Annotated in this window: 104 protein-coding genes, 1 tRNA gene and 2 pseudogenes (1 of these 107 running past the window's edge); 48 read left to right on the top strand and 59 right to left on the bottom strand. The window is 66.1% G+C overall.

Going from position 1 to position 113,816, the window contains the following annotated elements; all coding sequences use genetic code 11:
• The 13 genes from CXZ05_RS16525 to CXZ05_RS16465 form a co-directional block, all read right to left on the bottom strand.
• Positions 1 to 123: the 5' end (the start) of a hypothetical protein gene (locus CXZ05_RS16525; RefSeq protein ID WP_102973628.1), read on the bottom strand. It extends 246 nt beyond the left edge of the window; only the first 123 of its 369 coding nucleotides appear in the window; it begins with the start codon at positions 121 to 123; its stop codon lies off the left edge, out of view.
• 42 nt (positions 124 to 165) lie between these two features.
• Positions 166 to 2,148, bottom strand: a complete 1,983-nt coding sequence (locus tag CXZ05_RS16520; protein ID WP_102973627.1) for a YafY family protein — start codon at positions 2,146 to 2,148, stop codon at positions 166 to 168.
• A gap of 100 nt (positions 2,149 to 2,248) precedes the next feature.
• Complete coding sequence (locus CXZ05_RS16515; RefSeq protein ID WP_102973626.1) at positions 2,249 to 2,644, bottom strand: FKBP-type peptidyl-prolyl cis-trans isomerase; 396 nt, start codon at positions 2,642 to 2,644, stop codon at positions 2,249 to 2,251.
• A 50-nt stretch (positions 2,645 to 2,694) separates the two neighbouring features.
• Entirely contained in the window at positions 2,695 to 3,624 is a 930-nt protein-coding gene (locus CXZ05_RS16510; RefSeq protein WP_102973625.1) for an FKBP-type peptidyl-prolyl cis-trans isomerase, read from the bottom strand.
• Between the two features lie 113 nt (positions 3,625 to 3,737).
• On the bottom strand, positions 3,738 to 5,102 hold the full coding sequence (pafA, locus tag CXZ05_RS16505; protein ID WP_102973624.1) for a Pup--protein ligase: 1,365 nt from the start codon (positions 5,100 to 5,102) through the stop codon (positions 3,738 to 3,740).
• Position 5,103: 1 nt separating this feature from the next.
• Positions 5,104 to 5,811 (bottom strand): proteasome subunit alpha, encoded by a 708-nt coding sequence (gene prcA / locus CXZ05_RS16500; RefSeq protein WP_102973623.1) that lies wholly within the window; start codon positions 5,809 to 5,811, stop codon positions 5,104 to 5,106.
• A 1-nt stretch (position 5,812) separates the two neighbouring features.
• Positions 5,813 to 6,634 carry a proteasome subunit beta gene (prcB, locus tag CXZ05_RS16495; RefSeq protein ID WP_102973622.1) on the bottom strand — a complete coding sequence of 274 codons (822 nt, stop codon included), beginning with the start codon at positions 6,632 to 6,634 and terminating at the stop codon, positions 5,813 to 5,815.
• 84 nt (positions 6,635 to 6,718) lie between these two features.
• Positions 6,719 to 6,919, bottom strand: a complete 201-nt coding sequence (locus CXZ05_RS16490) for a ubiquitin-like protein Pup (RefSeq protein WP_076802936.1) — start codon at positions 6,917 to 6,919, stop codon at positions 6,719 to 6,721.
• 84 nt (positions 6,920 to 7,003) lie between these two features.
• Positions 7,004 to 8,623 carry a depupylase/deamidase Dop gene (gene dop, locus CXZ05_RS16485; protein ID WP_102973642.1) on the bottom strand — a complete coding sequence of 540 codons (1,620 nt, stop codon included), beginning with the start codon at positions 8,621 to 8,623 and terminating at the stop codon, positions 7,004 to 7,006.
• A gap of 50 nt (positions 8,624 to 8,673) precedes the next feature.
• Positions 8,674 to 10,419 (bottom strand): proteasome ATPase, encoded by a 1,746-nt coding sequence (gene arc / locus CXZ05_RS16480; RefSeq protein WP_102973621.1) that lies wholly within the window; start codon positions 10,417 to 10,419, stop codon positions 8,674 to 8,676.
• 82 nt (positions 10,420 to 10,501) lie between these two features.
• Positions 10,502 to 11,569, bottom strand: coding sequence for a tRNA (adenine-N1)-methyltransferase (locus tag CXZ05_RS16475; protein WP_102973620.1), 1,068 nt, complete (start codon positions 11,567 to 11,569; stop codon positions 10,502 to 10,504).
• A 130-nt stretch (positions 11,570 to 11,699) separates the two neighbouring features.
• A complete protein-coding gene (locus CXZ05_RS16470) occupies positions 11,700 to 12,869 on the bottom strand; it encodes a site-2 protease family protein (protein ID WP_102973619.1) in 1,170 nt (389 codons plus the stop codon).
• 12 nt (positions 12,870 to 12,881) lie between these two features.
• Complete coding sequence (locus tag CXZ05_RS16465) at positions 12,882 to 13,610, bottom strand: HAD family phosphatase (RefSeq protein ID WP_102973618.1); 729 nt, start codon at positions 13,608 to 13,610, stop codon at positions 12,882 to 12,884.
• 191 nt (positions 13,611 to 13,801) lie between these two features.
• Between CXZ05_RS16465 and CXZ05_RS16460 the strand changes: the two genes are divergently transcribed.
• Positions 13,802 to 14,707: a PAC2 family protein gene (locus CXZ05_RS16460; RefSeq protein ID WP_102973617.1), complete on the top strand. Its 906-nt coding sequence runs from the start codon at positions 13,802 to 13,804 to the stop codon at positions 14,705 to 14,707.
• An 11-nt stretch (positions 14,708 to 14,718) separates the two neighbouring features.
• On the opposite strand, the gene mshC is transcribed toward CXZ05_RS16460, so the two are convergent.
• On the bottom strand, positions 14,719 to 16,011 hold the full coding sequence (gene mshC / locus CXZ05_RS16455) for a cysteine--1-D-myo-inosityl 2-amino-2-deoxy-alpha-D-glucopyranoside ligase (protein ID WP_102973616.1): 1,293 nt from the start codon (positions 16,009 to 16,011) through the stop codon (positions 14,719 to 14,721).
• 15 nt (positions 16,012 to 16,026) lie between these two features.
• Positions 16,027 to 16,860, bottom strand: a complete 834-nt coding sequence (locus tag CXZ05_RS16450; protein ID WP_102973615.1) for an undecaprenyl-diphosphate phosphatase — start codon at positions 16,858 to 16,860, stop codon at positions 16,027 to 16,029.
• Positions 16,861 to 16,910: 50 nt separating this feature from the next.
• Between CXZ05_RS16450 and CXZ05_RS16445 the strand changes: the two genes are divergently transcribed.
• Positions 16,911 to 17,849: an aldo/keto reductase gene (locus CXZ05_RS16445; protein ID WP_102973614.1), complete on the top strand. Its 939-nt coding sequence runs from the start codon at positions 16,911 to 16,913 to the stop codon at positions 17,847 to 17,849.
• Between the two features lie 42 nt (positions 17,850 to 17,891).
• Here CXZ05_RS16445 and CXZ05_RS16440 read toward each other — a convergent pair whose 3' ends face one another.
• The gene (locus CXZ05_RS16440) at positions 17,892 to 18,152 is read right to left on the bottom strand and encodes a hypothetical protein (protein ID WP_102973613.1); all 261 of its coding nucleotides are present in this window, start codon (positions 18,150 to 18,152) and stop codon (positions 17,892 to 17,894) included.
• Between the two features lie 39 nt (positions 18,153 to 18,191).
• On the opposite strand from CXZ05_RS16440, the gene CXZ05_RS16435 reads away from it, so the two are divergent.
• A complete protein-coding gene (locus CXZ05_RS16435; protein WP_102973612.1) occupies positions 18,192 to 18,425 on the top strand; it encodes a DUF5703 family protein in 234 nt (77 codons plus the stop codon).
• A gap of 90 nt (positions 18,426 to 18,515) precedes the next feature.
• On the opposite strand, the gene CXZ05_RS16430 is transcribed toward CXZ05_RS16435, so the two are convergent.
• Both CXZ05_RS16430 and CXZ05_RS16425 read right to left on the bottom strand, forming a co-directional pair.
• Positions 18,516 to 19,676 (bottom strand): acyl-CoA dehydrogenase family protein, encoded by a 1,161-nt coding sequence (locus tag CXZ05_RS16430; protein WP_102973641.1) that lies wholly within the window; start codon positions 19,674 to 19,676, stop codon positions 18,516 to 18,518.
• 26 nt (positions 19,677 to 19,702) lie between these two features.
• A complete protein-coding gene (locus tag CXZ05_RS16425; protein ID WP_102973611.1) occupies positions 19,703 to 21,007 on the bottom strand; it encodes a M20/M25/M40 family metallo-hydrolase in 1,305 nt (434 codons plus the stop codon).
• A gap of 194 nt (positions 21,008 to 21,201) precedes the next feature.
• Here CXZ05_RS16425 and CXZ05_RS16420 point away from each other — a divergent pair.
• Positions 21,202 to 21,284 (top strand) — tRNA-Leu (locus tag CXZ05_RS16420).
• A gap of 310 nt (positions 21,285 to 21,594) precedes the next feature.
• Here the strand turns inward: CXZ05_RS16420 and CXZ05_RS16415 are convergent.
• The gene (locus CXZ05_RS16415) at positions 21,595 to 27,573 is read right to left on the bottom strand and encodes an Ig-like domain-containing protein (RefSeq protein WP_180987423.1); all 5,979 of its coding nucleotides are present in this window, start codon (positions 27,571 to 27,573) and stop codon (positions 21,595 to 21,597) included.
• Between the two features lie 285 nt (positions 27,574 to 27,858).
• Between CXZ05_RS16415 and CXZ05_RS16410 the strand changes: the two genes are divergently transcribed.
• The 5 genes from CXZ05_RS16410 to CXZ05_RS16390 all read left to right on the top strand — a co-directional run bounded on the left by CXZ05_RS16410 (position 27,859) and on the right by CXZ05_RS16390 (position 37,065).
• A complete protein-coding gene (locus tag CXZ05_RS16410) occupies positions 27,859 to 28,230 on the top strand; it encodes a DUF3311 domain-containing protein (protein ID WP_258006622.1) in 372 nt (123 codons plus the stop codon).
• Positions 28,227 to 29,900 carry a monocarboxylate uptake permease MctP gene (gene mctP / locus CXZ05_RS16405; protein ID WP_102973609.1) on the top strand — a complete coding sequence of 558 codons (1,674 nt, stop codon included), beginning with the start codon at positions 28,227 to 28,229 and terminating at the stop codon, positions 29,898 to 29,900. Before CXZ05_RS16410 ends, mctP begins: the two co-directional genes overlap by 4 nt.
• Before the next feature lie 387 nt (positions 29,901 to 30,287).
• Positions 30,288 to 33,443, top strand: a complete 3,156-nt coding sequence (locus CXZ05_RS16400; protein ID WP_258006621.1) for an efflux RND transporter permease subunit — start codon at positions 30,288 to 30,290, stop codon at positions 33,441 to 33,443.
• 15 nt (positions 33,444 to 33,458) lie between these two features.
• Complete coding sequence (locus CXZ05_RS16395; RefSeq protein ID WP_102973608.1) at positions 33,459 to 33,914, top strand: hypothetical protein; 456 nt, start codon at positions 33,459 to 33,461, stop codon at positions 33,912 to 33,914.
• Between the two features lies 1 nt (position 33,915).
• Complete coding sequence (locus tag CXZ05_RS16390) at positions 33,916 to 37,065, top strand: efflux RND transporter permease subunit (protein WP_102973607.1); 3,150 nt, start codon at positions 33,916 to 33,918, stop codon at positions 37,063 to 37,065.
• A gap of 82 nt (positions 37,066 to 37,147) precedes the next feature.
• Here the strand turns inward: CXZ05_RS16390 and CXZ05_RS16385 are convergent, their stop codons facing one another.
• Positions 37,148 to 37,600 (bottom strand): SRPBCC family protein, encoded by a 453-nt coding sequence (locus CXZ05_RS16385; RefSeq protein WP_102973606.1) that lies wholly within the window; start codon positions 37,598 to 37,600, stop codon positions 37,148 to 37,150.
• An 82-nt stretch (positions 37,601 to 37,682) separates the two neighbouring features.
• Between CXZ05_RS16385 and CXZ05_RS16380 the strand changes: the two genes are divergently transcribed.
• Positions 37,683 to 38,222 (top strand): hypothetical protein, encoded by a 540-nt coding sequence (locus CXZ05_RS16380; RefSeq protein ID WP_146033104.1) that lies wholly within the window; start codon positions 37,683 to 37,685, stop codon positions 38,220 to 38,222.
• Positions 38,223 to 38,432: 210 nt separating this feature from the next.
• Here CXZ05_RS16380 and CXZ05_RS16375 read toward each other — a convergent pair whose 3' ends face one another.
• Together CXZ05_RS16375 and CXZ05_RS16370 are read right to left on the bottom strand one after the other, a co-directional pair.
• Positions 38,433 to 38,630 (bottom strand): hypothetical protein, encoded by a 198-nt coding sequence (locus CXZ05_RS16375; protein WP_102973604.1) that lies wholly within the window; start codon positions 38,628 to 38,630, stop codon positions 38,433 to 38,435.
• 123 nt (positions 38,631 to 38,753) lie between these two features.
• On the bottom strand, positions 38,754 to 39,218 hold the full coding sequence (locus CXZ05_RS16370) for a GatB/YqeY domain-containing protein (protein WP_102973603.1): 465 nt from the start codon (positions 39,216 to 39,218) through the stop codon (positions 38,754 to 38,756).
• A gap of 157 nt (positions 39,219 to 39,375) precedes the next feature.
• Between CXZ05_RS16370 and CXZ05_RS23150 the strand changes: the two genes are divergently transcribed.
• Genes CXZ05_RS23150 through CXZ05_RS16355 form a run of 4 tightly spaced genes read left to right on the top strand, consistent with a single transcriptional unit; the run spans position 39,376 to position 42,701 of the window.
• Complete coding sequence (locus tag CXZ05_RS23150) at positions 39,376 to 39,534, top strand: hypothetical protein (protein ID WP_180987422.1); 159 nt, start codon at positions 39,376 to 39,378, stop codon at positions 39,532 to 39,534.
• A 40-nt stretch (positions 39,535 to 39,574) separates the two neighbouring features.
• Positions 39,575 to 40,339, top strand: a complete 765-nt coding sequence (locus tag CXZ05_RS16365) for a M50 family metallopeptidase (RefSeq protein WP_102973602.1) — start codon at positions 39,575 to 39,577, stop codon at positions 40,337 to 40,339.
• A 9-nt stretch (positions 40,340 to 40,348) separates the two neighbouring features.
• Positions 40,349 to 41,560 carry a glutathione S-transferase family protein gene (locus CXZ05_RS16360; RefSeq protein ID WP_102973601.1) on the top strand — a complete coding sequence of 404 codons (1,212 nt, stop codon included), beginning with the start codon at positions 40,349 to 40,351 and terminating at the stop codon, positions 41,558 to 41,560.
• A gap of 19 nt (positions 41,561 to 41,579) precedes the next feature.
• Positions 41,580 to 42,701, top strand: coding sequence for an aromatic acid exporter family protein (locus CXZ05_RS16355; RefSeq protein ID WP_258006620.1), 1,122 nt, complete (start codon positions 41,580 to 41,582; stop codon positions 42,699 to 42,701).
• A 42-nt stretch (positions 42,702 to 42,743) separates the two neighbouring features.
• On the opposite strand, the gene CXZ05_RS16350 is transcribed toward CXZ05_RS16355, so the two are convergent.
• The 3 genes from CXZ05_RS16350 to CXZ05_RS16340 are packed head-to-tail and all read right to left on the bottom strand — an operon-like array spanning position 42,744 to position 46,331.
• Positions 42,744 to 43,655, bottom strand: coding sequence for a MaoC/PaaZ C-terminal domain-containing protein (locus tag CXZ05_RS16350; protein WP_102973600.1), 912 nt, complete (start codon positions 43,653 to 43,655; stop codon positions 42,744 to 42,746).
• Entirely contained in the window at positions 43,652 to 44,986 is a 1,335-nt protein-coding gene (locus tag CXZ05_RS16345; RefSeq protein WP_102973599.1) for a 3-oxoacyl-ACP reductase, read from the bottom strand. Before CXZ05_RS16345 ends, CXZ05_RS16350 begins: the two co-directional genes overlap by 4 nt.
• Entirely contained in the window at positions 44,979 to 46,331 is a 1,353-nt protein-coding gene (locus tag CXZ05_RS16340) for an acetyl-CoA C-acetyltransferase (protein WP_102973598.1), read from the bottom strand. The genes CXZ05_RS16345 and CXZ05_RS16340 overlap by 8 nt, the downstream gene beginning before the upstream one ends.
• 61 nt (positions 46,332 to 46,392) lie before the next feature.
• On the opposite strand from CXZ05_RS16340, the gene CXZ05_RS16335 reads away from it, so the two are divergent.
• Both CXZ05_RS16335 and CXZ05_RS16330 read left to right on the top strand, forming a co-directional pair.
• Positions 46,393 to 47,079: a TetR/AcrR family transcriptional regulator gene (locus CXZ05_RS16335; RefSeq protein ID WP_258006619.1), complete on the top strand. Its 687-nt coding sequence runs from the start codon at positions 46,393 to 46,395 to the stop codon at positions 47,077 to 47,079.
• Positions 47,080 to 47,114: 35 nt separating this feature from the next.
• The gene (locus CXZ05_RS16330) at positions 47,115 to 49,202 is read left to right on the top strand and encodes an acyl-CoA dehydrogenase (protein WP_102973596.1); all 2,088 of its coding nucleotides are present in this window, start codon (positions 47,115 to 47,117) and stop codon (positions 49,200 to 49,202) included.
• Between the two features lie 118 nt (positions 49,203 to 49,320).
• Here the strand turns inward: CXZ05_RS16330 and glgA are convergent, their stop codons facing one another.
• Positions 49,321 to 50,517 (bottom strand): glycogen synthase, encoded by a 1,197-nt coding sequence (glgA, locus tag CXZ05_RS16325; RefSeq protein WP_102973595.1) that lies wholly within the window; start codon positions 50,515 to 50,517, stop codon positions 49,321 to 49,323.
• Between the two features lie 99 nt (positions 50,518 to 50,616).
• Here glgA and glgC point away from each other — a divergent pair, with 99 nt between their 5' ends.
• From glgC to CXZ05_RS16310, 3 genes are all read left to right on the top strand, one after another.
• Positions 50,617 to 52,032, top strand: coding sequence for a glucose-1-phosphate adenylyltransferase (glgC, locus tag CXZ05_RS16320; RefSeq protein ID WP_102973594.1), 1,416 nt, complete (start codon positions 50,617 to 50,619; stop codon positions 52,030 to 52,032).
• A gap of 64 nt (positions 52,033 to 52,096) precedes the next feature.
• Complete coding sequence (locus CXZ05_RS16315) at positions 52,097 to 53,548, top strand: SDR family NAD(P)-dependent oxidoreductase (RefSeq protein ID WP_102973593.1); 1,452 nt, start codon at positions 52,097 to 52,099, stop codon at positions 53,546 to 53,548.
• A 67-nt stretch (positions 53,549 to 53,615) separates the two neighbouring features.
• Positions 53,616 to 54,098 (top strand): pyridoxamine 5'-phosphate oxidase family protein, encoded by a 483-nt coding sequence (locus CXZ05_RS16310; RefSeq protein WP_102973592.1) that lies wholly within the window; start codon positions 53,616 to 53,618, stop codon positions 54,096 to 54,098.
• Positions 54,099 to 54,130: 32 nt separating this feature from the next.
• Here CXZ05_RS16310 and CXZ05_RS16305 read toward each other — a convergent pair whose 3' ends face one another.
• Genes CXZ05_RS16305 through CXZ05_RS16295 form a run of 3 tightly spaced genes read right to left on the bottom strand, consistent with a single transcriptional unit; the run spans position 54,131 to position 57,493 of the window.
• Positions 54,131 to 54,982, bottom strand: a complete 852-nt coding sequence (locus CXZ05_RS16305; protein WP_102973591.1) for a transglutaminase family protein — start codon at positions 54,980 to 54,982, stop codon at positions 54,131 to 54,133.
• Complete coding sequence (locus CXZ05_RS16300) at positions 54,979 to 55,905, bottom strand: alpha-E domain-containing protein (protein WP_102973590.1); 927 nt, start codon at positions 55,903 to 55,905, stop codon at positions 54,979 to 54,981. The genes CXZ05_RS16305 and CXZ05_RS16300 overlap by 4 nt, the downstream gene beginning before the upstream one ends.
• The gene (locus CXZ05_RS16295) at positions 55,898 to 57,493 is read right to left on the bottom strand and encodes a circularly permuted type 2 ATP-grasp protein (RefSeq protein ID WP_102973637.1); all 1,596 of its coding nucleotides are present in this window, start codon (positions 57,491 to 57,493) and stop codon (positions 55,898 to 55,900) included. The genes CXZ05_RS16300 and CXZ05_RS16295 overlap by 8 nt, the downstream gene beginning before the upstream one ends.
• A 156-nt stretch (positions 57,494 to 57,649) precedes the next feature.
• Between CXZ05_RS16295 and CXZ05_RS16290 the strand changes: the two genes are divergently transcribed.
• Positions 57,650 to 58,675, top strand: a complete 1,026-nt coding sequence (locus CXZ05_RS16290) for a YeiH family protein (protein ID WP_102973589.1) — start codon at positions 57,650 to 57,652, stop codon at positions 58,673 to 58,675.
• 36 nt (positions 58,676 to 58,711) lie between these two features.
• Positions 58,712 to 61,336: an aminopeptidase N gene (pepN, locus tag CXZ05_RS16285; protein WP_102973588.1), complete on the top strand. Its 2,625-nt coding sequence runs from the start codon at positions 58,712 to 58,714 to the stop codon at positions 61,334 to 61,336.
• A gap of 15 nt (positions 61,337 to 61,351) precedes the next feature.
• On the opposite strand, the gene CXZ05_RS16280 is transcribed toward pepN, so the two are convergent.
• The 5 genes from CXZ05_RS16280 to CXZ05_RS16260 all read right to left on the bottom strand — a co-directional run bounded on the left by CXZ05_RS16280 (position 61,352) and on the right by CXZ05_RS16260 (position 65,388).
• A complete protein-coding gene (locus tag CXZ05_RS16280) occupies positions 61,352 to 62,446 on the bottom strand; it encodes a biotin/lipoate A/B protein ligase family protein (RefSeq protein ID WP_102973587.1) in 1,095 nt (364 codons plus the stop codon).
• Between the two features lie 82 nt (positions 62,447 to 62,528).
• Positions 62,529 to 62,786 carry a type B 50S ribosomal protein L31 gene (locus CXZ05_RS16275; protein ID WP_102973586.1) on the bottom strand — a complete coding sequence of 86 codons (258 nt, stop codon included), beginning with the start codon at positions 62,784 to 62,786 and terminating at the stop codon, positions 62,529 to 62,531.
• Positions 62,787 to 62,952: 166 nt separating this feature from the next.
• Positions 62,953 to 63,762, bottom strand: coding sequence for an RNA methyltransferase (locus CXZ05_RS16270; protein WP_102973585.1), 810 nt, complete (start codon positions 63,760 to 63,762; stop codon positions 62,953 to 62,955).
• 36 nt (positions 63,763 to 63,798) lie between these two features.
• Positions 63,799 to 64,584: a sulfite exporter TauE/SafE family protein gene (locus CXZ05_RS16265; protein WP_102973584.1), complete on the bottom strand. Its 786-nt coding sequence runs from the start codon at positions 64,582 to 64,584 to the stop codon at positions 63,799 to 63,801.
• An 18-nt stretch (positions 64,585 to 64,602) separates the two neighbouring features.
• Entirely contained in the window at positions 64,603 to 65,388 is a 786-nt protein-coding gene (locus CXZ05_RS16260; RefSeq protein WP_102973583.1) for an ABC transporter ATP-binding protein, read from the bottom strand.
• 90 nt (positions 65,389 to 65,478) lie between these two features.
• Here CXZ05_RS16260 and CXZ05_RS16255 point away from each other — a divergent pair, with 90 nt between their 5' ends.
• Complete coding sequence (locus tag CXZ05_RS16255) at positions 65,479 to 65,841, top strand: metalloregulator ArsR/SmtB family transcription factor (RefSeq protein WP_102973582.1); 363 nt, start codon at positions 65,479 to 65,481, stop codon at positions 65,839 to 65,841.
• Positions 65,838 to 66,962, top strand: coding sequence for a cation diffusion facilitator family transporter (locus CXZ05_RS16250; RefSeq protein ID WP_258006618.1), 1,125 nt, complete (start codon positions 65,838 to 65,840; stop codon positions 66,960 to 66,962). Before CXZ05_RS16255 ends, CXZ05_RS16250 begins: the two co-directional genes overlap by 4 nt.
• Before the next feature lie 13 nt (positions 66,963 to 66,975).
• On the opposite strand, the gene CXZ05_RS16245 is transcribed toward CXZ05_RS16250, so the two are convergent.
• Positions 66,976 to 67,668 (bottom strand): phosphatase PAP2 family protein, encoded by a 693-nt coding sequence (locus CXZ05_RS16245; RefSeq protein ID WP_102973581.1) that lies wholly within the window; start codon positions 67,666 to 67,668, stop codon positions 66,976 to 66,978.
• Between the two features lie 152 nt (positions 67,669 to 67,820).
• Between CXZ05_RS16245 and serB the strand changes: the two genes are divergently transcribed.
• Positions 67,821 to 68,726 carry a phosphoserine phosphatase SerB gene (serB, locus tag CXZ05_RS16240; RefSeq protein ID WP_102973580.1) on the top strand — a complete coding sequence of 302 codons (906 nt, stop codon included), beginning with the start codon at positions 67,821 to 67,823 and terminating at the stop codon, positions 68,724 to 68,726.
• Between the two features lie 9 nt (positions 68,727 to 68,735).
• Here the strand turns inward: serB and CXZ05_RS16235 are convergent, their stop codons facing one another.
• From CXZ05_RS16235 to fabG, 3 genes are all read right to left on the bottom strand, one after another.
• On the bottom strand, positions 68,736 to 69,596 hold the full coding sequence (locus CXZ05_RS16235) for a VOC family protein (RefSeq protein WP_102973579.1): 861 nt from the start codon (positions 69,594 to 69,596) through the stop codon (positions 68,736 to 68,738).
• A gap of 140 nt (positions 69,597 to 69,736) precedes the next feature.
• Positions 69,737 to 70,489, bottom strand: a complete 753-nt coding sequence (locus CXZ05_RS16230; protein WP_102973578.1) for an SDR family oxidoreductase — start codon at positions 70,487 to 70,489, stop codon at positions 69,737 to 69,739.
• A 176-nt stretch (positions 70,490 to 70,665) separates the two neighbouring features.
• Positions 70,666 to 71,391 carry a 3-oxoacyl-ACP reductase FabG gene (fabG, locus tag CXZ05_RS16225; RefSeq protein ID WP_102973577.1) on the bottom strand — a complete coding sequence of 242 codons (726 nt, stop codon included), beginning with the start codon at positions 71,389 to 71,391 and terminating at the stop codon, positions 70,666 to 70,668.
• A 139-nt stretch (positions 71,392 to 71,530) separates the two neighbouring features.
• Between fabG and CXZ05_RS16220 the strand changes: the two genes are divergently transcribed.
• The 4 genes from CXZ05_RS16220 to CXZ05_RS16205 are packed head-to-tail and all read left to right on the top strand — an operon-like array spanning position 71,531 to position 73,591.
• Positions 71,531 to 71,977, top strand: coding sequence for a DUF3099 domain-containing protein (locus CXZ05_RS16220; protein ID WP_374754668.1), 447 nt, complete (start codon positions 71,531 to 71,533; stop codon positions 71,975 to 71,977).
• Entirely contained in the window at positions 71,974 to 72,234 is a 261-nt protein-coding gene (locus CXZ05_RS16215) for a hypothetical protein (RefSeq protein WP_102973575.1), read from the top strand. The genes CXZ05_RS16220 and CXZ05_RS16215 overlap by 4 nt, the downstream gene beginning before the upstream one ends.
• Complete coding sequence (locus CXZ05_RS16210; protein ID WP_102973574.1) at positions 72,235 to 73,107, top strand: SURF1 family protein; 873 nt, start codon at positions 72,235 to 72,237, stop codon at positions 73,105 to 73,107.
• Between the two features lie 16 nt (positions 73,108 to 73,123).
• The gene (locus CXZ05_RS16205) at positions 73,124 to 73,591 is read left to right on the top strand and encodes a YbaK/EbsC family protein (RefSeq protein ID WP_258006617.1); all 468 of its coding nucleotides are present in this window, start codon (positions 73,124 to 73,126) and stop codon (positions 73,589 to 73,591) included.
• 1 nt (position 73,592) lies between these two features.
• Here CXZ05_RS16205 and CXZ05_RS16200 read toward each other — a convergent pair whose 3' ends face one another.
• Positions 73,593 to 74,171, bottom strand: a complete 579-nt coding sequence (locus tag CXZ05_RS16200) for a dihydrofolate reductase family protein (RefSeq protein ID WP_102973572.1) — start codon at positions 74,169 to 74,171, stop codon at positions 73,593 to 73,595.
• A gap of 307 nt (positions 74,172 to 74,478) precedes the next feature.
• Between CXZ05_RS16200 and CXZ05_RS16195 the strand changes: the two genes are divergently transcribed.
• Positions 74,479 to 75,363, top strand: a complete 885-nt coding sequence (locus CXZ05_RS16195; RefSeq protein WP_258006616.1) for a pentapeptide repeat-containing protein — start codon at positions 74,479 to 74,481, stop codon at positions 75,361 to 75,363.
• Here CXZ05_RS16195 and CXZ05_RS16190 read toward each other — a convergent pair.
• Positions 75,360 to 76,958: an ABC-F family ATP-binding cassette domain-containing protein gene (locus CXZ05_RS16190; RefSeq protein WP_102973571.1), complete on the bottom strand. Its 1,599-nt coding sequence runs from the start codon at positions 76,956 to 76,958 to the stop codon at positions 75,360 to 75,362. The genes CXZ05_RS16195 and CXZ05_RS16190 overlap by 4 nt on opposite strands.
• A 313-nt stretch (positions 76,959 to 77,271) precedes the next feature.
• On the opposite strand from CXZ05_RS16190, the gene CXZ05_RS16185 reads away from it, so the two are divergent.
• From CXZ05_RS16185 to CXZ05_RS16170, 4 genes are all read left to right on the top strand, one after another.
• Complete coding sequence (locus CXZ05_RS16185; RefSeq protein ID WP_102973570.1) at positions 77,272 to 77,961, top strand: biotin transporter BioY; 690 nt, start codon at positions 77,272 to 77,274, stop codon at positions 77,959 to 77,961.
• Positions 77,958 to 78,683, top strand: a complete 726-nt coding sequence (locus CXZ05_RS16180; protein WP_102973569.1) for an energy-coupling factor ABC transporter ATP-binding protein — start codon at positions 77,958 to 77,960, stop codon at positions 78,681 to 78,683. The genes CXZ05_RS16185 and CXZ05_RS16180 overlap by 4 nt, the downstream gene beginning before the upstream one ends.
• Entirely contained in the window at positions 78,680 to 79,303 is a 624-nt protein-coding gene (locus tag CXZ05_RS16175; protein ID WP_102973568.1) for an energy-coupling factor transporter transmembrane protein EcfT, read from the top strand. The genes CXZ05_RS16180 and CXZ05_RS16175 overlap by 4 nt, the downstream gene beginning before the upstream one ends.
• A gap of 173 nt (positions 79,304 to 79,476) precedes the next feature.
• Positions 79,477 to 80,694 (top strand): multidrug effflux MFS transporter, encoded by a 1,218-nt coding sequence (locus CXZ05_RS16170; RefSeq protein WP_308411006.1) that lies wholly within the window; start codon positions 79,477 to 79,479, stop codon positions 80,692 to 80,694.
• A 63-nt stretch (positions 80,695 to 80,757) separates the two neighbouring features.
• Here CXZ05_RS16170 and CXZ05_RS16165 read toward each other — a convergent pair.
• Positions 80,758 to 81,365, bottom strand: a pseudogene (locus CXZ05_RS16165) (recombinase family protein).
• A 543-nt stretch (positions 81,366 to 81,908) separates the two neighbouring features.
• Here CXZ05_RS16165 and CXZ05_RS16160 point away from each other — a divergent pair.
• Positions 81,909 to 82,181, top strand: a complete 273-nt coding sequence (locus CXZ05_RS16160) for a DNA gyrase subunit A (RefSeq protein ID WP_102973566.1) — start codon at positions 81,909 to 81,911, stop codon at positions 82,179 to 82,181.
• Between the two features lie 34 nt (positions 82,182 to 82,215).
• Here CXZ05_RS16160 and CXZ05_RS16155 read toward each other — a convergent pair whose 3' ends face one another.
• Positions 82,216 to 82,437: a hypothetical protein gene (locus CXZ05_RS16155; protein ID WP_102973565.1), complete on the bottom strand. Its 222-nt coding sequence runs from the start codon at positions 82,435 to 82,437 to the stop codon at positions 82,216 to 82,218.
• 341 nt (positions 82,438 to 82,778) lie between these two features.
• Between CXZ05_RS16155 and CXZ05_RS16150 the strand changes: the two genes are divergently transcribed.
• Positions 82,779 to 83,384, top strand: coding sequence for a dihydrofolate reductase family protein (locus CXZ05_RS16150; RefSeq protein WP_102973564.1), 606 nt, complete (start codon positions 82,779 to 82,781; stop codon positions 83,382 to 83,384).
• 554 nt (positions 83,385 to 83,938) lie between these two features.
• Here the strand turns inward: CXZ05_RS16150 and CXZ05_RS16145 are convergent.
• From CXZ05_RS16145 to CXZ05_RS16125, 5 genes are all read right to left on the bottom strand, one after another.
• Positions 83,939 to 84,175 carry a hypothetical protein gene (locus CXZ05_RS16145; protein WP_102973563.1) on the bottom strand — a complete coding sequence of 79 codons (237 nt, stop codon included), beginning with the start codon at positions 84,173 to 84,175 and terminating at the stop codon, positions 83,939 to 83,941.
• Between the two features lie 942 nt (positions 84,176 to 85,117).
• The gene (locus tag CXZ05_RS16140; protein ID WP_102973562.1) at positions 85,118 to 85,459 is read right to left on the bottom strand and encodes a YciI family protein; all 342 of its coding nucleotides are present in this window, start codon (positions 85,457 to 85,459) and stop codon (positions 85,118 to 85,120) included.
• A 118-nt stretch (positions 85,460 to 85,577) separates the two neighbouring features.
• Positions 85,578 to 86,642, bottom strand: a complete 1,065-nt coding sequence (locus CXZ05_RS16135) for a spore photoproduct lyase family protein (protein WP_102973561.1) — start codon at positions 86,640 to 86,642, stop codon at positions 85,578 to 85,580.
• Between the two features lie 108 nt (positions 86,643 to 86,750).
• On the bottom strand, positions 86,751 to 87,806 hold the full coding sequence (locus CXZ05_RS16130; protein WP_102973560.1) for a DNA polymerase IV: 1,056 nt from the start codon (positions 87,804 to 87,806) through the stop codon (positions 86,751 to 86,753).
• 90 nt (positions 87,807 to 87,896) lie between these two features.
• Positions 87,897 to 88,451: a hypothetical protein gene (locus tag CXZ05_RS16125; RefSeq protein WP_102973559.1), complete on the bottom strand. Its 555-nt coding sequence runs from the start codon at positions 88,449 to 88,451 to the stop codon at positions 87,897 to 87,899.
• Positions 88,452 to 89,144: 693 nt separating this feature from the next.
• On the opposite strand from CXZ05_RS16125, the gene CXZ05_RS16120 reads away from it, so the two are divergent.
• Positions 89,145 to 89,384 carry a hypothetical protein gene (locus CXZ05_RS16120; protein ID WP_102973558.1) on the top strand — a complete coding sequence of 80 codons (240 nt, stop codon included), beginning with the start codon at positions 89,145 to 89,147 and terminating at the stop codon, positions 89,382 to 89,384.
• Positions 89,385 to 89,430: 46 nt separating this feature from the next.
• Here CXZ05_RS16120 and CXZ05_RS16115 read toward each other — a convergent pair whose 3' ends face one another.
• Positions 89,431 to 89,748: a hypothetical protein gene (locus CXZ05_RS16115; RefSeq protein ID WP_102973557.1), complete on the bottom strand. Its 318-nt coding sequence runs from the start codon at positions 89,746 to 89,748 to the stop codon at positions 89,431 to 89,433.
• A 291-nt stretch (positions 89,749 to 90,039) separates the two neighbouring features.
• Here CXZ05_RS16115 and CXZ05_RS16110 point away from each other — a divergent pair, with 291 nt between their 5' ends.
• The 3 genes from CXZ05_RS16110 to CXZ05_RS23145 all read left to right on the top strand — a co-directional run bounded on the left by CXZ05_RS16110 (position 90,040) and on the right by CXZ05_RS23145 (position 92,436).
• Positions 90,040 to 91,290, top strand: coding sequence for an Nramp family divalent metal transporter (locus tag CXZ05_RS16110; protein WP_102973556.1), 1,251 nt, complete (start codon positions 90,040 to 90,042; stop codon positions 91,288 to 91,290).
• 101 nt (positions 91,291 to 91,391) lie between these two features.
• Entirely contained in the window at positions 91,392 to 92,222 is an 831-nt protein-coding gene (locus tag CXZ05_RS16105; protein ID WP_102973555.1) for an oxidoreductase, read from the top strand.
• Between the two features lie 70 nt (positions 92,223 to 92,292).
• A complete protein-coding gene (locus tag CXZ05_RS23145) occupies positions 92,293 to 92,436 on the top strand; it encodes a hypothetical protein (protein ID WP_180987420.1) in 144 nt (47 codons plus the stop codon).
• Positions 92,437 to 92,461: 25 nt separating this feature from the next.
• Here CXZ05_RS23145 and CXZ05_RS16100 read toward each other — a convergent pair whose 3' ends face one another.
• Together CXZ05_RS16100 and CXZ05_RS16095 are read right to left on the bottom strand one after the other, a co-directional pair.
• On the bottom strand, positions 92,462 to 92,767 hold the full coding sequence (locus tag CXZ05_RS16100) for a hypothetical protein (protein ID WP_102973554.1): 306 nt from the start codon (positions 92,765 to 92,767) through the stop codon (positions 92,462 to 92,464).
• A gap of 86 nt (positions 92,768 to 92,853) precedes the next feature.
• Complete coding sequence (locus CXZ05_RS16095) at positions 92,854 to 93,774, bottom strand: alpha/beta fold hydrolase (protein WP_258006615.1); 921 nt, start codon at positions 93,772 to 93,774, stop codon at positions 92,854 to 92,856.
• Positions 93,775 to 93,873: 99 nt separating this feature from the next.
• On the opposite strand from CXZ05_RS16095, the gene CXZ05_RS16090 reads away from it, so the two are divergent.
• A complete protein-coding gene (locus tag CXZ05_RS16090; RefSeq protein ID WP_102973552.1) occupies positions 93,874 to 94,497 on the top strand; it encodes a hypothetical protein in 624 nt (207 codons plus the stop codon).
• Positions 94,498 to 95,049: 552 nt separating this feature from the next.
• On the opposite strand, the gene CXZ05_RS16085 is transcribed toward CXZ05_RS16090, so the two are convergent.
• Positions 95,050 to 96,249: a thiolase family protein gene (locus CXZ05_RS16085; protein WP_180987419.1), complete on the bottom strand. Its 1,200-nt coding sequence runs from the start codon at positions 96,247 to 96,249 to the stop codon at positions 95,050 to 95,052.
• Positions 96,250 to 96,265: 16 nt separating this feature from the next.
• Positions 96,266 to 97,672, bottom strand: coding sequence for a class I adenylate-forming enzyme family protein (locus CXZ05_RS16080; protein WP_102973551.1), 1,407 nt, complete (start codon positions 97,670 to 97,672; stop codon positions 96,266 to 96,268).
• A 60-nt stretch (positions 97,673 to 97,732) separates the two neighbouring features.
• Between CXZ05_RS16080 and CXZ05_RS16075 the strand changes: the two genes are divergently transcribed.
• Positions 97,733 to 98,629, top strand: a complete 897-nt coding sequence (locus CXZ05_RS16075; protein ID WP_102973550.1) for a neutral zinc metallopeptidase — start codon at positions 97,733 to 97,735, stop codon at positions 98,627 to 98,629.
• An 80-nt stretch (positions 98,630 to 98,709) separates the two neighbouring features.
• On the opposite strand, the gene CXZ05_RS16070 is transcribed toward CXZ05_RS16075, so the two are convergent.
• The 6 genes from CXZ05_RS16070 to CXZ05_RS16045 form a co-directional block, all read right to left on the bottom strand.
• Positions 98,710 to 99,042 carry a metal-sulfur cluster assembly factor gene (locus CXZ05_RS16070; RefSeq protein WP_102973549.1) on the bottom strand — a complete coding sequence of 111 codons (333 nt, stop codon included), beginning with the start codon at positions 99,040 to 99,042 and terminating at the stop codon, positions 98,710 to 98,712.
• Positions 99,043 to 99,054: 12 nt separating this feature from the next.
• Positions 99,055 to 99,846 (bottom strand): Fe-S cluster assembly ATPase SufC, encoded by a 792-nt coding sequence (gene sufC, locus CXZ05_RS16065; protein WP_102973548.1) that lies wholly within the window; start codon positions 99,844 to 99,846, stop codon positions 99,055 to 99,057.
• Between the two features lie 86 nt (positions 99,847 to 99,932).
• A complete protein-coding gene (locus CXZ05_RS16060; RefSeq protein WP_102973547.1) occupies positions 99,933 to 100,292 on the bottom strand; it encodes a non-heme iron oxygenase ferredoxin subunit in 360 nt (119 codons plus the stop codon).
• A gap of 27 nt (positions 100,293 to 100,319) precedes the next feature.
• Positions 100,320 to 101,561 carry a Fe-S cluster assembly protein SufD gene (gene sufD, locus CXZ05_RS16055; protein ID WP_102973546.1) on the bottom strand — a complete coding sequence of 414 codons (1,242 nt, stop codon included), beginning with the start codon at positions 101,559 to 101,561 and terminating at the stop codon, positions 100,320 to 100,322.
• Entirely contained in the window at positions 101,561 to 103,024 is a 1,464-nt protein-coding gene (gene sufB / locus CXZ05_RS16050) for a Fe-S cluster assembly protein SufB (RefSeq protein WP_102973545.1), read from the bottom strand. The genes sufD and sufB overlap by 1 nt, the downstream gene beginning before the upstream one ends.
• Positions 103,024 to 103,878 carry a metalloregulator ArsR/SmtB family transcription factor gene (locus CXZ05_RS16045; protein WP_102973544.1) on the bottom strand — a complete coding sequence of 285 codons (855 nt, stop codon included), beginning with the start codon at positions 103,876 to 103,878 and terminating at the stop codon, positions 103,024 to 103,026. Before CXZ05_RS16045 ends, sufB begins: the two co-directional genes overlap by 1 nt.
• A gap of 133 nt (positions 103,879 to 104,011) precedes the next feature.
• Here CXZ05_RS16045 and CXZ05_RS16040 point away from each other — a divergent pair, with 133 nt between their 5' ends.
• Genes CXZ05_RS16040 through CXZ05_RS16030 form a run of 3 tightly spaced genes read left to right on the top strand, consistent with a single transcriptional unit; the run spans position 104,012 to position 106,687 of the window.
• Positions 104,012 to 104,980, top strand: a complete 969-nt coding sequence (locus CXZ05_RS16040) for an ABC transporter ATP-binding protein (RefSeq protein WP_102973543.1) — start codon at positions 104,012 to 104,014, stop codon at positions 104,978 to 104,980.
• Positions 104,977 to 105,735 (top strand): ABC transporter permease, encoded by a 759-nt coding sequence (locus tag CXZ05_RS16035; RefSeq protein WP_102973542.1) that lies wholly within the window; start codon positions 104,977 to 104,979, stop codon positions 105,733 to 105,735. Before CXZ05_RS16040 ends, CXZ05_RS16035 begins: the two co-directional genes overlap by 4 nt.
• A gap of 7 nt (positions 105,736 to 105,742) precedes the next feature.
• Complete coding sequence (locus tag CXZ05_RS16030) at positions 105,743 to 106,687, top strand: heme A synthase (RefSeq protein ID WP_102973541.1); 945 nt, start codon at positions 105,743 to 105,745, stop codon at positions 106,685 to 106,687.
• A 319-nt stretch (positions 106,688 to 107,006) separates the two neighbouring features.
• Here CXZ05_RS16030 and CXZ05_RS16025 read toward each other — a convergent pair whose 3' ends face one another.
• Complete coding sequence (locus CXZ05_RS16025; protein WP_102973540.1) at positions 107,007 to 107,954, bottom strand: heme o synthase; 948 nt, start codon at positions 107,952 to 107,954, stop codon at positions 107,007 to 107,009.
• A gap of 520 nt (positions 107,955 to 108,474) precedes the next feature.
• Here CXZ05_RS16025 and tkt point away from each other — a divergent pair.
• The 4 genes and pseudogenes from tkt to CXZ05_RS16005 all read left to right on the top strand — a co-directional run.
• A complete protein-coding gene (tkt, locus tag CXZ05_RS16020; RefSeq protein WP_102973539.1) occupies positions 108,475 to 110,592 on the top strand; it encodes a transketolase in 2,118 nt (705 codons plus the stop codon).
• A gap of 31 nt (positions 110,593 to 110,623) precedes the next feature.
• Positions 110,624 to 111,742, top strand: a complete 1,119-nt coding sequence (gene tal, locus CXZ05_RS16015; RefSeq protein ID WP_102973538.1) for a transaldolase — start codon at positions 110,624 to 110,626, stop codon at positions 111,740 to 111,742.
• A gap of 6 nt (positions 111,743 to 111,748) precedes the next feature.
• On the top strand, positions 111,749 to 113,383 hold the full coding sequence (locus CXZ05_RS16010; RefSeq protein WP_102973537.1) for a glucose-6-phosphate isomerase: 1,635 nt from the start codon (positions 111,749 to 111,751) through the stop codon (positions 113,381 to 113,383).
• 15 nt (positions 113,384 to 113,398) lie between these two features.
• A pseudogene (locus CXZ05_RS16005) lies at positions 113,399 to 113,816 on the top strand (glucose-6-phosphate dehydrogenase); the annotation flags it as partial.

The raw sequence follows: 113,816 nt of genomic DNA, 5'->3' as shown, positions 1-113,816 counted from the left end.
TTCGCCGAGCTCCTTGACTGTTGCCATGAACTGGCGGAACAGGCGAACGCCCATGAGCACGAAGAACAGCAGCGACAGTGACACAAGCGCCACCCAAATAAGGATCCAGGACCACCAAGGCATGCTGAGTAGTCTAACTGCCGGACAGGCTAGCTGTTGTACTGGCTAGCCGTTGTACTGGGCCAGAGCCGCCCCGATCCAGTCCCGCGAGGCGCGGGCAAGGGCCTCAGGTTCAAGTATCCGTGCCGTCCCGCCGTGCTGGGCCACAAACATGGGCAGCCATGCCGTGTTGCCGAACCGGATCTCCGCCACCAGGCCGCCGTCCGGCAGCGGCGCTGTCCGCTCGGCATAGTAATCGTCCGCAAGCCCGGCACCGCGCGCGGTGAGCTGGACGGTGACCAGGGTGTCGTCGTCGTTGGGGGTGAACAGCTTTGCCGGGAACCCGCCGTCGGGCTTTATCCCGGACGATACCGGCTTTCCGGTGGGGGTGAGGTCCTCGATTCGGTCCAGCCGGAAATTCCGCAGGCCGGCCGCCGAATGGCAGTAGGCCTCGAAGTACCAGGTGTTGTCCATGGAGTAGAGCCGGAGCGGATCCACGTCCCGTTCCGACAGAATGTCCTTCTGCGCGGAAAGGTAGATGAGGTGCAGCTGGGACCCTGATTCAATTGCGTCGCGGATGACCTCGAGGTTGGCCGAGTTGCCGGGTCCCACTTCCGGCCCGGAGAGGGCAGCGGCACGGAGCCCCTCCTCCCCCGCGGCCGCCATCAGCTTGAGCGTCACCGATTCCAGGGCGCTTCCTTCGGCCAGTTCCGGCAGGCCGTTCAGGGTCTCGAGGCCAGTGAGCAGCGCGCAGGCCTCGTCCACGGTGAAGCGGACCGGCCTGTTCAGCTCCATGGACTGGCTGATGAAAACGTGCCCTTCCTCCCACTGGATGTCCAGCAGCTCGTCCGGATATCCCTGCGGCAGGCCGGAGCAGATCAGGATCAGCAGATCGCCCTCCAGTTCCTGGCGGGTCACCCCGAACCTGTCGGCGACCTCCTCGATGGGCAGGCCCTGGTTTCGGACCAGGAACGGGACCAGCTGCAGCATCCGCTTGAGCTGGTCTTCCGACGTGCGCTTGCGGGTCCGTATTCCCGACCCGGCATGCGCGAACGAATAAGGCGGCACCGGAGCGTCGATGAAGGCGGCGGCATTCGCCAGGCGGCGCTGCACGGCGGCGGACAGTTCCGCGGGGCTCACCACCCTGACGTTCGGCCCGTAGGAGGCCAGCTCCTCCCCGAGCACCTCAACGTCCCGGTAGGGGACGGTCAGCCGGTCCCACCCGGCGTCGCCCTTTTTGTCCTGGGACGCGTCCGCCGCGGCCCGCTTGCGCAGGCCCAGCAGCTTGGCGCTGCGGACGTCCACGGCGGCGGCCCTGACCGGAAGCTCCGGAAGGCTGTTCAGCTCGGCGCGCACGTTGAAGCCGGCGGGCGGCGTAAAGGCCTCCCTGTCCAGGATGGTGACGGCCGAGGTGAGGCGCGACAACCGGAAGAAGCGCTTGGCGCCGCGGCCCCGGTCAAATCCGACGAGGTACCACTGGCCGAAGCGGCTGCCCAGGCCCCAGGGCTCAACGACGCGTTCCTCTTCCCGCCCCGTGCTGCCGGCCAGGTAGAGGAAGCGGACGGCGTGCTGGCCGTGCATGGCGGCCACGAGGTCCTCGAACGCCTGGCCCGCCGGCTTGATGCGCGGCTGCACGCCGGCCGGAAGTTCGACGTCGGCCAGGCCGCCCGTTGCCTGAAGCTTGCGGAGGGCGTTGCTCGCCGCCGTGCCCAGCGCCGCCTGCTCCCACAGCTGTGAAGCCAGCAGCAGGACTGCCCATTCGTCCGGGGTGAGTTCCACATCCGGGAGGCGGTTGGACTCCCTGCCGATCCGGTACCTGGTGGTGCCGGGATCGTCCGAACTCCAGCCCAGGTCCGTGACCGTCTCCACATCGAAGCCGAAGTCGCGCAGGTCGTTCTTGTCGCGTTCGAACATGCGGCCAAAGGCGGCGTCGCTGGCCGCGCCGCCGGCATAGATTTTCTCCCGCAGCTCACTGCGCCGGAGGCCGTACCGCGAGTTCAGCAGGGCGATCAGGAGATTCAGCAGGCGTTCAGTACGTTGGGCGGACACCCTCGTTACGTTACTAAAGCCGTTCGGGCAATAACGCGAAAGCGCGGCAACAATCCGGAAAATCCTTCCGATTGTTACCGCGCTTACGCAGGATTGGGGACTAGCGGACGCCCACCAGGTCCACGACGAAGATCAGAGCCTCGTTCGGGCCGATGGCTCCGCCGGCACCGCGTGAGCCGTAAGCCAGCTCCGAGGGGATCTCAAGGCGGCGGCGTCCGCCGACCTTCATGCCGAGCAGCCCCTGGTCCCAGCCCTGGATGACCTGGCCGACGCCGACGCGGAAGTCGAGCGGAGCGCCGCGGCCCCAGGATGCGTCGAACTCTTCGCCGGTGGACCAGGCCACGCCGACGTAGTGCGTGGACACGGTGTCGCCGGCCTTGGCCTCGGGACCGTCGCCCTCAATGATGTCCGTGATGACGAGTTCCGTGGGCACCGGGCCTTCGGGAAAGTCGATTTCCGGCTTTTCACGGTCGATTTTGCGCTGGCCAAATGACATGGTTACTCCTTCTGCTGGTGGGTGTTTGAGTTGCTTACTTGACGCTTGGCTTATTTAACACCGAGGATGTCGACGACGAAGACGAGGTCGCCCTTGGCGTCACCCTGGCCTGAGTCGCCGTAGGCGAGGTCCTTGGGGATGACGAGCAGGACGCGCGAGCCGACAGTCTTGCCGGCCAGGCCCTGGGTCCAGCCCTTGATGACCTGGTTCAGCGCGAACGAGGCCGGCTCCTTGCGGTCAAAGCTGGAGTCGAACTTCTTGCCGCTGGCCAGGGCCACACCGACGTAGTTGACGGTCAGGGTGTCCGTGGCCTTGACGGCGGCGCCCTTGCCCTTGATCAGGTCCTGGGCGATGAGCTTCTTGGGGGCCGCCACGCCCTTGACCGAGATCTCCGGGACGCCGTCCTTCTCGGTGACGGTCGGAAGGCCGGCCGGCGGGGTGACCGGATCGCCTTCAGGCTTCTCCAGGACCTTCGGGGCCTCCTTGGCCGAGAGCACCTTGATAATCAGGAGCTGGGTCGGCTGGGCCGCCTGGCCTTCAGCCGCTGCCTTGCCCGGGATGGCAAGGGCGAGCTGTGAGCCCACCTTTGCGCCCACAAATGCGTTGTAGACGATCGCGCTGCCGGTCTTGAGTTTGTCGTTCAGTTCAAGGGGCTCGGGATCGCGGGGGAAGCTGTCGTCCAGCGTGGAACCGTCCTTGGCGTTGAGGGCAAGGACGGAAATGTCGGCAATCTGGTTGGCCTTGACGCGGTCCCCGCCGCCTTCCGTGACAACCTTGACGGTAGGTTCGGTAACCTCCAGCGGCTTGGTGAACTCGACCTTGGGGGCTTTCTTGTCGCCGTTGTCCGTCAGCTTGAGCGAGTCGAACTTGGCGGTGTCACCCGCGGACTGGCTGGTCGGTTCCGGGGCTGCTGGCTCCTGGCCACCGCAGGCGGTCAGCAGAAGCAGCGCGGGAAGAAGGATTGCTAGTAGTCGGCGCACGTAAGAACTTTCGTCGGGGCAAGGTGGATGCCCTGCCGGTGGAGGTGCCGCACACGGCAAGGCAGTCAGGACCGCAGAACGGCCTCTTCCAGAGTAACGCGGAAAGCTGGGTATCAGCCCATAGAGTCCAGAAGGGCATCAACCCGCTCGTCAACGTTGCGGAACGGGTCCTTGCACAAAATGGTCTGGTGCGCGCGGTCATTGAGCTTCAGGTGGACCCAGTCCACGGTGTAGTCCCGGCCCAGTTCCTGCGCCTTGCGGACGAAATCGCCACGCAGCTTGGCCCGGGTGGTCTGCGGCGGGGCGTCCACGGCATCCTTGATAGCGGTCTCCTCGGTCACCCGGCGAACGGCGCCGCGGGACTGGAGCAGGTAATACAGGCCGCGGGAACGGGAGATGTCGTGGTACGTGAGGTCCAGCTGCGCGATCCTGGGGGCGTCCAGGCCAAGGCCGTGGCGCCTGCGGTAGCTGTCCATGAGCTTCTTCTTGATGGCCCAATCGATTTCGGTGTCGATGGTGCTGGTGTCGCCGCTTTCGATCGCGCGCAGAGTCCGCCCCCACAGGTCCAGGATCAGCGGCACGTGCGGATTGTGGGCGCCGTTTTCCTCGACGAACGCCGTGACCTTGCTCAGGTACTCCTGCTGGATCTCCAGCGCGGTAAGCTGGCGGCCGTTGGCGAGCCGGACCAGCGCACGGCCGCTCAGGTCATGGGAGATCTCCCGGATGCTGCGAATGGGATTTTCCATCCGCATGTCCCGCATGATCACACCGGCCTCAATCATCCGCAGGATCAAGTCCACGGTGCCCACCTTGAGCAGCGCTGTGGTCTCGGACATGTTGGAGTCGCCCACGATCACATGCAGCCGGCGGTAGAACTCAGCGTCGGCATGCGGCTCGTCCCGGGTGTTGATGATGGGCCGGGAACGGGTGGTGGCCGAGGACACGCCCTCCCAGATATGGTCCGCCCGCTGCGAAAACGCGTAGGTGGCCCCGTGCGGCGTCTTCAGGATCTTGCCCGCACCGGCGATGAGCTGGCGGGTGACGAGGAACGGGATGAGGATCTCGGCCAGCCGGGTGAACTCGCCGCGGCGCGGAATGAGGTAGTTCTCGTGACTGCCGTAGGAGTTGCCCGCGGAGTCGGTGTTGTTCTTGAAGAGGTACACCGTCCCGTTGAAGCCCTCGGCGGCGAGCCTGGACTGGGCCTCGTCCACGAGGTCATCCAGGATGAGCTCCCCGGCGCGGTCATGGGCGATCAGCTGGGCGAGGTCATCGCATTCTGCGGTGGCATATTCCGGGTGCGAGCCTACATCGAGGTACAGCCGCGACCCGTTGGTGAGGAACACGTTGGAGGACCGGCCCCAGCTGACCACCTTGCGGAACAGGTAGCGGGCCACTTCCTCCGGGGCGAGGGGCCGGGAGTCCGGGCTCGAATAGGAAATCCCGAATTCGGTTTCAATGCCGAAGATCCTCTTGTCCATGTCAGCTCTCCTCAGCCAGCAGTTCCACAACGTCCTGGTCGGACAATCTGCGGAAAGCCCTCCGCGTCCCCCTGTTGCTTTCCGAACTGCGGTCCAGCACCGCCACTTCCAAGGCCCTGGCCGGCAAATCGGGTGCCTCGTTGTCAGTCACGAGACCCCTGACGGCGAGCCGGATCGCCGCCGCGAACGAGAGGTCGCGCTGCCACCCGCCCTCGATCGCCCCGGAGACCTTGTCCGCCTGGCCGCCCATCACAATGAAGTTGTGCTCGTCCGCGATCGAGCCGTCGAACGTGAGGCGGTAGAGATGGTCGAGGTCCTGGCTGGCTCCCACCTCTGCCACGGCCAGTTCCACCTCGAACGGCTTCTGCTCCGCGGTGAAGACGGCGCCCAGGCTCTGGGCGTAGACGCTGGCCAGTCCCCTGGCCGTGACGTCCTCGCGGTCGTAGGAATAGCCGCGGACGTCTGCGTAGCGCACCCCCGCCTGGCGGAGGCTCTCAAACTCGTTGTACTTCCCGACGGCAGCGAAAGCGATTTTGTCGTAAATCTCGCCGATCTTGTGCAGCGAAGGTGACGGGTTCTCGGCCACCAGGGCGATCCCGTCCTCGCAGCTGACCACGATCACGGACCGTCCGCGGGCGATGCCTTTCCGTGCGAAATCCGCACGGTCCTTCATCAGCTGTTCGGGAGAGACATAGAACTGCTGCGTCATATCAGGCCTCCCTCCGGGCAGCTGCTCTGGACTCGATGATGTTTCCGGCTATGGCGGCGAGGTCGCGTTCCGACACCCGCCGGCCGCCGGCCCGGTTGACGGCATACACCACGGGCCACAGCTGCCGCACGGGGTCGGGGCCACCGGTGGCGGAGTCGTCGTCGGCGGCGTCGTAGAGGGACTCCACGGCGACGGAGATGGCCTCGTCCTCGGGCAGGTTGGGCCGCCAAAGCTTCTTGAGTGCGCCGCGGGCGAACATTGATCCGGAGCCCACGGCGTGGTGTTCCTGTTCCTCGTAGCGGCCGCCGGTCACGTCATACGAGAAGAGCCGGCCTACCCCGGCAGCGGTGTCGAAGCCCGCGAACAGCGGGACTACTGCGAGCCCCTGCAGCGCCATGGGCAGGTTGCCGCGGATCATGGCGCCGAGCCGGTTCGCCTTGCCGTCCAGGCTCAGCAGGGTGCCTTCGATCTTCTCGTAGTGCTCGAGTTCCACCTGGAACAGGCGGGTCAGGTCGATCGCGATGCCTGCCGTGCCGGCGATGCCGAGGACTGAATACTGGTCGGCGGGAAAGACCTTTTCGATGTGCCGGCTGGCGATGATGTTGCCCATCGTGGCGCGGCGGTCGCCAGCCATGACGATGCCGCCGGCATAGGTCATGGCCACGATGGTGGTGGCGTGGGGCACGGCCAGCGGCTGGGCGGCGGACGTGCCCGCAGCGAATGGTGCGTATTGGGGAAGTAGTTCCGGACGGTCGCGTTGGAGATGCTCAGTGAACGACGACGTCGCGTGGGCGGCTACCTTGTTGGCTGTTGTCTCCTGCACTGGTGCACTCCTTCAACGTCATAATTCAGCGGCTGTCCGGTAGCTCTGGCTTCCGTGCCCTGTGCGGGTGGCGTGGCTGCCGGTCTACTGGCCGCCCTTTTGCACGAACGCCCGGACGAATTCCTCCGCGTTGGACTCCAGGACGCCGTCGATCTCGTCGAGGAGATCGTCAACGCCCTGCGTCGAAGCGGATGCCTGTCCTTCTGCGGGCGCCGGTGGTACGGGGACCTCTTCCTCGACCTCGGTGTCGCGTGGCTGTGGCTGCTGTTGCTCCTGGCCTGCCATGTCCTTCTCCTTCATCCAGTCCCCCACTCCGGAGGGACATCCTGTATGCCCATATTGCCACGCAAAGGGCCTTTGCGGGGTGCATTATGCCGGTGGCGGAGGCGGTGCCGATCCGAGGAGTTCGGCAAGGAACGGCCCCGCCTCGCGATGCCTGGCAAACAGCCCTCCGGTCAGCGCCTTCGTGCCGCGCAGCGGTTCCCGGGTGGGGACGCGCTGCAGCCTTCCGTAGCCCGGCACGTCGAAGATCACCGAGTCCCAGCTGGCTCCCACCACGTCCTTGCTGAAGCTGCTGACGCAGCGTCCGCGGAAGTACGCCCGGGTGTCCGACGGCGGTTCCGTCACCGCGGCCGCGATGTCGGCGTCGTCCACGATCCGCTGCATGCGGTTCCGGGAGAGCAGGCGGTAGTAGAGCCCTTTTTCGGGCCGGAGGTCAGCCCACTGCAGATCGACCAGGCCCAGCCGGGCGTCATTCCACTGGAGCCCGTCGCGCTGGCGGTAGCCCTCCAGGATGGACAGCTTGGCCAGCCACTCCACCGACGTTGCGGCGGCGGACCGGTCGCTGTCCAGCTGTGTCAGGGTGGTGGCCCACCGCTCCAGCACGGCGTGCGTGTGGCCGTCGCCGTCGACGGCGTCCGAGACCCCCGTGTCCTGGGCGAGCTTGGCGGCGGCCTCGTGGTACATCCACTGCAGATCCAAGGCTGTCACCCGGCGGCCGTCGAGCAGCCTGACCTTGGTGGTCAGGGTGGTGTCGTGGCTGATGGCCTGGAGCGCGGCCACCGGCTCGTGCACCTCAATCCGCGGCGCGAGGCCCGCTTCGATCAGGCTCAGCACCATGGCGGTGGTGCCGAACTTCAGGTAGTTGGACACCTGGCTCAGGTTGGCGTCGCCGATGATGACGTGCAGCCGCCGGTACTTGTCCGCGGTTGCATGCGGCTCGTCGCGGGTATTGATGATGGGACGCCGGATAGTGGTTTCGAGTCCCACCTCCGCCTCGAAGAAGTCCGCTCTTTGGCTGATCTGGTAACCGGAACGGGAGCTGTCCTGGCCCAGGCCCACCCGCCCCGAGCCGCAGATGATCTGCCGTGACACGAAAAACGGGGTCAGCCCGCGGACAATGTCTCCGAACGGGACGGAGCGCGGCATCAGGTAGTTTTCGTGGGACCCGTAGGACACGGACTTGTTGTCGGTGTTGTTCTTATAGAGGTTGACGGCGGGCAGCTCCGTGTCGCTGGCCAGCCTGCGCACCGAAGCGAGGCCCACAAGGTCCCCGGCCGCGTCCCAGGCCACTACCGCGGCGGGGTTGGTAACCTCCGGGCTGGAGTACTCCGGGTGGGCGTGGTCCACGTAGAGCCGTGCCCCGTTGCCGAGCACCATGTTCATCAGCAGCGAGCCCGATTCGTCCTCGCCGTCCAGCTCAAGCTCCTCACGGCCGTAGGCAAGCGCCACCGCCTCGGCGTCCAGCACAGGCGGCTGGTCCGTCAGCTGGCTCGGGTGGGCCTGCCCGCGCTCGAGCGTCCATCCGCGGGCGTCGTGCAGCGGCTCCTCGTCCGTGTAGTCCCAGCGGGTCTCGGCGCCGCCCGCGGCCCGGAGCCGGGTGACCTGGGCGTAAGCCTGGACCACCCGGGCGGACATCATCGTGGCATTGGCCCCCGGAGCGGCCGGCGCGTGAATCCCGTATTCGGTTTCCGAACCCATGACCCGCATGGCGCCGCCAGCCGGCAGACCACCTCCCAGCACCGACTCGGAACCGGCCGTCACAGGTACTGGCCCGTGCTGGGCATGGTCTCGATGGATTTGCCGGGCTCCTGGCCGGCCTTGCCCTGGACAATGGTGCGGATGTAGGTGATGCGCTCACCCTTCTTGCCGGAGATGCGTGCCCAGTCATCCGGGTTGGTGGTGTTGGGCATGTCCTCGTGCTCGCGGAACTCATCGACGACGGCGCGCAGCAGGTGGTCGATGCGCAGGCCCTTCTGCTGCGTGGTGAGGAGGTCCTTGATGGCGTACTTCTTGGCACGGTCCACGACGTTCTGGACCACGGCTCCGGAGTTGAAGTCCTTGAAGTACAGCATCTCGGTGTCGCCGTTGGCGTAGGTAACTTCCAGGAACTCGTTGGACTTCTCCGTCGAGTACATCGACTCCACGGTGCGCTGGACCATGGCGTCGACAGTCTCCTGGACATCGCCGTCGTGCTCCACCAGGTCATCCTCGTGGAACGGCAGGTCCGGAGTGATGTACTTCCTGAAGATGTCCGCCGCGGCCTCGGCGTCGGGACGCTGAATCTTGACCTTCACGTCCAGGCGGCCGGGGCGCAGGATGGCGGGGTCGATCATGTCCTCACGGTTGGAGGCACCGATGACAATCACGTTGTCCAGCCGCTCCACGCCATCGATCTCGCTCAGCAGCTGCGGCACAATCGTGGTTTCAACGTCTGAGGAGATGCCCGTGCCGCGGGTGCGGAAGAGCGAATCCATCTCGTCGAAGAAGACCACAACGGGGCTGCCGTCCGAGGCTTTTTCGCGGGCCCGGGAGAAGATCAGCCGGATGTGGCGTTCGGTCTCGCCGACGTACTTGTCGAGGAGTTCGGGTCCCTTGATATTGAGGAAGTAGCTCTTCAGGTCGATGTTGCCCGAGCGTTCCGCGGCGCGCGCGGCCAGGGAGTTCGCCACGGCCTTGGCGATGAGGGTCTTTCCGCAGCCCGGAGGGCCGTAGAGCAGGATGCCCTTGGGAGCCTTGAGGCCGTGCTCGCGGTACAGGTCCGGATGCAGGAACGGCAGCTCGATGGCGTCCCGAATCTGTTCGATCTGCGGGCCGAGGCCGCCGATGTCCTCGTAGGTGATGTCCGGGACTTCCTCCAGGACGAGGTTCTCAACTTCGGACCGCGGGACCTTCTCGAGGGCGTACCCCGTGCGCGAATCGATGGAGAGGGCATCGCCCACCCGCAGCTTTTCGCCCAGGAGCGGGCCTGCGAGCCTGATGACGCGCTCCTCGTCGGCACGGCCCAGCACCAGTGCGCGGTCCGGGCCGAGCAGTTCCTTGAGCGTGACGAGCTCGCCCGCGCGCTCGTAGCCGAGGCCGGCCACCACCAGGAGCGCCTCGTTGAGGAGGACCTCCTGGCCCACGGCCAGCTGGTTGATGTTGACCAGGGGGCTGATGCCAACCCGCATTTTGCGCCCGGCGTTGAAGATATCCACCGATTCCTCGGTGGCCGCCTGGCCGCCGCCGGCAGCCTGCCGGCGCGGGTTCAGCTGGAGGACGGTGCCGAAGCTGTACGGCGGCTGTCCCTCCTGGTCCAGGGCGTTCTTCAGCCGGAGTATTTCGGCCTTGGCAGTTTCCAGCATTGCCACGAGCTTGGTGTTGTTCTGCGTGGCAGCTGCCAGCTGGCGGTCGATATGCCTCAGTTTGTCCCTGAGGATATTGACCTGCCGGTCCGCGACAGACAGTTCGTTGGCGCCAGCCTGTTCAGCCGGCGTAGGCACGGAGTCCTTGTTTGGCGTCTCCATGATGCATCAGCCCCTTCCTGCGCTCTTCTTAAGACGATAGCCCCAAGTTGGCTGGTAGAGCCGACGACATCCGAAATACGGACTAGTTTGTGATCTCCGGGTCGTCCTTCACGTTCGTGCCAGCGATCGCGTCCCGCGCCGCCCGGCGCAGCTTCTTGTCCGAGACCAGGCGTTCCCCCACCGCGCCCGGTGTCCAGGCGTTGACGTCCTCGTCGTTGAACTCGGTCTTGGACGGACGCCGCTTAACGGAGATGCCGGTGACGCCGTCGGCGAGCCGCCGGGTGACCAGCAGGAAGCCTGTGTGGGCGACCATGCGGTGGTCGGGGCGCACGGCGAGGCCTTCGAGGTGCCAGCCGCGGACCATGGATTCCCAAGCGTCGGGTTCGGTGAAACGCCCGTCCGCGCGGATGGCCTCGGCCGTGCGGGAGAGCTGGGTGACGGTGGCGACGTAGTTGATCCAGACGCCGCCCGGGGCCAGGACGGTGGCCACGGCGTCAAGACATTCCCACGGGGCCAGCATGTCGAGGACCACGCGGTCGATGGAGCCGGGCTCTTCGGCGCGGACCACTTCCTCCTGGAAGTCCCCGAGGGAGATCTGCCAGGCCGGGTGCGGGCCACCGAAGATGGTTTCCACGTTGCCGCGGGCGATGGCGGCGAATTCCTCGCGCCGTTCGAAGGAGTGCAGGTAGCCCTGGTCCCCCACCGCGCGGAGCAGCGAAATCGAGAGGGCGCCTGAGCCCACGCCTGCCTCCACCACGCGGGCGCCGGGGAAGATGTCAGCCATGGTGACGATCTGGCCGGCGTCCTTCGGGTAGACCACGGCAGCGCCGCGAGGCATCGACAGGACGAAGTCGGACAGCAGCGGGCGGAGCGTCTGGTACTGCTGGCCGACGTTGTTGACCACCACCGAACCGTCCACCTTGCCGATGATTTCGTCGTGGTTCAGGAAGCCGCGATGGGTGTGGAAGGCTCCGCCGGCCTCGAGGCTGATGGTGTTCATGCGCCCGCGCTCGTCCGTCAGCTGGACCCGTTCGCCTTCGCGGAAGGGGCCGCGCCGCCGGGCAGCGCCCACCGGCTGGTCCGCCATCCCGGCTGCAGTGCCGGAGGAAAGGCCCGTGCTGGTTGCGTTGGCGGCAGATTCGCTGCTCATGACTGTGTCCTCGCTCCTGTGAAAGCTGTCTTGGCGTGCACCGTGACGGTCCGGCAGGGCACCGTGCGCCCGCTGCCGATTTCACGACCGGCACGTAACTCTACCGGTTCTGGACCTGCCGGCGCGTGTTTCAGCGGGGGGCCTTGCCTGTTATGGCCGTCACCACGGTGGACTGCCGCAGCAGGCCGGTGACCCGGCCGTTGTGGTCAACCACCGCGTAGTCGTGTCCTTCGAGCTGCGCCAGGTACTGGAGCAGCTCCTGGCCTTTGGACCATTCCGGCACGTAGGCGCCGGCGCCGAGCGGGTGGGACACGGCTCCGGCGGGGGTGGTGCCGGCCACGGCGGCGGGCACTGCGGCCAGGGCCGCGGGGTCCACCACGCTCTTGGGCCTGCCGTCCGGAGCGCAGAGCACGACGGCGGTCCGCCCGCCTGCCGACACGTGCAGGACATCGCTGACGCTCGCCCCTTCGGAAAGGCCGACGGCGGGTTCGGCCAACGCGGCGGCGCTCACCAGATGGAGCCGGCTGCGCAGGCGGCCCTGCTGGATTGATGCTGACGCGCCCATCCAGAGGAAGCCGCCGACCAGGATGGTGATGAGCAGCATGCTGGTATCCGGGACGTCTCCGCGGAGCAGCGGCAGGACAACGAAATACAGGCCCAGCGCGATGACGATGATGCGCCCGCCCCAGCCCGCGGCGACGGTGCCCTTGGCGTGACTGCCGGTGGCCTTCCAGACCACGGATTCCACCAGGCGGCCGCCGTCCAGCGGCAGCCCGGGCAGCACGTTGAAGATGCCGATCACGAGGTTCGCCCAGAAAAAGATGTTCAGGAGGGTGTCCGCCACGCCGGACAGTCCGCCCGCGGAGATCACCAGCCATGCCACCCCGGCGAGCACGAAGTTGGCGGCGGGCCCGGCCATGGCCACCAGCACGGACCGCCCGGGGGTGGCGGTGAAACTCTCAAACTGCGTGTGGCCGCCCCAGAGGTTGAGCACGATTTTCTCGCTGGGCCAGCCATAGATCTTGGCCGTCAGCGCGTGCGCGAGCTCATGGACGAGCACGGACAGCAAAAGCAGCAGCGCGTAGGCGAAGGCCACGTAGTACGCCCCGATGCCCAGGGACGGGGTGCCATGCTGCAGCACCGGCCCGTATGCAATCACCGTGAATGCGGCGATGATGAACCAGGAGTAGGCCAGGACGATGGGAATGCCGGCAATCCTGCCGAGCGGGATACCCTCGCGCCGGCTGTTCTTGGTCTGCACGTTCGGGGGCTGCTGACCGGATCCCGCGGGATCAGACACGTTCCGGGCTCCTTAGTTGACGTTCTCGAAGGTTGCGGCAGGTTCGCGCGGGCCGAGACGGAGCCTGACCAGCTCCTCGAGTTCGGCCACGGTGCGGTCCGCGAGGGTATCCCACGTGGTCCTGCGGGTGTCCTCCGGCAGCGGCACGATGTGCGGAATGGCCACGGTCACGGCGCCCGATGCCACAGCGGCGGCAGCGCCCGGTTCCGAGTCCTCCAGCGCCACGCAGTGGTCGGCGGTGAGCTCAGGGTCCTGCTGCTTCAGCAGGTCCACAGCCTTGAGATATGCCTCCGGGTGCGGTTTGCCCTGGGTTACGGTGTCGCCGGTGACGAGGAACTCGAAATAGGGCCGGGGAAAACTCGCCACAATCTCGCGGGCCAGCGGTGCCTCTGACATGGTCACAAGGGCACAACGCACGCCGGCGTTGAAAAGTTCATCCAGCAGTTCCCGGGCCCCCGGGCGCCACGGCACGTTCTCCCGGACGCGGCTGATGACCTGGCCGGTAAGGGTGTCGATGATCTCGCGGATCTCCAGGCGCACGCCGGCCCGCTGGAGGATGCCGGCCGAGTGGACCAGTGATTGCCCTACGAGCTGCATGGCCTGTTCGTGCGACCACGTCCCCCCGTAGGCCTCAACAAGCTTGTGTTCGGCTTCGATCCAGTACGGTTCCGTGTCAACGATGGTGCCGTCCATGTCCCATAAAACGGCTTTGAGCAAGGGCAGGGTGGCGGCAGATTCCATGGTTTCCACTGTACCGGGCCGCCCGGTGGCGCCCTGCCGCGGGCCCCGGCCGTACGCCGTCGGCGAATATCCGCGCTTCACCCCGCAGGGATGATCAGCAGGGACGATCTACAGGGATGACCGGGGGTTTGTCCGGATCTGCGGCGGTTCGTTCTATGCAACAGCAACGCTTGTGGACGTAGGGTGAAGGGATGAACAGCTTCGAAGGAGACACCAACGAACCGGGCACAGCGCCTGAGACGGAGCAGCTGCTGCAGCCTGTTCCCGAGGGCCAGCGTATTACTGTGATGCTGGCTGCGTTCGAGGGCTGGAATGACGCGGGGGAAGCTGCCAGTGATGCGCTCCGTTACCTCAACAAACTGTGGGGCGGGAAGAAAGTCGCCTCCATAGATGCCGACGAGTACTACGACTTCCAGTTCACCCGGCCCACGGTCCGCCGTACGGCCTCCGGAGAACGCAAGATCAAGTGGCCGTCCACGCGGATCTACAAGGCCAGCGCCCCCGGCACCAACGTGGATGTGATTTTCATCCAGGGCACCGAACCGTCCTATAAGTGGCGAGCATATACAGCGGAACTGCTTGTTCACGCCGAGGCGCTTCACGTGGATTATGTGGTCCTCGTCGGTGCGCTGCTGGCCGACGTGCCGCATAGCCGTCCCATCCCGGTCAGCACATCCACTGACGACAGCGTGCTGCGGGAACGGCTGAACCTCGAAGCCTCGCAGTATGAGGGACCCGTGGGGATCGTCGGCGTGCTGTCCGAGGTATCCCTGCTTGCCGGCATTCCCACCGTCTCCCTCTGGGCAGCGGTGCCGCATTACGTTGCACAGGCTCCGTCGCCCAAGGCGCAGCTGGCGCTCCTGCACCGCATCGAGGAACTGCTGCAGGTTCCGCTGGACACGCACGAGCTGGCTGAGGAGGCCGAGGCATGGGAGCGCGGCGTCAACGAGCTGGCCACCGAGGATCCCGAAATTGCCGCCTATGTGCGGCAACTGGAGGAGGCGAAGGACACCGCCGACCTGCCCGAGGCGAGCGGTGAGTCCATTGCGCGCGAGTTTGAGCGCTACCTGAAGCGGCGGGGCAAGGACAAGCCCTAGGGCTCCGCCGTTTAGAGTTCGACGCCGAGAAGAGCGTTGACGGCGTCGCGCACCAGGGCCTGGTCTGCTTCAGACGCGCTGTCCGTGTTGCTGACGCCAGTGTTGTTCAGGGCGGCGTCTGCCCACGTGTCCACGGCGGCCAGGGCTGCGGGGGCATCCAGGTCGTCCGCCAGGGCCTCGCGCATCTGCCCGATCAGTTCCGTGGCGGTCCCGGCCCGCGCCGCCACCAGGGCTGAACGCCACCGTTCCAGGCGTGCTTTCGCCTCGTCGAAGCCTTCCGCCGTCCAGGACCAGTCGGACCGGTAGTGGTGCGCCAGGATGGCCAGGCGGATGGCCGCGGGTTCTTCACCCGCGGCGCGCAGCTTGGAGACCAGGACCAGGTTGCCCTTGGACTTGGACATCTTTTCGCCGTCCAGTCCCACCATGCCTGCGTGGGCGAAGTGCTCGGCGAGCGGGACACCGGAGAGCGAGTAGGCGTGCCCAGCCCCCATTTCGTGGTGCGGGAAAACCAGGTCCGAGCCGCCGCCCTGCACGCTGAAGGGAGCGGGCAGGTACTTCTGGGCGATGACGGTGCATTCGATGTGCCAGCCGGGCCGGCCCTCCCCCAGCTCACCGCCGGGCCAGCTGGGCTCGCCGTCGCGGGCCACGCGCCACAGCAGCGGGTCGAGGGCCTGGCGCTTGCCGGCCCTGCCGGGGTCGCCGCCCCGTTCGGCGAACAGTTCAAGCATTTCGGCTTCCGGCAGTCCGGAGACGGCTCCGAGGGTCCAGGCGTCCACTCCGACGGCGTGCTTGCTGGCTGCCTCGACGTCGTAGTAGACATCGCCGTCGGGCTCGCCGGGGGTGCCGTTAACGCGGTAGGCCAGTCCCTGTTGCAGGAGCCGTTCAATCGCGGGGACGATCAGCGGCATGGCTTCGACGGCGCCCACGTAGTGATCGGGGGCGATGACGTTGAGGGCTTCCATGTCAGTGCGGAACAGCTCGATTTGGCTCTCCGCCAGCTCGCGCCAGTCAACGCCGGTGGCGTGGGCACGCTCCAGCAGCGGGTCATCGACGTCGGTGACGTTCTGGACGTACGCAACCTGCTGGCCGCCGTCGCGCCACGCACGGTTCAGCAGGTCGAACGCGACGTAGCTGGCAGCGTGACCCATGTGGGTGGCGTCATACGGGGTGATCCCGCAGACATACATCGACTTTTCGCCACCGGCATTCAGGGTTACGGCGCGCTGTGCGGTTGTGTCGAACAGCCGGAGCGCGGGCATTTCCCCCGGCAGGACAGGCACGGGGCGGGAGATCCAGGACTTCACAGACCAAGCCTAGTGCTAGGCGCTGATGACATTGAAACCGAGCAGGAGGTACAGCGCGAGGCCAAGGAAGATGCGGTACCAGACAAACAGCCGGTAGCTGCGCGTTGAAATGAACTTCAGGAACCACCCGATGATGACGTAGCCGACGGCGAAAGCGATCACTGTTGCCAGGGCCGTCTCCCCGAGCCCGTAGGGGCCGCTTGCTCCGTCCTTGGCGACCACCTTGAACAATTGGTAGAGGCCGCTGCCGAAAACCGCCGGGATGGCGAGGAGGAAGGAGTACCGGGCCGCCGCCTCACGGGTGTACCCCATGAGGAGACCCGCGGTGATGGTGCCGCCGGAGCGCGAAACCCCGGGAATCAGGGCCATCGCCTGGGCGAAGCCGTAGAGGACGCCGTGCTTGTAGGTGAGCCCGGAGAGGTCGCGGTCCTGCTTGCCGATGGCGTCGGCCACGGCCAGGATGAGGCCGAAAACGATGAGCATGGTGGCCACGATCCAGAGGCTGCGCAGGACGGATTCGATCTGGTCCTGGAACAGGAGGCCCAGGACGATGATGGGCAGGCTGCCCAGGATCACCAGCCAGCCCATCCTGGCGTCGGGGTCCTGGCGGGAGACCCGTCCGGACAGGGAGCCGAACCAGGCCTTCACGATCCGGACAATGTCGCGCCAGAAGTAGACGATCACGGCAGTCTCCGTGCCGAGCTGCGTGATGGCGGTGAACGCCGCGCCGGGGTCAGCCGCGTTCGGCAGGAAAGAGCCCACGATCCGGAGGTGGGCGCTCGATGAAATAGGTAGGAATTCGGTCAGTCCCTGCACAAGACCCAGCAGGGCCGCTTCAATCCAGTTCACGCTAAGACCCTACGTCATGATGTGGGTGGTTTCCCCGTAAGCTAACTGCTATGCAGCAGCGTTACATAGGCAACAGTGGGCTCCGCGCCTCCTCCCTCTCCCTGGGCACGATGTCGTGGTCCCGTGAAACGGACGAACAGGATGCCTCGGAACTGCTGCGCACGTTCGTGGACGCCGGCGGAACCCTCGTGGATACCGCGGCCTCCTACGCCGACGGCCAGGCCGAAGCCATGCTTGGGTCGATGCTCGGCGACGTCGTCTCCCGCACGGAAGTTGTCATTTCCACCAAAGCCGGGGTGTCGCCGTCGGACGGGCGGCAGCGGGTTGACGCATCACGCAACGCGATGCTGTCCGGATTGGAGGCCAGCCTGGCGCGGCTTGGCACCGACTACGTCGACCTCTGGTTCGCGCAGGCGTGGGACCCCAACGTCCCGCTTGAGGAGACGTTGTCCGCCCTTGACTTCGCCGTCCGCAGCGGACGGGCACGCTATGCGGGGATCGCCAACTACAACGGCTGGCAGACCGCCAAGGCGGCGGCGGTCGCCGGGTTCCCGCTCGTCGCCAACCAGTCCGAGTATTCACTGTTGCGCCGCAAGCCCGAGGCGGAACTGGTTCCCGCCGTCGAGGATGCGGGCCTGGGACTGATGGCGTGGGCGCCGCTGGGCCGTGGCGTGCTCACCGGCAAGTATCGCGGGCATGTGCCTTCCGATTCCAGGGCGGCGGGTACGCGCTTGGCCACATACGTGGAGCCTTACCTTGAGCAGCCCGCGTCGCAGGTGGTTGAAGCAGTTGCCATGGCCGCCCGCGGCCTGGGGCGGTCGTCCCTGGATGTTGCGCTGAGCTGGCTGCTGTCCCGGCACGGGGTGGCCACGGCCATCGTGGGCGCGCGCACGCCGGTCCAGCTCAAGGAAATCCTGGACGCCCAGCTCACGCCGCTGCCTGCGGAAATAGCACGTGCCCTGGAGGATGTCTCCAGCAGCCTGGCCTAGCCGGGTCCGGATCGCAGCGGCCTGGTTACCTCCCGGCCCGCGTCACTCCTCGACGATTTCCAGATCCTCGTCGACTTCGCTGTCTTCCTCTTCGTCTTCCTCGTCATCGAACACCTGGAGCGGCGTAACTTCGTTGTAGGCCTCGTAGAGGGCGTCCTCGTAGACTTCGAAGGCATCGGCAACTGCAAAGAATGCCGCCTCCACTGAAGGGTCACCATCCCCGCGGCGGGCTGAGGCGGCTGCAAGGTGTTCTTCCAGGGCGGCAGTCAGGGACTGAAGCGCGACACGCGGATCGATGCTCATGCCTTCACGTTAGCGGGAAAAGGACGAAAATGGAGAGCAATGAAGGAACATTTTCTGACCAGCTCGGTCCTGCGGGAACGGGACTATGCCCGTCAATACGAGTACCTCGTATTGACGGTCGGTCCTGAGGATTCCCTGCCCGAAGCCCGGCGCCGGCTCGTGGAACACTCCGAGTACGGCAAGTGGGAACTCGAGCGCAGCAGGCTCTACGTGGGAGGCGGCAGGCGCTTCTGGCTTCGCCGCCGGGTCACCCAGGTGCAGCGCACCGTCTAGGCCGCTCCGGCCCTCTGGGCGCGCAGCTTGGTTGGTGTGCGCCCACTTCACGCCGTCTGCTCTGGTTGTCCGCGCCGGTGACCGCTGCGGTTATTCTTCGAGCGGACCCAGCCAGGCGTTGGCAACGGTGTTGTGCGCCGACTCGTCGTCCGAGGGATGGAACATGCCGGCCAGGACGTCACGGTACAGGCGTTCCAGTTCCGACCCCCTGAAGTAGCTGGATCCCCCGGAGACCCGGACGGCAAGGTCCACCGCCGTCCGCGCGGTTTCCGTCGCCCGGATCTTGACGCCCACTAGCTTCGGAAACCACTGGCTGCCGTGGTCCGCCAGCCGGTCCACATCGCCGGCCACCACTGAAAGCTGGGGGTACAGGGCATCCATGGCGAGGGCGGCCTCGGCCACCTTCCAGCGGATATCAGGATCCTGGGCCAGGCTCCTGCCCCCATTTTTGAGTGATGTCCTGCGCTTGGCGGCTTCCACGGCCAGCACCAGAGCCCGTTCCCCGATGCCCGCATAGACGCCGGCAAGGAGGGTTTCAAAGCACGCGAAGATGGCGAAGATCAGCGGATCCGCGTTGGGGCCCACCGGCAGCTTACGGAAGATGCGGCCGGGCGGGACAACTGCGCCGTCCAGAATGGTGGTGTTGGACTGGCTGGCGCGCATGCCCAGCGTGTTCCAGTCCTCCATGATCCGGTAGCCGGCCGTGTCCCGCCGGATGAAGCCGTGCACCAGTTCACCTTCACCGTTCCGCGCGGCCGGGTCCTTGCCGAAGACGCCCAGACGCGTCCAGGCCGGCGAAAGGCTCGTGAAGATCTTGGTGCCCGTGAACGAGTAGCTGCCGTCCGGCAGGGGCTTGGCCTCCGTCAGCGAATCGAATAGAACGGAGTCGTTGCCGGCCTCGGAGTTGCCGAAAGCGAAGATCTCCCCCGCCGCTGCCTCCCGCAGCACGAAGTCCAGGGAAGAGTCGCCACGTTCGGCCAGGACGCGCGCCACCCCTGTCCAGACCAGGTGCATGTTGACGGCCAGCGCGGTGGCAGGGGCCGCCGTCGCCAGCCGTCGCTGGCAGCGGACCGCAGCCTCCAGACCAAGGCCGGCCCCGCCGTCGGCCTCCGGCACGAACAGCCTGAGGTAGCCGGCGGCGGTCAGTTCCTCGAGGTCCTCGGTGAAGAAGCTGTTCCGCTCGTCGTATCCCGCCGCTCTCCCCCGGATCCGTTCGAGCAGGTCGTCAGGCAGCAGCCGTTCGGGGTCCAGGGGCGTTTGGGGGTCCACTCGCGTCCTCAGTAGTTGGTGAGCAGCGTGTTCAGGACGCGTGCCCCGAACTTCAACGAATCGGCCGGGACGCGCTCGTCAACGCCGTGGAACATGCCGGTGAAGTCGAGGTCGTCCGGCAGCTGCAGGGGCGCGAAGCCATAGCCTGTGATGCCGAGTTTGCTGAGCGCCTTGTTGTCGGTTCCGCCGGACAGCGTGTAGGGCAGGACCTTCGCGCCGGGGTCCTCGGAGTGCAGGGCGTCGATCATCGAGTCAACGAGGTTGCCGGAGAACGGCACTTCCAGGGAGACATCCTGGTGGACGTAGCTGACGTCGACGCCGCTGCCCGCCAGTTCACGGACGATCTCCAGGACGTGCTCCTGCTGGCCCGGCAGGGTCCGGCAGTCCACCAGAGCTTCGGCCGATTCGGGAATGACGTTGTGCTTGTAGCCGCCCCTCAGGAGCGTCGGGTTGGAGGTGTTCTGCAGCGTCGCGCCCACGAAGCGTGCCACAGTGCCCAGTTCCTTCAGCAGCCGCTCGGGGTTGTCGGGATCAAACTCGACGCCGGTCAGTTCGGTCACGCCGTCGAGGAACTGGCGTGTGGTGGCCGTCAGCTCGATGGGCCACTCGTACTCGCCGATGCGGGTCACGGCGGCGGCGAGCCGTGTAATGGCGTTGTCCGTGCTGATCTGGGACCCGTGGCCGGCGCGGCCGTGGGCCACGAGGCGCAGCCACGAGATGCCCTTCTCCGCGGTCTGGAGGAGGTACGTGCGCTGGCCGCCGATGGTGGCGGAGAACCCGCCCACCTCGGAGATGGCCTCGGTGGCCCCCTCGAACAGTTCGGGCCGGTGCTTTACCGCGAACTGGGAACCGTGAGCGCCGCCGGCTTCCTCGTCTGCGAAGAACGCGAAGATGATGTCCCGCTTCGGCTTGCGGCCGGTGCGGGCAAAGTCCCGCAGGACGGACAGGATCATGGCGTCCATGTCCTTCATGTCCACCGCGCCGCGGCCCCAGATCAGCCCGTCCTTGAGTTCGGCGCCAAACGGGTCCACTGACCACTGCTCACGGAGGGCGGGCACCACGTCCAGGTGGCCGTGGACCACGAGGGCGCTTGCGGAGGGGTCCTCCCCCGCCATGCGGGTGACCACGCTGGCCCGGCCCGGCTCGGACTCGAAGATTTCCGCGTCCAGCCCCACCTCGCTGATGAGGCCTGCGGTGTATTCGGCCGCGGCACGTTCGCCGGGACCCGAACCATCCCCGTAGTTGGATGAATCGATGCGGATGAGCTCCTGGCAGATGGTGACGACTTCATCCTCTGGCCGGATCTGTGTCATTGATCACTCCTTGTAGCGGGAAAAACGCGGATTCATGCGGGCTGGGGCGGATTTTGGCTACCCGAACACCCAGGTTCAGCCTACCCAGTCCGCTCGATTCCATCTTTCCGGAAAGTTCGTGTTAGAGTTTTTCTCGCTGCTTCGGAGAGATGCGAACCGCTGAAAGGCGGAGAGAGTCCTCCGAAATACCACCTGCGCGGGTGGCGGAATGGCAGACGCGCTAGCTTGAGGTGCTAGTCCTCGAAAGGGGGTGGGGGTTCAAGTCCCCCTCCGCGCACAAAGGGAAGCCCCGGGAATCCATTGGATTCCCGGGGCTTTTTCGTTCTCCGAAACTACGGGATGCATGTCCATCCAGGCGTGTGTCGAAATGCGACATCCGGCAGTCTTGGTCTCTGGCCCTGCGCCACCACATCCATGCAGGAATCTCCGAGACAGCTGTCCTCTCCGCAATCGACGAGATCAGGTATGCCCACGTCACATTGACCTGCACCGCTCCGTGGTTACGATGCTGCCCTGAAACGGCGAACGCCCCGGCCGCGGGAGCGGCCGGGGCGTTCAGCTTGACAGTCTGGGGTCCGAAGGCGGCGTCAGCAGGCCGGAACCCCCGAATCCACGGGCCCGTCGGTCGGACGGATCCAGAGGTTGTTGATCACCTTGTACCAAACATTGCTCGTGGACCCGGTGGGGCGGCCCGTGGCTCCGTCGTAGATGGTGTATGCGGCACCGGTGGTTACGCACTGGACCTGCACCCGCGTGCCCTGCGCCACGAAGGTTCCGCCACCGGCGGCACAATTGGCCGCTGTGTCCGGAGAAGAGGTGCCGTTGGTGGGCCATTCGCAGGTACCGGGACTCGCCGTGCCGTTGTCCACCACGAGGTACTTCGCCGGGGCTGTCCTTCCGGTCGCCGAGACCGCTGTGCGCTGGCCGAGGTCATCCACGACTGTAACGGTGATGGAGATGGATTGGTCGTACCCGTTACCGGTGGTGACGGATCCTCCCCCGGCACCCAACGTGCCTGACTTCCCGTCCGATGACTGGTACTCCAGTGCCACGACCCGGCGTCCGTTGTTGACTACGGCACCGACGTCGAACCTCACGGTCGTGGTCACAGTAACGGGGTTGATACTCGCCGCATGCGGTTTGCCGTACGGCGCCACCGGGTTGGAGTTGGTGACCGGCCCTTCGTAGGTGGCACCGTCCGCGCTGTTAACGGCGCGCACCCCGATGGTGTAGTTGCCGTTGTTGGGCACACCGGACCGGATGACCTTGTCAGGCGGCACTGCCATGAAGCTGCTTCCGTTGACCTGGTACTGGTAGCTCGGTGTCGCACCGTTGCCCGCGGCCGCACCAAAGGAAAGCTGCACCGCGTTGTCCAATGGATCGGCCCGGACGCCGGGGACGGCACCAGGCGCGCCGAAAGCGCGGCGGGGGTCCGACGGCGCACTGGCGGCTGACGTACCTGCCTTATTTTTGGCCACAACCGTGAAGGTGTAATCGGTGGCGGAGTTGCCGACGGTCACAGGCACGCTCAGCTGACTGCCGGACACGGTGCTGCTCGCTACCGTGGACCCACCCTGCATTGCGTTGACAGTGTAGGTGTCGATGGAGGCGCCGTTGTCCGCTGCGGGCGTCCACGACACCACCATGATCGATTCCGTCCCGCCGGAGGTGGTGCGGGTGGTGCTGGGCTTGCCGGGGGCACCCGGTACGCCGGCCGGGATGGCGCTGGCTGAATAGGCGCTCCACTCCGATGGATCCGGCGCCTTGTTGGAAGCCTGGATTCTGACCTGGTACGGCGTCCCGTTCTGGAGGCCCGTCCACCGGTGGGACGTTCCCGTGACCTTGCTTGCCCGGATGTTTCCTGCCGGAGGTGCGGGTGAGATCTCCAGGTTGTAGCTCTCCACCGGTGAACCGTTGCTCTTTGGAGGTACCCAGTTCACGGTGAGGGATCTGTCGCCAAAGACCAGGGCCGGCGCTGCCGGGGTATCCGGCTTCGCATCGGGACGGGCAGGTGCGGAACCGGGAGACGGCGCTGAGTCCCCCAGTTCGTTAGTGGCTACCACAGTGAAGGTGTACTCCACGTTGTTGGTCAGACCCGTGAGCGTGCACGTGGTGGCAGGGCACTGCTGCGAGAACCCTCCGCTGCCGCTGACCTTGTAACCGGTGATCGCTGCTCCGTTGTTGGCGGGCGGCGACCAGTTGAGGACGACGGTACGGTCACGCACCTCTCCGACAGTAGGCGTGGACGGGGCATCCGGCTTGTCCTTGACGGTGAGCCGGACGCGCCCGTCAACTTCGCGTTCCGCGTCCTGGGTCTTGTCCTGGATCCGGTAGCGGACCACCATTGTGCCCACGAACTCCTCGGCGGGCGTCACGACGACGACGCCGCCCTCCACTGCGGCCGTGCCCCTTCCGGTCTCGACGGCGGCGCTCAGGATTTTCAGCGGTGATTCCGGGAACGGGTTGATGTCGTTGTCCAGCACCGGTACCGGCTGTGATTGCCCGGCCCGGGCGCTGGCGATGACGTCGTCGTTCGCTGCGGCAAGCGGACGCTTCGACGCGACCACGCGGACGTCCACGGCACCTGCAACCGGTGCGCTGCGCCCGTCCGAGACGGTGACCCGCACGGTCAGCGTGCTGCCCTTTGTTGCGGTGCCCACGGTGGCTTTAAAGAGGCTGCCGTCCAGGGAGGCTTTGATCCCGGCGGGCGGTGTCCCTTGCAGCGCAAAGGTGAGCTTGTCCTTGTCCGCTTTGTCGACGTCCGTAGCCACCTGGCGCAGGTCCAGGGTGGATTCCTCGCCCACTGCAGCGTCCACGGTGCTGGAGGGGAAAGCTGGCGGATGGTTGCGCCCCGGGTCGGGCAGGACCCTGATGCCGACGGTCAGGACCGCCGTACGCCCGTCAGGGTCATCAACGCTCACGCCGTCGGTGACCTCGAGGGAAACTGCTGCCGGGCCTTTGTAGTCGTCGGCGGAAGTGAACACGATGGTGGTCGCGTCCTTCACGAGCGGAGCTCCATTGGAAGCGACCGCCTGGACCTTGGTGTCCTGGGTGATGCGGGGGCTCTTGCCGGCACGGACCACCACCAGGTCCCGCAGGTTCATCGTCAGCTGCTGGCCGCTGACCACTTCCAACGGTGCGGTGCTCCGCAGAGCGGGCGCCTGCCCTTGCAGGCCGGGTACCACGATGAACGCCGTTGAGCTGAGCTTGTCGACGTCGGTGACGGTGTACGCGATGATCTGCGGCTGGCTCTCCAGCCGCACCGAAACCTTGCCGGGCGCCGAGATGCTGGCAGTGGGTGCGGCTTCCGGGAAGGTTATCTTCAGTTCCGCGGCCACACCGTCCGGGTCTTCGTCGTTCTTCAGGACGGGGACTTCGACGACGGCCTTGCCCAGGGTCTCTGCGAACGCCACACGGTCGTCCCGAGCGACGGGCGCCAATGTGGCGGCGTCCTTGCGCACCTGGATTTTGAGGGTTCCGACGGCGGTGCCGCCGCGGCCATCGCTGATCTCGTACCGGACAATCGCGGTGGCGGAGGCTTCGGAAGGCGTCGGGGCGGTGAGTTGCACCCGTCCGTCGATGACCTCGGCCTTCAGTTCCGGGGCCGCTTCCAGCCGGTTGGCTACGAGGGTGACGTTATCGCCGTCGGGGTCGGAATCATTGGCCAGCACGTCCACTGCCACATGCCGCCCCGGGAGAACGGTGATGCTGTCCTCAACGGCCCTGGGGCGCTGGTTGGATCCCGGCGCGGGTGCGATGCCCACGGCCACACTGGCGGTGGACCGTGCCCCGAACCGGTCCTCGACCACGTAGGTGAAGGTGTCCTGTCCGGCGGCGTTCGTTGGCGCCGTGTATTCGACATAGTGGGCACCCACCGCCGCTGTTCCCTTGCGCGGTGCCTGCTCCAGCCCCACCAAGGTGACAGAGTCTCCGTCGGGATCAATGCCGTCCAGGGGAATGGCGATCCTCGTCGTGTTGCCGGCTACGACCCGACCGGTGACATTGTGGGGAAGCGGCCTGGAGTTCGTTCCCTCGCCGCGAATGTGAATGGTCACCTGCGCCGAGTCTTCCTGCCCGTCCGGGCCGGCGACAGCGTAGATCGCGTGCACCGTTCCTCCGGCTCTGCCTGCCTTGAAGCGAAGCACGTCCCCCGACACTGCGAGGAGGCCTTGGGCGGGGGTGATTCCCTGGACGAGCACCGGCTTGAGCTTCAGCTTGGCGCCATTCGGGTGGGCGTCATTGGCAAGCACGGCGATGGTGGCCACGTCGTTGGCCCGCACTGTGATTTCATCCGGGGCCGCGACAGGCGGGAGCAGTTTGGCGGGCGCCGGAATGGGCAGGATGGTGACCTGCCCGGTTGCGCTGGCCACGCCGTTGGACACTGTGTACGTCAGGCTGGTGGGCGCAGTCAGGCCACGGACGTCGGTAATGCGCAGGATCTGGTGATTGACGACGGCGACGGCTACTGCCGTATTCCGGGGAAGCCCGACGGACTGGATCACAAGGACGCCACCGGCCGGGTCCGAGTCGTTGGCGAGCGCGTCCAGCAGCACTTCGCCGCCGACCGGCAGCAGAGCTGTATCAGCGACGGCGACCGGTTCACCCCGCCCCGCCCCGGCAGCACTGACATCGATCCGCACAAGTCCCTCAGAGCTGTCCGGTCCATTGGTCACCAGATAGGTCACGTAATACGTTCCGGCGTTGGATGCGCGGAATGTGAAGGTCCCCGCCTGGTAGTCGGGGGTGATTGCCTGCTCCTTGGCGCCTGCCACGCGTGTCAGCCGCAGTCCTTCGCCAGTGGGGTCGCTGTCATTCTTCAGCGGAGAAACCAGAATGTCCTGCCCGGCGGTACCCGAAACGTGGTCCGCGTTGGCCTTCGGCGGAAGGTCGCCTTTGGCGCGGACGTCCACCACCACTGTGCCCTCGACCTGGTCCCGGCCGTCGGAGACAGTTATCACGACGTCATTTTTGCCCAGGGTTGATCCCACGTCCTTGAAGGTCAAAAGGCCGTCCGCCCGGGTACGCACCTGGTCGCCTTCACTGGAAGGGCGTGCTCCCAGAAGCAGCAGGTCATCGCCATCGGGATCGGTCCAGTCGGTGAGGACGTTCTGGGAGATGCTTTTGCCCTGCTCCAAGATGATCGTGGGTACGCGTTTCTGTTTCGGCGGCCCGTTGGTGGCTGAGTCCCGTACGGTTAAGGTGACCGTGGCTCCGGCGGTGCCGCCGCGGCCGTCACTGGCCAGGTACCGGAACTGCGACGTTCCGGTCGCATTGGCCGGCACCTTCACTTGCAGGCCGGTTCCGTTGTAGACGGCCTGCACGCTGCCGACGTCGGGGTTGTCGCCCTGGAGCTGGACGGTGAGGACGTCTCCGTCCGGGTCCGAGTCGTTGTCCAGGACTGGCAGAAGCGTAGTCCGGCCGGGCCGCACTCCGAACTGGTCATCAGCGGCGGAGGGCGGCCGGTTCTCCTTGGTGCGGTCCGGGAGAGTGTCCACCAGGTTGTCTTCCGCGGCGGGGTCGTCCTGGTCCTCGGTTTTGTTCGGCGGCGGAATGATCTCGTCCCAGTTGGCTACGAGCCGCATGTTCTCGGTGACCAGCCAGACGTTCCCGGACGTGACGTCGTTTAGAACCACGATGTCCCGGTTGACGCGAAAGACCAGGTTGGAGCGGGCGGTTGCGCCAGGGATGTCAGCCCTCCGGCTATCAGCAGTGTTAGTGCAATCCCGCAGATATTTGCCTGCCCCGGACCACGCTGCGTAGACACAGCCGTTGACATGGACCGGGGTGGCAGGTGTTCCCGATGTTCCGAGCTCCACAACCGTCGCCGCCGAACCGTCCAGGGGCTGCTTGATCAGGGCCTTCTTTGTGGAGACGGCGACGAAGTCCGATGCAGGGCCGCTTTGCTGCAGCTTGGCCTCCGCCGCGTCCGGCAGCTGAGCCAGCCGGCCGGACGGAAGGTGGAGGGTTCCGGCATCGGCGTCGAATATAACGGGCTGGTCCCCGACGGCGGCGACCTGGACGTGTTCTTTATTGCGGATCGACTGGTGCTGGACGGTGTTGCGGGAATCCACTCCGCCGGTCGCATTCACACGAAGGGAAGTCACCTCCCCGCGCGCGGGGTCCGCGGCGTAAACGACGTCGTCGGCTCCTACCGTCGCGACGATGCCTTTGGCATCGCTCAGGACAGGTTCCTGGGAATCGAAGTCGACAGAGCCGAGCATGCTGCTCTGTGTCACCCAGAGACGGCCCGAGCCCGGATCAGCCAGCGCCACCGCTTTTTCCCCGAAAGCCGGGACCGCCGATCCCGGAAGCTGCTGGGGCGGTTCAAGGGTGACGTCGGAGACCTTGACCCGGCCCAGGGAGGCGTTGCCGCGGTCGGACACGAGCACGCTGCTGCTGTGCTGTAGGACGTCGAAGTCGGCGCTGGCTGCCATGAGGCCGCCATCCAAAGTTTTCGACTGGAAGTTCAGGTGCCCCACGAGGTTCATGTCGGAATTGGTTACCCACACGCCGCCGTCATTCAGGTCGATCTGCGTCGTCCGGAATCCCGGGTGGATGACTGCCACTGCCACAAGCAGCCCAATTGCCGAAAACGTCGTTGCCGACGCCAGTGCGCGTTGTTTTGCACGCGTCAATAAACGAAGCGGCATCTGTCCCCCAGTCTCGTGATTAGCCCCAAGCAAATATACGCAGTTATGGAGCCAGCGTTGGAGCCGAGGGCCACCACGGGCTCTTCCCGACTGCCACCGGCGGGCGTACAAAGGAACTGGAGGGCAACAGTTGTAACCTCCGCCTCACCGCTCTCCGGAGGTCCCGGAGCCCGGGAGACGGGCTGACAAGGAGGTCGTGGGGTGTCCCATCAAGATCGTCCTGACCCGGCACGGCGCCCCATCCCAGGGGCTCCCCCGGGCGCCGGACAGCCGACCCGCAACACAGCTACCCGCGGCCCGGCGCGCCGCGGGCGGTACGTCATCGCCGGCGTACTACTTTCGGTGGCGATCATTCTCCCGCTCATGCCGCAGACCTACTCGTTCAACGCCCCAACCCTGGGCGGCATGCCTTTCTTCTACTGGTACCAGCTGCTCTGGGTTCCCATTTCCGCAGGCTTGAGCGGCGTGGCCTACTGGCTGGTGACCACGGAAGACCGGCGACGGCGGGCGGCGGCCCGCGCGGGCGATGGCGGCCTCGACGGCGACGCCACGAACGGAGATGAGCGGCCATGAACGGCCGCGAGATCAACTGGGTCGCCCTCATCATTGTGGTGCTGCTCTTCGTCGCAGTCGCCGTCATGGGCTTTATGGCGGCCCGGTGGCGCCGGACAGCGGAGAGTGAGGGGCTGCACAGCCTGGATGAGTGGGGGCTCGGCGGACGCGGCTTCGGGACGTGGATCACGTGGTTCCTGCTGGGCGGCGACCTCTACACCGCCTACACGTTCGTTGCGGTCCCTGCGGCGATGTGGGCCACCGGCGCCGTCAGCGGCTTCTTCGCGGTGCCGTACACGATCGTCCTCTACCCGATTATCTTCATCATCATGAGCCGGCTCTGGTCGGTGTCCCACCGGCACGGCTACGTTACGTCGGCAGACTTGGTGGGCGGCCGTTACGGGAGCCGTTGGCTGTCCCTTGCCGTCGCCGTCACCGGCATCGTGGCAACCATGCCTTACATCGCCCTGCAGCTCGTGGGCATCAAGGCTGTCCTCACCGTGCTCGGCCTGGGCAGCTCCGAGAACGTGCTCCTGACAGACCTGCCGCTCATTCTCGCGTTCGTCGTGCTGGCGGCATACACCTATACCTCGGGGTTGCGGGCACCGGCGATGATAGCTGTCGTCAAGGACCTGCTTATCTATCTCGCGGTGATCGTCGCGGTCATCTACCTGCCGATCAAGTTCGGCGGGTGGGACGCGATCTTCGGAGCAGCGAAGACGAAGCTGGACACCGTGAATGAGGCGACGGGGAAGCCCACCGGGGTGTTCATCCCATCGGCCGCGAGCTACTCGGCCTACTGGACGCTGGCGCTCGGGTCGGCCATGGCGCTGTTCATGTACCCGCACTCCATCACCGGCGTGCTCGCGTCCAAGGAGCGCAACACGATCCGGCGCAACGCCGCGATTCTGCCTCTGTACTCCCTCATGCTGGGCTTCCTCGCACTGCTGGGTTTCGTGGCCATCAAGGCCGGCACCAGGCCGATCGACCTCAACGGGTCGGTCAACCCCCAGCTCGTGGTCCCGCAGCTCTTCCTGGACCACTTCCCCGCCTGGTTCGCCGGGGTGGCCCTGGCAGCCATCGCCATCGGGGCGCTGGTACCGGCCGCGATCATGTCCATCGCCGCGGCGAACATGTTTACGCGCAATATCTACCGGGACTTCATCCGGCCTGATGTCGACCCCAAGACAGAGGCAAAGGTGTCCAAGATCGTCTCCCTTGTGGTAAAGGTCGGCGCGCTCATTTTCGTTATTGCCATGGACCAGTCCGCGGCCATCAACATGCAGCTGCTGGGCGGCATCTGGATTCTGCAGACGTTCCCCGCTGTTGTCGCAGGCCTCTACACGCGGTGGTTTGACCGGTGGGCGCTGCTGGCCGGATGGGCCGTGGGCATAGCCTTCGGCACGGTCTCGGCCTACAATGTCCTCAATCCCGTCACGCACGCACACTTCGGCGGCTCCACGGCTCCCGTCCCTGGGACCGACTTCACGGTCTACATCGCCGTGTCGGCGTTCGTGCTCAACCTGGTTGTCGCCGTCGTACTTACCTTAGTGCTGCGCGCACTCAAGGTGCCCCAGGGAGAGGACAAGACGCGTCGGTCTGACTACGGCGCTGATGAAACGGACCCGAAGGTTGTGGAGATCGAGCGGACCCAGCGTTTCGTCGAACCCGGAGGGCCGTCACCGGTGTAGCCGGCCAGGGGCCTGGGGACCGATTTCTATAACCTCGAGGAAGAGCTGGTTCGGGTCGCTGCTGACTCGTAGGAGTCACCTGCTGAAAAAATAGTTGCTCGAGGCATTGACGTTGCGCCTCGTAGGGGCCACGATTCTGCTAGACGTTTGGGGGGCGCGAAGGCAGTAGCAATGGAGCCGCGCCGTGAACATCTATTTTGCAGTTGAGACTTTTTTCCCCGGTCACCTCAGCGTAGATCTGACCGTGAACCCGCACACAAGGCGTCCTGAAACGCAAAGAACCGCTGGACTGTCCACCAAACACCGACATCGCCGTCGGTATGGCGGCACTCCCAGCCTTTCATTGCCCGTGAAATCAGCGGGGATGACATTGGCGGTGAAAAGGCCATGATGGGCGCCATTCTCGGCTGGGTTCTGCAGTTCCGGATCCTTGTCCTGGTCGTGGCCGCCGGCGTCCTCGGGTACGGCTTCACCGCCCTGCCCACCATGCCGGTTGACGCCTTCCCCGAGTTCGCACCGCCGCAGGTCGAAATACAGACCGAGGCCCTGGGGCTCTCTGCCGGTGAAGTCGAACAGCTCATCACGTCACCCATGGAGGCCGACCTCCTCAACGGAGTGGCATGGGTGGAGGCGATCCGTTCCAAGTCACTTCCCGGCCTGTCCTCGATCCAGTTGGTCTTCCAGCCGGGTACGGACATGTTCCGGGCACGCCAGCTCGTCGCTGAGCGCCTGACCCAGGCCAGGGCGCTGCCCAACGTGTCGGCAGCACCCGTGCTCATGCAACCACTGTCTTCCACCAGCCGGGTAATGATGGTCAGGCTCACGTCCAAGGACATGTCCCCCATCGACATGTCCGTGCTGGCGCGGTGGACCATGAAGCCCGCGCTTTTGGCCGTTCCCGGAGTAGCGAACATTTCCATCTGGGGCCAGCGCGACCAGCAGTTGCAGGTACTCGTGGACCCCAAGCAGCTGGAAGCCAAGGGCGTGACACTGGACCAGGTCATCAGGACCACGGGTAACTCCGTGTGGGTGTCCCCGTTGAGCTACCTTGAGGCCTCAACGCCGGGCACGGGCGGCTTTCTGGAGACGGGACATCAGCGGCTGGGCGTCCAGCATGTCCTTCCCATCACCACTCCCGAGGACCTCGGAAAAGTCAGCATCCAGGGCAGCACTGACAAATTGCTCCTGGGGGACGTCGCACAGGTCCAGACTGATCATCAGCCGTTGATTGGTGATGCGCAGCCCGGCCAGGACGCTGAGCTGTTGCTGGTAATTGAGAAGTTCCCGGAGACAAACACCGCGGACGTCACAAAAGGGCTCGACGAGACTATGCGCGAGCTCCAGGCCGGGCTACCCGGCGTAACCGCCGACACCACCGTGTACCGGCAGGAGTCGTACGTCGAGCAGGAAATGGGCACCCTTGGTGTCGCGCTGCTTGTCACGCTACTGCTGGTCGCGGCGGCATTCGGAGTGATCTTCCGGTCCTGGCGCAGCGCACTGATCACCCTGATCACCGTACCGCTCTCGCTCATTGCTGCGGCCCTGCTGCTAACCCTGCGCGGGGCCGGGCTCAACACCCTGGTCTTCGCCGGCATGATCCTCGCTCTGACCGTCATCATCGGGGATGTAGCGGAAGACCTGAACTCCGCCGCCAGGGCCTACCGGGCATCCAAGGCAACCGGCCTCGGGGATTCGAGGATCGCCCTGCTTGCGGGTGCGTTACGGCCAGTCCGCACCTCGCTGTTCTACGCCCTGCTGATCATGGCGCTGAGCGTGCTCCCCATGCTCTTTGTCCCTGGCCAAAACGGCGCCATGTTCGGGCCCCTGGTAATTGCATATCTGCTCGCCCTGGCGGTCGCCATGGTCGTGGCCCTCACAGTGACAGCGGCCCTGACGTTCTTCCTGCCGCCGGCATCAGCGGCCCCGGGCCGCGAGCGCCAGGCCATGCAGCGCCTCCGTATCCGGTATGGGCGGGCACTGTCCCGCCGGCCCGGCAAGCCCGCGTTGGTCCTTGCCGCCGCGGCAGTCATGGCGCTCGCCGCCCTGGCGTTGGCGCCGCAGCTGGTCCCCAACCACCCTGTGGTGCCGGTGCTGGCAGACAACACGCTGGTGGTCCAGTGGAGGGCCGCGCCTGGCACCTCCGACCAGGAGATGGTCCGGATCACCGACACCGCGGCCCGCGAAGTGCGGGCGGTGCAGGGCGTCTCCAATGTGGCCACCGAGGTTGGGCGCGCCATTACGTCCGACCACGTGGGAGACATCAGTTCCGGGGAGCTGTGGGTGGGAGTGGCAAAGGATGCCTCGTACTCCAGCACCCTTGAGGACGTACAAAGGGTCGTGGCCGGGTACCCAGGGCTGAGCGCAACGGTCTCCACCTACCCGCAACAGAAAATCGACCAGATCCGGGAAGCTGCCGATTCCGGATTCGGGGTCAGGGTCTACGGCGTAGACATGGCCACCCTCCGGGCAAAGGCCGAGGAAGTGCGGCAGGTTCTCGCGCACACGGCCGGTGTGGTAAATCCCCGCGTTGATGCCGCCATCGAACAGCCGACCGTCCAGGTCAAGGTGGACCTGGCGAAAGCACAGAAGGCAGGGGTCATACCCGGCGATGTCCGGCGTGCGGCGGCCGCGCTGCTGCAGGGCATCGAAGTGGGTAACGTCTACGAGCAGCAGAAGGTCTTCTCCGTGGTGGTCAAGGGAACGCCTGCAACCCGGAACAGCCTCACCAGCGTCAGCGAGCTGCTGATCGACACTCCCAAAGGCGGGCATGTGCGTCTTGGCGACGTCGCCGAGGTCAGTATCGTTCCAAACGATGCGGTCATCGTGCATGACGACACTTCCCGGCGCGTGGATGTAAAGGCGGACATCCAGGGGCGCGGGCTGGCTGATGTGCAGCAGGACATCGAAAGAGGCCTGCAGCAGATCCAGTTCCCGGTGGCCTACCACGCGGAGATCCTCACCCGGTTCGCGCAGCAGCAGTCGGCCTTCCAGTGGCTGTGGCTGCTGGCAGCCGTAGCTGCCTTCGGCATCCTGGTTCTGCTGCAGACAGCGCTGGGCGGGTGGCGGCTTGCAGCCGCCGTATTCCTCGGACTGATCGCATCCCTCTCGGGCGGTGTCATTGCCGCCCTGGCAGACGGCGGGGCCAACTACCTGGCGGCGTTTGTCGCGTTCTCTGCCATCCTGGGCATAGCAGTCCGCAGCTGCCTGCTGCTCGCCGGCGAGGTCAGGAACCTCCGCGCCAGGCATGGCGAAGCCACGGGGCCCGCCCTCGTTATCCGTGCCGCACGCAACAGGCTCAAGCCGACCCTCGCGTCCGTGGTGACCACCGCCGCCGCCCTGCTTCCGCTCGTTCTCCTGGGCGGTGTGACAGGAACTGAGGTCATCCAGCCAATCGCCATCATCATCTGGGGCGGCCTGCTGACCACCACCCTTTTCGTCCTGTTCGTGCTCCCCGCAATCCTGCTCCGCTTCGAAGGCAGCCAGGCAGGGACACGAACAGCAACGACACAACCCGCAGTTGCCGACGCCCGCACGGGCTTGTGAAAGCCGGAATACATCATGACAACGACTACGCCGCGGGTGCGCGGCCTGATGGTTCTTACCGTCCTGGGTCTCCTGACCCAGGCATTGCCGGCATGCAGCCAGCCACCGTCTGAGGCTCCGGCAGCCGGCGACGTTGCCGCGAGCCTTGAGGAGGTACCCGGGACCGACCTTAAGCGCATCACGCTGAACGAACGCGCCGCCGGGAACATCGGCCTCCAGACGTCGACGACGAAGCTGGATGCCAAGAGCGGGAAACTCACTGCCCCCTATCTGGCAATCCTCTACGACAGTGAAGGAAAAACCTGGGTCTACACAATTGCCGGCCCCCGCGTCTATGTCCGCCAATCCGTCACAGTGGATCGGATCGACGGCGAGCTGGCCACGCTAAGCGACGGTCCGGCCCCGGGCACGACTGTGGTCACTCTGGGGGCCGAAGAGCTCTTCGGCGCTGAACTGGACGTGGCGAGCTGACATGCGGTGGATCGTAGGAATAAGCCTCAGGTTCAGGACGATAGTCGTTGCCCTTGCCTGCGTGGTGATGCTGCTGGGATCCGTCCAGCTCAGTAAGGCATCGCTGGATGTTTTCCCGGAGTTCGCGCCCCCGCGGGTCGAGGTCCAGACGGCCTGCCTGGGGCTCACGGCCCAGGAGGTCGAGGAACTCGTCTCAGTGCCGATCGAGGCGTCCCTCTCCGGAATGCCGGGCCTGGATGAGCTGAGGTCAAAATCGGTGCCCCAGCTGTCCTCGATCGTCCTGATCTTCAAACAGGGGACCGACCTGCTCAACGCCCGGCAGCAGGTTTCCGAGCGGATGGCTTCCGTGACGTCGGCCCTGCCCACGTGGGCCGCTCCCCCCGTGATGCTGCAGCCGCTTTCCTCGACCAGCCGCGTCATGAAAATCGGGATGACGTCGTCCAACCGGTCCCTGATCGAGATGTCCATGCTGTCGTACTGGACCATCCGGGCCCGGCTGCTGCGGGTCCCGGGCGTGGCCAACGTGGCCATCTGGGGCGAGCGGCTCCAGATGCTGCAGGTGCAGGTCCAGCCTGAGCGGCTCAAAGCCAAGAATGTCTCGCTCAACCAGGTCATGGAAGTAACGGCCGGGGCTGTGGACGCCGGCCTGCTCCAGTACTCACCCGGAAAATTCATCGGCACCGGCGGCTTCGTCGGCAGCCCGAACCAGCAGATGAGCATCCGCCACGTCCAGCCGATCACGAGCCCCGAGGATCTGGCCCGGGTGACCATCCGCGAAGACCACGGCACCGCACTGCACCTGGGTGACGTTGCCAGGGTGGTGGAGGACCATCAGCCGCTGATCGGTGATGCAGTTATCAACAACGGTCATGGACTGATGCTTATTGTTGAGAAGCTCCCGTGGGGCAACACGCTCGAGGTGACCAAAGGCGTTGAGGAAGCCCTCCACGAACTTCAGCCGGGTATGAGCGGTGTCACCTTTGACACCACCATCTTCCGTCCGGCGAGCTTCATCGAGGAGGCAGTTTCCAACCTCAGCCTCGCCCTCCTCCTGGGCTGCCTGCTGGTGGTCATGATCCTGAGCGCCTTCCTGTTCCAGTGGCGGACAGCGCTCATCAGCCTGATCGCCATTCCGCTCTCCCTGCTCACCGCCGTCATGGTGCTGTACCTCACCGGCGGTTCGGTCAACACGATGATCCTGGCCGGGCTGGTCATTGCGGTGGGGGTCGTCGTCGACGACGCGATCATCGACGTCGAAAACATCATGCGCCGATTGCGGCAGCACCGCAGCCGCGGCGGCGGCGAATCGACGGCCTCTGTGGTGCTGAAGGCCTCCCTGGAAATGCGGAGTCCTATCGTCTACGCCACCCTGATCATTGTGGTGGCCGCCCTGCCGATATTTTTCCTGGACGGGCTCACGGGGGTATTCTTCAGGCCTCTTGCCGTCTCCTACACTCTGGCCGTCCTCGCCTCGATGCTGGTGGCGCTCACCGTGACGCCGGCACTTGCCCTGATCCTGTTGGCCAGGGCAAAACTGGAGCAACTCGATCCGCCGCTGGTCCGCGTGCTCAAACGCGGCTACCACGCGCTACTGTCCCGCATCATGAACCGGCCGCGATATGGCTACGCCGGGTTCGGGGCTCTCGCGCTGGTCGGTCTGGCGATCGCCCCGCTGCTTGGGCAGTCCTTGTTTCCCACGTTCAAGGAACGCGACTTCCTGATGCACTGGGTGTCGGAACCCGGCACGTCGGCGGCGGAGGAATACCGGATTGCCCAGCGGGGCTGCGCCGCGTTCCTCAAGGTGCCCGGGGTCCTCAACTGCGGAACGCATATCGGCCAGGCCTTCCAGGCTGACGAGATAGTTGGCGTCAATGCCGGTGAACACTGGATCAGCATCGACCGCCACGCCAATTACGAGCAGACGGTCGCAGCCGTCCAGGAGGTCGTGGACGGATACCCGGGCCTGCACCGCGACGTGCAGACCTACCTGAAGGAGAGGATCGAAGAGGTCCTGACGGGGGCCAGCGAACCCATCCTCGTCCGGGTTTACGGTGACGATCTTGCCGTGCTGCGTGAGCAGGCCCAGAGGATCAAGGGAATCCTCAGTGAGATAGAAGGGACCGACGATCCCCATATCTCCCTGGAAGTCGACGTACCGCAGATTACCGTCAAAGTGAACCTGGCGGCGGCGGAAAAGTTTGGCCTTAAGCCCGGGGACGTGCGACGCGCTGCTGCGACCCTCGTGGCCGGGGAAGAGGTGGGCGACGTCTTCCGGGACGGACGGGCCTACGACGTCCAGGTGTGGAGCACACCGGAGACGCGGGCAAACGTCACCAGCATCGAGGACCTGCCCATAGATACGCCGGGCGGACAGCGCGTGCGCCTCGCCGACGTTGCCGACGTCAACGTGCAGGCCACCCCGAACCTCATCGACCGCACCAACGGGTCCCGCAGGGTCGAGGTTGGGTCCTTCATCGACCCCGGGGCGGACCTCGGCCACGTTGTCACACAGCTGCAGGAACGCCTGAAGTCCCTCAACCTGCCCGTAGGCTACAGCGTCCAGCTCCTGGGCGAATATACGGAGCGGCAGGCGGCCACGGAGCGCCTGACGATTCTCGCTGTCGCGGCGCTGATTCTGATCCTCGTGCTCCTGCAGGCGTCGTTCCGCAGCTGGCGGTTGGCGATCCTCGCCCTCCTGACCTTGCCTATTGCACTCGTCGGAGGAGTCCTGGCTGCGTATTTCACCGGCGGGGTACTGTCGCTGGGCTCGCTCGTGGGGTTCCTGACAGTCATGGGAATCGCCGCCCGGAACGGCATCCTGCTCATCAGCCACTGCCTGCATCTGGAAAGGATCGAGGGGGTTCCGTTCAACGGCTCGCTCGTGCTGAGGGGCGCCGGTGAACGGCTCTCCCCGATCCTTATGACCACCCTTGCCACCGGGCTCGCCCTGGTGCCCCTGGTCGTCATGGGGGACGTGCCCGGGCATGAGATCGAATACCCGATGGCCGTGGTCATCCTCGGCGGACTCCTGACCTCCACGCTGCTGAACCTGTTTATTGTGCCGTCGCTCTATCTGCGGTTCGCCCAGTCGAGGAAATCCCGGAAGGCGGCAGAACAGGAGCTCGCCCTGCAGAAACTCGCAGTTCAGTAGGCACCGCAGTTCAGTAGGCAGCGCAGTTCAGTGGGCAGAGTTCAGTAGCCAGAGTCCCTGTGCTTGACCGCCGGAGCATCATTCAGCCCGTGCTCCCGGCGGTCAGGTGCAGGTTGCGCGCCTCGATGAGCCTACGGAGGTAGCGTGCAAGGAAGAGTTTCTCCGCCGCGCGTCCCAGGAGCCCAAACAGCGCCGCGAAGTCGATCCGGTCCACCATGACGGTTCCGCCCGGGACTTCACTGAATTCGTGGACGTGGCGAAAGCGAAGGAACGGCCCCCGGACCTGTTCATCGACGAAGTAGTGAGGTGCCTGCATCTCCGCAATCCGGCTCGTCATCCGTATCGGCAGCCCGAAGTGCCAGGCACGCCAGGTCACCTCCTGCCCCAAGGCGATAAGCCCCGACGTGACGCCTCCAACGGCTTCCTCCCGGGAACGGGCCATCGAGTCCTTGTGGGCGTCGATGCTCCGGGAGAGGTTGAACAGCTCGGTCATCCCGAGGGTTGTCCGCGAGGTGCATTCGAAGGTGACGGCCATGATCAGAGTATGCCAGCAGTTTCACCGGCGCGTTGACAGCCCTGAACGCTTGCCCTCGGTACGGTTCACGTAGGCTCGGGGCATGTCAGGTCTTGGGCGAACACGGCAGGCACGCATACTTTTGGCAGGCCTGCTCGTGTCCGGCAGCATAGCCGGCTGCGAATACGCAACCGAACGAGATACGCCGGCGGATGCCGTGTCACCCGCCACGCGGCGCCCGGCGCGGCCGGCAGAGGATCCCGCGCTGGCTGCCCGCATCGCCAGCAACCGGGTCAAACTGGACCAGCTCCTTGGCAGCGCACCGGCCACCGGCCTCGTCCTGGCCGACTCCGTACTTGTCGGCGGCCAGTCCCTCGGCTCTTCCAAGACCGGACAGGTACCGGCGGCCGGCCACTACACGATCAGCTTCGCGTGCATTGGCGCCCCGGACGCGCAACTGACGGTCAGCCAGGCGAACCAGGCGGGCTCTGAGATCGTGGAGACTGCGTTCGACTGCGGGGAGGTTTCGGAGCACGTGGCCGACCTGAAGCGCGGTCCAATCCAGGCGCAACTGCTGCGGCTCGAGTCCGGGCAGCCCTCGGGCGCCGTGGCGGGCTTTCGGATCACGTCCCGCGGCCGCTGATAGGCAGGGCGCTCCTGCCGTCTTCGCGCCGCAGAAAGGCGCCGGGTCCACGGAGACCGCGCACTCGACGACGGCCTGGCGCACCTCGTTCGCAAGCTGTCAGAGGCAGGCATCCCCCTGGCCGCGGCCCGATCATCGCGGCGGCAGGCCTCCTTTAGCAGAAGGCAGAAAGAAAGGTCCCGCACCGGCGGGGCCTTTCTTTTGCTGTGCCTATGCGTTCTCGCGGACGCGGTCAGGCTCACGGTCAGCGGTTTCCTCCAGCCGGGCGAGGTAGGCCCACATCCTGCTTTCCTCTGCCTGCACCTGGGGTTCGGGGGTCTCGGCCGGCCTTGCTTCCGGGCGTCCCTCGGCCTCCTTGGCCGCTTCCTTCCTGTAATTCCGCCATCCCTCACACGATGAATAGCACATCACCGACCTCCTAACAGTTGATGTACTTTCATCGTCCTCCCATTGCCGGGAAGTGTCGATCGCCGTTCAGTGTCGATTGGCAGGCAGCGTCGACGGCTTGAAGGTTGCCCCGCCCCAGCCTGCTCAGGTCAGCCGCTGGCGGACGATATCGCTCACGGACTTGCCGTCGAAACGGCCTGCCACCCGGGCCGTGACCGGCTTCATCACGGCGCCCATGTGCCGCACGGACAGCTCCGTGCCGTCCGCCCGCAAACCCTCGATGACCTCGTCCACGATGCCCTCCACCTCGGCGGCGGTGAGGGCCTTCGGAAGGTATGTCTCAATAACCTCTGCTTCGGCGACTTCCGCGGCGGCCCGCTCCATTTCTCCCGCCTCGGTGTAAATGCGGGCGGTGTCGCGCCGTTTCGCCGCCTCCTTCTGCAGCAGTGCCGTCACCTGCGTGTCGTCGAGCTCCACCGGCGTCTTGCCCGACTTCTCCCGGGTCTCGATCTCGCCCAGGACGCTGCGCACAGTGCCCAGGGCCACCTTGTTGTGCTCCTTCAGGTGTGCAACGACGTCCCCGTGCAGGCGTTCCTTCAGCGTGGCCATGATGTCCTTCTCTCGGGATTCGTGTGTACCTCAATCGTGGACCCCGGCCGGGCTGCACTGCTAGAACCCCGCACTGCATCGGACCGGCAGCGTCCGGACCAGGTGTTGCCGCGTGTCTTTCGCTCCTGCCGACGGCCTTCGCACATATGTTCTATGTATGGAAGAGGAACATCCCGGTGAACTTGCCGGGCAGATGTCTATCAATGAGCTCCTTATCGCGATGGGCGAAGACCCGGTGGAAAGCATGCTGCATCTGGTGGTCCCTGACGACGCCTCATCGCTGATGGAGGATCCGCCTACCCTGCCCGGGCTGTGAGAGGGGCCCGAAAGCCAATGCCCCTGTAGCCTTGATTCCTATGGTTTATGTGCAAGTCCCCGGCCCGTCCCTGCCCGAACAATGGTGGGACCGGGTGGCTGCCGGATTCACCCAGGCCGCTGTTCCCGCGGTCTCCGTCACTGAGCTCCTCGCGGTCGTGCTCATCGCGGCGGCGTTGTCCGTTCCCAATGCCACATGGCGATATTTCGGACTGCTCGCCACGGTGACTCATGAACTGGGGCACGCCTTTGCTGCCCTGACCAGCGGCCAGCGGCTGGGCGGCATCCGGCTGCAGCTGAATCACGGCGGCACCACCACGTCCTATACGCGGGGACGCGCCGCCGCTGTGTGGTCAGGGTTCTGGGGCTATCCCGTTCCCGGAGTGACCGGCGCCGCCTTGGTATGGGCGGGCTTCAGCGGCTGGGGCCCGGCCGCCATGTCTTCAGGACTGCTGATCCTGCTGGCGTCGCTGATCTTCATCCGCAACGCCGCGGGCGTGCTCATCCTCCTTGGGGCGGTGGTGGCGGTGGCGGCCATGATCATCAATGTGCCGGCCGCGTTCACCGGCCACGTGGCCATCATCCTGGGCGTGGCCCTTCTCGTTGCTGCCGTCCGGGACCTTCTCAAGCTGACCAATGTGCACCTCCGCCGCCGCGACCAGCTGCGGTCCTCCGACGCCTATATCCTCTACCGCGCCACGGCAGTGCCCTCCGGCGTCTGGATTGCCCTGTTCTCCCTGGTGGTGGCGGCCTGCTGGCTACTTGCCTGGCAGCCGATGTCGCGGGTTTTTGGGGCGGCAACATAGTCTGGATCCATGAGTGAGAAGACCAGCACAGTCGAAGCACACGGCAAGGGACGCCACGCAGGCGAACCGCGCAGCCGGGAACTGCACGCTGCGGAGCCCCGCAGCACAGAACAACACGGCACAGAACAACACGGCGCGGAACAACACGGCACAGCACAACGCGGCGCGGATCAACACAGTGCCGATCAACACAGCACCAAGGGCGCGTACGTCACCGGCGGCGAGTTCACCCGGGACACTAACTACATCGAGGACCGCATCACCCGGGACGGTACGCCTGGCCCGAACGGTGAACCAGGCTGGCCCGTGGAGCCGGGCCGCTACCGGCTGATTGCCGCGCGGGCATGCCCGTGGGCCAACCGCACCGTCATCGTCCGGAGGCTCCTGGGGCTCGAGGACGTCATCAGCCTCGGCCAGCCCGGCCCCACCCACGATGCCCGGTCCTGGAGCTTTGACCTGGACGCTGACGGCAAGGACCCCGTGCTGGGCATCGAGCGGCTGCAGGAAGCCTACTTCCGCCGTTTCCCGGACTACCCCCGCGGCATCACGGTTCCCGCTGTGGTGGACATTGCCAGCGGCGCGGTGGTGACCAACAACTACCCGCAGATCACGCTGGACTTCTCCACGGAATGGACCGCGTTCCACCGCACGGGTGCGCCGCAGCTTTACCCGGAGCATCTGCGCGGGGAAATCGACAGCGTCAGCAAGCGCGTCTTCACCGAGGTCAACAACGGTGTCTACAGGTGCGGCTTCGCCGGGTCGCAGGAGGCCTACGATACTGCCTACACCCGGCTGTGGAACGCGATGGACTGGCTCGAGGAACGGCTCACCGGCCAGAGATACCTGGTGGGCGACTCCATCACCGAGGCGGACGTCCGGCTCTTCACCACGCTGGCGCGCTTCGATGCCGTCTACCACGGCCACTTCAAGTGCAACCGGAACAAGCTCAGCGAAATGCCGGCGCTGTGGGCTTATGCCCGGGACCTGTTCCAGACGCCTGGCTTCGGGGACACCATCGACTTCGTGCAGATCAAACAGCACTACTACATAGTGCACGAGGACATCAATCCCACGCAGATTGTCCCCGCGGGTCCGGACCTGACCGGGTGGCTGACCGCCCATGGCAGGGAGTCCCTCGGAGGAAGCCCCTTCGGCGATGGGACTCCGCCGGGGCCGGTGAAGGCCGGCGAGGAAGTGGCCGCCGGCCACGGAGCCGGTTAGCGCCGCAGGGCCGGGCCCTATGAGCACCTCGAAACAGCACCAGGCAGCTGCCCGTGATTCGCTGCCGCGGAGGATCTGGCGGTCGGCGGCCACCCGCGTTGCAAGGGCCCTCGCCGCGCCGCGCCTTCAACTTGCCGCCAAGGCGGGGCTGGCGGCCGGCATCGCGTTTTGGGCGGCGCCCCTCATGCCCGGGGGCGCCGCCCACTATGCGTACTATGCCCCGCTCGGCGCACTGGTGGCCATGTACGAGAACGTGTCTGGTTCGATACGCCAGGGCTTCCAGACCCTGGTGGGGCTGGGAGCCGGCATCGGCCTGGCGTTCCTCCTCTTCAGTTTTGGAGCCACGCCTGTCAGCGTGGCAGCGGTCATGGCACTCGGCGTCCTGCTTGCGGGGCTGCCGCGCCTGGGCGCCGGCCGGGACTGGATTCCGACGGCGGCCCTGCTGGTGCTGCTCGTCGGCAGGCAGAACCCGGACGATTTCTCCTTCGGCTACCTGCTGCAGATGGGGGTGGGTGTGGTGGTCGGCGTTGCCGTCAACCTGCTCGTGTTTCCGCCGCTGCACTTCAACGCCGCCGCCCTCAGCCTCGCGGAGCTCCGGTTGTCGCTGGCCCGCCAGCTGTCAGACATGGGCGCGGCGATGCACGAAAAATGGCCGCCCGAACACGAGGACTGGTCGCGCAGGTCCGAGGATCTGGCGCAGTCGGCCCGCTCGGTGCGGGCGGCGGTGCAGAAGGCTGACGCGAGCAGGGCGGCAAACCCGCGGCGCCGCCTCCATCCGCGCGACGTGGACAAGGACTACCAGAGCGTACGCGACCTTGAGCACATCACCTTCCACATCCAGGACATGACAGAGGTGCTTGCGGACGTCATTTGGAGCGAGGACATGCCCTTCACGATCCCCCTGCCCTACAGCGAGCCGCTCGCGGAGGCGCTTTCCGCCGTGGGTGAGGTGCTTCGTTCGGCGGAGGAGGACGACGCCGACCGGCAGGCCGAGCTCTACCAGACGGCCCGCTCGGCAGTCGCCTCGCTCGAGGACCGCACCGCGTCCGAGGACACTGAAGCTGGCACTCCGAGCGCCGCAGGATCAATCCTGCTGAGCCTGCACCGCATCCTGCGCGTGGCCAACCCGAAAGGCAGGTAGTCCCGGCTGCAGCACGTCCGCCGTGGTGCAGCACACCTCGTGCTACAGCGCCGCCACGGATCCGCTGAAGTGCTTGCGGCCGGACCGCGGACTCCAGGCCACGTAGCCGGACCGGAGCCAGCCGCCGTCCCCGGCCTCCGTCGTCGAAATTTCCAGCGCCACCCGTGCGGGAAGGAAAACCGGAGCCTCGAACGCCACCTCCCAGCGGAATGCGTCGCCTTTGGCAGCCCCCACGTCCGCCAGCGCCCTCGACGCCAGGTACATGCCGTGGGCGATGGACCGGCGCAGGCCCAGGGCCTTGGCGGAAAGTACACTCAGGTGGATTGGGTTGAAGTCCCCGGACACGGCAGCGTAGGCACGGCCGGTGTCCACGCCAAGCTGCCAGAGGGCCGTGGGGTCCGGAGCCGAAAAACCTTGCGGCGCGGCTGCTGCCGAGGCCTTGTCGATGCCGGGCAGGAACACGCCCTTGGCGAGATAAGTGGACACGCCGCTCCAGCAAATGTCGCCGCCACCGGAAGTGCGTACCTCCACTGCAATATCCACCTGGGTTCCGGCGCGGTGTGCCCGGAGCTTCTCCGCCCTGGCCACAATGTCCAGCGGTTCAGTGAACCTGACCGGCCTGCGGTACTCAATCACGTTCCGCAGATGGATCATCCCCAGCAGGGGCAGCGGGAAGTCGTCGCGGTTCATGACGCTCATGGCCACAGGAAACGCCAGGGCATGGATGAACCCCGCCGGCAGCACGTCACTGGCGGTCTCACCCAGGAGGTGCTGGTACGCCGTGAGGTTTTCGACGTCGGGCCGGACGTCCCGGACTTCGTGGCTCACGCCGGGCAGCACGCCGTCAGCATGCGAGCCCAAAATCCTGCGGCGGGCGGCCGTGGCCGCGGCGTTCACATATAGCTTGGAGAGGGACGGCATCTCCCCCAGGATGAGGGGCTGGCCGCCGGTCATGCCCCCACCAGGTTTTGTCCGCACACCCTCAGCACCTCTCCGGAAATGCCCCCGGCGGAATCGCCCGCGAGGAAGGAGATAGCCTCGGCGACGTCCCCCGGCTGCCCGCCCTGCTGCAGGGAATTCAGCCGCCGGGCAATCTCCCGGGTGGCGAAGGGAATCCGCGCCGTCATCTCTGTCTCGATAAATCCGGGTGCCACAGCATTGATCGAACCGCCGTATTCCGCCAGCAGCGGCGCCGTGGCCCGGACCATGCCCATCACCCCGCCCTTGGACGCCGCATAGTTGGTCTGTCCGCGGTTGCCGGCGATGCCGCTCGTGGAGGCAACCGAAACGATGCGCGGCGCGGAACGGAAGTGCTCGGAGGCCAGGAGTGCTTCATTGATGCGCAGCTGGGCGGCGATGTTCACCTCGATAACCGAACCCCACCGGGACTGGTCCATGTTGACCAGCAGCTTGTCCCGGGTGATGCCGGCATTGTGGACCACGACGTCGAGCCGGCCATGGCGGTGCACGGCGTGGTCGATGATTCTTTGCCCGGCATCGTCACGCGTGATGTCCAGCTGCAGCGCGGTCCCGCGGATCCCGTTGGCAACCTCCGCCAGGTGGTCCCCGGCCGCGGGAACGTCCACCGCCACAACGGTGGCCCCGTCACGGTGAAGTGTCCGGGCGATGGCCGCACCGATGCCGCGGGCCGCGCCGGTCACAACGGCGACCTTGCCCGCGAGCGGTGCGTCGGCGTCGTCGGGCAGGCTGCCGTCGGCGGAACCGACGCGGACGAACTGGCCGTCCACGAACGCTGACCGGCCGGAGAGGAAGAAGCGCAGCGCGCCCAGGGCTGACGGGGCGGTGGGACTGACGTCCTCCGCCAGGACGATGCCGTTACCCGTGGCGCCCGCGCGCAGTTCCTTGGCCAGGGACCGCAGCAGGCCGTCCACTCCTTGCCGGGCGGCGGCCGTGGCCGGCGTTCCGCCGGGCACGCGCGAGACAGTCACCACCCGTCCGCCGGGGGCAAGGTCGCGAAGTGCCGGTGCTGCCGCAAGGACCGGCTGCTCCAGGTCGCCGGGGGCTTCGAGGGCGTCGAGGACCAGCACGATTGCGCCGAGCCGTTCCTTGGGAACAGCGTGCCGGCGGACATCGAGTCCCCACGAAAGCAGTGCCGCCGCGATCCCGTCGGCACCGGGTCCGGAGCCGCCAACCAGGACCGGCCCGTCGATCAGGGGCTGGCCGGGCCGGTAGCGCCGCAGCTCGGCCGGCTGCGGCAGGCCGAGCTTCCGCGCGAGATCCCGTCCGACGCCGTGGTTAACCAGCCGTGCGTAGGTGTCAGTCATGGACTTCCCCCGCGGTGTTGCCGTCCGTGTACGCTTCGAGCAGCGCGACGACGCCCTGGCCGCCGGCGGCGCAGACGGAGACGAGGCCCAGAGCGGGACGCCCGCCGGAAGTGCCCTTTTCGTGAAGCATTTTCGCCAGCGTGGCCACGATCCGCCCGCCCGTGGCGGCGAACGGGTGTCCGGCCGCCAGGGATGATCCGTTGACGTTCAGCCTGGACCGGTCGACCTTGCCGAAGGCGCCGTCCAGCCCGAGGCGCTCGCGCCCGAACTCTTCGTCCTCCCACGCGGCCAGCGTGCTCAGCACCGTCCCGGCAAACGCTTCGTGGATCTCGAAGAAGTCGATGTCGTCCAGGGTGAGGCCGTTGCGTGCCAGCAGGCGCGGGACGGCGAACACCGGCGCCATCAGCAGCCCGTCCTTGCCGTGGACGAAATCGACGGCGGCTGCCTCGCCGTCCAGGACGGTGGCGAGCTTGGGCAGGTCGTGCCCGTCCGCCCAGTCCTCCGAGGCGAGCAGCACCGTGGAGGCGCCGTCGGTCAGCGGCGTGGAGTTGCCGGCCGTCATGGTGGCTTCGGAGCCCAGGTTCCTGCCGAACACGGGCTTCAGCGATGCCAGCTTCTCGGGGCTCGTGTCCGGCCTGAGGTTGGAGTCCCGGGTGAGCCCGCGGTAGGGCGTGAGGAGATCGTCGAAGAACCCGGCATCGTAGGCGGCGGCGAGGTTCCGGTGGCTGTTGAGGGCAAGCTCGTCCTGTGCCTCGCGGGAGATGTTCCACTGGGCCGTGGTCAGGGCCTGGTGCTCACCCATCGACAGTCCTGTGCGGGGCTCTCCCGTGTTCGGCGCGTCCGGGGCGAGGTCCTTGGGGCGCAGGCGGGCCAGAATCTGAAGCCGCTGCGGGAGTGTCTTGGCGCGGCTAAGGTCCAGCAGCACCTCGCGGAGGCCTTCGCTGACGGCAATGGGGGCATCGGAGGCGGAGTCCACGCCGCCCGCGATGGCTGAGTCCAGCTGGCCGAGCCTGATCTTATTGGCCAGGCCCAGCACTGTTTCCAGGCCGGTGGCGCAGGCCTGCTGGAGATCGTAGGCGGGGGTTTCCGGTGACAGCGCCGAGCCAAGGACTGCTTCGCGCGTCAGGTTGAAGTCCCGGGAGTGCTTGAGGACGGCGCCCGCGGCCACCTCGCCGATGCGCTCCTCCTGCAGGCCGAAGCGGGCGATCAAGCCGTCCAGGGCTGCGGTGAGCATGTCCTGGTTAGACGTCTTGGTGTACGCACCGCCCGTCCGGGCGAACGGGATCCTGTTGCCGCCGACCACCACGGCCTTCCGCACGGTTTGAGGCTGTCCATCCACGGGCATGTGCTATCTCCTTTGATCCGGCTGGTTATCGATACCCAGCGTACCTGATACGCTGGGTATCGTGAACTTGATTCCCCCGGCCGCGTCGCCGGACCCCACCTCCGAAGCCGTGGACGGCCGCGCCTCGCGCTGGCAGGGGCACCGCGAAGAACGCAGGCGGGAACTCATCAAGGCCGCCCGGCGGGCGGTGCACACGCTCGGCAGCGACGCGTCCATGGAGGACATTGCCGCGGCGGCCGGCACGTCGAAGTCGGTGTTCTACCGGTACTTCGGCGATAAGGCCGGTCTGCAGCAGGCGGTGGGGGAAGTGGTGCTGGGACAGATGCAGCAGCGCATCAAGGAGGCAGCGCAAAGCGCGCAGACGCCCCGCGAGGGTCTGTTCGCCATGGTCTCGGCCTACCTCCAGATGGCTGAAACGAGCCCCAACGTCTACACGTTTGTGACCCGGTACTCCGCTGCGGAGTCCGACGGCGGTCCCACCTCGATCACGACAGCCGGCGCCCTGGGCCACTTCTTTGCCGCCATCGCGGACATGATCGCCACGCCCATGCGGGCCCACCTCGGCGAAGGCAGGGAGTCCGTCATCGGCTACTGGCCCAATGCCGCCATCGGGCTTGTCCGCAACGCCGGCGAGCAGTGGCTGGCCAGTCCGGACTCCCCCGGCAAACCGGACCAGGAATCCATGGCACGCCAGATCACCGACTGGCTGTGCATCGGCATCGCGCCGGAACTCACAGACGTTCAATAGCACCGAAACCTGTCAGTACCAACGAAGGAATCGACATGACTGAAGTAGTTGACCGCCCGGCGCGCACAACCACCAATGCAGCAGCCGGAGGGACGGCAGGTCCGATGCCCGCCGTCAATGTCGCCGCGCTGGGTGAGCTGCTCCTGGGCAGGTGGGCAGACGTCCGCCGGCAGGCGCGTGACCTGGCCGCACAGGAGGAGCTCCACAAGACGGAAGGCCTCACGCACGCGGAGCACCGGGCGCGCACCTTCGGACAGCTGAAGCAGCTTGTGGACAGCGGTGCCGTCCACCGGGCCTTCCCGGCCAGCTTCGGCGGGTCCGATGACCACGGCGGCAACATCGCGGGCTTTGAGGAACTGGTCACCTCCGACCCGTCCCTGCAGATCAAGGCCGGTGTGCAGTGGGGCCTGTTCGGCTCGGCCGTGATGCATCTGGGCACGGCCGAGCACCACCGGAAGTGGCTGCCGGGCATCATGAACCTGGATATCCCGGGCTGCTTCGCCATGACCGAAACAGGACACGGTTCGGACGTCGCCAGCATCGCCACCACGGCAACCTACGATGCTGACGCGCAGGAGTTCGTGATCCACACCCCGTTCCGCGCCGCCTGGAAGGACTACATCGGCAACGCGGCGATCGACGGCCTCGGCGCCGTGGTGTTCGCCCAGCTGGTGACGCGCGGAGTCAACCACGGCGTGCACGCGTTCTACGTGGACCTGCGTGACCCCGCCACCAAGACTTTCCTGCCGGGGATCGGCGGCGAGGATGATGGCGTGAAGGGCGGGCTCAACGGCATCGACAATGGCCGGCTGCACTTCGACAACGTCAGGGTCCCGCGCACCAATCTGCTCAACCGCTACGGCGACGTCGATGCCGAGGGCAACTACACCTCGCCCATCGCGTCTCCCGGACGGCGGTTCTTCACCATGCTCGGCACGCTGGTGCAGGGCCGCGTGAGCCTGGACGGTGCCGCCGTCGTGGCGTCCAAACTCGCCCTGAAGACGGCCATCACCTACGCAACCGAACGGCGGCAGTTCAACGCCTCGTCCCCCGTCGAGGAAGAGGTCCTGCTGGACTACCAGCGGCACCAGCGCCGGCTCTTCACCCGGCTGGCCACCACGTACGCCGCGGGCTTCGCACATGATCAGCTGCTCGAAAAGCTGGACGACGTCTTCTCCGGCGCCCACGATTCCGACGAGGACCGCCAGGACCTGGAAACCCTGGCCGCGGCGCTGAAGCCGCTGAGCACCTGGCATGCACTCGACACCCTGCAGGAGTGCCGCGAAGCCTGCGGCGGTGCCGGGTTCCTGATTGAGAACCGTTTCGCGTCGCTCCGCGCCGACCTGGACGTCTACGTCACGTTCGAGGGCGACAACACCGTCCTGCTGCAGCTCGTGGCCAAGCGGCTGCTGGCCGACTACGCCAAGGAATTCCGCAGCGCCACGTTCGGTGTGCTGGCACGGTATGTGGTCAATCAGGCCGCCGGTACCGCCGTCCACCGCACCGGCCTGCGGCAGGTGGCGCAGTTTATGGCCGACAACGGCTCCGTCCAGAAGGCGGCCATCGCCCTCCGCGACGAGGAAAGCCAGCGCGCGCTGCTCACCGACCGGGTCCAGACGATGGTTGCCGAAGCAGCCGCAGCCCTCAGGGGCGCCAGCCGGCTGCCGCAGCGCGAGGCATCCGCGCTGTTCAACCAGCACCAGGACGAGCTCATCGATGCCGCCCGGGCGCACGCCGAACTCCTGCAGTGGGAGGCCTTCACCGAGGCACTGGGCAAGGTCACCGATCCGGGAACCAGGACCGTGCTGACGTGGCTCCGCGACCTGTTCGGGCTGTCGCTCATCGAGAACAACCTCTCGTGGTACCTGATGAACGGCAGGCTTTCGATGCAGCGCGCCCGGACCGTGGGCGGGTACATCAACCGGCTCCTGGTCAGGCTGCGCCCGCACGCACTGGACCTCGTGGACGCCTTCGGCTACGGCCCGGCCCACTTGCGCGCCGCCATCGCCACCGGCGCCGAAAAGGTCCGCCAGGACGAGGCACGGGATTACTACCGGGTGCAGCGCGCCAGCGGGTCAGCCCCCGTGCCGGAGAAGTCACTCCGCTCCCCAACCGCTCCCTAACCTCGCAAGCTCGGCCAGGGTAACCGGCGGTCGTGGCCCCAGGCTCAACCACCGACGACGGCGACGCTCCCCTTTCCGGGGACCGTCGCCGTCGTCATTCTTTTGCCTGTAGCTGACCCTATTTGAGGACGGAGCGGTAGACATCCAGCGTGGTCTGGGTGATCGACTCCCAGGAGAAGTGCTCCTCCGCGCGCTTGCGGCCGGCCTGGCCCATGGCGCGGGCGCGGTCCGGGTCGGACACGACCTCGGTCAGGGCCGCGGCAAATTCGCTGACGAACTTCTCCGGATCCAGAGGCGTGCCGGTTCCGTCGGTCACCTGCTCGAGGTCCACCAGCAGGCCGGTCTCACCGTGGTTGACCACCTCGGGGATGCCGCCGGTTGCACTGGCCACCACCGCAGCGCCGCAGGCCATCGCTTCAAGGTTCACGATGCCGAGCGGTTCGTAGATGGAGGGGCATGCGAAAGCCGTGGCGTGGCTCAGCACCTGGATCAGCTCATGGCGGGGAAGCATGCGCTCGATCAACACCACACCGCTGCGCTGGCTCTGCAGCTCCTCGATCAGCCGGGCCGTCTCCGCTGCGAGTTCCGGCGTGTCCGCCGCACCGAGGCAAAGAACCAGCTGGACGTCGGCGGGGAGCTTGGCGGCGGCCCGCAGCAGGTACGGGACACCCTTTTGCCGGGTGTTGCGGCCAACGAACACCACGCTGGGCCGCGCGGGGTCGATGCCCAGGGTGCGGATGACGTCGTCATTCTCGTCACGGTTCCACAGGCTGACGTCGATGCCGTTGTGCACCACCTTGACCTTGGCCGGGTCAACCTCCGGGTAGCTGCGCAGGATGTCCTGGCGCATGCCCTCGGACACGGCGATGATGGCGGCCGCCGCCTCATACGCGGTTTTCTCCACCCACGAGGACAGCGCGTAGCCGCCGCCCAGCTGCTCGGCCTTCCAGGGCCGCAGCGGTTCCAGGCTGTGGGCGCTGAGCACATGCGGGATGCCGTGCAGCAGCGACGCCAGGTGGCCGGCCATATTGGCGTACCACGTATGCGAATGCACCAGGTCGGCGCCGGCGACGTCCGGGACGATGCGCAGGTCCACGCCCAGGGTCTGCACGGCCGCGTTCGCTGCGCCCAGGTCCTCGGGCACCGAGTAGGAGGTCACGGAGGCGCCATGATAGTCGGCGTCCCGGGGCGCGCCAAAGGCACGCACCTGAAGGTCGACATGCTGGGCCAGCACCCGGCTCAGCTCGGCAACGTGGACGCCCGCGCCGCCATAGATTTCCGGCGGAAATTCTTTAGTCACAATGTCTATTCGCACGTTACCCAAGGTAGTCGTTACGGTGGAACTGTTCTAGTGTGAAGAAAGTCCGGACAAACCGGATTTTTTGGGGAGTTACGAAGGCGTACAGGAGCGACCATGCCGTTAACAAAGAAAGTCCTGGCCATTGTCCTTGCAGGGGGCGAGGGAAACCGTCTTATGCCGCTGACGGCAGACCGGGCGAAACCTGGCGTGCCTTTTGCCGGCAGTTATCGCCTCATCGACTTCGCGCTGTCCAACCTCGTCAACTCCCGGTACCTGCAGATCGTGGTCCTGACGCAGTACAAGTCCCACAGCCTTGACCGCCACATCTCCGAGACGTGGCGGATGTCCACGCAGCTCGGCAACTACGTCGCCTCCGTCCCGGCCCAGCAGCGCGTCGGCAAGAGCTGGTTCCTCGGCAGCGCCAACGCCATCTACCAGTCCCTCAACCTGATCCACGACGCCAACCCCGACATCGTCGTCGTGGTGGGCGCCGACCACGTGTACCGCATGGACTTCGCCCAGATGGTTGAGCAGCACGTCCTGAGCGGCGCAAAGGCCACGGTGGCCGCCGTCCGCCAGCCACTGAACATGGCCAACCAGTTCGGCGTGATCGAGGTGGACCCCGAAGACTCCCAGAAGATCGCCGCGTTCGTGGAGAAGCCCGCGTCCACCCCCGGGCTGGCCGCTGACCCCACCCAGTTCCTGGCCTCCATGGGCAATTACGTCTTCGACGCCGACGCACTGGTCGACGCCCTCCACGTCGACGCGGAACGGCTGGACACCAAGCACGACATGGGCGGGGATATCATTCCCTACTTCGTCAACCAGGGTCAGGCCGGCGTCTACGACTTCACCCTCAACGACATTCCGGGCTCCACCGAGCGGGACCGGACCTACTGGCGTGACGTAGGTACCATCGACTCGTTCTACGACGCCCACATGGACCTGATCTCGCCGCTGCCGGTGTTCAACCTCTACAACTCCGAGTGGCCCATCTACACCCGCCAGAGCATTTCCCCGCCCGCCAAGTTCGTCCGGGGCGAGAACAACACCGTGGGAACGGCCCTGGATTCAATCGTGGCCAGCGGCGTGGTCATCTCCGGCGGCATCGTGGAAGGCTCTGTGCTGTCCAACGACGTCTACGTCGGCTCGGCCAGCCGCGTCATCGACTCGGTGCTCATGGACAAGGTGCAGATCGGCAAGGGCGCCGTGGTGCGCCGGGCCATCATCGACAAGAACGTCAAGGTCCCCGCAGGAGCGGCCATTGGCCTCGACCCGGACCTCGACCGTGCGCGCGGCTTCAAGGTGACGGACTCGGGCATCACGGTGCTCTCCAAGCACCAGACCGTGCCGGAACCGGACGATGCCGAGCGTGCACTGTCAGCGGCGAACCTGCACCTGGTTCCGGACGCTGTGAAGGCCGCAACCGAGAACTGGCCCGAGATCCGCAGCTCTGTCGAGCACGTGGGCAAGGTCCAGGCCGCCGCCGCTGGTGTAAACTCCCCGCCCCAGCAGGCCGTCCGTTCCTGATCCCCATGTTCAAGCAATAATCTTGAGGCAGGTCTGACCCTCCACAGGCTGTAAAATCAGATCAATGAGCTCCGCCGATCTGACGCCTGAAGAGATTCAGGCCTGCCTCAAGGTTTTGAACACCATCCACGTTTACGACGAGGAGCACCCTGACTACGTCTCGGTGCGCCGCGCCACCGGCAAAATGTTCAAGGCCGTCAAGCGCCACCGCCGCGTCACCAAGCGAGACCTGATCGCCGAAGCGGACCGCGCCGTGCTGGCCCAGACCGCCACAGCTGCGCCGGACCGGATCGACGACGAGACGCGCGGCAACAAACTCGCCACGTCCGCCACGGGGAAGGTCGCCGGCCACCTCATCAGGTCCCGGCCCTGCTACATCTGCAAGCAGCACTACACCCAGGTTGACGCCTTCTACCACCAGCTGTGCCCCGAGTGTGCGGCGTTCAGCCACTCCAAGCGCGATGCCCGTACGGACCTCACCGGCCGGCGCGCCCTGCTGACCGGGGGCCGCGCCAAGATCGGCATGTACATTGCCCTGCGGCTGCTGCGCGACGGCGCGCACACCACCATCACCACGCGTTTTCCCAAGGACGCCGCGCGGCGCTTTGCGGCCATGGAGGACAGCGGGGAATGGCTGCACCGGCTGAAGATCGTGGGCATCGACCTCCGCGACCCGTCGCAGGTCATGGCCCTCACCGATAACCTCAATGCCGCCGGGCCGCTGGACATCATCATCAACAACGCCGCCCAGACGGTGCGCCGCTCCGGCAATGCCTACAAGCCGCTCGTCGACGCCGAGGACGAGCCGCTGCCCGCTGCCCTGGAGGCAGCCAACGGGGGCCCGGAACTGGTCACCTTCGGCCATGCGCATGACAAGCACCCGCTCGCGATTGCCAGCAGCGTCACCGAACACCCGGTCCTGGCCGGCGACGCCGTCACGTCCCTGGCCCTCTCTACCGGTTCGGCGTCCCTGGAGCGGATCGCCGCCGGAACGGCCATCGACGCCGGCGGCCTGGTTCCGGACCTGGCCACCATCAACAGCTGGACGCAGGTGGTGGACGAGGTGGACCCGCTGGAAATGCTCGAGGTGCAGCTGTGCAACGTCACCGCGCCCTTCCTGCTGGTCAGCCGGCTGCGGGATGCCATGAAGCGGTCCACTGCGCACCGCAAGTACATCGTCAACGTGTCCGCCATGGAGGGCCAGTTCTCCCGGGCCTACAAGGGACCGGGCCACCCCCACACCAACATGGCCAAGGCGGCCCTGAACATGATGACCCGCACCAGCGCCCAGGAAATGCTGGACTCCGACGGGATCCTCATGACGGCAGTAGATACCGGCTGGATCACTGACGAACGCCCGCACTTCACCAAGGTCCGGCTGATGGAGGAAGGCTTCCACGCGCCGCTCGACCTGGTGGACGGCGCAGCCCGCGTCTACGATCCGATCGTCATGGGCGAAAAGGGCGAAGACCAGTACGGCGTGTTCCTGAAGGACTACAAAGCCAGCCCCTGGTAGACCGCGGCTGTTTTCTGTGCTCCCCGTGCTCTGGCGGGTCAGCTGGCGCCAGCGTAGGCTCGGGGCCATGACGAACGTGCAGCCCGCCGAAGCATCCCACGAGTCCGTTGAACATCTGGACTCCGGCCAGTGCTGGGGCCTGCTCCGCCAGGTCTCCGTGGGCCGGCTGGCCGTCTGGGTCGATGACCACCCGGACATTTTCCCGCTCAATTACACGGTTGACCACGGCACCCTGGTGTTCCGCACCGGGGAAGGCGCCAAGCTCGGCGGTGTCCTCGGGGACACGCCCGTGGCGCTGGAGGCCGACGGCGTGGATGCCGAATCCGGGATGGCCTGGAGCGTTGTGGTCAAGGGCAAGGCGGCAGCCCTGAAGGGAACCGAGGAGATCCTCGATTCCGCGTCCCTGTTCCTGTTCCCGTGGCAGGCGGGCCAGAAGGACCACTTCATCCGCATCACGCCCGACTCGATCACCGGCCGACGTTTCAAGGTCACACCGCCGCTCACCTGGTGGACCCAGCTGAGCGGCGCGGTGAAGTCCTCGCCAGAGTAAAACTCCGGGAGCGCACCTCTCAGAGCGTGCACCTAGGCCAGGCGGGTGATCTCCACGCTTACGCTCAGGTTCGATCCCCCGCCGCCGGACAGGATGCCCTTAAGCGGCGGCACGTCCCGGTAGTCGCGGCCGCGGGCCACCGTCACATGGAAATCGCCGGCCGGCTTGTGGTTGGTGGGGTCCCAGCTGCGCCATTCGCCGTCCCACCATTCCAGCCACGCGTGGGACTGGCCAGCCACCGTCTCGCCGATGTCCGCCGTCGACCGCGGGTGCAGGTAACCGGAGACGTAACGGGCCGGGATGCCGCAGCTGCGCAGAGCACCGATGGCGAGGTGCGCCAGGTCCTGGCACACCCCCTGGCGCTGGGTCCAGGCCTCCTCTGCGTTGGTGGTGACGCCGGTGGTGCCTTTCATATAAGTCATCTCGCCGCGCATCCAGGCGAAGATGGCAAGGGCTGCCTCGTGCGGGTTCTTACCCTCGACAACACCCGGAATGATTGCCAGGACTTCCTCCCCCGGTCCAGTCAGCTGGGACTGCGGCGCCCAGTCGCTGAACTGGTTGAGCGTCTCCGGGGAGGCAAGGTCGTCCCAGCCCACGATGTCGGCCTCCGACGGTACACGCACGGCCCTGTGGACCTCAACGGTGGTGGTGGCCAGGACTTCCAGGTGCTCGTGCGGCATCTGCATGTCGAACGCGGTGACCCGGGTACCCCAGTAGTCGCGGTAGCTGCTGACCGCAGCCTGCGACGGCGTGACCTTCATGGAGGACTCCAGCACCACCTGCTGCGGGTCCGTCAGCGGGGTCATGCGGGCCTCGTTGTAGGACAGGGTGACGCGCCGCTTGTACTTGTAGCCAGTCCTGTGGACGATACTCAGCCGGGTCATGAAACTTCTCCCACCCAGGCCAGTTCATCCGCCTGATTGAAGTACTTACGGGAAATGGCGTCCGACGCCTGCGCGACTGCCTTCTGCACCCGCTCCATGTGCTCCGGAAGCTCGGACATGAGGTCATCCGTGCGGTGGAACTCCAGGAACGTGCGGGCCTGGCCCACAATCCGGCGGGCGTCGTTGATGAAGCCGACGCGCTGGGCCGAGGGGTCCAGCTTGGCCAGGCACTCGTCGGCGTCACTTAGGGCGTAGACGATGGACCGCGGAAACAGCCGGTCCAGCAGGAGGAACTCGGCCGCGTGCTGGTCGCCGAAGGCCGCGCGGCGGGTCCGCAGGAAGGATTCGTAGGCGCCTGCACAGCGGAGCATGTTCACCCAGGACATGCCTGCGGAGAGGACGTCGCGGGTGGAGAGCATCCGGGCGGTCATGTCGGCCCGCTCCAGCGAACGGCCCAGCGCCAGGAAGAGCCAGCTGTCGTCGTGGCTGACGGTGGTGTCGGCCAGGCCGCTGACCATGGCCGTGCGCTCGAGCACCCAGTGGCAGAAACGGTAGGTGCCCACCACGTCCTTGCGGTGCTGGTTCAGTCCGTAGTAAGTGGTGTTCAGGCTTTCCCACAGGCCGGACGAGACCGTCTCGCGGGCGCGCCTGGCGTTCTCGCGGGCAGCGCCGAGGGACCCCGCGATGGAGGTGGCGCTGTGCTTGTCGTAGGCGAGGGCGTGGAGCAGTTCCTCCAGCCCGAAGTCCGCACTCTGCGGGCGCGCCCCCATGACGCCGAGGAGTTCGCGGGCAACGCTGCGCCGCTCCTCGGTGGGCAGGTGGTTCAGGCGCTCGAGGTGGACGTCGAGGATACGGGCCGTGCCGTCGGCCCGTTCAACGTAGCGGCCAATCCAGAACAGGGATTCGGCAATTCGGCTAAGCATTCGCGGTTACCTCCTGCGCGTCAGAAATTTGCTGCTGCTGCTGTTCCGACTGCCGGTCGCGCCAGTTGCTCTCGACCGGCCACACGGAGACCCGCTCGCGGACGGTGATGGACTGCTGGGGCAGCCGCTCCACCGGCACCTGCGGTGAGCCGGCGAGCACCCAGGTGTCCTTCGACCCGCCGCCCTGGCTGGAATTCACGATCAGCGATCCCTCCTTGAGGGCCACGCGGGTGAGCCCGCCGGGCAGCACCCAGACGTCGTCGCCGTCGTTGACCGCGAACGGCCGGAGGTCCACGTGCCGGGGACCGAACTTGTCGCCGCTGAGTGTGGGCACGGTGGACAGCTGCAGCACCGGCTGCGCTATCCAGCCGCGCGGGTCGGCGATGACGCGCTTGCGCAGCGCCTCGAGCTCTTCTTTGGACGCGTCCGGGCCGATTACCAGGCCCTTGCCGCCGGAGCCGTCAACCGGCTTGACCACGAGTTCGTCGAGGCGGTCCAGGACGTGCTCGCGGGCTTCCTTCTCCTCCAGCCGGAAGGTGTCCACGTTGGCGATCACCGGTTCCTCGCCGAGGTAGTAGCGGATCAGGTCCGGGACGTAGCTGTAGACGAGTTTGTCGTCGGCCACGCCGTTGCCAACCGCGTTGGCGATGGTGACGCCGCCGGCGCGGGCTGCGTTGACCAGGCCGGGGCAGCCGAGCATGGAGTCGGAGCGGAACTGCAGGGGGTCGAGGAAGTCGTCGTCGATGCGCTTGTAGATGACGTCCACGCGCTGTTCGCCGGCGGTGGTGCGCATGTACACGCGGTTGCCACGGCAGATGAGGTCGCGGCCTTCCACGAGCTCCACGCCCATCAGGCCTGCAAGGAGGGTGTGCTCGAAGTACGCGCTGTTAAAGACGCCGGGGGTCAGCACCACCACTGTGGGGTCGTCCACGCCCGACGGCGCCGTCTTACGGAGCGCCGAAAGCAACCGGCGCGGGTATTCCTCCACGGGGCGGATGAGCTGCTGGCCAAAGGCTTCCGGCAAGCCCTTCGCCATGGCCCGCCGGTTCTCCAGCACGTAGCTCACGCCCGAGGGCACGCGGACGTTATCCTCCAGGACCCGGAACGTTCCGGCGGCGTCACGCACCACATCGATGCCGGAGATGTGCACCCGCACGCCGCCGGCTGGTTCAAAGCCGTGCACGGCGCGGTGGAAGTGCGCACTGGTGGTGATCAGCTGCCGCGGGATCACGCCGTCGGACACCACTGTCATTTTGTCGTAGACGTCGTTCAGGAACGCCTCGAGGGCGCGCACGCGCTGGGCGACGCCGCGTTCCAGCACGTCCCATTCGTCGGCGGGGATGACGCGCGGCACGATGTCCAGCGGAAACGGGCGCTCCTCCCCCGCGAAGTCAAAGGTCACACCGCGGTCCAGGAACGTCCTCGCCATCGAGTCCGCACGCGCGCTGACGTCCGCCAGGGACAGCTCCCGCAGGGCACCCGCAACCTGGCCATACGACTGGCGTGCCTTTTGCCCGGGGGCAAACATCTCGTCGTAGGCGCCGGTGCGGCCGGCAGCCTCGGAGTAATCCTGGAATAGGTCAGACATGGTCATTAGCCAACCACCTTTTTGTTGCGAATTCATTTCCCGTCCCGCCCTGGCGTGTTGGCGGGCTTCCGGTTGGTCTTTGGCGGCGACGTCCGGCAAGGTTGGGAGGTGCCAGACTTCCGACTTCCGCCGCCGCTGCTGTCGCAGTTGCGCGGGATGACGCATCAGAACTTTACCCGGATTCTGCCCGGCCTGCTGACCGCCGTCGTCGCACTGGCCTTCGCATTCGCAATACACTCCGCCGTGCCTGCGCTTCCGGCCATGACCCTGGCTGTGGTCCTTGGCCTGCTGGCAGCCAACATTCCCGGCACGGCGGTGTGGACGGCCGGCCGCGCCCGGCCGGGGCTGGACTTCGCCGGCAAACACCTCATGCGCGGCGGCATCGTGCTCCTGGGACTGAAAGTGAGCCTCTCGGACGTTCTGGGCCTCGGCTGGCTGGCCCTCCTGCTCATCACGGCGGTGGTGGTGGCCAGCTTCGCAGGCACCTACGGGATTTCCCGGCTGTTCCGGCTTCCGGCCGACACTGCGCTGCTGATCGCCACCGGGTTTTCCATCTGCGGCGCGTCGGCGATCGGCGCGATGGCCGCGGTACGGCGGATCAGCCACCGGGACACCGTCCTGCCCGTGGCGCTCGTGACGCTGTGCGGGACGCTGGCCATCGGCGTGCTCCCGCTGCTGGTCCACCCCCTGCAGCTGGGCACCGAGGCCTTCGGTGCGTGGACCGGCGCCTCGGTCCACGACGTCGGACAGGTGGTGGCCACTGCGCAAACTGCAGGTCCGGCGGCACTGGCCCTCGCCGTCGTCGTCAAACTCACCCGGGTGATCCTCCTGGCGCCGATGGTGGCCATGGCCGGGGCAGAACAGAGGATCCGGCACCGCCGGGAGGCAGGCGGCCGGGCCGGCAGCCCTGCCGCGGGCACGCCTCCGCTTGTTCCGCTGTTCGTCGTCGGCTTCATCGTGATGGTGGCGCTGCGCTCCAGCGGCTGGCTCTCCGCCGGATGGCTGGAAGCGGCGGCCGGCCTGCAGGACGTGCTGCTGGGCGCTGCCCTGTTTGGCCTCGGATCGGCGGTGCGTATCCGCACCCTGCTGCACACCGGGGCGCGCGCCGTGCTGGCCGCCCTCGCGGCGTGGCTGCTGATCGCGGTCCTGGGGCTGGCCGCTGCACTGCTCATGGTTCAGTAGCTCTTGGTGCAATAACCCGCGTGATTCAATAGCTTGGTGTCGAATCAGAACCTCCAGCGCAACGAAGCGGCAGAGCGGTCCGCCCTGATCACCACCCACAGCTACGACGTCTCGCTCGACGTCCGCAGCGCACCGGATCCGGACGCGGCGGGGTACACCAGCCGCAGCACCATCGCTTTCTCGGCAGCGGAGCCGGGAGCCTCCACCTTCCTGGACTTCATCGCCGGGGACGTGCACAGCGTGGCCCTGAACGGCGTCGACCTGCCGGTCCCCGATGTGGTGGACGGCGCACGGATCCGGCTGGACAACCTGCGGGCCGAGAACAAGGTGACGGTCACCGGAACCGCCCTCTACAGCAGTTCGGGCGAGGGCATGCACCGATTCTTCGACCCGGCCGACGGCCAGTGCTACCTCTACACCCAGTACGAGCCGGCCGATGCCCGGCGGGTCTTCGCGAACTTCGAACAGCCCGACCTCAAAGCCCGGTTCACCTTCTCCGTCACCGCCCCGGCCAGCTGGGAGGTGGCCTCCAACGGCGCCGAGGCAGCGCGCCTACCCCTGGCTGAGGATGCCGCGGCGGCCCGCTGGAACTTCGCCCCCACCCTGCCCATGTCCACCTACATCACCTCGGTGCTGGCCGGCCCATACTTCAAGGCCGAGGACCAGTGGAGCAGGACGGACGACGGCGGGACCCGCCTTGACGTGCCGCTGGCACTTTACTGCCGGGCCTCCCTGGCGCCCTCGTTCGACGCCGCCGAGCTGTTCAAGCTCACCAAGCAGGGACTGGACTTCTTTAACGGGCTCTTCCACTACCCCTATCCGTGGGGCAAGTACGACCAGGCCTTCGTGCCCGAATACAACCTCGGGGCTATGGAAAATCCCGGGCTGGTCACTTTCACGGAAAACTACGTGTTCACTTCACGGGCCGCCAATTCCCAGTACCAGGGCCGCGCCAACACCCTGCTGCACGAGATGGCGCACATGTGGTTCGGTGACCTCGTGACCATGCAGTGGTGGGACGACCTCTGGCTGAAGGAATCCTTCGCGGACTACATGGGCACCCTCGGCGTGGACCGTGCCACGGACTGGGACACCGCCTGGGTCAACTTTGCAAACAACCGCAAGGCCTGGGCCTACGTCCAGGACCAGCTGCCCACAACCCACCCGATCGTCGCCGACATCCCGGACCTCGAGGCGGCCAAGCAGAACTTCGACGGCATCACGTACGCGAAGGGCGCCTCCGTCCTGAAGCAGCTCGTGGCCTACGTCGGCTTCGACGCCTTCATTGCGGGGTCCCGGCAGTACTTCAGGGACCACGAGTATGGCAACACCACGCTGGCGGACCTGCTCGGTGCACTGGCGAGCTCTTCGGGCCGCGACCTCACCCCCTGGGCCCGGCAGTGGCTCCAGACCTCGGGCATTTCCACGCTGAGCGCCGAGCTGGAGACGGCTGTAGCGCCGGACGGAACTGAGACCCTGGAGCGCGTCACGCTGCTGCAGGACGCGCCTGATCCCGTCACCGGCCGGCAGGAGCCGCGCCCGCACCGGCTGCGCATCGGGCTCTACAACTTGGACGCCGCCGGCATGCTGGTCCGGACTGACTCGGTAGAGACCGACCTGGCCGGCGGGGCTGAGGAAATCAGTGCCCTGTCCGGGAAGGCCCGGCCGGCCCTGCTCCTGGTCAATGACGAGGACCTGAGCTATGCCAAGGTGCGGCTGGATCCGGTCTCGGAGGACACCGTCCGTTCCTCCCTGGACCGGATCAGCGACCCCATGGCCCGTGCCCTGTGCTGGTCCGCGCTGTGGAATTCGGCCCGGGACGCCATTACACCGGCTTCGCAGTATGTGGACGCTGTCCTCCGCTTCGCTGCGGCCGAGTCCGGAATCGGCGTCCTGCTGAACATCCTGGGCAACGCCACCACGGCCCTTGAACAGTACGTTCCGGCCACAGACCGTGAAGCACTGCGGAAGTCCTTTGCCGGGGGCACCGCCCGCGAGCTGTATGCTGCGGAACCCGGCTCGGACCAGCAGCTTGCCTGGGCCAGGACACTTGCCGCGGTCAGCCGCACAGAGGGCAGCCAGGCGTCGCTGCTTCGCGGGCTGCTGGACGGCAGCGAGCGGGTGCCCGGACTGTCCGTGGACGCGGAGCTCCGCTGGAGCCTGTGGCACGCACTGGCGGCCCTGGGCCTGGCCACGAAGCAGGAGCTCGACACCGAGCTGGCCAGGGACACCACCGCCTCCGGCCGGGCAGGCCATGCCACGGCGCTGGCGGCCCGGCCCGGGGCGGCGGTCAAGGCCGCGGCGTGGGAGGCAACGGTCCGCGGGAGGGAGCTCTCCAACCAGCTGCTCAGCGCTACCATCGCCGGTTTCAACACCGCCGCCGAGGAACTCCTGGACCCGTTTGTGGAGCCCTACTTCGAGTGCCTGGAAACCGTGTGGGCGGAGCGGAGCATCGAAATCGCGAGCCGGATCGTCCGCGGGCTCTACCCGGCCGTCCGGGACCTGGGCCCGGCCGGTTCCCCCGAGGACCATCCCGTGCTGGCACGCACCGACCGCTGGCTTTCAGAGCACCCGGACGCGCCGCGTGCCCTGCGCCGGATCATCATCGAGCAGCGGAGCCACCTGCACCGCGCGCTGTCCGCGCAGGCACTGTCGGTTTAGGGGACTCGATGGGTGTCAGGGCACCCGGTGCAGCCACGCGTCCGTGCCGAACTTTGATGCAACCCGTTCACGGGCCGTTTCCAGCTCCTGCGCCGTGATCTCCGACGGCGTGGCCCCGTAGCGTTCGGCGAACACCTCCATCATGGCCGCCACGATCTCCGCCCGGGCCAGGCCGGTCTGGCGGCGCAGTGGGTCCACGCGTTTCTTGGCGCTGGTGGTTCCCTTGTCCGAGAGCTTTTCCTTGCCGATCCGGAGAACGTCCACCATCTTGTCGGCGTCGATGTCGTAACTCATGGTCACATGGTGCAGCATGCCGCCGTTGGCGAGCCGCTTCTGCGCTGCGCCGCCGATCTTGCCCTGGCCGGTGGCGATGTCGTTGAGCGGGACGTAGAAGGCGTCGATGCCGAGCTTTTTCAGGGCGGCCATGACCCAGGCGTCGAGGAACGCGTAGGAGTCGGCGAAGCTGATGCCGTCCACGAGCGTCTGCGGCAGGTAGAGCGAGTAGGTAATGCAGTTGCCCGCCTCCATGAACATCGCTCCCCCGCCGCTGATTCGGCGGACAACGGTGATGCCATGCCGGGTCACGCCGTCGGGATGCACCTCATTGCGGTAGGACTGGAAGCTGCCGATCACCACCGACGGTTCCTCCCAGTCCCAGAAACGGATGGTGGGGTTGCGGCGGCCGGCGCCGACCTCCTCGGTCAGCACCTCGTCCAGCGCCACGTTCAGGTGCGTGGACAGCACGCCGGGCGCGATGATGTTCCAGTGGTGGTCCGTCCATGCGGTGGCCTTGGCCAGCGCCCTGCGGACGGCTATGGCGACGGCGTCGGCCGAGAACCCGAACAGCACGGCGTCCTCCGGGAGGGAGGCCTCCACGGCGGAGGCGATGTCGGCCGCCGTCGAACTTTCCGGCAGTCCCACCAGGGCGCCGTTAATGGCCAAGAGCGCTTCATCCGGTTCGAGGAAGAAATCGCCGCTGAGGGAAACGTCCGCGAAGGCACCGTCCTCGACGTCGAGGTCCACCACCACGAGCTTGCCGCCCGGGACCTTGTACTCACCGTGCAGCCCGGGGGCCGACTCTCCTCCTGCAGATATTGGCGTGGCAGTCATGCCTTCCATCCTGCCCCAGAAACGCGAAAAGCCCGCACCGTTGCCGGTGCGGGCTTTCCAAAGAACCTTGGGGAGAAGTGAATTACTTCTTGCCGCCGAAGCCCTTGAAGCGAGCGTTGAAGCGCTCGACGCGGCCAGCGGAGTCCATGATGCGCTGCTTGCCCGTGTAGAACGGGTGGGACTCGGAGGAGATTTCGACGTCGATGACCGGGTAGGTGTTGCCGTCTTCCCACTCGATGGTCTTCGAGGAAGACACGGTGGAGCGGGTCAGGAACTTCGTGCCGGAGGCCAGGTCGTTGAAAACAACAGCTTCGTACTTCGGGTGGGTGTTCGACTTCATAATGGGGCCTTTGTTCACGCAACTGGATTTTGCCAGCTGCCAGGTATGAATGGGATGGCTTCCATCCGTGCCTTGGCCGCCCGGAAGGACAGCGAAAAACACAGGGGAACCAGCTATCAATCATAGCGGATGGCGGGGGAACTAACGAACTGCCGGTCCGGCGAGTTTAGGCCCGCGGGCGCAGCTCCCAGAATGCGACGGCGGACGCCGCCGCCACGTTGAGCGAGTCCACGCCCGCGCGCATGGGAATCTTCACGGCGAGGTCGACGGCGGCAAGCGTCTCAGCGCTCATGCCGGCACCTTCCGTACCCAGCACCAGGGCGAGCCGCTCCGGGTTGCTTGCTGCCAGCTCGTCCAGATTCAGGGCGTTGTCGGTAAGCTCCATGGCTGCCACCGTGAATCCCTGTTCCTTAAGGAGGGCCAGGTCGTGGGGCCAGCTGTCCAGCCTTGCCCAGGGCACCTGGAAGACGGTGCCCATGCTGACGCGGACGCTGCGGCGGTAGAGCGGGTCGCCGCAGCGGGGCGAGACCAGGACGGCGTCGACGTCCAGCGCCGCCGCCGACCGGAAGATGGCCCCGACGTTGGTGTGGTCCACGATGTCCTCGAGCACTGCTACCCGCCGGGCTCCGGCCAGCAGTTCCGGCAGCGGGACCGGCGCCGGGCGGTGCATGGCTGCCATGGCTCCGCGATGCAGGTGGAATCCGGTGATTTCCTCCAGGAGACCGGCGCTGCCGATGTAGGCCGGAACGTCAGGGTGCTGCTCGAAGATGTCCGCGAGGTCCGGAAGCCATTTCTCGGCGAGGAAGAAGGACCGCGGCCGGTGCCCGGCGGCAAGTGCGCGCCGCAGGACCCGGGAGGATTCGGCGATGTACATGCCCTCGGCGGGTTCGCGGAGTTTCCGGAGGTGCACGTCCGTCAGCTGGGTGTAGTCGGCGACGCGTGGATCCGCAGCTGACTCGAGATAGTGGAAAGTCACCGGGCGATCATTTCGATAATCATTGAATTTCAGTAATCATTTGAGCAGGTTCGCGACCAGGAAGCCGAGCGCCACCAGGCCGAGGGCAAAGATGACGCCGCGCAGTACGGGCGGGGACAGCCGGCGGCCTACCTTGGCGCCAACGAGGCCGCCGATGAGGGAGCTGACGGCGATGATGGCCACCACTGCCCAGTTGATCCGGTCGAAGGCAAACAGCAGATAGGAGGCGGCCGCGATCAGGTTGACGCCGAGCACCAGGACGTTTTTCATGGCGTTGGCGTTCTGGATGGTGCCCGTCATGAACACGCCGAGGATGCCCACCAGCAGGATTCCCTGTGCCGCGACGAAGTATCCGCCATACACACCCGCGAGGAAAACGAGGACCACCAGCAAAACGCCATGGTGCTTGTCCCGCAGGGCGTGCTCGGGGTTTTCCTCACGGTTCCGCACCCACCGCTGAAGCCTGGGCTGGAACACCACCATCAGAAGGGCCAGAACAATGAGCACTGGCGCCGCGTAGTGGAAGACTTTCTCCGGCAGATGGAGCAGGAGCCAGGCGCCGGTGATGCCACCCAGCAGGGACGCCGGGAGCAGCCGCAGGAGCTGACGGCCGCGGCCCTTCAGCTCGCGGCGGTAACCCCACGCGCCCGCAGCGCCACCGGCTACGAGGCCCATGGCGTTGCTCATGGAGGCCGTCACCGGTGCGATGCCCAGGGCGATCAGCACCGGGAAGGTGACGAGGGTTCCGGATCCGACCACGCTGTTGATGGTGCCGGCCCAGAGGCCGGCGAAGAACACAAGGATGCCGCTGAAAAACTCCACGCTGTGCCGCCCGCGCCGCTAGCGGCGGGCAGTTGCCGTGTAACGGCCGGCATTCACCGAGACGTCGAGGGGCAGGCCGAAGGTCTCGCTCAGGTTGCCCGAGGTGAGGACCCCTTCGACCGGTCCGGCTGCCACCACTTCGCCGTCGCGCATGAGCATGGCGTGGGTGAAGCCCGGCGGGACTTCCTCAAGATGGTGAGTGACCAGCACGATCGCCGGGGCGTCCTCATCCATGGCCAACTGGCTAAGGCGGTGCACGAGGTCCTCGCGGCCGCCAAGGTCCAGGCCGGCGGCAGGCTCGTCGAGCAGCAGCAGCTCGGGGTCGGTCATGAGGGCCCGGGCAATCTGCACGCGCTTGCGTTCACCCTCGGAGAGCGTTGAGAACTTGCGGTTCAGGAGCGGGCCCATGCCCCAGTCGTTCAGGAGGGCGAACGCACGGCGTTCGTCGTCCTTCTCGTAGCCCTCTCGCCAGCGGCCGGTCACGCCGTAGGCGGCTGTGACGACGACGTTGAGCACCGTCTCGTATTCGGGGATCTGGTTGGCCAGGGCGGCCGAAGAGAGCCCGATCCGCGGCCGCAGTTCGAAGACGTCCACCTTTCCGAGGCTTTCGTCCAGGATGCCGGCGACGCCGCTGGTTGGATGGAGCCGTGCCGCGGCGATCTGAAGCAGAGTGGTCTTGCCCGCGCCGTTGGGGCCGAGGATGACCCACCGCTCGCCCTCCCTGACCTGCCAGTCCACTTTGCTCAGGAGCGTTTTGGCTCCGCGCACAACGCTGACGGCGGCCATTTCAAGAACATCACTCATAGAAGTAGACACTAGGACAAAACACGTTGCGACTGATAACCGGTAACGCCGCCCGCGGCGGGCCGTCCTCCTTTATGACACTATATGCGTATGAACGCAGATAAGCAGCCTTGCAGGCTCGACGTAGACAGCCAGTATGTGGAGCTCGCTGTGGAGATCTTCGCCATGCTGGCAGACGCCACAAGGGTGCGGATCATCCTGGCTCTGCGCGAGGGCGAGATGGCCGTGGGGGCTTTGGCCGAGGTGGTGGGAAAGTCACCGGCGGCCGTTTCCCAGCACCTGGCCAAAATGCGGCTGGCGCGCATGGTTTCCACCCGGCAGGACGGGACCAAGGTCCTCTACCGGCTCGAAAACGAGCACGCACGCCAGCTCGTCGCGGATGCAATCTTCCAGGCCGAGCATGCGCTCGGCGGGCAGCCGGCCCACCACCGCATGAAGGGAACCGCATCATGAGGGACCGGACCGAGACCTCCGGCGTGGCAGCGGGCGGAAGCGCCCCGGACTCCCACGAGCACGATCAACGCCATGGGCACGGCCACGGTCATGACCACTCACACGGCCACGGCCAGGAGTTCGAGGGGTATCACGGGCACGATCACTCACACGATCACGGGCACACTCATCACAAGGGGCTGAAGGGCTGGCTTTTCGAGCTGTTCGTCCCGCACACCCATGACGCGGCCGACTCGGTCGATGATGCCTTGGAGGCGAGCGCGCAGGGCATCCGAGCGCTGAAGATCAGCCTGTTCATGCTGCTCGGGACGACCGTCCTGCAGTTCCTTGTGGTCCTGGTGAGCGGTTCCGTTGCCTTGCTGGCCGATACCATTCATAACTTCTCCGACGCCCTGACCGCCGTTCCCCTCTGGGTGGCGTTCATCCTGGGGCGACGGGCGGCCACCCGCCGCTACACTTACGGCTTCGGCCGGGCGGAGGATCTGGCAGGGCTGTTCATCGTCACCGTCGTCGCGCTTTCGGCGGTGCTGGCGGCCTGGCAGTCGGTGGACCGGCTGATCCACCCGCAGGTGCTGCAGAATCTGGTCTGGGTCATGGGCGCAGGGCTGATCGGCTTTGCCGGAAACGAGGCGGTGGCGATGTACCGCATCAGGATTGGGCGCCGGATCGGCTCGGCTGCGTTGGTGGCCGACGGCGTTCATGCGCGGATGGACGGCTTCACGTCCCTGGCCGTGGTCCTCGGCGCCGGCGGCGTCATGCTCGGATTCCCGTTGGCGGACCCGATCGTTGGCCTGCTGATCTCGGCCGCCATCATCATCCTGCTGTGGGGAACGGTCCGCAGCATCGGGCGCCGGCTGATGGACGGAATCGAGCCGGAACTCGTTGACCGCGCCCGCTGCGCCCTTGAGGGTACGCCTGGAGTGATTGAAGTGAAGCGCGTGCAGCTGCGGTGGGTTGGGCACCGCCTTCAAGGTGCGGCCACCATCGCCGTGGATGACGACGCCAGTCTTCGGCTGACTGAACAGACGCTGCATGAAGCGAGGCGCCGGCTCCGGCAGGCCCTGCCCAAACTCGATGAGATGGCACTGACGCCCACGGCTGCGGGTATCCGCGCGTCCTAGTTTCACGGGCTTTTCATCCAGAACCGTTCCGGGCGGCGTCTGTGAACACCGCCACCGCTGCAATAGCCAGCGCCACCCCGAGGGAAGCCACGACGTCGGTGAGCCAGTGATAGCCCAGATACAGCCGACTCAAGCCAACCAGCGCGGTGACTGCAAAGGCCGCGGAGAACCCAAGCACCGCCGTCGTACGCGTTCCGGACCGTGACAAGACGAGGTAGGCGAGCACCACCGTGAACACCCCGATTCCCACGGTGTGACCCGAGGGGAACGAGAGCGCGTCGTCCGCGCCGAGCAGGAAATCCGACGACGGCGGGCGGGACCGGCTGACAAGTTGCTTGATGAGGGTGGTCAACACCACGGCCAGCACCATCGCGCCCATGAGCACAACCGGGCGCCATAACTCGCGCTTCCAGACCACCCACGCCAGGGCGAACGCTGCGCCGAACACCGTCAGCACTTCCGGCGACGTCACGGTGGTCAGGGCACCCAGCAGCACGGTGGCGGCAGGATTGCGGGAATCCACCATCAGGCTGTGCACAGGACCGTCCATCGCTGCCAACCCCGAATCGGACTGGATGGCAGCGAACATGAGCCAGAAAACAGCGTCCCCGGCCACGAGGAGAGCCCCGGCCCAGCCGAAAAGTACCTGCTGCGACGCCCTCAGCAAGGGCGCCGGGCGCAGGCGGGCAATCAGGGCAAAGATCATCGGGCCATTCTGCCGGATGGGCCTCCGGGTTGGCCGGACGTTTGCTGGGACCCGGCTGGGGGCCGCTGCGGTGTGCGCTGCGTTGTATGCCACCTGCCGGATGCCGCGCAACGGATTCGGGCGGCGGCGCCGCGCTGGATAAGATTGCAGCCATGACTTCGAACGTGACTGCGGTCAGCTACGGCCTGAAACTGTCCCCCTCGGAACCGGAAAACCTGCGGTCCCTGCTGGCGGACTCCGGTGCCACCTTCGAGGCTTCCTCCAGCTCAGGCGACGGCCGCTTCGACGTCTGCACCGTGGACTTTTCCGTGCCGTCGGGCTCCGCGGCGGACATCGCCGGCCTGCGGCACGCGATTGCCGCCGCCAAGGAGAACGCGGAGCGGACCGGCGTGGACACCGCGATCGTCCCAGCAGATCTGCGGAAGGCGGAGCGCAAGCTCCTCATCATGGACGTCGACTCCACCCTCATCCAGCAGGAGGTCATCGAACTCCTCGCTGCCTACGCCGGTAAGCGCGACGAAGTCGCCGCCGTCACGGAAGCCGCCATGCGCGGTGAACTCGACTTTGCCCAGAGCCTGCACGCCCGGGTGGCGGTGCTCGCCGGGCTGCCCGCCGACGTCGTCGACTCCGTGCGCGCGGAAGTGAAGCTGAGTCACGGAGCCGCGGAGTTGGTCGCGGCATTTAAGGCCGCAGGCCATGCCGTGGCGGTGGTGTCGGGCGGTTTCAACCAGATCCTGCGCCCCATCGCCGAGGACCTCGGCATGGACTACTGGATTGCCAACGAGCTGGAGATCGTGGACGGAGCCCTGACCGGCAAGGTCCTGGGGGCCGTCATCGACCGCGCCGCCAAGGAAAAATACCTCCGCAAATGGGCAGCCGCCGAGGGCATCGCGCTGGAGCACACCATTGCGGTGGGCGACGGCGCCAACGACCTGGACATGCTCGGCGCCGCGGGCATCGGGGTGGCCTTCAATGCTAAGCCCGCCGTCCGCGCGGTGGCTGACGCCGCCATCAACATGCCGTACCTTGACGCGGTGCGGCACATCGCCGGCGTCTGAACGACCGAACTAGAAGCCCGACGGCGGGGTGAACTGGCTTGCCGTGAAAACAGCCCCGCCGGGGTCCCGGATCAGGGCGGTCCTTGTCCATTCGGTGTCGTCCTGTCCCAGAACATTGCCGCCGAGGCGCTCCGCCTCCTGCACTGCACGGTCCCGGTCCGCCACCGTGAAGGACACATGCCAGTGCGGCCGCTCCCCCGGGGCAGTCGGTGCAAGCCAGCCCACGGCGTCCTCGAAGCCGGCCGGCACCGCATCTCCCGATTGCCGGGCCCGGATATCGGGGTCGATGGTGGCCTCCAGATGGTCGCCGTACCCGGGGCGGCGGATCATGATACCGAAGTCGAGGCGGTCGAACTCCCAGCCGAAGGCCCTGGAGTAGAAATCGGCGGCGGCATCCGTGTCTACAGTGTGGAGGTCGCTGAAGTTCCAGCCGCCCGGGAGGTTGACCGCCTGGGCGCCCGCCCGCTCCCCGGCCTGCCAGATGCGGAACTCCGCGCCCTCGGGATCCGCCAGCGAGGCGCGCACGCCTCCAGCGCCCGCATCGGCAGGGGCCGATGTCAGGGTTGCGCCGGCTGACAGCAGGTGCCGCACCGCATCGTCCGCATTGTCGACCGCGATGTACGTGTTCCAGGCCGGGACGCCGTGGGGCCCGGCGCTCAAACCGGTTATGGCGCCCGTCTCCTTGCCGCCGAGCCGGGCCACCACGTAACTGCCGCTGTCCCCGGGCGGCGCCGTACCGGCGTCGAACTCCCAACCCAGCAGTCCCGCGTAGAACTTCTTGGCTGCTTCCACATCGGGCTGCTGGCACTCCACCCAGCACGGCACGCCGGCCGGATAGCTCCGCTTCGGTACTGCTGCGTCCTCTGCCATGGCTATGACCCTAGGCGCCCCGGGCCGCGCGGACAACGCCTGGGCCGACTGATTTCGGCGTGGGTTAGGAGACAGCGAAGGCCCGGCGCTGATGCGCCGGGCCTTCGTGCAAGGAAGCCGCGGAGGGAGTGCCGCAGAGACTATTCGGCGTTCTTGCCGAAGTAGTCAGCGCCGCCGGCGTATTCCGTGTGGCCGGACTCGACGTCGGCGGTGGCCATGCTGGCAACCACTGCGGCAAATTCCTCCACGGAGTACAGCTTGCCGGCCTCGGCGCGGCGGGCCTCGATGGCGCCCGGGTTGGAGCGGTCCAGCAGCGTGGCGGTCACGGTGCCCTCGATCATGTCGCCGGACACGACCACCAGGGAGATGCCCTTGTCGGCCAGGTTCGGCAGGAGCTCACGCAGGGCGTCCTCGCCGGCGCGCTTGCTGCGGGCCACGGGCTCGTACTCGGGCATGGTGGGGACCGAGTTGATGAAGTGCGCCTGGTGGCTGGTCACGAACACCACGCGGGAACCCTCCTTCATGAGGGGCGCGGCGGCGTTGAGCATGTTGACCTGCGCGTCGCGGTTCAGCTTGAGGGCGTAGTCCTCTTCCATGCCCGATTCCATGCCGCCCGAGGCGTTCAGGACCAGGACGTCCAGCGAACCGAAGTTTTCCATGGCGGCGCTGGCCAACGCCTGCACGCCTTCGATGCTGGTCAGGTCGGCACCCACGGCGACGGCACGGCCGCCGTCGGCCTCGATCCCGGCCACCACCTTGTTGGCGCGCGGCGCCTTCTGGCGGTAGTTAACGACGACGGCGGCGCCCTCGCCGGCGAGGATCTTGGCAACTTCGGCGCCGATGCCGCGCGAAGAACCGGTGACGATGGCTGTCTTGTTGTCCAGCTGTCCCATGTGGGCTCCCTTGTCTAAAGCTATAACTTTGTTCAAAACGTCTAATTACTGATGACCTGAAGTCCATCATGCCAGCGGGCGCACCGGTTTCCTTTGTCGGAACGCGACAAAGAAGCCGGCGGCCAGCCGTGGGTCAAAAATCCCCTGATGACCCGGCGCGGCCCCGTGTCTGGTGCCTAGTGCCCCATGCCGAGGCCGCCGTCGACCGGAATCACGGCGCCGGAAATGTAGGCGGCCTCGTCGCTGGAGATCCAGCGAACCACGTTGGCCACCTCGGAGGCATCGGCGAAGCGCCCGGCGGGGATGCTGGACAGGTAGTCCTTCTGGGTTGCTTCCGGGAGTTCGGCGGTCATGTCCGTGTTGATGAACCCGGGAGCGACGACGTTCGCCGTGATCCCGCGCGAACCGAGCTCGCGGGTCAGGGAACGGGCGATGCCCACGAGCCCGGCCTTGGAGGCGGAGTAGTTGATCTGCCCCGGCGCGCCGTACAGGCCCGAAACGGAGGAGATGAGCACCACACGGCCCCTGCGCAGCCGGATCATGCCCTTCGAGGCGCGCTTGATGACGCGGAAGGCCCCGGTCAGGTTGGTGTCGATGACGGACGTGAAGTCGTTCTCGCTCATGCGCAGCAGCAGCGTGTCCTTGGTGATGCCCGCGTTGGCAACCAGCACCTCGACGGGACCGTGGGCGGCCTCAACCTCGGCGAACGCAGCATCCACGGAGGCTTCGTCGGTCACGTCGGCCTTTACGCCCAGGATGCCCTCCGGCAGCTTCGATTCGCTGCGGTACGTCACGGCCACCTTGTCGCCGTTGGCCAGGAATGCCTCCGCGATGGCCAGGCCGATGCCGCGGTTGCCGCCGGTGATGAGGACGCTGCGGGCCGTGGTTGCTGCTTCAGACATGTGTGCTCCGGTTTTCTGCGGAGCGTGGCTCCGCCGTGTTGGCTGGATTTTTGACTGCCTCCGATCTTATCGCCCGATTGGGAGCCTCCTGTGGATGGTGAGAGAATTGGGGTAGCCATTGGAGCGTGATCAAACAGTCGTGACATCTGAACCCCAGCCCGGTCAGCAGTTGCCCGGGAAGCGTGACGCCACCTCCGGTCATCCGGAAGTAATCAGCATCACGGACGCCGCCGCGGCGCATTCCGAAGACATACGGGAGCGCATGATCAAGTACGCCCTCGCCATGTCCATCCGCATGGTGTGCCTGATCCTGATCTTTGTGGTGGACGGCTGGTTCAAGCTGGTTGCGGTGGCGGGCGCGGTCTTCCTGCCCTGGGTCGCGGTGGTGATCGCCAACGGTTCGGACAAGGCGGAGATCCACAGCGACGCGCTGCTCGACTACACGCCGTACGCTGAGCTGGGGGCGGCCGGGGAATCCGGGATGCCGGAAAGCTCCGATACAGACGATGAACCGACAGTGCTCCAGGGCGAACTCATCATCAATGACGAAGAAGACGACGACGGCCGGGGACAGAAAGCTTCATGAACATTTTCAACCTGGGTGGCGGCAGCGGCGATCTTGCCGGGCCGGCATCCTCGGCCACCTGCTCCCGCAAGGCCTGCCGGGCCGACGCGTCCTGGCAGCTGCTGTGGAACAATCCCAAGATCCACACGCCTGACCGGCGCAAGGTGTGGCTGGCATGCGGTGAGCACAGGGCGTGGCTGGAGGACTACCTGCAGACGCGTGGCCTCTGGAAGGAAACGGTGCCGCTCGAGGCCGCAGAGACCGGCGGGAACGGCTGAATGTACAAGTTCCTGTTTTCCAGCAAGTGGCTGGGCTACCTCCTGCTGGCCGCAATCTTCGCCACCGGCTGCGTCTTCCTCGGCCGCTGGCAGATGGACCGCCGGGCCGAGACCCTGGCCGAGATCCAGCGGGTCACGTCCAACTACTCGGCCACTCCCATCACCTTTGATCAGGCCCGCAACGAGTTCAATCAGCTGGACCCGTCCCGGGAATGGACCCAGGTTAAGCTTCAGGGCACTTACGACGTCGACGGGCAGCGGATCGTGCGCAATCGTCCCCTTAACGGGCAGCCCGGGTACGAAGTGGTGGTGCCGTTCAAGCTCGTGTCGGGCGAGACCGTGGTGATTGACCGCGGCTGGCTCCCGATCGGCAACAAGACCCCCGGCCGGCCGGACACCATTCCGGCGCCGCCGTCCGGGCAGATCACGGCAGTGGTGCGGCTTAAGCACAGCGAACCCACGCTGCAGCGCGGTGCTCCGGAAGGTCAGCTCGCATCCATCGACCTGCCGGCCTACTCCGCCGAACTTGGCTCCCCGCTCCTCACCGGCGCCTACGGGCAGCTCGCGTCGGAGACGCCGCCGGTGGCGGACATGCCTCAGCCGTTCCCCATGCCCTCGGTGGACGAGGGGACGCACCTGTCCTACTCGCTGCAGTGGTTCGCCTTCGGCGTCCTCATGTTTGTGGGCTTTGGCTACGCGGCCCGGCAGCAGGCGCGTAACGCCGCCATGGACGCCGAGGACGCCGGGTTGTCGGAGGGCGAGCCCGCCGCCACGGCCGCGGGAGCCCGCCGTCGTCCGCCGGTGCCCCGGAAGCGCAAGCGCCCGACGACGGAGGAAGAGGAAGACGCGATCCTGGATGCCCAGGGCTACTGAGAACAGGAGCACGGACATGCTTGCCGACCCGGTGGCCAACGTGCGCCGCGCCCTCACGGAAGCCGGAGCCCGCGACACAGTGACGGTTCTTCCCGGCGCCGTCCCGACGGCGGCCGCCGCGGCTGACGCGCTCGGCTGCGACGTTGCGGCCATCACCAACAGCCTGGTGTTCGAAGTGGACGGCACTCCCCTGCTGATCCTCGCCAGCGGCGCCGGGAAAGTGGACGTGCGCCTTGTCGCCTCCCAGCTGGGCACGGGACGGATCCGCCGTGCCGCGCCGGACTTCGTCCTGCAGCACACGGGCCAGGAAGTGGGCGGGGTTGCGCCGGTGGGCCATCCGGCCAAGATCCGCACGCTGCTGGACACCTCGCTCGAAGAGTACCCGACGCTCTGGGCCGGGGCCGGCGACCACCACTCGATGTTCTCCATCAGCTACGGGGAGCTGCAGCGCATCACGGACGCCCACGCATTGCGGGTGCGGTGACTTAGATGTGCAAGGTGGGCCGGTAGATGAGCTGCTGGGTGTTGCCGTCGAGCGTCCGGCTCTCGATCAGCTCGAGATCGAAGTCGGCGGCACCCTGGAAGATCGGCTCCTCTCCGGTCTGACCGGTGATCACAGGGAAGAGAGTCACCTGAACGCGGTCTACCAGGCCGGCGGCCATCAGTGCCCGGTTCATCGACAGGCTGCCGTGTGAGCGCAGCGGCAGTGCTGACTCCTCCTTGAGCCGGGCGACGACGTCGACGGCATTGCCGCCCGCGACGGTAGCGTCCGGCCAGTCGAGCGGACCTCGCAGCGTGCTCGACACCACCGTTGCCGGCAGGTTCCGCATCCGCGTAACCCATGGGTCACGGACGTCGGACTCCTCAGTGCTTGAGGCCAGCATCTGCGCGAACGCCCGATACGTGTTGGCCCCGAAGACCATCCGCTGCTCCCCGCCATACAAGGCGAGGCGGTGCTCGAGCAGCTCGGGGCCTTGTTTGCCCCAGTAGCCGCCCCAGTTGCCTTTGTGGGAGCCGAAGCCATCGAGGCTGGAAAAGACGTCGAATGTGTAGGTAGCGCTCATGGTGCTCTCCTCGAATGCGGCTGACCGGGTTGGGGAATGCAGCTGTCACAGCGGGAAGAGCTTAGCTACCGAGGGGAAGGATTGCCACCAGGCTGACCAGCGACGATTGCCCTGCATACGCCTGGCGCCATGCAGGTATCGTGGAACCAGTGATTCTTCATTCTTCTCTCTAGCCCACGGCAGCTGCCCTCTCGCGGCAGTGCTCGCTCGTTCCTTCATGGAGCGGTGATTCGGTGTGTCCGCCGAGGGAACTCGACGACGGGTTCCCCATGCGACATATACATCCGCATCATTCTTGGGAGATCACTTGAGCACCACATCCATTCGTCGTTCTGCTGCCATTCCCGGCCGGGACGAACTGCACCCCGACTGCGGCAACTGCTTCGCGCTGTGCTGCACCGCCTTTGGCTTTTCCCGATCCGCCGACTTTCCCCTCGACAAGCCGGCGGGCACGCCGTGCCCGAATCTCGCCGCCGACTTCTCCTGCGGCATCCACGACCGGCTGCGCCCGCGCGGCTTCCGCGGCTGCACCGTTTTCGACTGCTTCGGCGCAGGCCAGGCTGTGTCTCAGGGGCTGTTCGACGGCTTCAGCTGGCGCGATAAGCCGGACAGCAGGTCCGCAATGTTCGCGGTCTTCAAAATCATGCGGCAGCTTCACGAGATGCTCTGGTACCTGGCCGAGGCGCAGGAACGAGCCTTCGACCCCGAAACCGGCACCGCGGCGCAGGAGTTACGGCTCGCCATCAGGAAGGTCGCGGGAGGACCAGTGCCCGGACTGCTCGCCCTCGACGTCGGAACACTTCATCACCGGGTGCGCCAGATACTCGTTGAGGTCAGCGAGGAAGTCCGGGCCGCCTATTTCGCCGTTGGCGATGAGCTTGATGAAATGCTGCTGCCGGGGGCGGACCTGGCGGGCCTGAACCTTCGGACGCTCTGGCTCTGCGGCGCCGACCTTCGGGGCGCCTGCCTCATCGCGGCAGACCTGCGCGGCACTGATCTGGCAGCGGTGGACCTGCTGGGCGCGGACCTAAGGGATGCACGGCTGGAAGACGCCGATTTGTCCCGTGCCCTGTACCTGACGCAGCCGCAGCTCAACAGCGCGCGGGGCAGCCTCGGCACCAGGTTGCCCGGAGGGCTCGAAGTCCCTGGGCACTGGCAGGCCAATCAGAACCGCGGTGTCCGGGAGCTCTAGGCCAGCGTGATGAGGTCCAGGTAGTCCTCGTTCCAGAGGTCCTCAACCCCGTCGGGCAGCAGCACCACGCGCTCGGGGTTGAGGGCCTCGACGGCCCCTTCGTCGTGGCTGACCAGGACGACGGCGCCGGTGTAGTTGCGCAGCGCGCCCAGGATCTCGGCGCGGCTGGCGGGGTCGAGGTTGTTGGTGGGCTCGTCCAGCAGGAGAACGTTCGCGCTGGAGGCCACGATGGTTGCCAGTGCGAGCCGGGTCTTCTCACCGCCGGAGAGCACGCCGGCGGGCTTGTCGACGTCGTCACCGGAGAACAGGAACGAGCCCAGGATGCCGCGGACCTCCGCATCCTTCATGTCGGGGGCGGAGGAACGCATGTTCTCGAGGACGGTGCGGTCGACGTCGAGCGTTTCATGTTCCTGGGCGTAGTAGCCCACCTTGAGTCCGTGCCCCGGGACGATGTCACCGGTGTCGGGGCGGTCTACTCCGGCGAGCATCCGCAGGAGGGTGGTCTTGCCGGCACCGTTGAGGCCGAGGATGACCACCTTGGAGCCGCGGTCGATGGCAAGATCCACGTCCGTGAAGATTTCCAGCGAGCCGTAGGACTTGCTGAGGCCCTCTGCCGTGAGCGGGGTCTTGCCGCAGGGCGAAGGATCCGGGAAGCGGAGGGCGGCCACCCGGTCGTTTTCGCGCACTGCCTCCAGCCCGCTGAGCAGACGTTCGGCGCGCTTGGCCATGTTCTGCGCTGCCACGGCCTTGGTGGCCTTGGCGCGCATCTTGTTGGCCTGGTCGAACAGGACCTGGGCTTTCTTTTCGGCATTGGCGCGTTCCCGCTTACGGGCGCGTTCGTCTGTTTCGCGCTGCGTCAGATAGCGCTTCCAGTCCATGTTGTAAAAGTCGATCTGGGCACGGTTGGCGTCCAGGAGGAACACCTTGTTGACGGTGGCTTCGAGCAGCTCGGTGTCGTGGCTGATCACGATCAGGCCGCCCTGGTGGTTCTTGAGGAAGTCACGCAGCCATGCGATAGAATCGGCGTCGAGGTGGTTGGTGGGCTCATCGAGGAGCATGGTCTCGGCGTCCGAGTACAGGATGCGCGCGAGCTCGACGCGGCGCCGCTGACCGCCGGACAGGGTCTTGAGGGGCTGGTTCAGCAGGCGGTCCGGCAGGGCGAGGTTCGAGCAGATGGCTGCGGCCTCGGCTTCGGCAGCATAGCCGCCGGCGGCCAGGAACTCGGATTCGAGCCGGTCGTAGCGGTTCATCGCCTTGCGCTGGACCGCGGCATCCTCGCTGGCCATCTCGTCGTGGGCCTTCTTCAGCTTGCCGACGACGATGTCCAGGCCGCGGGCGGACAGGATTCTGTCCCGCGCCAGCTGCTCCATGTCCGGTGTCCGGGGGTCCTGGGGCAGGTACCCGATCTCGCCGCTGCGGGTCACCTTGCCGGCGGCAGGCAGACCCTCGCCCGCGAGCACACGGGTCAGCGTGGTCTTGCCGGCACCGTTGCGGCCCACGAGGCCGATCTTGTCGCCCTTGTCGATCCGGAAGCTCACCTGGTCCATGAGCAGGCGGGCGCCGGCGCGCAGTTCAAGATCTTGAACGGTAATCAAAGCAGGTAAGGCCTTTCACAACAGGGAAGCCGCAGCACGGCCGGTTGCATGCCGCACGGCGAAAAGTTTGGAACGCCGGGGATGCCGGCCGTGAGAACGGCCCGTTCAAGTCTACCGGCCAGCGCAACCCTGCCAGAACATGCCTTCCCCACCCCGGAAGGGCGCATTCCCGGTCCGGAGGGGCGAAGTTTTGTGCCTAGCACCAGATCCCGGGCAGCCCCTCTTGTAGAAGACCAACAAAATGCGGCTGTTACCGGGCCAGTAACGTCGAGACGAGCTGATAATTGTTTGTACTCCCCCGACAGGACTTCCCATGACCCAGACCCATTCCGCCGGCACCCCGCAGCCGGCAAAGCGCCGCCGCTGGAACGCCACCGACCTCGGACTCATCGCCGTCTTCGCCGCGCTCGTGGCGGCGTCAGCCCTGGTTGCGGCCATCCCCGTGGGCGGCCTCGGCGTCCCCATCACGCTCCAGACGCTCGCGGTAATGCTGACGGGGCTCGCCCTCGGCCCTGGCCGCGCGTTCGCCGCCGTCGGGCTCTACACCCTGCTCGGCCTCGCAGGCCTGCCCATCTTCAGCGGCGGACGCAGCGGCCTGGGCATCCTGGCCGGCCCGTCCGCCGGCTACATCATCGCGTTCCCCCTTGCCGCTGCCGCGGTGGGTTGGCTGGCCGCCGTCGTTATCCGCCGCACGGTGAAGTTCCGCTCCGTGCTCCTGTTTATCTCCGCGATGGCCACCAGCATTGTGTTGGTCCACGGCCTGGGCATCATCGGCATGATGGTCAACGCCAAGCTGGACTTCTCCAAGGCGTTCCTCGCCGACCTCCCGTTCTACCCGGGCGACATCATCAAGAACGTCCTCGCCGTGACGGTGGCCATCGCCCTGCACAAGGCCTTCCCCGACCTGCTGGTCCGCCGCGTCCGGCAGCTTCCGCAGAAGGCAGCGACGCCGGAGGCCGCGACGCCGGGAGCCGCAGCACCGGAAGCCTCCGCACAGCAGTGAGCACCATCTCCCTCAGTACAGCAGGGGTCAGCGTGGCCGTCGACGGCCGCGCTGACCCCAAGGTTCTGCTGCAGGACATTTCGCTGGAGCTCACCGAGGAGCGGATCGGCGTCATCGGGGCCAACGGGTCCGGCAAGTCGACCCTGCTCCGCCTGCTCAACGGCCTCGTGTCCCCCACCGAAGGGACCGTGACCGTCAACGGCGCCGACACGGTCCGGAATGTGCGGGCAGTACGGCAGCAGGTGGGTTTCGTCTTCACCGATCCCCTCTCCCAGCTGGTCATGCCCACCGGACGTGAGGACGTTGAACTTTCCCTCCGGCGTTCGGTCCGGAGCGGGAAGGAGCGCCGGGAGCAGGCCGCCGCCGCCCTGGACCGTTTCGGGCTTCTGCGCCTGGCTGACCAGAGCATCTACGAACTCTCGGGTGGGGAACGGCAGCTCCTCGCCCTGGCGTCCGTGCTGGCGGTGGAGCCCGGAGTGCTGGTGCTGGACGAGCCCTCCACGCTCCTGGACCTCCGGAACCGCGAACTGCTCCGCCGTACCCTCGCCGGCCTGAGCCAGCAGATCGTGATGTCCACCCATGACCTGGAGCTGGCGCTGGATATGGACCGGGTTCTGGTGGTCGACTCCGGACGGATAGCGTACGACGGCGGTGCTGCCGCCGCCGTCGAGCATTACCGCTCGCTGTCTGCACGGAGCCTGTCAGGCGGGGATTTCCGATGAGGGGCCACGGCTTCCTGCTCGCCAACTACGTGCCCGGCACGTCCCTGATCCACCGCATGCCCCTCTGGCTGAAGTTCCTGCTGGTCCTGGCCTGCGGGATGGCCTCGTTCCTGATCGTCGACTGGCGGCTGGCCGCCGGAGCACTCGCCGTGCTGTGCGGACTGTTCCTGCTCAGCGGCGCCGGGCCCATGCGCCTCTTCCGTGCGGTGCGGCCGCTGCTTCCCATCCTGCTGGTCCTTGGCGCGTTCCAGTGGTGGCAGCTGGGGGGCCCTGTTGCCGTGCGGATTGTGCTGAACATCCTGCTGTGCGTCGTGGCGGCGTCCCTGCTGACCGCCACCACACCGCTGCACCGCCTGCTCGACGGGGTGGTCTCCCTGGCCCGTCCGTTCCAGCGCTTCGGCGCTGACCCGGAGCGCTTTGCCCTGACCATCGCCATCATGCTGCGGAGCATCCCGTTCATCGCCGGGGCCTTTTCGGATGTCCGGGATTCGGCGCGTGCCCGCGGACTGGAACGCAACCCGCGGGCGCTGGTCCTGCCGGTGTTCATCACCACCGTTGCGTATGCCCGCCACACCGGCGAGGCGCTGGCCGCCCGCGGGCTGGGCGAGCCGGAAGACTGAGCGCTCCGATCTCAGGAACGTGCTCCTCCGGAAGGCAAGGCGCATGGGAGTCCCTCGTGGAGGGGGTACCAGCAGGGACTCCCACAGCGATGTAAACGCTGGTTAGGTGGAACGGCACCCCATCACCCGCCGTCGAACTGGCGGCAGCCCTTTACCCCCTGAACGGAGGCAGCGTGACTGTGACCGACGCTCCGGTGACCGCGCGCGAACAGGCAGTCGGACGGCCACTGGCAATTGTCCTCGGCCTGCTGACCATCTTCGGTCCGATTTCCATGGACCTGTACTTGCCCGTCCTGCCGGCCCTGACGGCGGAACTGCGGAGTTCCACGTCCACGGCGCAGCTGACCATCACGGCCTGCCTGCTCGGACTGGCCATCGGCCAGGTCATTGCGGGCCCGCTGTCGGACCGTTTCGGCCGCCGGCTCCCCCTGCTGATCGGCGTCGCCGCCTACACGGTGACGTCCGTTCTCTGTGCCATCCGCCCGACCGTTGAAACCCTGATCGCGGCCAGGTTCGTCCAAGGCCTGGCCGGCGCCGTGGGCATCGTGATTGCGCAGGCAGCCGGGCGGGACGTGTACGAGGGCGCAAAGCTCCTCCGCTACTACGGCCGCCTGACGGTGCTCGGCGGGCTGGCAGCCATCGTTGGTCCGGTCATCGGGGGCCAGCTCGCCACCGTCACAGACTGGCGTGGGGTGTTCCTCTTCCTCGCGGCCGTCGGCGTGGCGATCCTGATCGCCTGCCTCGTGATCTTCAAGGAAACACTTCCGGCCCAGCGGCGGGCGGCAGGAGGTTTTGCCCATACCCTGCAAGATTTCCAGCGCTTGCTTGCGGACCGCGTATTCGTCGGGGCGGTGCTGATCACGGGCTTTACGTACTCTGCGATCTTCGCCTACCTCAGCGGCGCCACGTTCGTCCTCCAGGGCATTTACGGGCTCTCCCCGCAGGGATATTCGTTTGCTTTCGGCCTAAATTCGCTGGGATTCATGATTTTTGGCTTCCTTGGCGGCCGGCTGGCCGAACGGTGGTCGGAGAAGGCGACCCTGGTGATCGGGCTAGCGATGGCCACTGCCGGTTCCCTTGGACTGCTCGTCACAGCGCTCCTGCACCTGCCCCTGGTTGCCGTGATCCTGTCCCTCTTCACCATGGTGGGTGGCGTGGCAGCGGCCAGCCCGCCCGCTACCTCTCTGGCGCTGAAGGGCTACCCGGACATCGCCGGCACCGCGTCGTCGCTGCTCGGCCTGGCAAGGTTCTCCTTCGGCGGCGTGGCGGCGCCGCTGGTGGGGATCGACGGGGCGGATAATGCCCTCCCGTTTGGGATCGTCACGGTGGTGTCCGTCGCGGCGGCGGTGGCATGCCTTGGGCTGATTAGGGCGCGCACGACGCCGGGGTGAACCGGCTTTTCATGTTAGCGGCGTTCGCTTTGGGCTTGGCCTTTTCAAGCTTTGCTGGGCCAGCTATCCGACTGTCAGGAGCCAGCCTTCTTTTCCGCCCTCTGGCGCGCGTTCGAGCGCGCGATAGACGGTGGAGCGGCCAACGGAAAACAGTTCGGCCTGCTCATACATGGTGTGTTCGCCAGCGTCATGCAGCTGGACTAGGAGCGCTTCCTGTTTCGCCGATAGTTTGGGCTGTTTCCCACGCAGCAGCCCCTTGGCTTTGGTTATTTTCATGCCCTCCCGCGTTCGAGCCCGAATGAGATCGCCCTCGAACTCAGCAACCATGGCCAAGACCTTGAAGAGCAGCTTGCTATGGGGTCCGCGGGATCATGTAACGAACCACCGATGTTTAGCTTCACTCCGCGCCCGGCGAGGTCGTCGGCGATCTGGTGCGCGTCCCGGACGGACCGGGCCAGCCGGTCGAGTTTGGTCACCATGAAGATGTCGCCGCTTCGGCACGCAGCCAGCGCTTCACGCAGGCCTGGACGGTTGGTGTTACTGCCAGTAAGACCATGATCGACATAGATGCGACCAGCGTCGCCCCCCATGCCCGCCAAGGCATCCCGTTGGACGGTGAGGTCTTGTTCGTCGGTGGAAACCCTTGCGTAGCCAACCTTTATTTCACCCATGAACAGGAGTGTCCGCATAAGAGGAGCAGTGCGCCATATAGGAGCCCGCCACCGGACTTTTCATCGGACCGGTCCTGCGGGACGGTCGCCTCGAGCTGGACGCGATACTGCAGATCAAATGGCGGTGCATCCGGTAAGTGACCGGCTTACGGGCGCGTTGGATGCACGACTCACGACATCGCAAATCCTGGCCGGTAGAGTTCCGGTCATGGCTCGAACCGTGGGACAACCTAACAAGACCGGAGTTATCTGGGTCGCGGTTACTTGTGCGCTGATCATCACCGGTCAACTCTTGACGATCAGCGGCACCCCCGGCGCTCACATAGTGTCGTGGATACTCATTGGCTGCACGGTAATTCTCTTTATCACCGTAGTGGTCTCGTACCTTCGCAAGGCAAGAGGCCGAGGCTCTCCGCCCGATTGACCTAGATCGTCCTCCCTCTGCTGGGCTATGGCAAACCGGCCAGCTCAAAGTCGTGTCGGGTAAGGGGTCCCCAACTGGACGCAATGCCCCGATGACTTCCGTGGTGCAAGAATCGCCGCATGGATGAGGATGAGCGGCAGATAAGGCAAGAATTGATGATCGTCGATGCCCTGGTGCAGGCGATGGATCGGCGTGACGAGGTCTTCCAGATGATTGAGGATTCAGAGGACAGGGACGAAGCAATGCGTCGGGTGGGTCAGCTGTTGGGTGTGGGAGAGTTGGGCAGCCGGGCTGTCCTCGACCTGCAGGCTAGAAGATTCACCCGGGACCAGCGCCAGGCCATCGCTTCCCGTGCAGAAGAACTTAGAACAAAGTTGCCTGATGGCCACTGAGGACCTGGTGTTCTCCGTCCATAACCGGTTCGGCTTATGGGCCGAGACGCCATTCCAGGCTGTCCACGTTGGCGCTCACGACCGGGACCGCACCGGGGCTGTACAGCCGACGCCGGTGTTCGACACGCGCTTCACCTTGAAGGTAGGCGCCCATGACGCAGCATAGTCTTCGAAGCTCGCCTGCCTTTTCCTGCTCCACGTCGTCGTAGTCGAAGACGATGGTTTGCACGTTCAGCCCGGGGATGAAAGCGTCCATCCACTCGTCGGTGGCACGAATGATTGCCGTGCGGTCCTGTTCGCGCCGCCGACTGACCACGCGGACGCTTGCCCAAAAGGATCGTCACTGGAAGTCGCATCCATCTTTCACGGTGAAGTTCTGTTGGAACACCTCCGCGACGATCCGATAAAGCATGGCTTTTGATGTCGATGCTCACAGTGACAGTTTTCGCACCCTGCAGACCGACTCGGCCCGCGCACCTGGAGGAGACCATCGGCGCCCAACCACTGAACGTGATCGGCGAGGATGCGATCACATGCTAAGCTCCCCAGAATCGCCAAACGATCGCGTACAAGTCGCAATCACTCAGGAGGTTCGCGGTGCCAGACACGACCTGCCATATGTCGATCTCGCTTGACGGCTTCGTCGCCGGGCCGGACCAGAGCCGCGAAGACCCCCTAGGCAAGCGGGGGCGGGAGCTGCACGGCTGGCATATCGGCGACCCGCGAGCCAACGATGCCGACAAGGTCGCGAACGAATGGCTCATGCGCCCGCGGGGCGCGTATGTGATGGGTCGGAACATGTTCGGCCCGATCCGCGGGAACTGGGATGAGGAATGGACCGGGTGGTGGGGCCCGGAACCGCCTTACCACGCGCCGGTGTTCGTGCTGACCCATCACGGACACGACCCGATCGAGATGGACGGCGGGACGACCTTCCACTTCGTCACCGAGGGCTTCGACGCAGCCTACTCGGCAGCGTGCCAGGCCGCCGGGGACAACGGCGTCGACATCGCCGGTGGGGCCTCGACCGTCCGCCAGGCACTGACCGCCGGCGTGATCGACGAACTCACCCTCGACGTCGCACCGGTCCTTCTCGGTTCGGGCGAGCGCATCTTCGACGGGGTTGAATCCTTTGGCTTCGAACCCGCCGAGGTGCTCCACTCACCGCTGGCCACCCACATCCGCTATCGCCGCGTTAGCTAGTTCCACAGGCGCGGCCAGCTCCTGCGCAGCAGGACGGTCAATCAACCCGCGGGGTGGACGCCTTCGGCGAGGAACCGATGGAGTTCGGCGATTACGGTCGAGCTGGCGCGGTGGTGAAGAAACGTTTGCAGAGCTGGAGCAACTTGGCGGCCTATAGCTTCCCTGAGTAGATCCACCCGCCAGACAAGCTCGCCGTTATGACTGGTCCAATCCCGCGGCTGCCAACCCGTTCGAGGTATTCAAGCATCAAGACGTTCGAGTTCCGACTGCGGTGCAGCATCCGGCCCACCCGTCCACTAGCGAGGAGCGGAGCGGTGTAGGACTCACGGGCAGTGATCTCCCGACCGATGCGATGGTCGTCCGGTCCAGCATCTTTGACGATCACCGTGCGAGCATGCGTGCAGGCCTGGAGTACCTTTTTGCATCCGCCTGTCCCACGATAAGTCGGAGATGACTTCGGCCGTCCCGAGTCACACTCTCGTGAGCTGGGCCCGAAAAACTTCCCGGTGGGGTTCGCCAAAGCGACCTGGGCTGACGCATAAGGGCGCAGCGTCCTATGCGGTGTCTCCAACAATTCGCCGGTCGCCGACCGGGCCGCTGAGCTGAACGTAACCGACGAGGCTCACTTTCTGCGCGGTGCACGGGCTATCGAACGATGCCAAGGAAGGCGCGCCGGTGACCGCGATGACGATCTCCGTCGGCGTTTCCTGGAGATGCACCACAGACGGCACCGCGCAGCCAACCTGTCCGGTCGACAGGTAGATGCGGTTTGTCACGTTATCGATATTCACCAGAGTCCATGGAACTGTCTCGCCGGTACCCGGCGAGCTGTCTGTAGGAAGCCGGTTCGAATGTGGAGTAATGGCATGGATGGACGGGCCTGTCCTTGCCGGCGGTGCTGCCGGTGGAGTAGCGAATGCGGGTTGGCTTCCTTCTGGCGGGGTCTCTCCAGCGCTGCATGACATAGGGCCAAAAAGGGCGGCCACGGCAACAAGCGTCGAGGCGGCGCGTCGAGTAGCTTTGGACTTCGCGCGCTGGCGGCTAGCGGGCCGCGGTGACAGCGAACATCTGCTGCTGATGCTAAACATCGGAGAACAAGACTGTTTTGCCGCCACGGCACCGGTCAGGAAGACTTGTCCTTTTCGGGGAGCTGTCATTCCTCACCATAACCTGCGAAGCACTCCTGCTGAAGCGGCCAAGAAGTCTTTTGTGTACCCCAAAGCAACCACGAGATCCACAATTTGGAAGCGGTGCAATCCCGCAATCTGCAGAGTATGTTGTGGTGCATACACACGGTGATGGGCAGCGCCGGTGGTTACACACCACTCCTTGGAGCTCTTGAAGCGGCAAAACCTTTGGATGTCGTCAAAAGGGCCGAGCCCTTGGCCACCCGCCTCATGGCCCGCCGCCGAGTCAGGAGATTCATCCGCGGCGACACCACCGGCATCCCGTTGCACACCATCCTTTCTGACGTACCCTTCGGAGCATGGTGGATGGCAATCTTCCTTGACCTCTTCAATGACGATGGTTCCCGCCAGGCCGCCAAACGGCTGGTGGCCTTGGGTGTCGCGTCCGCTGTACCACTGCCCTCTCTGGCTGGGCGCAATGGACCACCAAGGTCCGGCCGATAAAGCGCGTTGGTATTGTGCACGCGGCCAGCAACGCCGCTGCCATCACCGTCTACCTCGTCTAGCGGCCCTAATTCGTGCGATCGCGAGTATGCCGGCCGGGACCTAGCTGGCGGGGCCGTACTGGAAAACGCGCACCTCCTGCGCGCAACGGCAGGCGACCGCGATCCTCGCGGCCCACTCCAACGCGGCGTCGTACGAGGGCAGCTCCAGCACCGAGTAGCCGCCTTCGAGCTGCGTCGTCTGCGGGTAGGTCCCCTCGCTCACGGTCCCATCGCCGTCGACCATGACAGGCGGGATGCTCTCATCGATGCCGCCGCCGAACACCCAGACGCCGGCGTCCTTCGCCTCCTGAACGACCGCGTACGACGCATCCGAAACGGCTTGCGAGTCTTCGTCAGGGAAGACCATAGCGGCACTCGGAAACGAGATCAGATACTTGGTCATCGCGTCGACTCCTTCTCGCAGCACGGGGGATCGCATTCATCCTCGCCGATGCCATCGTAAACTCCAACGGCTTCGAACTAGAGCTCGTTGCCACCGCCGAGGAACCACAACCGGACCCTCAAAACGCATAGCGGATGCGGCAGTAAGGCGCGATCTTCTCAATAAGCGTGGTCAGTTGCCGCACGTAGCCCGCCTTGGCTCTTGAACGGTACCGGACGTTAGTGAAGCCGTTGGACGACACCTTCGATTCCTGGAGGTCCGGACGCCACAGCACGTTCTCGGCCTGCGGATGCCACCCTAGGTTGACCTCGTGGAGCCGCTCGTTGTGGGTCAGGAAGATGACTTCTGCCGCGAGCTGGGCCTTCGCGGCGTCTGACAGGGTGGCATCGAGTTGGCGCAGCAGCTGCTCCCAATCGCTGAGCCAGGTGTCCGTAATGATCACAGGCGAGAAGTTCACGTGCACCTCGTAGCCTGCCTCCACGAAGTCGTTGATTGCAGCCATGCGTTCCGAAACCGGCGACGTGCGAACGTCAATCGATTTGGCCAAATCCGCGGGCATGAGGGAAAAGCGGATCCTGGTGTGACCGCCGTGGTCCCAGTCGAGCATTGCTTGGTTCACGTACTTGGTGGCGAAGGACAGCTTGGCTGTCGGCAGGTCGCGGAAGAGCGTGACGAGATCCTCCACGTTGTCGCTGATCAGCGCATCGACGGAGCAGTCGCTATTTTCACCAATGTCGTAAACCCAGAGTTCAGCGTCGCACTGGTTGGGCTCCAGCTTCATGCCCTGGCGTGTGGCGTGACGTTCAAGCGCCCCGGCAATCTGGCCGATGTTCGCGAACACAGTTACCGGGTTGCTGTACCCCTTGTGCCGGGGTACGTAGCAGTAGGCGCATGCCATGGCACAGCCGTTCGCGGTTGAGGGCGCAATGAAGTCGGCGGATCGGCCGTTCGGCTTGACGGTCAGCGCTTTCTTAACGCCTAGGACCAGCGCCTCCGTCTTGATCCGGGACCAGCGAGGGACGTTCGTTTCATCACCGTGCACCTCCGGGATGTTCCAGTGGTTGTCGACAAGCACGACGTCTGCATCCGGCCAGCGTTCGAGGATCTCCTGGCCCCTGGGAAGATCCAGTGCAGCACGCTGCGCATAGATGCGCCGGATCTGCAGCAGCCGGTTGAATTCCATGATTCCATTCTCCAGAAAGGCAGAGGATGCCGTGGGAGGTTAAGCCCACGGCATCTGCTACTTCGGCGAAGCAACTCATCCGCGCTGGCAAGGAAGGGAACGACGCCGTCACCAACCTCCGCGCGTTGGCGTATGTCCCTTTCGGGCATCGTCGGGCATGGGCATTTCGGCCCGCAGGCCCAGGAGCCGGATTGGACGGTTTGCTTCGATTCCGGCTGCGAGGTCCAGGACCCGCGCCAAGATTTCGTTCCGGTCGAATGTCTCGGGAATCTTTCTCGCGTGGGTCTTGGTAAAGAACGGTGCGTACCGAACCTTGAGAGTCAGCCCAACCACAGGCCGTCCTTCGGCCACAACATCCTCAAGGACACGCGCTGTCAGCTCCCTCACGGCGTCGTCCACCTGGGCAGGCTCGGTCAGGTCGTGCTGGAAGGTGGTCTCCCGGCTATGCCCGCGGGCAACCCACGGGGTGTCGTCCACAACACTCGCGCCGTCCCCGCGTCCTAGCTCCGCGTACCAAGGACCCATCTTGGGGCCGAACTCCGGGACCAGATCCTGAGGGTTGGACGCGGCGAGCTCAGCAACTGTGTTGATACCGAGTTTGGCCAGCCGGCCGGACACTTTCGTTCCGACGCCCCAGAGGTCCTTGGTGGGCCGACTGCCCATGACGTCGAGCCAGTTTCCGGAAGTGAGACGAAAGACGCCGGCCGGCTTGCCGAAACCGGTGGCGACCTTGGCTCGGACCAGGGTGTCGCCGATGCCCACGCTGCAATGGAGCTGCGTTCGCTTCAGAACTGCCGCCTGCACCTGCCGGGCGTAGGCTTCCGGATTCTCTGTCTCAGTGCCTACGAAGGCTTCGTCCCAACCCAGCACCTGCACGGTGGCGCCGGGCTGCGAGCGCAGGGTAGCCATCACCGTTTCAGACGCCGCGAGGTAAGCCTCCTGATCGACGGGGAGAATCACAGCGTCCGGCACCTTCCGGGCCGCAATGCGCAAGGGCATTCCGGACCCCACGCCGAACGCCCTTGCTTCGTAGGATGCGGTCGACACCACAGCTCGTTCCGTCGGGTCGCCCCGACCGCCGACAATGATCGGCTTGCCTGCAAGCTCCGGCCGCCGGAGCACTTCGACCGCCGCGATGAACTGGTCGAGATCGACGTGCAGCACCCACCGGATTCCGCTCACGCCACCAGTGTGCACCAAACACACCTGGCAAGCACCACCGCTGCAGGCCGCAGCGCCCAAGGAACCGGGCAGCTAAAGCTCACCGCGGACAGCGCGGAGCTGCGCACGGCGGCCTTGCAAATAGGGCTCAATGTCGGAAACGCGGCGCAGGGACAGTGCCCTTACGTCCAGTCCCGTCGTCCCTTCCAGAACCAGGTCCTCGCCATCATGCCGGCCCGCGGCCCACCAACGGCCGGCGCCAGGCCATACGTCGAACAGTTCCTCCGCGCCGTCGACCGGTATAGACACTTCCTCGCCCCGCTCCGAAGTAAGCATGCGCAGCCTCCGTGACAAGTCGTCGCCGCTGGCAGGAGGGCCGTCGGCAAACAGCCGTCGGTGGGCAATGGTCAGCCGCGGATCCTGACTGGTGGTGGTGACCTGGACCATGGGGCCCGCTTCGCCGGAACCAAACACAACGCTTACCGCCGCGGGTGGGCGGCTGCCGAAATCCCACTCACCTGCGACTGGCCCCGACCACTTGTCGAGTCCGTAGCAAGGCAATTCGCCGAAGGACTCCCGAACGAGTTCCTCCATGCGCTCATACTCATCCCAGAATTCGTCCGGCGAAAGCCACCCCGTCACCTTCATAGCGAAAGTATGGCAGCGCCGGCACCCACTACCGGCGCTTATTCGTCCGCGCCAGCCGGCAAGACCGTCCCCGCGCCACCGTCCACAACGACGCGCTGCCCCTCGGCCAGGATGCCCGTGCCTGTGCCGGTCCGCACTCGACGCTGCGGACATGCCAAGCGGACGAACAGCGCGCGGAGGGCGGCGCCGTCGGCCGTGTTCTCATTAGGAGCCTCCAGGGCGGCACCTTCCCGCCCGCGGCGGCGATGTCCGCCTGGCCCAATTCACCCAGGGGCCAGTTGTCCTACGTGTCATCGGGCGCTCCTTGCACCGGCTGGCAGCAGCGTCTTCACTGGCGGACGCTTCGGTGCCATCCGGGCATGTAAAAAGTACTCCACTGTCACTTCGCCCGTACAGGGTTTGCACCAAGTCGGCCCGACCCGGCCGGGTTGCGCGAGATGACGGGTGCCTCTTGACCCCTTTCTGCATCGGGGCCACACTCGTTACTGATCACCAATTTAGAAATTCGTGAATTCTTTTCGGCACGTCAAAGACAGCGTGGTGTTGACGGGCCGGCGCCACGATGGGGGCAGGTGGGCATGAGTACCTAATCGATGTGTGTTTTGGCTATTTCTGCACGTCATGCGGCGCCGTGAGGCGTAAACCCGGCGGCCGCGTCGATTAATGTAAGGTCTCAAATCCGAGGAGCACTTCATGGGCCAAAGGCCGATTGTTCGATGGTGGAATGAGCTTGATGAGACCACAAAGAAGTGGCTCGTTGAAAACCCCGGTTGCGTTGTTCTTCCGCGGACCGTGGCGAACGTTGTTCAGCAGGTCTCAGGCGGCCATGTCGCCCAGGACCAGCACGGCGAACTGCAGCTTTCGGAGGCGGAGCAGTCCTTCATCAGGGCCAAGTGCAAAGCCTCAGAGGTATCGGCCGGCAAGCGCGCGTGAATCCATAATTTACTCATGATCAGGCAGCGCAAGCGGCGATGGACCGCTACCGGCCGATGGTCAGGGGCTTCACCGGCAATACACACGATGCCCGCTGCAACTGAACGACGGCAGCCCCCGCCACCCGGTTGTTTCTACCGGTGTCGTCGCACCAGTCAACGTTGTACGGCACTGCCGTGACCGTCGCCTTGCCCGGCGCAGTCCGTGCGGGGACGACGAAAGTGTAAGAAAAGCCGCCACCGTCGTTCATTGCGGAAGTAGTGTTGACGACTTTCGCCTCTGAGGAATCGGTAACGCTGATCTGAATCCGGGCGTTCGCACCATAGCGGGGGTTGCAATCGGTGTCCTGTGCTGCAACAGTCACGGGCTCCCCCGGCCTGGCTTCTGACGGCCGCACCGAATATGGCGGCGGAAAGCAGGGCGGTTCCCCAGCCGAGGAGGAGCCACACCCCGCAGCGGCAATCACCACCATTGCGCCGGACCAAGCAACGGCCGCGAATCCCCGATACCCCAGGTAGGAAGCCACACCGTCATTATGGCCCGGAATCAGCTGCTCACAACAGGGCCAGCACGGTAGCCCTAATGGCTACTTTTCGGTATACCTAAATTTCGGTATCCTCGTCTTATCGGTACCCCCCAATGACGAGGATGGATGATGGCTGTTTCGACCCTTTCAGAGCGCACCGCACCGGGTCGGGTGTGGTCGCGCCTGCTGTTGCTGGGTCCGGCGTTCGTGGCGGCCATCGCGTATGTCGACCCGGGCAACGTGGCAGCGAACCTGACCGCCGGGGCGAACTACGGCTACCTGCTGGTCTGGGTGCTGGTGGCGGCCAATGCCATGGCTGTGCTGGTGCAGTACCAGTCCGCCAAGCTGGGCCTGGCCACCGGCATGAGCCTTCCCGAGATTCTGGGCAAGCGCCTGGGGACCCGCCGCCGGCGGGCGTACTGGGCGCAGGCGGAGATCGTGGCCGGAGCCACCGACATGGCTGAGGTGATCGGCGGGGCCGTCGCACTGAACCTGCTGTTCGGGCTTCCGCTGCTGGCCGGCGGGATCATCATCGGACTCGCGTCGATGCTGCTGCTGTCGCTGCAGTCGAACCGGAGCCAGAGGTCCTTTGAAGTGGCCATTCTGATCCTGCTGGGCGTGATCGCGGTCGGGTTTGTGTCCGGGCTGTTCGTCAATCCGCCGGACGCCGGCAACGCACTGACCGGCCTGGTGCCGCGCTTCGAAGGAACAGACACCATCCTGCTCGCCGCGAGCATGCTCGGCGCCACGGTGATGCCGCACGCCATTTACCTGCATTCCGCCCTTGCCCGGGACCGGCACGGCTTCTCCGAGAACCCCGCCGTGCGGACCCGCCTCATCCGGGCCACCCGGTTCGACGTGGCGGGCGCCCTGTTGTTGGCCGGCGTGGTCAATATCGCCATGCTGCTGCTGGCAGCCTCCAGCCTGCGCGGCGTGGAAGGGACCGACACCATCGCCGGCGCGCACGCCGCGGTGACGTCGGCACTGGGTCCGGCGATCGGCGTCGTATTCGCCATCGGCCTGCTAGCCTCGGGCCTGGCGTCCACCTCCGTGGGCTGCTACGCCGGCGCCACCATCATGGGAGGCCTGCTGAAGGTCCGCATTCCTCTGCTCACCCGGCGCGTGATCACGCTGATTCCGGCGTTGGCAATTCTTGGCGCCGGCATCGAACCGACGCTGGCCCTGGTCCTGAGCCAGGTGCTCCTCAGCTTTGGCATCCCGTTCGCCCTGATTCCGCTGATCCGGCTCACCGGCAAGCGTGAGGTCATGGGCATCCACACCGATTCGACCCCACTGAAAATAGCGGGCTGGACCAGCGCCACGCTCATCGTTGGCCTGAACTGCGTGCTCATCGTCCTCACCGCGCTCGGCGCGTCCTGACGGTCCGGCCCGCCTTAGTCATCCCGCCGCGGCGGGCAGTTGGACACGGCGGCGCCCTTGGCATGGCGGAACAGCCCCAACAACCAACGGAAGCAAGTCCAATGACCACATGGCTCATCACAGGCTGCTCGACCGGACTCGGCAGGGCCCTCGCCCAGGCCGTGCTCGCCCACGGCCACAACGCCGTCGTCACCGCACGGAATGTCAACGCAGTGAAGGACATCGCGGCCGATTTCCCTGGCACCGCGCTGGCCCTCCCCCTCGACGTCACCGACAAGGAACAGATCAGCTCGGCGGTGCAGCAGGCACAGGCCCGGTTCGGCGGCATCGACGTGCTCGTTAATAACGCCGGCTACGGCTACCGTGCCGCCGTTGAAGAAGCGGACGACGCCGACATCCGCCAGCTGTTCGATACGAACCTTTTCGGCGCCGTCGACATGATCAAAGCAGTCCTGCCGGACATGCGCGCCAAGCGAGCGGGGGCGATCCTGAACATCTCCTCCATCGGCGCGCGCATCTCGCCGGCCGGTTCCGGCTACTACTCCGCCACCAAGGCGGCCCTGGAGGGCCTGTCGGGCTCGCTGCACAAGGAACTACAGCCGCTCGGGATCAGTGTCACGGCCATCGAACCCGGTGCGTTCCGCACCGACTTCGCCGGCCGCTCACTGACGCAATCGGCGACGGCTATTCCGGACTATGCGGAGACGGCCGGCAAACGCCGCAAGGAGAACGACACTGTCCACGGCACCCAGCCCGGAGACCCCGGCAAGGCAGCGGAGGCGATCATCGCCGTCGTCGAAAGCGCTAACCCGCCGTCGCTGCTGGTCCTCGGCCAGGACGCCTATGGTGCGTTTGCCGCCGTCGCCGATGTGCAGCGCGCAGAACTGGACCAGTGGCGCGAGCTCAGCCTCAGCACAGGCATCGACGAATAAGAACCGCCACCGCCACGCCGTGCCCCTGAGCGTTGCTGGCCGGCAGCCGCCCTCTACTTTCTTGCGCCCCGTGCTGGCTGCAATCAGCTACACGCCCGTGTCCGATGCTTCAGGCCCGCTGGGCAGGGCCGACAGCTACCCGCTGCTTGGCGAACAAATCCGACGGCGCCGGTTCCTGCAGGCCGCAGATGACTACTGGGAGCGGTGGAGCTGACAGCCCGCTGCACGCAGCCGGCCGGCTACTCCGATTCGAAGCCGAGGCGGTCGCGGACAAGCTGCGCGACGACGGCGGCGTGCTGCTTGTTGTCCGAACGGGCATCCGATTTCAGCGTCGCCAGATATGCAACGTACGCGGCAGTCCGGGTGTCATATGCCGCGGCGCGCGTTTCGAGCGCCAGGGCAAGGGTGGCATGGGCCTGGGCCAGCCTGGTCTGCAGTTCGGCGTCGACATCGGCGCCTGAGAGTGCTTGCTCTGCGGCGGAGAGAAGGGACCGCGCGACGTCGGCGTGCTCGTTCGCGGCACGCTGGCCAAGGTCGGGCTGCATAGGCTCTGCCTCTCTTTCGCTCGCGACGGGCAGACGCGAGATGTGGAGTAAGCCTAGATCACAATGTCCGTTCCTGTGATGTACCTTCAGTCCGTCCGGGGCAGACCGGCCGCAATTTCTTCGACGGCCTCGACAAGCGCGGCCACCGATTCAGGACCTCCATGCCCTTCGTTCTCGATGACGGTGAGACGGCTGTTCTCCCAGCGCTGATGAAGCATCCAGGGCGTGATGGCGGGGCCGCTAACGTCTCTCCGGCCGTGAATGAGGTGGCCGGGAATTCCGTTAAGTTGCTGGACCCTTTCCATGATGGCCTGTCCACCCGTAAGGAAGCCGTTATGGGACCAGTAGTGGGTGACGAGAATGGCGAAGGTCATGCGCTCGCGGTCATCGCCGAACATCGCCCCGGGCTGCCACAGCGGATCCAGCGAGATGTGCACGGATTTCCAACGGTCCCATGCGCGGGCCGCCGTCTCGGCGTCGTCCCGATCCACGCCGGCGAGGCGGCGGGCATACGCATCCACCACCCACTCGCCGGGCAGGCACCTGGCCGCGCGCGAGAACTCCTCCCATGCTTCCGGGAAGATCCTGCCAACGCCCTCGGTGATCCACTGAACCTCGTCACGGCTGCTCGTGGTCACGGCCATCAGCGCGAGCCCGTGCACACGGTCCCGGTGCTCAAGGGCATATGCCAGAGCGAGCGTGCTACCCCACGACACCCCTGTAACAATCCACTTCCCGATACCAAGATGCTTGCGCACGGCTTCGATGTCCTCGATCAAGGTTTGGGTGGTGTTTGCGCCCAGGGAGCTCAGGTCGTCCTGAACGGACGGCGAGCTTCTGCCGCAGCCGCGCTGATGCAACCCGACGGTCCAGAATCTTGAAGCGTCGTGGCGGGTCCGGTACCCCTGGCCGGGAGCAGCGCCGGGGCCACCGTGGAGGTACAGCACGGGAATCCCCGCGGGGTTCCCCGACGTCTCCCAATAGATTTTCGCTCCATCGACTTTCACCCAACCAACACTCGCCCCAGTCACGCAGCAAACACTACGAGACGGGCGCCGGCAAGGGTAGGGTCGGGGCAAGCGTCAGTTTGGGATTTGGGGGAACCGATGAAGCTTTACGGCAATAGCGTTGCTAAGGCAGAGGAAGGCCAGGCCGCAACACACCGTGCTCCATCGGCCCGCGCCGTCGCTGCGGCCGTGTGGCTACTCGCCGCCGGCACGCTCTCGTGGTTGCTTGTGGGCGGAGCTACCAGAGCCGCAGGAGAGGCAGCGCCCTGGCTGATCCTTCTGTCCTGGTTCGTTTACGTTGCCCAGTGGCGGCCATGCCTGCGCGTTGACGGCTGCGGGTTCGAAGTCATCAATGGCTTGCGCGATCACCGGATACCGTTCCGGACGATAGAGGACATCGAGGTTCGCTTCACTACGGTTATCTTGGCGGCCGGCAAGAAGTATGTCAGTTGGGGCGCACCCACGCCGCCTCCAGCGCTTGGAGCAGGGTTCCAGCATCTGAGCGATTTGAAGAGCCGTCCCTACAGCATTCTTCCGAGCAACGAGCGGATCAGCCAGCCCGTGGCGAAAACCGGACGGGACGCCGTGGTGGCCGCCTGGCACGACGCCCGCCCCGGCGGAATCACCCCCGGTCGGGATAGAGTCACGTCAACGTGGAACAAACCTTTGATCGCCGTCGGGGTTCTTGCAGTTCTTGCGGTGGTCATTACCGCGTCCTTTTAGGTACCCGCACGCCGCCTGCTGGTTCGCGCGGCCGGGACGCGTTCGCTCCTTGCGGATCCATCGGTAGGCTATTTCGCATGGGGACAAGGAATAAGACCAAGGTATTTGCTGCATTCGCAGGGCTATTGGTGATGGCCATATCGCTATTCGGCGCCCTCTGGGTGAACGGCAACATCCCGTTGCCGGCAGCCATCGCCACCTCGTTGATCCTGGGCGTGGCGACGTTTTTGGCGACAGGCCAAGGAGCCACGCGCAAACCGCGATAGCGACCGCCTGACAGCCTGTGACCGGCGTCGGTAAGCTCGCACGATGACGGATCTTGTGGTTCAGAACGCGTACGCCACTCGGGCGGCGGAGTACATGGCGCTGTTTGGGTCACGTCCGGACCACGCGCCATGGTTAGCACTCGTGTGTAGTCTGACGAATCGGTTTGAGGGACGGCCCCTGCAGGGCGACTACATCCGGAGTTGCCCAGCTCCAGGGCCGCAAGGAAATCATGGAAGCCGGCCAGGTTTTTCGGGCGCGGCTGGCACTCGGCTGCGTCCGTCCGGTCTACAGCCGGATATGGCGGAACAGCGCCGCCGTGCCCATGCCGCCGGCGATGCTGATCATGGCCAGGGCTAGCTTTTCCTGGCCGGGCGCAGCCGGTGTGTGCCGGGCCTGCGCCAACAGCCTAGTGACCAGCACGGCCCCGGACGCCCCGTAGGCGTGACCCAAAGCCAGCGCCCCGCCGTCGGCGTTGGCCCGAAGGGAGTCAATTCCGAGATGGTCAAGGCAGGCGAGAGTCTGCGCGGCAAACGCCTCGTTGAACTCCACGAGGTCCACGTCCGCGGCATCCAAGGACTTCGCGGCCAGCAGGCGTGAGGCGGCGGCCGCGGCACCGATGCCCAGGAGCTTCGGTTCCACACCGGCCGTCTCCGTGCCCAGCACGGCCAGGGCGTCGGCAGCGCCCAGTTCCCGGGCCTTGGCCAGCGAGGTGATGACGACGGCGGCCGCCCCGTCTGCGTCGAAGCAGGAATTTCCGGCGGTGACAGATCCGGATTCCACGAACGCCGCAGGGAACCGTGCCATCAGGGCCTCGCTGAGTTTGGAGCGGGGACCGTCGTCGGCCGTGACGATTTCGGATTCCGTCGCGGTCCCTGACGCACCCGGCAGCGGGACTGTCTCCCGGGCAAACATGCCGCCGGCTTGTGCGGCCACCGCCCTGCGGTGGCTGCGCAGCGCAAACTCGTCCTGCCGCGCGCGGCTGATGCCGTACTCCTGGGCCACGTTCTCGGCCGCGACCCCCATATCCGGGTCGCCGTGGCGGTGCGGCGCAAACTGGGCGCGGCTGAAGAAGGCGGGTTCGCCGTCGTCGTTCCGGTGTGCGCGCAGCGGCGCGGTGCTGATGCTTTCGACGCCGCCGGCAAGGTAGGTTCCGCCGCCTGCGGCGACGAGCCGCGATGCGAGGACGATGGCGTCGAGGCCGGAGCCGCACTGCCGGTCGACGGTGAGGCCGGGGACGGTGACGGGCAGGCCGGCTTCGAGGGCAGCGAGACGCGCAACGTTGCCGCCCGCACCCACGGCGTTGCCGATGACGACGTCCGCCACCTCACCCGCATCCACTGCCGTTTCGGCGAGCAGGGCCCTGAGGACCGGGGCCAGGAGCTCGTGGGAACGCAGGTGCTTCAGCACACCGTTCGCCCGGCAGACGGGCGTGCGCAGCGCGGCGATGATCACCGGCTGCCGGTCGTCGGGCAGTTCGAGCTGCACGCCAGACGCCGTGCCCCTAGACAAGGTGCCGAACCCGGCTGTCCCGGGCCGCAATCCAGTCCAGCAACAGCCGTCGGCTCACCTTTCCGCGATCCGTCACGGGAAGCTCATCCAGGGCGTAGTACTGCAGCGGCCGCTTGTCCTTGGCCAGGACGTCCTCGAGGCCGGTCTTCAGCTGGGTGGCGGTGACTCCGCCGTGTGAGGGAACGATGCCGGCTACCACGCGCTGGCCACGGAGGTCGTCGTCCATGCCGGCGGCGATGGCCGAGGCCACCCCGGGGACGGAGGACAGCGCCAGCTCCACCTCGTGGGGGTAGACGTTCTTGCCTGCAGTGATGATCATGTCGGCGCGCCGGCCGAGGATGTGAAGCACACCGTCCGACAGGTAACCCTGGTCCCCCACGGTGAACCAGCCGTCGAAGCAGCGCAGCGCCTGGCCGTCGTCGCCCCAGAGGTAGCCGTTGCTGACCATGCCGCTTTGGACGCTGATGTTGCCGGCTGCCCCGTCGGGTAGCTCGTTTCCTGAGTCGTCCAGGATCCGCACCTCGACGCCCGGGAACGGCCGGCCGATCGCGGTGCTCCCGGCGGCGAACGGCTCCCCGGCGGCCAGGCCGGCGCCGGAGACGAAACTGAGCTCCGACGCGCCGTAGTACTCGAAGATGGTGGCATGCGGTGCCCACCGGCGGGCCGCTTCCAGCGTGCGCGCATCCAGCTTCGAGCCCGCGCAGATGATGGTCCGGACGCCCGACGCGTCCACACAGCCCAGCAGTCCGCGTTCGCTGAGCAGCCGCAGCATGGTGGGCACCAGCACCAGCCGGGTGATGCCGTCGTGGGTGATGGCGGCGTGGACATCGCCGACGTCGAAGGATTCCAGCGTGTGGAACTCAGAGCCGGCGTAGAGGCACTCGGCCAGGGCATACAGGTTGAGGCTGGCGGCCAGCGGACCGGGCGCAAGCGTTTTGTCCTGCTGGCCGAGCCCGAAGAACTCCATCGAGGCCTCGAAGGACTGCTGCCAGGAGCGGCGCGAGCGGGTGAACGCCTTGGGCACGGACGTGGTGCCGGAGGTCAGGCCGATGAGGAACGAGGACGCCGGGTCCCCGTCCGCCAGCTGGGCGCCGGCGCTCCCGGGCACCGGGTCAACGCCGCTGCCCAGCCGCTGGACAATCTCGTCCTGCAGCGCGTTCGGCCAGGTGGGGTCCAGAACCGCGCACTCGCGGTCGCCGGCGACGGCTGCGGCGAACTCAATGGCGAACCGGGTGGAATTCGGCTCGGCGAGGACCGTGACAGGCGCCGCGCTGGAGGCTGCGGCGAACTGCGCGCCGTCGCGCAGTTCGGCCCAGCTGAGCCTTTTTCCGGCCACGACGACGGCGGTGTCGTCGGGGCGTTCATCGGCCCAACGCTGAAGGCTGTTGAGAAAAGGCATCGGACCAACTTTACCGGCCCGGACCCGCCACCGCCCTGCCGTGAAGACTATTGTGACAACATGAGCTTCAATGACGGGGTCGAGCTGGACCCATCCCAGGTGGAAGACCGGCGCGGCGGTGGAGTAGGCCGCGGCACAAAAATCGGCGGAGGCATCGGGGGCGGCGTCGTCCTCCTCCTTGCTGCACTCTTCGGCATCAATCCGCAGCTGCTCGGGGGGCTCCTGGGCACCGGCCAGGAACAGCCCGCCCAGAGCACGGGAACACCCCTCACCAACTGCAAGCTGGGTTCCGACGCCGACAAGGACCTCGACTGCCGGATTGCCGGGACCGTGAACAGCCTCAACACGTTCTGGCCGGCTTACCTCGCCGATTACAACGTGAAGTACCCGCGGCCGAAGGCTGTGCTGTTCGAGGGCGCCACGCGCACCGGCTGCGGCACGGCCACGTCCGAGGTGGGCCCGTTCTACTGCCCGGCGGACACCACGGCCTACTTCGATCCCGGGTTCTTCCAGGACCTCGTGACCCGCTTCGGCTCCTCGGGCGGTCCGCTGGCCCAGGAATATGTGGTGGCCCATGAGGTCGGCCACCACATCCAGAACATCCTCGGCGACCTGGACAAGGCGCAGCAGGATCCGCAGGGCGCGGAGTCCGGCGCCGTCCGGGTGGAGTTGCAGGCTGACTGCTACGCAGGGCTCTGGACCCGGTACGCCACCACGCAGAAGGAACCGAAGACCGGCAAGCCGTTCCTGGAGCCGCTGAAGCAGCAGGACCTGAACGACGCGCTCTCGGCTGCCTCCGCCGTGGGCGACGACAGGATCCAGAAGGCCGCCACGGGAAGGGTCTCGCCTGAGGGCTGGACGCACGGGTCCAGCGCCCAGCGGCAGAAGTGGTTCTACCAGGGCTACAAGACCGGCGACATCAACCAGTGCGACACGTTCAGCGCCCCGACGCTCTAGGTTTAGATCGACTGGGGAACGACGACGGCCGGTCACCTCCGTGAAGAAGGTGACCGGCCGTCGTCGTACTTTTTTGGGTTTTAGATGTTGAAGCCGAGGGCCCGCATCTGGTCCTTGCCGTCGTCGGTGATCCGCTCCGGACCCCATGGCGGCATCCATACCCAGTTCAGGCGCCAGTCGTCCACTACGCCGTCCAGCGCCTTGCCGACTTGCTCCTCGAGCACGTCGGTCAGCGGACAGGCGGCCGTGGTGAGGGTCATGTCAATCAGCAGCGCGCCGTCGTCCTCCGAGTACTTCAGGCCGTACAGCAGCCCGAGGTCCACGATGTTAACCCCGAGCTCGGGGTCAATGACATCCTTGAGTGCCTCTTCGACATCCTCCAGCCCGGTGCGGGCTGCGTCGATTTCTGTCATGGCGTGTCCTTACTAGGCCTGGGCTGCGGCGGCAGCGATCGAGGCTGCGCCCGCGCCCTTGGCGTAGCGGTCGTAGCCCTCTTCTTCAAGGCGGTCGGCGAGCTCCGGGCCGCCCTCTTCAACAATCTGGCCGTCAACGAAGACGTGGACGAACTCGGGCTTGATGTAGCGCAGGATGCGGGTGTAGTGCGTGATGAGCATGGTGCCCATGTTGCCTTCGGCGTGGGCGCGGTTGACGCCTTCGGAGACGATCTTCAGGGCGTCGACGTCCAGGCCGGAGTCGGTCTCGTCAAGCACTGCGAACTTGGGCTTGAAGAGCTCGAGCTGGAGGATCTCCACGCGCTTCTTTTCGCCGCCCGAGAAGCCCTCGTTGACGTTGCGCTGTGCGAAGTCCGCATCGATGCGCAGCTGCTGCATGGCAGCCTTGACGTCCTTGGTCCACGTACGCAGCGCCGGCGCCTGGCCGTCGATGGCGGTCTTGGCAGTCCGCAGGAAGTTGGTCATGGTGACGCCGGGAACCTCCACCGGGTACTGCATGGCCAGGAAGAGGCCGGCGCGTGCACGCTCGTCAACGCTCATCGCGAGGACGTCTTCGCCGTCCAGCGTGATGGTGCCGCCGGTGACGTTGTAGCGCGGGTGGCCTGAGATGGTGGATGCAAGAGTGGACTTGCCCGAACCGTTGGGGCCCATGATGGCGTGGGTCTCACCGGTGCGGATGGTCAGGCTGACGCCCTTCAGGATCTCCTTGGTGCCCTGCTCGGTGTCGATGCTGACGTGCAGGTCCTTGATCTCAAGAGTAGACATGTGTCTTGTTCTCCTCTGCACCGTGCCGTTGGGGCAGCGGTGCGGTCTTTTGGTCTGGAAGTTGTTTAGTTCTGGTACAGGCCGGGCTAGCTGAAGTTCGGGGCTTCGGCGCCGTTGAGGACGTTGGTGAAGTCCACGTAGACCTCATCCCCGACGATCTCCACCGCGAACACGGGCACGGGGTCGTAGGCCGGCAGCTGGAGAGGCTCGCCGCTGCGCAGGTCGAACTGCGACCCGTGGCCCCAGCATTCGATGGCACAGCCCTCCACCTCGCCCTCCGAGAGAGAGATGTCCGCGTGCGAGCAGGTGTCGCCGATCGCGTGGATCTCTCCCATGGAGTCCTTGACGATCGCGACGGGGAAGTCATCGATCAGGATCCGCAGGGCCTGCTTGGGCTGGATCTCGTTCACGTTGCAGACGAGCTCGCCCTTTGGCTGTTCAGTCATCCGTTGTCCTGTACTTTCCGGGGCTGCTTAGTTCTCGGTCGCGGCGAGTTCACGCTCAACAGCCTCGGTCAGGCGCTCTTCGAGTGCCGGGACCTTGATCTGCTGGATGATCTCGTTGAGGAAGCCGCGCACGACGAGACGCCGCGCAACCTCTTCCGGAATGCCGCGTGCCATGAGGTAGAACAGGTGTTCGTCGTCAAAACGCCCGGTGGAGCTCGCGTGTCCGGCGCCCTCGATGAGACCAGTCTCGATCTCGAGGTTCGGAACAGAGTCGGCCCGGCAGCCGTCCGTCAGCACGAGGTTCTGGTTCTTCTCGTACGAGTCGGTGCCCAGGGCCTGCTTCTGGATCAGGACGTCGCCGACCCACACGGTGTGCGCGTTCTTGCCCTGGAGGGCGCCCTTGTACAGCACGTTGGACTTGCAGTTGGCCACGTTGTGGTCAACGAAGGACCGGTGCTCCAGGTGCTGCCCGGCGTCGGCGAAGTAGAGGCCCAGCAGCTCGGCCTCGGCACCTTCACCCGCGAAGCGGACGTTTGAGTTCAGGCGCACGATGGATCCGCCGAGGGACACGGCGATGTGCTTGTACACAGCGTCCTTGCCCACCTGCGCGTCGTGCTGTGCGAGGTGCTTGGCGTCGTCTTCCCAGAGCTGCACCGAGATCACGGTGAGCTTTGCGCCCTCGCCAACGATGACTTCCAGGTTGCCGTTGTGGTCGGCGGCGCCCGTGTGCTCCAGGATCACCACGCTGCGCGAGTTGGCCCCGGCCTCCAGCACGTAGTGTGCGTTGGAGCGGCGGCCGGCGCCCCCGCCGTGGACCAGGATGCGCACCGGCTCAGCCGGTTCGGCTTCCGCCGGGATGACCACGTGCAGGGCCTCGTCGGTGTTTGCGGAGGCGACGACGGCGGCCCGGTCGGCCGGGGTCAGTACGGTTCCGCGTGGGGCGGCTCCTTGTGCCAGGCTGCCGCGGACGTAGCCTTCGGGGGCTTCCACGGAGAATGCGGCCGCTTCGCCGTCCGTCGCTGCGTCGGAGAGCAGGTTGGCCAGTCCGCGGACCGGGCTGAAGCGCCATTCCTCTTCACGGCCGGTGGGTAGCGCAAAGTCGGCGACGTCGAAGCTCGTGAGGCGCTCGGCGCGGGAGGACATCACGGTGAGGCCGTGGTTGTGGCTGTGGTCCACCTTGGCGGAAACCAGGCCCTCCCCTTCCTCGGTGAAGCCTGCGATGGAAGGCGCTCCGATGCGGGCCTTTTCAGTAGTAATTTCGGCAGTCATTAACCGACGGATCCTTCCATCTGGAGTTCAATGAGGCGGTTCAGCTCGAGGGCGTATTCCATCGGCAGCTCGCGGGCGATCGGCTCGATGAAGCCGCGCACGATCATGGCCATGGCTTCGTCTTCGCGCATGCCGCGGGACATGAGGTAGAAGAGCTGCTCTTCGGAAACGCGCGAGACAGTTGCCTCGTGGCCCAGCTGGACGTCATCCTCGCGGATGTCGATGTACGGGTAGGTGTCCGACCGGCTGATGGTGTCCACCAGCAGGGCGTCGCAGCGCACGGTGTTGGCCGAGTGCTTGGCGCCTTCGCGGATCTGGACCAGGCCGCGGTAGGCCGCGCGTCCGCCTCCGCGGGCCACGGACTTGGAGATGATGGAGCTCTTGGTGTTCGGCGCGATGTGGACCATCTTGGAGCCGGTGTCCTGGTGCTGGCCCTCGCCGGCGAACGCGATGGACAGGGTCTCGCCCTTGGCATGCTCGCCCGTGAGGTAGACGGCCGGGTACTTCATGGTGACCTTGGAACCGATGTTGCCATCGATCCACTCCATGGTGGCGCCTTCTTCGCAGATCGCGCGCTTGGTCACCAGGTTGTACACGTTGTTGGACCAGTTCTGGATGGTGGTGTACCGGACGCGGGCGCCCTTCTTGACCACGATTTCCACGACGGCGGAGTGCAGCGAGTCCGAGGTGTAGATCGGGGCGGTGCAGCCCTCGATGTAGTGGACGTAGGAGTCCTCGTCCGCGATGATCAGCGTGCGCTCGAACTGGCCCATGTTTTCCGTGTTGATGCGGAAGTAGGCCTGCAGCGGAATGTCCACGTGGACGCCCTTGGGCACGTACACGAAGGAACCGCCGGACCATACGGCCGTGTTCAGCGAGGCAAACTTGTTGTCTCCCACCGGAATGATGGTGCCGAAGTACTCCTGGAAGATCTCCGGGTACTCGCGCAGTGCGGTGTCGGTGTCCAGGAAGATGACGCCCTGGGCCTCGAGGTCCTCGCGGATCTGGTGGTACACGACCTCGGATTCGTACTGGGCTGCCACACCGGAGACCAGGCGGCTGCGCTCGGCTTCCGGGATGCCGAGCTTCTCATACGTGTTGCGGATGTCCTCGGGAAGGTCTTCCCACGTTGCGGCCTGCTTCTCCGTGGAGCGGACGAAGTACTTGATGTTGTCGAAGTCGATGCCGGACAGGTCCGCGCCCCAGGTGGGCATGGGCTTGCGGCCGAAGTACTTCAGGCCCTTCAGGCGCAGGTCCAGCATCCATTCCGGCTCGCTCTTCTTGGCCGAAATGTCGCGGACGACGTCCTCGTTGAGGCCACGGCGTGCGTTGGCTCCGACGTCGTTCTTGTCGGCCCAGCCGTACTCGTAGGTACCGATTCCGTGGAGCTCGGGATTCTTTTCGAGAATCTCCGAAATCACAGCAGTCTCAGCAACCGTCTTCTCTGATAGTTGGTCCGTCATCACGGCCTTTCTTGCAGATGGTTGGATACTTCGTCCAGGTTGTCCGGGGCGCCGCTGGTGGCCGTGGCCACCGTCACGGCCGGACGGCCTGTGGGTATGTGGGTGGTGCAGACGTGTCCCCCGCGGGCGAGCGTGGAGAGCCTGCGGACATCGACACCGACGAGGCGCGAAAACATTTCCGTTTCCGCGTCGCAGAACACGGGAAACTGGGTGGCCAGCTGCTGGATGGGGCAGTGGCCCTGGCACAGCTGGACGCTGGAGAGTGCGGCGGGCAGGGGTGCCTTGGCTTCGATCGAGGCCGTGGAAGCCACGAAGCCGTCCCGGGAGAGGGCGGCGGAGAGCGCCTGGGCACGGGCGGTGATGTCCGTTCCGGCCGCTTCCACCTCGGGGGCGTAGCGGCGTTCCATCTCCGCGAAACGCTCGACGGCGAACTGGCGGACGGCTTCATCCCCCGCCACCGCGCCGAGCTGCTTGAGCGCCAGGGTGGCAATGTTCAGGTAGTCGTCACCCAGTGAGGACTGGCCCTGGGAGCTGAGGACGTAGCGGCGGGCGGGGCGGCCGGCACCGGCGCCTGCGCGGGCCACGCGCTTGACCTCGATGACGCCCGCGCGGGACAGGTGGTCCAGGTGGCGGCGGACGGCCGCCGGGGTGAACCCGAGCATGTCGCCCAGTTCGGCTGCGCTGACGGGCCCGTGCTCCAGGACGGCGCTGAGGACGCGGTCACGCGTGCGCTCGTCGGCGTCGGCCGCTGACGGCACGGATGCCAAGGCAGCACGTTTTCCACCGCGCAGCGCACCCGCAGGCGCGCCCTGCCCGGCCAGAGGCACGGAAGTGGTGTTGGTCATGGAATACACAACACAATCATGTCGTAATTTATTGCGGGGTTCCAGTAAGGCAAGGCTGACCTGCGTCCGGCCGGGGCTTCGCCGGTCCGGCGGCAGTACGCCGGCTCAACAGTGACAGTACTACTTCACGTAGAATGCTGGGGTGCGATCCCCCAAATCCCCTGTCTTGACTATCGACGGGCTCATCAAGGACGTTGGTCCGCTCCCCACCCTCGATGGCAAGATGCTCAGGGTGGTGAGCGACGTCTCACTCGTCGCCGGCCGCGGCGAGGTCACGGCGCTGCTCGGTGCCAACGGCGCCGGCAAGACTACCACCATAGAATGCGCGCAGGGGCTTCAGAAGCGCACGGGCGGAAGTATTACGTTGCTCGGCTCGGACCCCGGCACCGCCGGTGCGGAACTGCGTGCCCGCGTCGGCGTCATGCTCCAGGACGGCGGCCTCCCGCCGTCGGCCCGTCCCATCCCACTGCTCCGCCACATTGCCGGCATGTACCGCAATCCCAGGCCGGTGGATGAGTTGGTGCAGCGGCTGGGCATCGACAGCTTCAGCAGGACCAATGTCCGCCGGCTCTCCGGCGGCCAGAAGCAGCGGCTGGCCCTCGCCGCCGCCCTGATCGGCAACCCGGAGGTCCTGTTCCTGGACGAACCGAGCGCCGGGCTGGACCCGCAGTCCCGGCAGTTGGTCTTCGAACTGATCGCGGAGCTCCGGGACAGCGGGATGGGGATCATCCTCACCACCCACCTCATGGATGACGCACAGCGGCTGGCCGACTACGTGTACATCATCGACGCCGGCAGGAATGTTGCGGAGGGCACCGTTGCCCAGCTGCTGCAGCACAACATGCCGGAAGCGCCCCACAGGGACCACGTCCGGACGCTGCACTTCGAAGCACTGCCGGGGCTGGACTTCACCGGCGTTCTGGCGGCCGAGATCGAGATCCGCGAGACGCGTTCCGGCAGCTACACGGCTACCGGCGCGCTGACGCCGGATGACCTCGCAGCGCTGACCGCCTGGTGGGCACACCACGGCATCATGCCGGGCTCCCTGAGCATGGAGGCCCGCAGCCTCGAAGATGTATTCCTTGACATTTCCGGAAGGGAAATCCGATGACGACAGCCACGGGCAGCGCTCCCGCTCCCCTGCTCCGCCGGATCCTGCTGCAGGGCAAATACGAGGCCGCGACCATGCTCCGGAACGGCGAGCAACTGATCCTCGCGGTGGTCCTGCCCCTTCTTGCCCTGATCGGCCTGACGGTCACCCCGCTGCTCGACGGCATGGGGGACAGCCGGGTCAACGTTGCCGTCCCCGGCATCCTCGCGCTCTGCGCCATGTCCACTGCCTTCACCGGGCAGGGCATTGCGACCGGCTTCGACCGCCGGTACGGCGTGCTGCGGTTCCTGTCCACCACGCCCCTGGGCCGCGCCGGCCTGATCGCAGGGAAGATCCTGGCGGTCCTGGCCGTCCTGGTGATCCAGGTGGTCATCGTCGCCGCCGTAGCCCTTCCGCTCGGCTGGCGGCCCAATCTGTTGGGAGTGCTGCCCGGCCTCGGCCTGCTGGTGCTGGGTGCGGCCGCGTTCACCGCACTGGGGCTGCTGGTGGCCGGAACCGTCCGGCCTGAGGCGACGCTGGCCATCACGAACCTGCTCTGGATCTTGCTGGGCGCCCTGGGCGGCATTGTGATCCCCATGCAGCGGCTGCCGGAGCTCGCCCAGAACACCGTTCACCTGCTGCCGTCCGGATCCCTCGGCGAAGGGCTGCGGGACGCATTCCTGCACGGCGCCGTCAACGGCAACGCCGTCCTTGTCCTGCTGATGTGGACGGTTCTCGCCGGCGCAGCAGCCATCCGCTGGTTCAAATGGAATTGAGAATAAAGTGAGCACCGCTTCGCGCCTCCCCCAGTTCGTCGGCCGCCTGGCATCCAAACTTCCCGTCACCGTCGATTCGACCGTCCGCCGCCTCGCCGTGCTGTCCCTGATCGGACAGACGGTCCTGGTGGTCACCGGCGGCGCCGTCCGGCTGACCGCCTCGGGCCTTGGCTGCCCCACCTGGCCCAGGTGCACAAACAATTCCCTGGTGAATACCCCCGAGATGGGCATCCACGGTTTCATCGAGTTCGGGAACCGGCTGCTGACCTTCGCCCTGGCCGCCGTCGCCGTGCTCATGCTCGTGTACTTGTGGAACCTTCGCAAAGAGCGCAAGGACCTGTTCCTGCTGGCCCTGGGCCTGCTGGCGAGCATCCCGGCGCAGGCAATCATTGGCGGCATCACTGTGCTGACCCAGCTGAACCCCTGGGTGGTGGGCCTGCACTTCCTGGTGTCCATGGCCCTCGTGGTTTTCGCCATGCTGCTGGTCAATCGTGCCTACGGGAGGACGGGCCAGTTCCGGACCCTTCCGCTCACCCCACTGCCGGGAGTCCTGCGTCCGGTGATGACCGCCGTCGCTCTCTTCTCCGCGGTCGCCGTCATGCTGGGCGTCGTGGTGACCGGCGCCGGACCGCACGCGGGTGACGCCAATGCGCCCCGCAACGACCTGGACTGGGACCTGTTCTCGCACATCCATGCCGTGCCCGCCTACCTCGTCACCGCCGGTACGCTGCTTGCCGTGTACTTCGTGTTCCGCCGCGGCATCTCGGGGACGTTCCGGACGGCCGTGCTGATGCTGCTCGGCGTCACCGTGCTCCAGGCCGTCATTGGCTTCACGCAGTACTACAACGGCATTCCGGCGCTGCTTGTGGGCGCGCACATGCTGGGTGCGGCCCTGCTGATGGCCGCAGCAACCAACGCCGCCGACATCGCCCGCTCCAGCCCCGTCAAGTAATTCGGGGCCGACTCAGGCCGACGCTTCCTCACATCCCATCGCTTTCCCCCCGACGCTTCCTCAGGTCCCGCCGCTTCATCCCCGACGCTTCCTCAGGTCCCGCCGCTTCATCCCCGACGCTTCCTCAGGTCCCGTCGCCCTATCACTCGGCGCTTGCGTCTCGCCGCGTCGGGTTAGACAAGAAATGCTCCCTCACATGAGTGAGGGAGCATTTCTGCATTCAGCGCGGGATCTGAGGAAGCGTCAGAGGAAAACCCGCAGGATCTGAGGACGCGTCGCAGGAAAACCCGCAGGATCTGAGGAAGCGTCCTGCAGGGATTTAGCCCATGATCGGCGAGCCGACAAACGGGTCGACGGCCAGCGCGATGAAGAGCAGCGTCAGGTAGCTGATGGAGCCGTGGAAGACCTTCATGGCGCCCTTGTCGGAGAGGTCCCCGCCCTGCGCCCGGTTATACAGGGCGTGCGACTCATGCAGGAACCAGGCACCGGCCAGCACGGCAACAGCGGTGTAAACCCAGCCTGCGCTGCCGGCCGGGATCATGAGCAGCGAGCATGCGACCATGGCCCAGGCGTACAGGACCACCTGGACGGACACGACCTTGGCGCCGGCGATGGCACCAAGCATCGGCACGTTGGCGTTGCGGTAGTCCTCGCCGTAGCGCATGGACAGCGGCCAGTAATGCGGGGGGGTCCAGAGGAAGATCACCATAAACAGGACGATGGCCGGCCACTCGACCGTGTTGGTCACGGCGGACCAGGCGATCAGCACGGGGAAACAGCCCGCGGCGCCGCCCCAGACGATGTTCTGGGCGGTGCGGCGCTTGAGGATCATGGTGTAGATGACGACGTAGAAGACGATGGCACCCAGCCCGAGCCAGGCGGAGAGCGGGTTTGCGCCGAACCAGAGGATGGCGATCGCCGCGGCGCCCAGCAGCCAGGCAAAGATCAGGGCCTCGCGCGGCGTGACCTCACCGGTGACCAGGGGCCGCTTCTCGGTGCGGTGCATCAGCTTGTCGATGTCGCGGTCGATGTAGCAGTTGAAGGCACCCGCGCTGCCGGCCGCGAACGCGCCGCCCACGAGGGTGGCCATGATGAGGCCGAGTGACGGGAAGCCGCGCTGCGCGTAAATCATGGTGGGCAGGGTGCTGACCAGCAGGAGTTCAATGACCCTGGGCTTGGTGAGTGCAAGGTACGCCTTCGCCTTGCGGGCTAGTCCGGCTCTTCCGTGGACCCGGGAAGAGGTCAGCGGCGTATCTGTTGTGCTCACGTGGCAGTCACTCTGTTTCTGTCTGGCTGTTTATCTGATCAGTGCGCCCGGACTCGCGGTCCGGACCGATCCCTCATCGGCGGCTGACGGGGCTGTCATGTTGCGCACTAATGCCCGCCCTGCCCGCCGGTGGCCTTCCGATATCATACCGCGGTCCCGCATGGATCGCTGGCATCGGTGTGTGACGGCAAATCACTGAAAATGATTCGTTCGTGCTTGCTTTAATCACATTAACGCAGCCTCACCGCACGGATGATTCACAAAAGAGAAATTGCGTCCAACTGGTGAGATTTTGGCCGCCCGAAGTGTGGAATAGAGCTAAGCTGTCTGCAGATCAGCGCACACTGGAAGACGGGCAAGAAACCGCATTCCGATCCGTCCGGCGACTGAATGAAGATCAACGTTTCAATGGTGAACGGCTGGTAGACAACAAATGCAGCGGGCACCAATTATGCCCTGCCGCTGTGTGTCCTAACCGCTTGCCGTTAACACAGAGAGGGGCCCGGATTCCGTGGCACATGTGAAAGAGCAAGAACTGACCTGGACCGACCTCGACCAGCGCGCCGTTGACACTGTGCGTGTCCTGGCCGCCGACGCCGTGGAGAAGGTGGGCAACGGCCACCCCGGTACCGCGATGAGCTTGGCTCCGGCCGCTTACCTTCTGTTCCAGAAGCTGATGCGGCACGACCCGAAGAACCCGGACTGGATCGGCCGCGACCGTTTCATCCTCTCCCCCGGCCACACGTCCCTGACGCTGTACATCCAGCTGTTCCTCTCCGGCTACGGCCTGGAACTCAAGGACCTCGAAGCACTGCGCACGTGGGGCTCACTGACCCCGGGCCACCCGGAATACAAGCACACCGCCGGCGTGGAAATTACCACCGGCCCGCTGGGCCAGGGCCTGGCCTCCTCGGTGGGCTTCGCCTACTCCCAGCGCCGCCAGCGCGGCCTGTTTGACGCCGACGCCGCCCCCGGCACCAGCCCGTTCGACCACACCATCTGGGTTATCGCTTCCGACGGCGACCTCCAGGAAGGCGTGACTTCCGAGGCCTCCTCCCTTGCCGGCCACCAGGAGCTCGGCAACCTCGTGGTCATCTACGACGAGAACCACATCTCCATCGAAGACGACACCGACATCTCCTTCACCGAGGATGTCCTGAAGCGCTACGAGGCTTACGGCTGGCACACCCAGCGCGTTGACTGGACCAAGACCGGCGACTACAAGGAAGACGTCCAGGAGCTGTACTCGGCGCTTCTGGCGGCCAAGGCGGAAACCTCCAAGCCGTCCATCATCTCGCTGCGGACCATCATCGGCTACCCGGCCCCGAAGAAGCAGAACACCGGCAAGATCCACGGCTCCGCCCTGGGTTCGGAAGAAGTGGCAGCACTGAAGGACGTCCTCGGCTTCGACCCCGAGAAGTCCTTCGAGGTGGACGAGGACGTGCTGGCTCACGCCCGCGCCGTCGTCGACCGCGGTGCCCACGCACGCAAGGAATGGGAAGAGTCCTTCTCCGCCTGGCAGTCCGCCAACCCGGAAGGCGCTGCTCTGCTGGAGCGCGTCGAATCCCGCCAGCTGCCCGCCGAGCTCGACGGCGTCCTGCCGGTCTTCCCGGCCGGCAAGGACGTTTCCACCCGCGCCGCGTCCGGCAAGGTCCTGAACGCCATTGGCCCGGTCATGCCGGAACTCTGGGGCGGCTCGGCCGACCTCGCCGAATCCAACAACACCACGATCGAAGGCTCGCCGTCGTTCGTTCCCGCGGGCAAGCAGACCAACGCCTGGTCCGGCAACCCCTACGGCCGCGTCCTGCACTTCGGTATCCGTGAGCACGCCGCAGCGTCGATCGTGAACGGCATCAGCCTGCACGGCAAGACCCGCGCGTTCTCCGGCACGTTCCTGATCTTCAGCGACTACCAGCGTCCGGCCATCCGCCTCGGCGCCCTCATGGGCGTGCCGTCCCTGTACGTCTGGACGCACGACTCCATCGGACTCGGCGAGGACGGCCCGACGCACCAGCCGGTTGAGCAGCTCGCTTCGCTGCGCGCGATCCCGGGCCTCGACGTCGTCCGTCCGGGCGATGCCAACGAGGTCGCGGCAGCGTGGAAGACCATGCTGGAGAACCACGAGAACCCCGCCGGCATCGTCCTGACCCGCCAGAACATCCCCACCTACGAGCGTGGCGAGGGCGCGGCCGAGGGTGACACCTTCGGCTCGACCGCAGGCGTCGCCAAGGGCGGTTACGTCCTGGCCGAGGCGTCCAAGGACGGCAAGACCGTGGACGCGCAGGTCATCCTGATCGGCACCGGCTCGGAAGTCCAGCTGGCTGTCCAGGCCCGCGAAGCACTGCAGGCCGAAGGCATCGCCGCCCGCGTGGTGTCCATGCCGTGCGTCGAATGGTTCAACAAGCAGGACGCCGCCTACCGCGAGGCAGTCCTGCCCGCAGCGGTCAAGGCCCGGGTTTCGGTTGAGGCCGGCCTGTCCCAGGGCTGGCGCGAATTCGTCGGCGACGCCGGCCGCTCCATCAGCCTCGAGCACTACGGCGCATCCGCCGACTACAAGCGCCTGTTCCAGGAATTCGGCATCACGGCAGAAGCTGTTGCCGCCGCCGCCAAGGATTCCCTCGCCGGACTCCAGTCCTGATCAGCACCCCCACAGTTCAAGGAGATTAGAAATGACTAGCACTCCCACCCAGCAGCTTTCCGACGCCGGCGTTTCCATCTGGCTCGACGACCTCTCCCGCGGCCGTCTGAAGACCGGCACGCTGCAGAAGCTGATCGAAGAGAAGAACGTTGTTGGTGTCACCACGAACCCCAGCATCTTCCACGCCGCCATCACCTCCGGCACGGACTACGACGCCACCATCGCGGCCCAGGCCGCTGCCGGCGCCTCCATCGAAGAGACCATCTTTGAAATCACGACGACGGACGTCGCCGACGCCTGCGACCTCTTCGCCCCGATCGCCGCGGCGACCAAGGGTGTGGACGGCCGCGTCTCCATCGAGGTGGACCCCCGCCTCGCCTGGGACACCGCCGGCACCATTGCCGAAGCGAAGCACCTCTACAAGAAGGTCAACCGCGACAACGTCCACATCAAGATCCCGGCCACGCTTGAGGGCCTGGAAGCCATCACGGCAACCCTGGCTGAGGGCATCAGCGTCAACGTGACCCTGATCTTCTCGCTGGAGCGCTACCGCGCCGTCATCAACGCCTTCCAGAACGGTCTGGAGCAGGCCAAGGACAACGGCCACGACCTCTCCAAGATCCACTCCGTCGCGTCCTTCTTCGTCTCGCGCGTGGACACGGAAATCGACAAGCGGCTGGACGCGATCGGCACCGAGGAAGCCAAGGCCCTCAAGGGCAAGGCCGGCGTTGCCAACGCCCGCCTCGCCTACCAGGTCTATGAGGAGCTCTTCTCCACCGAACGTTGGGCCGTGCTGGCCGAGGCCGGCGCCCTGCCGCAGCGTCCGCTGTGGGCTTCCACCGGCGTGAAGGACCCGGCTTACCCCGACACCCTCTATGTCACCGAGCTCGTTGCCCCGAACGTCGTGAACACCATGCCGGAGAAGACCCTGGACGCCACCTTCGACCACGGCGTGGTCACGGGCGACACCGTCACCAACGGCTACGATGAAGCGAACGCCACCCTCAACGCCCTTGATGCCCTCGGTGTGTCCTACAACGAGGTCGTTGCCCTGCTGGAATCCGAAGGACTGGACAAGTTTGTTGCCAGCTGGAAGGAACTCCTGGCAGACGTCGAAGGCGCCCTCGCCACCGCACGGAAGGCCTCCTAACCCAACATGAGCACACTCAGCTACGACGCCACCGGTTCCGCCCGGAAGGCCCTTGAGCAGCACCTGCCCGCCCTCGTGGAAGACCGCGTTGCCACCCGGATCTTCGCCAAGGACCACACCCTGTGGGGCCCCGATGCAGAGGCCGAGTCGGCAATCCGCCTCGGCTGGGTGGAGGCGGCCACCGTCTCCCGGCCCCTGGTGGACGGCATCCTGGAACTCCGCGATGCCCTCAAGGCGGAGGGGGTTACCCGCATTGCCCTCTGCGGCATGGGCGGCTCCTCGCTTGCTCCTGAAGTCATCGCCGGCACCGCTGGCGTCGAGCTGACTGTGCTGGACAGCACCGACCCCGAACAGGTCGGTGCTGCCCTCGCGGACCGCCTCGCTGAGACCGCGATCGTGGTTTCCTCGAAATCCGGTTCAACCCTGGAAACCGATTCGCAGCGGCGGATCTTCGAACACGCCTTCACCGAGGCCGGTCTCGATGCGAAGAGCCGGATCATCGTGGTCACGGATCCCGGGTCCCCGCTGGACAAGGCCTCACGCGAGGCCGGCTACCGTGCGGTCTTCAACGCGGACCCGAACGTGGGCGGCCGCTACTCGGCGCTGACGGCCTTCGGGCTCGTCCCGTCTGGCCTGGCCGGCGTGGACATCGCAGCCCTGCTGGACGAGGCTGAAGAAGCCGCGGAGATCCTGAACGAGGACGCTCCCGAGAACATCGGGCTGGTCCTGGGAGCTGCCCTGGGCGGCACCAACCCGCTGCGCGACAAGATCGTCATCGCGGAGGACGGCTCGGGCATCGTGGGTTTCGCTGACTGGGCCGAACAGCTCATCGCTGAATCCACGGGCAAGCTGGGAACCGGTGTCCTGCCGGTGGTCGCGGGGCCGAACGCTCCGGAAGTCACCTCCGGCGCTGAAGACGTCCTGGTGGTCCGTCTCGTGAGCGCTGATGCCGACGTCGAACTCGGCGAGAACGAAGTTGCCATTGCCGGCGGTCTCGCCTCGCAGATGATGGTGTGGGAATTTGCCACCGCTGTGGCCGGGCGTCTCCTGGGCATCAACCCGTTTGACCAGCCCGACGTCGAAGCCGCCAAGGTGGCTGCCCGTGGTCTGCTGGACGCCCAGCCGGAACCGACGCCGGCCAACTTTACCGACGGCGCCATCGAGGTCCGCGGCGGAGAATGGCTTGGCGACGCCGCCTCGGCAACCGACGCGGTCACCGCGTTGCTGGCCCAGCTGGGCAGCGACGGCTACCTGAGCGTCCAGGCCTACTTCGACCGCCTGGCCTACGCACAGCTCGAGGGCGTCCGGGACGAACTCGCCGCCGTGAGCGGCCGGCCTGTCACCTTCGGCTGGGGACCGCGCTTTCTGCACTCCACTGGCCAGTTCCACAAGGGCGGCCCCGCAATCGGTGTCTTCCTCCAGGTCACGGCGGCGTCCGCCCAGGACCTCGCCATTCCGGAGCGTCCGTTCACGTTCGGTGAGCTGATCACGGCCCAGGCCGCCGGTGACGCCCAGGTACTGAGCGAACACGGCCGGCCCGTCCTGCGCCTGCACCTCACCGACCGCGCAGCGGGCGTGGCCCAGCTGCAGGAGATCGTTTCGTCGCTTGCCAGCCAGGCAGCATCCGCCACTGAGAGCTAAGGCACCGAAATAACCATGCCAGATACCTTGAACGGCAGAAGGTCAGCGGCCCGGTCCGGGAACCCTTTGCGGGATCCGCGGGACCGGCGGCTGAACCGGATTGCCGGGCCGTCCTCGCTTGTGCTCTTCGGAGTCACCGGGGACCTTGCCCGTAAGAAGCTCATGCCCGCCGTGTATGACCTCGCCAACCGGGGCCTGTTGCCGCCCAGCTTCGCGCTGGTCGGTTTCGGCCGGCGGGACTGGGACAACGAGGACTTCGCCGCGGAGGTGAAGGACGCCGTGAAGTCCTACGCACGGACCCCGTTTGATGAGGCGGTCTGGAACCAGCTCTCCGAGGGCATCCGGTTCGTGCAGGGCGCGTTCGACGACGATTCGGCGTTTGAGCGGCTCGGCGAGACGATCAAGGAACTCGACGAGAACCGTGGCACCCGCG

This window comes from Arthrobacter sp. AFG20 (assembly GCF_002892795.1).
In the GTDB taxonomy this organism is placed as follows: domain Bacteria; phylum Actinomycetota; class Actinomycetes; order Actinomycetales; family Micrococcaceae; genus Arthrobacter.
Note: the sequence above shows the minus strand (reverse complement) of the source record. Positions and strands in the feature narration are given on the sequence as shown.

Coding starts and splice junctions, on each gene's coding strand:
- CXZ05_RS16515 (WP_102973626.1), bottom strand. CDS start 2,644: ATGTCATTTGGCCAGCGCAAAATCGACCGTGAAAAGCCGGAAATCGAC.
- pafA (WP_102973624.1), bottom strand. CDS start 5,102: ATGGACAAGAGGATCTTCGGCATTGAAACCGAATTCGGGATTTCCTAT.
- prcA (WP_102973623.1), bottom strand. CDS start 5,811: ATGACGCAGCAGTTCTATGTCTCTCCCGAACAGCTGATGAAGGACCGT.
- CXZ05_RS16490 (WP_076802936.1), bottom strand. CDS start 6,919: ATGGCAGGCCAGGAGCAACAGCAGCCACAGCCACGCGACACCGAGGTC.
- dop (WP_102973642.1), bottom strand. CDS start 8,623: ATGCGGGTCATGGGTTCGGAAACCGAATACGGGATTCACGCGCCGGCC.
- arc (WP_102973621.1), bottom strand. CDS start 10,419: ATGGAGACGCCAAACAAGGACTCCGTGCCTACGCCGGCTGAACAGGCT.
- CXZ05_RS16475 (WP_102973620.1), bottom strand. CDS start 11,569: ATGAGCAGCGAATCTGCCGCCAACGCAACCAGCACGGGCCTTTCCTCC.
- CXZ05_RS16465 (WP_102973618.1), bottom strand. CDS start 13,610: ATGGAATCTGCCGCCACCCTGCCCTTGCTCAAAGCCGTTTTATGGGAC.
- CXZ05_RS16460 (WP_102973617.1), top strand. CDS start 13,802: ATGAACAGCTTCGAAGGAGACACCAACGAACCGGGCACAGCGCCTGAG.
- CXZ05_RS16445 (WP_102973614.1), top strand. CDS start 16,911: ATGCAGCAGCGTTACATAGGCAACAGTGGGCTCCGCGCCTCCTCCCTC.
- CXZ05_RS16440 (WP_102973613.1), bottom strand. CDS start 18,152: ATGAGCATCGATCCGCGTGTCGCGCTTCAGTCCCTGACTGCCGCCCTG.
- CXZ05_RS16435 (WP_102973612.1), top strand. CDS start 18,192: ATGAAGGAACATTTTCTGACCAGCTCGGTCCTGCGGGAACGGGACTAT.
- CXZ05_RS16425 (WP_102973611.1), bottom strand. CDS start 21,007: ATGACACAGATCCGGCCAGAGGATGAAGTCGTCACCATCTGCCAGGAG.
- mctP (WP_102973609.1), top strand. CDS start 28,227: ATGAACGGCCGCGAGATCAACTGGGTCGCCCTCATCATTGTGGTGCTG.
- CXZ05_RS16400 (WP_258006621.1), top strand. CDS start 30,288: ATGATGGGCGCCATTCTCGGCTGGGTTCTGCAGTTCCGGATCCTTGTC.
- CXZ05_RS16395 (WP_102973608.1), top strand. CDS start 33,459: ATGACAACGACTACGCCGCGGGTGCGCGGCCTGATGGTTCTTACCGTC.
- CXZ05_RS16390 (WP_102973607.1), top strand. CDS start 33,916: ATGCGGTGGATCGTAGGAATAAGCCTCAGGTTCAGGACGATAGTCGTT.
- CXZ05_RS16385 (WP_102973606.1), bottom strand. CDS start 37,600: ATGGCCGTCACCTTCGAATGCACCTCGCGGACAACCCTCGGGATGACC.
- CXZ05_RS16380 (WP_146033104.1), top strand. CDS start 37,683: ATGTCAGGTCTTGGGCGAACACGGCAGGCACGCATACTTTTGGCAGGC.
- CXZ05_RS16375 (WP_102973604.1), bottom strand. CDS start 38,630: ATGTGCTATTCATCGTGTGAGGGATGGCGGAATTACAGGAAGGAAGCG.
- CXZ05_RS16370 (WP_102973603.1), bottom strand. CDS start 39,218: ATGGCCACGCTGAAGGAACGCCTGCACGGGGACGTCGTTGCACACCTG.
- CXZ05_RS23150 (WP_180987422.1), top strand. CDS start 39,376: ATGGAAGAGGAACATCCCGGTGAACTTGCCGGGCAGATGTCTATCAAT.
- CXZ05_RS16365 (WP_102973602.1), top strand. CDS start 39,575: ATGGTTTATGTGCAAGTCCCCGGCCCGTCCCTGCCCGAACAATGGTGG.
- CXZ05_RS16360 (WP_102973601.1), top strand. CDS start 40,349: ATGAGTGAGAAGACCAGCACAGTCGAAGCACACGGCAAGGGACGCCAC.
- CXZ05_RS16355 (WP_258006620.1), top strand. CDS start 41,580: ATGAGCACCTCGAAACAGCACCAGGCAGCTGCCCGTGATTCGCTGCCG.
- CXZ05_RS16350 (WP_102973600.1), bottom strand. CDS start 43,655: ATGACCGGCGGCCAGCCCCTCATCCTGGGGGAGATGCCGTCCCTCTCC.
- CXZ05_RS16345 (WP_102973599.1), bottom strand. CDS start 44,986: ATGACTGACACCTACGCACGGCTGGTTAACCACGGCGTCGGACGGGAT.
- CXZ05_RS16340 (WP_102973598.1), bottom strand. CDS start 46,331: ATGCCCGTGGATGGACAGCCTCAAACCGTGCGGAAGGCCGTGGTGGTC.
- CXZ05_RS16330 (WP_102973596.1), top strand. CDS start 47,115: ATGACTGAAGTAGTTGACCGCCCGGCGCGCACAACCACCAATGCAGCA.
- glgC (WP_102973594.1), top strand. CDS start 50,617: ATGCCGTTAACAAAGAAAGTCCTGGCCATTGTCCTTGCAGGGGGCGAG.
- CXZ05_RS16315 (WP_102973593.1), top strand. CDS start 52,097: ATGAGCTCCGCCGATCTGACGCCTGAAGAGATTCAGGCCTGCCTCAAG.
- CXZ05_RS16310 (WP_102973592.1), top strand. CDS start 53,616: ATGACGAACGTGCAGCCCGCCGAAGCATCCCACGAGTCCGTTGAACAT.
- CXZ05_RS16305 (WP_102973591.1), bottom strand. CDS start 54,982: ATGACCCGGCTGAGTATCGTCCACAGGACTGGCTACAAGTACAAGCGG.
- CXZ05_RS16300 (WP_102973590.1), bottom strand. CDS start 55,905: ATGCTTAGCCGAATTGCCGAATCCCTGTTCTGGATTGGCCGCTACGTT.
- CXZ05_RS16295 (WP_102973637.1), bottom strand. CDS start 57,493: ATGTCTGACCTATTCCAGGATTACTCCGAGGCTGCCGGCCGCACCGGC.
- CXZ05_RS16290 (WP_102973589.1), top strand. CDS start 57,650: ATGACGCATCAGAACTTTACCCGGATTCTGCCCGGCCTGCTGACCGCC.
- CXZ05_RS16280 (WP_102973587.1), bottom strand. CDS start 62,446: ATGACTGCCACGCCAATATCTGCAGGAGGAGAGTCGGCCCCCGGGCTG.
- CXZ05_RS16275 (WP_102973586.1), bottom strand. CDS start 62,786: ATGAAGTCGAACACCCACCCGAAGTACGAAGCTGTTGTTTTCAACGAC.
- CXZ05_RS16260 (WP_102973583.1), bottom strand. CDS start 65,388: ATGAGTGATGTTCTTGAAATGGCCGCCGTCAGCGTTGTGCGCGGAGCC.
- CXZ05_RS16255 (WP_102973582.1), top strand. CDS start 65,479: ATGAACGCAGATAAGCAGCCTTGCAGGCTCGACGTAGACAGCCAGTAT.
- CXZ05_RS16250 (WP_258006618.1), top strand. CDS start 65,838: ATGAGGGACCGGACCGAGACCTCCGGCGTGGCAGCGGGCGGAAGCGCC.
- CXZ05_RS16245 (WP_102973581.1), bottom strand. CDS start 67,668: ATGATCTTTGCCCTGATTGCCCGCCTGCGCCCGGCGCCCTTGCTGAGG.
- serB (WP_102973580.1), top strand. CDS start 67,821: ATGACTTCGAACGTGACTGCGGTCAGCTACGGCCTGAAACTGTCCCCC.
- CXZ05_RS16235 (WP_102973579.1), bottom strand. CDS start 69,596: ATGGCAGAGGACGCAGCAGTACCGAAGCGGAGCTATCCGGCCGGCGTG.
- CXZ05_RS16230 (WP_102973578.1), bottom strand. CDS start 70,489: ATGGGACAGCTGGACAACAAGACAGCCATCGTCACCGGTTCTTCGCGC.
- fabG (WP_102973577.1), bottom strand. CDS start 71,391: ATGTCTGAAGCAGCAACCACGGCCCGCAGCGTCCTCATCACCGGCGGC.
- CXZ05_RS16215 (WP_102973575.1), top strand. CDS start 71,974: ATGAACATTTTCAACCTGGGTGGCGGCAGCGGCGATCTTGCCGGGCCG.
- CXZ05_RS16210 (WP_102973574.1), top strand. CDS start 72,235: ATGTACAAGTTCCTGTTTTCCAGCAAGTGGCTGGGCTACCTCCTGCTG.
- CXZ05_RS16205 (WP_258006617.1), top strand. CDS start 73,124: ATGCTTGCCGACCCGGTGGCCAACGTGCGCCGCGCCCTCACGGAAGCC.
- CXZ05_RS16200 (WP_102973572.1), bottom strand. CDS start 74,171: ATGAGCGCTACCTACACATTCGACGTCTTTTCCAGCCTCGATGGCTTC.
- CXZ05_RS16185 (WP_102973570.1), top strand. CDS start 77,272: ATGACCCAGACCCATTCCGCCGGCACCCCGCAGCCGGCAAAGCGCCGC.
- CXZ05_RS16175 (WP_102973568.1), top strand. CDS start 78,680: ATGAGGGGCCACGGCTTCCTGCTCGCCAACTACGTGCCCGGCACGTCC.
- CXZ05_RS16160 (WP_102973566.1), top strand. CDS start 81,909: ATGGATGAGGATGAGCGGCAGATAAGGCAAGAATTGATGATCGTCGAT.
- CXZ05_RS16155 (WP_102973565.1), bottom strand. CDS start 82,437: ATGGACGCTTTCATCCCCGGGCTGAACGTGCAAACCATCGTCTTCGAC.
- CXZ05_RS16140 (WP_102973562.1), bottom strand. CDS start 85,459: ATGACCAAGTATCTGATCTCGTTTCCGAGTGCCGCTATGGTCTTCCCT.
- CXZ05_RS16135 (WP_102973561.1), bottom strand. CDS start 86,642: ATGGAATTCAACCGGCTGCTGCAGATCCGGCGCATCTATGCGCAGCGT.
- CXZ05_RS16125 (WP_102973559.1), bottom strand. CDS start 88,451: ATGAAGGTGACGGGGTGGCTTTCGCCGGACGAATTCTGGGATGAGTAT.
- CXZ05_RS16120 (WP_102973558.1), top strand. CDS start 89,145: ATGGGCCAAAGGCCGATTGTTCGATGGTGGAATGAGCTTGATGAGACC.
- CXZ05_RS16110 (WP_102973556.1), top strand. CDS start 90,040: ATGGCTGTTTCGACCCTTTCAGAGCGCACCGCACCGGGTCGGGTGTGG.
- CXZ05_RS16105 (WP_102973555.1), top strand. CDS start 91,392: ATGACCACATGGCTCATCACAGGCTGCTCGACCGGACTCGGCAGGGCC.
- CXZ05_RS16100 (WP_102973554.1), bottom strand. CDS start 92,767: ATGCAGCCCGACCTTGGCCAGCGTGCCGCGAACGAGCACGCCGACGTC.
- CXZ05_RS16090 (WP_102973552.1), top strand. CDS start 93,874: ATGAAGCTTTACGGCAATAGCGTTGCTAAGGCAGAGGAAGGCCAGGCC.
- CXZ05_RS16080 (WP_102973551.1), bottom strand. CDS start 97,672: ATGCCTTTTCTCAACAGCCTTCAGCGTTGGGCCGATGAACGCCCCGAC.
- CXZ05_RS16075 (WP_102973550.1), top strand. CDS start 97,733: ATGAGCTTCAATGACGGGGTCGAGCTGGACCCATCCCAGGTGGAAGAC.
- CXZ05_RS16070 (WP_102973549.1), bottom strand. CDS start 99,042: ATGACAGAAATCGACGCAGCCCGCACCGGGCTGGAGGATGTCGAAGAG.
- sufC (WP_102973548.1), bottom strand. CDS start 99,846: ATGTCTACTCTTGAGATCAAGGACCTGCACGTCAGCATCGACACCGAG.
- CXZ05_RS16060 (WP_102973547.1), bottom strand. CDS start 100,292: ATGACTGAACAGCCAAAGGGCGAGCTCGTCTGCAACGTGAACGAGATC.
- sufD (WP_102973546.1), bottom strand. CDS start 101,561: ATGACTGCCGAAATTACTACTGAAAAGGCCCGCATCGGAGCGCCTTCC.
- sufB (WP_102973545.1), bottom strand. CDS start 103,024: ATGACGGACCAACTATCAGAGAAGACGGTTGCTGAGACTGCTGTGATT.
- CXZ05_RS16035 (WP_102973542.1), top strand. CDS start 104,977: ATGACGACAGCCACGGGCAGCGCTCCCGCTCCCCTGCTCCGCCGGATC.
- tal (WP_102973538.1), top strand. CDS start 110,624: ATGACTAGCACTCCCACCCAGCAGCTTTCCGACGCCGGCGTTTCCATC.
- CXZ05_RS16010 (WP_102973537.1), top strand. CDS start 111,749: ATGAGCACACTCAGCTACGACGCCACCGGTTCCGCCCGGAAGGCCCTT.